Here is a 113,011-nt window from a genome sequence, read left to right as displayed (position 1 = left end):
GATGCCGAGGGCCCAGAGGAAGACGGCGCGCGCCCGAAGCGCGATCGCATTGTTGTTCCAGCCATCGGCGGGGACGGCTGGCGGCGGTGCCCACTGGGTCGATGCGCTCATGGGCACAGGGTAGCCAGCACACCCACGGCGGGCAACGACCTCCCGCGCAACGGCCTCCCTCCGCTAACTGTTCCCCATCCGGACTTTTGCACCCGGCACACCGGGACCATTTGTCCGGACGGGGAACAGTTGGCGGGGCGGGGCGGGAGCGGTCGCGGGGCGTCAGGGCGTGGGGGTGGCCTGGACGAGCCGGGCGGATGCGGTGAAGCCGGCCCGCTCGTAGGCGGTGACGGCCCCGGGAGTCGAGTGCACCGTGACCCGCTCCAGTCCCTCCTGGAAGGCCCGCGCGAGGACCGCCGTGAGCATCCGCCCGCCGATGCCGGAGTCGCGTTCGGCGGGCATGACGTAGACGCATTGCACGTCGCCGGATGCGCGCACCGGCGCGCGCGAACTCGGCACCCGCGGCACCACCGCCAGCCAGGCCATCCCGATCACGGTGTGCCCGCGCCGGGCGACCGTGCAGTGATGGGATGCGCTGTTGTTCCGTGCCCACTCGGCGAAGACCCGCAGGAACTCCTCGTGGGTCACGACCGGAATGCCCTCGTTCTCGAGCACCCACTGCCAGCGCAGCTCGGCGACCGCGGGCAGGTCGCCCGGTTCGGCGGGCCGGATACTGACGGGCGGACGCGACTCTTCACTCATGTGTTGATTGTGGCGGCAACGGGCGCCGGTGTCAGTGTTCACCGTCGGCCCGGCGGCCATACTGGTACGCATGACAGCAGCGGATGCCAACACACCATCAACGGCGGAGCCGGAGTTCTTCCCCGACCTCGTGCCCGAGCTCCTGGTCGAGGATCTCGCCGCCAGCCTGGATTTCTGGGTCGGCCTGTGCGGCTTCGCGGTACTCTACGACCGGCCCACCGAGGGTTTCTCCTACCTGCACTCCGGCACAGCGCACCTCATGCTCGAGCAGGTCGGCGCGGGGCGGAACTGGATCCCGGGCTCCCTCGAACGGCCGCTGGGCCGGGGCATCAACCTCCAGGTGATGCTGCCGGACATCGCCCCACTGCTCGCGCGGCTGGCCGCAGCCGACTGGCCGCTCTTCATGGCGGCCGAAACGAAGTGGTACGTGACCGGTGCGACCCGGGCAGGGGTTGCCCAGTTCCTGGTGCAGGACCCCGACGGGTATCTCGTGCGCTTCTCCTCGCGGCTCGCTCCGCGTGAATCGGGCCGATGATCGAACCGCGTGACTCGACGGGGCTCACGGAGTAATCTCGCCCACATGTGCGGACGATTTGCGATGAACGAAGACGTTGACGACCTCATCCGTGATTTTGTGGCGGCGGGCGGTCGGGCCGGTGACTGGCGGCCGAGTTACAGCATCGCGCCCACCGACCCGGCGCCGATCGTGCGCGAGTGGCAGCCGGAGGGCAGCGACTCCCCCACCCGTGAGATCACCCTCGCGAAATGGGACTGGCCGCAGCCGGCCGGGCAGCCCCGGCGAGGCCCGATCATCAACGCCCGCATGGAGAAGCTCGACCAGCGGTTCTGGGTGGGCGCGTTCTCCAATGCCCGCTGCATCGTGCCGATGCTGGGCTACTACGAGTGGACCGGCGAAAAGGGTGCGAAACAGCCGCACTTCATCCACGGCGACGGCGTCCTCGCCGCTGCCGGGGTGAGTTGGGCGTCGAAGGACGCCGATGGCGAGTGGTCCCGGGTGTTCGCGGTGGTCACCCGGGAAGCCCGGGATGCGTCAGGTGAGGTGCACGACCGGATGCCGGCCTTCCTCGAACCCGACACCTGGGAAACCTGGCTGAACCCGCAGACCATCACCGCCGAGGACCCCACGCAGTCGGCTAAGAACCGTGCGGCCCTGATCGATGTGCTGGACCGCACGTCAACGGCCGTGGCGGCCACGATGCGCACCCGGTTGGTGGACCGCCGGGTCAACAGTGTGCGGGCCGTCGACCCCCAGGATCCGACCCTGATCGACCCGCTCGTGGAGTAGCCTCTGCCGGAGAAGCCACCGCCATTCTGACTTCGGACACAAGACGCCCGCTAGATTCTGGCCGGCGCTCTCCTGCACGTCACCATGGATTTGGTGTTCCGCTACCGGGTCAGACATGAAAAGACTCGAAGCCCGCAGGCCGGACGATGCTCTCGTTCAGACCCGACCGAGTAGGTCAGCTGCCGCGGTAGGTGGAGTACGCGAACGGGCTGAGCAGCAGCGGCACGTGATAGTGCGCCGACTCATCCGTCAGTTCGAAGACGATGGTGACGTAGGGGTAGAACGTGCTCTGGTCACGGGCGGAGAAATACGTTCCGGTGTCGAACGTGACGCGGTAGCGCCCGGCAGAGACCGCCTCGGGGCCGAGGTCGGAGACCCGGCCGTCGGTATCCGTGCGCGCCGCAGCCAGTTCGCGCCAGCTGCCGTCCACATCGTGTTCGAGCACAACCCCCACGGATGCCGCCGGGCTACCGGTCACGGCGTCGAGCACGTGCGTGGTGACGTGGCTGCGCGGGCTCATCGAGCGTCACCCGTCGGCGCGGCTGGGTCGGTTGTTTCGAATTCGGGCACCGAGACATCCTGCCACTGCCGGGCCAGAACAGCCAACCGGAGCAGGGCGATGTCCCGCAGCTCCGAGCCGACGATGGCGGCTTCGGTGTCGTCGTCGAGCGTGAGCCGGCGCTGCAGCTCGGCGAGGATCTCGCGACGGCTGCGCCCGGCCGCCCGAATAAGGAACACCCGGTCGAAGCGCTCTTCGTAGTTCCGGTTGCCGGCGGCGATCGCGGCCGCGAGCTCGGCGTCGTCAGCGTCGACAGAGGCCTGTTCGGCGCGGGAGAAGCCCGCCGCTTGTGACGTGCCCGTCGGCTTTTCGCCGATGCGCGGATGCTCCGCCATGGCCTGGTCGATCTCCGCCCGGGCGAGCGGGGTGGCGGCCTGGCGGGCGGCCTCGGTCAGCTCGGCGACGGAGCCGAACGGCGCCTGTCCGGCCACGTCCTCGGCCCAGCGCGGAACCGCGAGGCAGGCCAGCAGGGCGGTGCGCAGCTCGTCACCGACGGGAATCGTGGTCATAGGGTCCTCCAGATGGCGTGTTGTAGGCGGAACAGGTGGGAATCGCTGGCAGCCCGTACGATGACTGGCATGCGCTCCGATGACGTTCCCCGGGTGGCGGGCCTGGTCCTGGCCGCCGGGGCGGGCACCCGGTACGGCGGCCCGAAGGCGCTCGTGGTCGACGCCGCCGGCGAGCCGTGGCTGGTGCGGGCGGCCCTGGCCCTTGAGGGTGGCGGCTGCGACCCGGTGCTGGTCGTGCTCGGTGCCGGCGGCGCCGAGGCCGAGATCCTGTTGCGCGCGTGCCTCGACCGGTTCGAACGGCCGGACCGGCTCACAGTGGTGCACGCCGAGAACTGGGCGGACGGGCTGTCGGCCTCCCTGGACGCGGGGCTGGCCACCCTGCAGGACAATACGGTCTCAGACGGCGGCCCGGTCACGGACGGCGACCCGGTCACCGCCGTGGCGCTCGTTCCCGTCGACGTGCCCGACCTGAATGCGGCCACCGTGCGGCGGTTGGCCGACGCCGCGACCGCCGACACCCTCCGGCAGGCCCGCTTCGGCGGCCGGCCCGGGCATCCGGTCGTCATCGGCCGTGCCCACTGGTCGGCGGTGCGGGCCGGGCTCAGCGGTGACACCGGCGCCCGGCCGTACCTGTTGGCCAACGGCGTGCAGCCGGTGGACTGCGACGACCTCGGCACCGGCCGCGACGTCGACACCCCGCACATCGACACCCCGCACATCGACACCCCGCACATCGACACCCCGCACATCGACACCCCGCACGTCGACACCCCGCCGGCAGGATAGGCCGTGCCGGCCGGCATGCGGCTCACCACGGCGCTTCGAGCTCGTCGAGGTCCTCGTACACGCTGGTGATGGCCGCGATCCGGGTGCGGCTCTCCCGCACCTGCGCCCCCATCGCACCGGTGGCCAGCAGGTTCACCAGGCTCATCGCCGTGGCGTAGCTGTCGAACGCCGACACCGAATCGACCGGGCATTCCAGCCAGTGCGTGGCCTGGTCCGAGTACTTGCGGGCTGATGAGTCGGCGATGAGCACCAGCGGCACGTCCCGGCGGCGGATGGCCGCGACGATCTCCCCGAACCCGGACACCCGGCGGCGGAACCCCATCAGCACCACCACATCGCGCGGGCCCAACCCGGCCAGCTCCTCGCCGAGCGACTGGCCGGGCAACGGCGCCAGCCGCACGTGGTCGCGCGCCTGCACCAGCTGCTGCCTCAGGTGCAGCGCGAGCGGGTAGCTGTTGCGCAGCCCCACGATCACGACGTTCTGGGCCGACTGCACCAGCCGGGCCGCGGCATCCAGCCGGCCGTCCTCGAGGGTGAGCAACAGCCGCCGCAGGTTGTCGTGCTCGGCGGCGGCGTGCGCGGCCAGCCGCGACGGGGTGCCGGCGGATGCGCCGGGGCCGCCGAGCGGTGCGCCCAGGCTCCGCAGGGCGCGGGCGTGCTCGCGCACCTCGGCCGAGTCCTGGAACCCGAGCCGCCGGAACAGCCGGGAGACCGTGGCCTTCGACACCCCGCTCAGCCGGGCCAGCTCCGACGCGTTGTACACCGCGAGGTCGCTCATGTGGTCGAGGATGAAATCGGCGGCGCGCTGCTCCTGCGGCGAAAGTTCCCCATAACGCCCGTCGATGCGCTGCCCGATGTTCATGGTCATGCCAGGCCCGGCGCGTCCTGCGATCCGGCAGCATCGGAGTCGACGGTGCGGGCATCGGCGTCGTGCGAGTCGGCCAGGGCGAGCACGGCGGCCTCGAACGCGTCCAGCGCCGCGGCGACATCGGCCTCGGTGACCGACTCGTCGGGGTGGTGGCTCACGCCGCCGGCGCACCGCACGAAGAGCATCCCGATCTCGGTGAGATGCCCGACGGCCATGGCGTCGTGTCCGGCCATCGACAACAGCTCCAGCGGCTCCCGGGTGCCGTCCGCGGTGCCCGCTCCGGCGGAACGGATGCCCGCGGCGATCACCCCGCGCATGCGGTCGCTGCAGTGCGCCGCGGGTGCCGAGTGCGTCTGTTCCACCCCGAGGTGCAGCCCGCGAGAGGCGCAGAGCTCCTCCATCATGCTTTCGATCTCCTGCCAGGCCCGGTCGCGGTCGGCGTCGAACCGGCCGCGCAGGTCCAGGCTGAATTCGGCTCGGCCGGCGATCACGTTCACGGCGTCGGGGAATACCTCGAGGTGCCCGACGGTGGCGATGAGGTCGGCGTCGCGAGCGAGCCGTTCGATGGCGACGATCGCTTCGCTGGCTCCGGCGAGGGCGTCACGGCGGTGCACCCACGGCGTGCCGGAGTGGCCGGCCCTGCCGGTGATGGTGATCTGGAAGCGCCGCGCCCCGGCGATCGACGAGACGATGCCCAGCGGCCGGTCCTGCTCCTCGAGCACCGGGCCCTGCTCGATGTGCGCCTCGAGGTAGCCGATGAAATCGTTGGAGGTGCGGCCCGCGCTGCCGATCGCGGCCGGATCCAGGCCGAACGCCCGGTAGGCGTCGTGCAGGGTGGTGCCGTTTTCGTCCTCGAGTTCCCACCAGGCGTCAAGCCAGGTGCCGGCCAGGGCGCGGCTGCCGAGCAGCGCCGTGCCGAAGCGGGTTCCCTCCTCGTCGCCGAAGGCCACGACCTCGAGCGCGAACGGCAGGGCGCGCCCACTGGCCCGGATGCGGTCGACCACCGCGATGGCCGTGAGCACACCCAGGATCCCGTCGAAGCGCCCGGCCGAGGGCACGGTGTCGAGGTGCGAACCGAGCAGCAGCGCCGGCAGGCCGGGGCTGGACCCCTCGAGCCGGCCGCACTGGTTGCCCGCGGCGTCCTGCCAGGTGGTCAGGCCGGCCTCGCGCATCCAGCCGGCGGCCAGGGCGTTCACGGCGGCGTGCTCGGGCGAGAGGTAGACCCGCTCGATCAGGCCGTCAGGCAAGGTCGAATGGGTGGCCAGCTCGTCACAGCGGGCCAGCACGGCGGCGGCGCTGGTGCGCGCACCGCCGTACTGGGTTGTGCCCCCTGTCTTCCCCTGGTCCCCCGCCTGGTCCAGGTCGCCGTGTGCGCTCATCCGGCAGCGTCCGCTGTCGACGTCGTCGCTCGCGCGGCATCCTGGTAGATCGCGTAGGCGGCTCCGACGCCGCCACCCCCGGTGACGCTGGCACCGGCACGGCGGAGCACCTGCTCGAGCGCCGACAGCGTGGTGAGCACGGTGTCCTTGCGGGCGTTGTAACCCATAGTGCCGATGCGCCACACCTTGCCGTGCAACGGTCCGAACGAGGTGCCGATCTCGATGCCGAAGTCGTTCAGCAACTCGCCGCGCACGGCATCGCCGGTGACGCCCTCGGGGATCCGTACGGCCACGACGTTGTTCATCCGGTGCGCCTGGTCGCCGAAGACCGACAGCCCGAGGCCCTGCACTCCGGCGAGCATCGCGGCACCGTGCAGGCGGTGCCGCTCCACTGCCGCAGCCATGCCCTCGTCCACCAGCAGCCGGGCGCACTCGCGCGCGCCGTAGAGCATCGTGGTGGCCTCGGTGTGGTGGTTCAACCGCTTGGGACCCCAGTAGTCGAAGATCATCGACAGGTCGAAGTAGTTGGAGCGGATCGGGTGGGCGCTTACGGCGTCGCCGGCCTCACGGATGCCCGCTTCGATGCTCTTGCGGGCATTGATCACCTCGACGGCGCGCGGCGAGAACGTCGCCGGCGCCGAGCCGGATGGGCCGCCCAGGCACTTCTGCAGCCCGGCGGTGACCGCGTCCAGGCCCCAGGCATCCGCCTGGAAGTCATTGCCGGCCAGGGACGCGGTGACGTCGGTGTAGAACAGCACGCCGTGCTTGGCGCAGATCTCGCCGAGCTCGTCCAGCGGCTGGGCGAGGGTGGTGGAGGTGTCGCCGTGCACGATCGCCAACACGGCCGGCCGGGTCTCGGTGATGGCCTGCTCGATCTGGGCCGGCGTGAACACCGTCCCCCACTCGATCTCCCGCACATGCACCTCGGCGCCGGCGCGCTCGGCGATCTCGCGCAACAGGTGGCCGAACCGGCCGAAGATGGGCACGAGCACCCGCTCGCCGGGGCTGATCAGTGACACGAGGGCCGCCTCGATGCCGGCCCGGGAGGTGCCGTCGATCAGCAGGGTCTGCTCGTTGGTGGTCTGGAAGACCCCGCGGTAGAGCTCCATGGTCTCGTTCATGTACGCCGTCATCGACGGGTCGTACTGGCCGACGAGCCCAGCGGACATGGCGCGCAGAACCCGCGGGTCGGCGTTGACAGGGCCGGGGCCCATCAATAGACGCGACGGCGGATTGATCGGAAGACTGGAAATGACTGTTTCACCTCTCGGCAGTTCTGAACCACATGTTTCAGGTGCCCAGTTTACGCAACAGGTGTTTCAGTCATGTTTCGCGCCGTCGACCACGCGGATATCGCTTCAACTGCTGGCGGGCCGGCGGGGTCGGAGCGCAGTCGCGAACGCTGGCGCGAACGTTGCGGCGGTGTCGATCAGGGCGAGGTCGGTGTGCCGCGGACCGACCAGGCACAGGCCCACGGGCGCTCCGGCCACCTCGAGCAGCGGTACCGAGAGCGCCGGGTAGCCGCCGATCCCGGCGACGCTGGTCATCGTCAGGGTGCTCGTGCGGGTCGCATCGATCGCGGCCGGGTCGGCACGCCGGGACGGTGCGGTGGACGACGCCGACGGCAGCAGCAGGATGCGGCCCTCCAGCACCGCGTCGAGCCTGGCCCGGGCGTCGGCCAGGGCGGTGCGCGCCTCGGCCTCCTCGGCGGGATCGCTGCGGGACGCGGCCTCGAAGCGGCTCGCCACGGCGGCACCGAGGGCGCCGGGATGCGCGGTGACCCAGTCACCGTTCGAGCGCCAGGCCTCGGCGGCCTGCACGACGCGGAACAGCCGCAGCAGCTCGGTCAGGTCGCCCAGGTCGACCAGGTCCGGCGGCGGCAGCAGGCCCGCGTCGGTGAGCCGGTCCACCCCGGCGACGAAGGCGGATTGCACGTCGTCGTCCGCCGCGAAGACCAGGGCGCCCGACACCGCGAACCGGGCGGGGGCATCCGTCTGGCTGGCCGGGTCGAGCGACGCGGCGGCGGCGGCGCGCAGCACGGCGGGCCCGCGGGTGAGCCAGCCGACGGTGTCGAAGGTGGGCGCGAGCGGCAGCAGGCCGGTGCGGTCGACGGCACCGTGGGTCGTGCGCAGCCCCCAGAGTCCCTGGTAGGAGGCCGGGACCCGGATCGACCCGCCCGTGTCGGTGGCCAGGCCGATGCTCGCCTGGCCGAGGGCCACCGCGGCGGCGGGGCCGCTCGAGGACCCACCGGGCAGTCCGCCGGGCACGCGCACGTTCGGCGGGGTGCCGTAATGCTCGTTGTCGCCGGCGATGCTGTACGCGAACTCGTCGGTCTGGGCGATGCCGCGCACGCTCGCGCCGGCGGTCAGCAGCGCCGTGACGGCCGAGGCGGTCGCGGTGGCGGGCACCGCCTCCCGCAGGAACACCGGGTTGCCGGCGCCCACCGTGAAGCCTGCCAGGCCGAAGAGGTCCTTCACGGCGATGGTCTCGCCGGCCAGCGCGGCCGGGCCGGTGGTGTCGGCGCCAGTATTCTCGGCGGCGGCGATCAGCGGCGCCCCCACCACGCGCCACACCGTCGGATTGATCGCGGCGGGCGGCGCGGCCACCTGGGCCACTTCCACCTGCCAGTCACCGGTGGCCGAGAGCGCCCAGAGTTGGGTGACCAGGCCGGCGCCGCCGGCATCCGGGGCGTTCACGGACACGATCAGGGCGTGCCCGGGGTCGATCACGCGCACGTGCAGGGCGCGGATGCCCCTGGCCACGGTGCCGCTGCGGGCGCCGCGGAAGCCGCTGATCGCGTCGTGGCCCACCAGCAGGCCGGTGGCGTCGCCGCGGAGGGTGTGCTCGCCGGGCGCGAAGAACGCGTCCAGCGCTTCGAGGTCGTTCGTGGCCAGGGCGGCCTCGTAGCCGGCGAAGGCGGCGAGCAGCCCGTCGGGCAGCTCCCCTGTGACCGTGGTGGGGGTGGGGACACCCAGCGGCTCAGGCATCGAAGTCCGCCACCCGGATGCGGGCGTGCACGCCGGCGACAAGGTCGACCACCTGGGAGATGTTGAAGTCGGTGGCGGCGCTCAGGTAGGCGTAGGCGAGGGTGCGGTCCATGCCGTAGCGGGCGGCGAGCAGGTCGATGGCGGCGCGCACGCATTTGCGCACGGCCTCGTCGAGGTCGGCGTCCAGGCCCGTCGGTACCAGGAAGTCCGCCGTCTCGGCCAGCGGCCCGACGAGTTCGCCGAACGCCGCCACCGCGTCGGCCTGCGAGACCACATCAAAACGGATGGTCACCCGTAGGGATGCTTCCATCGCGGTGAGCGCCACCTCCCCGTCGCCCTGGGCGAAGTGCGGGTCGCCCACGTAGGCCAGCGCGCCATCCACCTGAACCGGCAGGTACAGCGCGGAGCCCACGGTGAGCAGGTTGATGTCGATGTTGCCGCCGTGCGAGCCGGGTGGCACCGAGTGCGGGCGTTCATCGCCGGCGACGGCGACGCCCATGATGCCCAGGAACGGCCGGAGCGGGAAGTGCACGCTCCGTGCGCCGCCGGGCACGAGCGGGAGGGTGCCGACCTGGCCGGCGTCGGTGTCCTCGAGCGCGGCGAAGACGCTGACGTTGCCCTCGCCGAGCGGGTACTCCCCGGGCAGGGCGCCGCGGCCGTGCCGGTTGGAAATCACACCGTATGGCACCCGCGGGAGGGCCTCGAGCACGGTCATCTTGAGCAGGTCGCCCGGCTTCGCACCGCGCACGTGGATCGGGCCGGTGACGAGGTGCGGCCCGTCCACCCGGGGGTCACGCGGGCTCTCGGATCCGGCCAGCAGCACCGCGTCATCGAGCACTCCGGCGCGCTCCACCCCGTGGCCGGCGAAGAAGGCCTCCGGGTTCCGGCCCTGGTCTTCGAGCACGCCCTCGTGGCTGATCGTGTCGATGGTGACCTCGGTGCCGGCATCGATCGTGAGGGCCGGGGCATCCGCGGCGCAGGGCAGCCGCCCCCAGAGCACGGTGTCGGGCGTGGCGGGCAGGTAGTGCTCCGCGCGGATGGGCCCGGTGCCGGGCTGCAGGATGTCGAATGGCATGGGGTGCGCCTTTTTCGGATCGGGGTCAGGACGACAGGCGACACCGGCCTGAGGCCGGCGTGATCCCGTTGGTCGAGAATAGCGCCCGTTTTGCGCCGGCCACGACCAGCCGCTACCGTGACAATTCCCGAGCCGATAGGACCACAGTGGCCTCCACCCCCGTCATCCACCGCCTGCGCAGCCGGCCGGACAACCTGCACCTCGGCCTGATGCTGGCCCTCACCTTTTCCACCGGTGTGGCGGATGCGGTCGGCTACCTCGGCCTCGACAAGGTGTTCACCGGCAACATGACCGGCAACGTCGTCATCCTGGGCATGGCCATCGCCGGTGCGGACGACCTGCCCGTCGTGGGTCCGCTGATCGCGCTCTTCACCTTCATGGTGGGCGCCGCGATCGGCGGCCGGGTGCTGCGACCGGTGAAGGTGGGCTGGACGACGCAGGCGACAGTGCTGTTCGGCGCCGTCGGCGTGGTGATGGCCGCCCTGGCGATCACCCTCTTCGCCCTCGGCGGCAAGCCGCCGGCCCCGTTCGACCTGCTCGTCACCGGCTTCCTGGCCGCAGTGATGGGCCTGCAGGCCGCCGTGGCGCGGCACATCGCGGTGAAGGACGTCACCACCGTCGTCGTGACCAGCACCATCACCGGTTTCGCCGCGGATTCCTGGTTCGGCGGCGGCAAGAACCAGCTCTGGTTCCGCCGGCTCTCGGCGATCGTGCTCATCGGGGTGGGAGCCGGCGTCGGCGCCCTGCTGCTCATGGTGCACATCGGCTGGGGCATCGCCCTCACCGCCGTGATCACCCTCACCGTCACCGTCATCGGCCACGCCGCCGGCCGCCCCCACCACGCCCCGGCAACCCAGCCCTAGGCATCCCCACCGCGGCGGCCACACCCTCCGGCCGCACGCAAACAAGGAAATAATGAGGTTATGAGGACCCGATTGGCCGGTGGGTCCTAGAAAACCCACTATCTCCTTCCAAATCTGCACCGTGGCGCGGATGCGGGAGGGTGGTCAGGCGTCGCAGGTGGTGAGGACCGCGGTCATCGCGGCCCGGTCCTCCGGGGTCACGCCGAGGTCGTAGGCCACGAAGACGGGCACCAGCTTGTCGATGTACCAGCACTGCAGGCTGGTGTCGGAGGGCAGGTCGTCCCAGGCCACCCGCTGGCCGAGGTCGTGCCGGTCGGAGACGTCGGGATAGACGCCCGGCAGCCACTCGCTCGGCAACGAATCCGACTTCGACGAGTTCTCCGACCCCTTGACCGCGAGCAGGTTCACCGGGTCGTTGGCCAGGGCCTCGCGCTTCTCGGCCGGCCAGGCCTCTCCCCCGGTCGCGTAGACGGCCTTCAGCGGCAACAGGTGGTCGATCTGCACGTCGGCCGAGGTGTCCTGGCCGCGCACGAAGTCGATCGTCTCGCCCGTGTACGGGTCGGTGAGGATACCCGTGTACACCCGGCAGGTCGCCGGGTCGATGTCGGTGCCGGTGAGGTCGCGAGTGAGGATGTCGTTGCGGGTGTCGCATCCGTTCTGGTCGAAGTCGAAGCTCCACGCCTCGCCAAACAGTTCCTCCCGGTTACCGGCGTAGCTGCCGTCGTCGGTGTAGACCGCGTCGGGCAGCGCCGCCACGAGGGCGAGCGCCTCCGCGCTGGGCAACTCCGCGTCAGGCACCTCGCCGGGCACGGTGGGCAGGGCGGCAGGCGAAGCGGCCGGTGGCGTGGCTGCCGGATCGGCCGTCCGTGCCGCGGCGACCTGGCCGACACCCCAGACCAGGGCCGCGATCACGACCAGGGCGAACAGGTACCGAGGATTCCGCCGGGCGGTGGAGCGGGTGCGAACGGGTGGGCGGCGGCTCATTGCTGGGGACTCACGATGCCTCCATCCTGCCATCCCGGCCCGGCCCGGTTGTGCGGCGACACCCTCCGCCGAGCGCCGGGTGGTAGCACTATCCGCGCGGGCATGTGAGGCTTAAGCGGTGCCACAGATCGATGAATCCACCCGCATCCGAGAGGCCGTCTCCCTGGACCGCCCCTGGGTCACCGTCGTCTGGGACGATCCGGTCAACCTCATGTCCTACGTCGCGTATGTGTTCCGCAGCTACTTCGGCGTGACCGCGGAGGAGGCCGAGCGCCTCATGCTGCAGGTGCACAACAACGGCCGCGCCATCGTGGCGACGGGCAACCGCGAGTCGATGGAACGGCACGTCGAGGCGATGCACGGCTACGGGCTCTGGGCCACCCTCGACAAGGCCGAAGAATGAGCGACCGGCCTTCGCTGAACGGGACCGTCGCATGATGGAATTCCGCCGGGAGGACTCCGGAACCGTGTCGGCGATGTTCGAACCGGTCGAAGTCGACCTTCTTCGCCACGTCGCATCCCAGCTGTTGCAGCTGCTCGCCTCCGTCGACATCGACGACGAGGTCATGCTCGCCCAGCCCGCGATCCACCGGTTGCTGCCGGATGCCTACCCCGACGACCCCGAAGCCGCGGCCGAGTTCCGCCGGTTCACGGCCGACGGCCTGCTTGAGGGCAAGATCGCCAACGCCACCGCGGTGCTCACCGCGCTCGGCGACGACGAACGGTCGACGTCGACCGAGTGGGCGGATGGCTCAGGTCACGACTCGCCGCACGACCCGCTGCCGGTGCCGATCGTGCTCAACGAGCCCCAGGTACAGTCCTGGCTGCGCACCCTCACCGACCTCCGCCTGGTGGTGGCGGACCGCCTGCAGATCGATCCCACCGGCGTCCCGCATCTCGAGGACGAGGAGTCGCAGGTGGTCAACGACATCTACAACTGGCTGGGCATGGTGCAGGAGTCCCTCGTCTACGCGATCGACGCCTAGCACCCACGACTGTTCCCCGTGCGGACAAATGCACCCGGCACACCGGGTGCATTTGTCCGGATTGGGAACAGTTGCAGGCAGGCGTCAGGATGCGCTGGGGACCGCCTGCAGGGCGGCGTAGGCCCGGCGCGGGCCCGCGCCGTCCGCCAGCGACGCGCTCAGCGCGGTGAGGCGGGCGCGCGGTTCGCCGCCGAGCTCGAGCAGCGCCGCGGCCGCGTACCGCAGCTCGTCCGGGCTGGCCACGTTCGGGTCGAGGGACAGCCCGAACCCGGCGTTCTCCAGCGCCGCGGCACCGGCGAACTGGTCGGTGGAGAACGGCAGCACCAGCAGCGGCACCCCGGCCGTCATTGCCTCGGTGACGGAGTTGTTGCCGCCGTGGGTGACGGCCAGGGCCGAGCGGCCCAGCAGGGTCACCTGCGGCAGGAACGAGCGCACCAGCCAGGAGTCCGGGACCGGCCCGAGCTCGGCGGCATCGGTGGATCCGACGGCGACCGCCACGCGCACGTCGAGTCCGCGCAGGGCCTCGGCCACCCGGGCGAGCACGTCACCGCGCACCGAGAGGAAGCTGCCGAAGCTCACGTAGACGATGGGACGGTCGTCGGCCGCGGCCAGCCAGGCGGTGACCGCGGGGTCGTCGGCCTCGCTCCGCACCGCTGAGCCGAGGAAGGCGTGCTCCGGCAGCAAGGCCGTACGCGCGGCCGCGTGCAGTTCGGCCGGGTAGTTCAGCAGCAGCACGTCACCGGTCTCGGTGAAGGCGTCCCCGCTCGGCGGAGCGGCCGGGTCCAGCTGCAGCAGGGCGTCGTTCCACTGCAGGGTGAAGTCGTCGCGCACCCGTTCGCAGAGCAGCCGCAGCCGCTGCAGCTCCTGCGGGTCGGGGCTGAACGCGGCGGGCCACTCGGACGGCGACCCGTAGACCTCATCGCCGACGGGCAGCGCAGACGGATGCCCGAGCACCACGTCGGCGTGCCGCACCCCGGCACTGATCAGGGCGAGGCGGGCGCTGAAGGCGAGGTGGTCGACGATCACCTGGTCGGGCTGGATCTCGGCGACGATGCGCTGCACCTCCCTGGCCACGACCACGGGGTTCCACAGCAGGTCGCTGCTGCGCGCCTCGGCCTGGAACCGGAGGGTCTCCACGAGGCCGACCCTGGTGGCGTCGAAGAATCCGCGCAGGGCATCGTCCTCACCGGTGGGCTGGTCCTCGGCCCGGATGGTGCCGGGGTTCGACCCGCGGCCCAGCTGCAGGTTCACCCGTTCGAAGCCGAAGTCGGCGACGATGCCGGCCGTCGCCGGTCCGCTGGCCACGACGACTCGCTCGCCGGCCGCCTGCCAGGCGGTGCCCAGGGTGGCCAGCGGGAACAGGTGGGAGGCGTAGTCCGGGCTGATGATCAGGAGGGTCATGATGCGCTCAACGCCCAGTCGAGGGCGATCTGAGCCTCGGCGACCGACCGGTAGACCCCGGCGAGGGTGCCGGCCATGGCCTGGATGGCGAAGGTGCCGGCGACCATGTCGGCCGCGCGCTTGGCGAACTCCTCACCGAACGGGCCACCGGCCAGCTCGAGGGCGTCGGAGATCCCGGCGGCGAGGCGGTCGGCATCCGCCGTGTCCACCAGGAACCCGGTGGTGCCGTCCTCCACGTAGGTGGCCGGCCCGCCGGCGTCGGGGGCGACGACGGTGAGGCCGGTGGCCATCGCCTCGAGCAGCGCGATGCCGAATTCTTCCTTCATGCTCGCGCACACGTACACGCCGTTCGGCGCGGCCAGGCCCGGGCGGCCGTAACGGGCGGCGGCCAGCCAGCGGGCGACCGAGTCGTTGGCACGGTGCCCGGCGAGCAGCAGGCCGTGATCGGCCGCGCTGTCCAGGGGCACGGCGGCGGCGATCCGGTCCAGCTGGCCGCGTTCGTCCAGCGACGGGTTGCCCAGGTCTCCCCCGACGATCAGCAGGTTGCAGCGCTCCCGCAGGCCGGCGTCATCCGCCCAGGCGTGCACGAGCGTCGCCATGCCCTTCACCCGGTGCAGCCGGCCGACGGTGACCGCGAGCGGCAGGTGGCGGCGGTGCTCCGGCAGCGTCTGCAGCAGGGCGTCGAGGTCGGCGAAGTCCGCGGGGTCGGCCGCCACCGCGGCGGCCACGGAGCGTTCGATCACGGTCAGGTCGATGCCCTCGGCGACGACGGAGTGGCGCTCGGGGTGCGCGGTGATGTCGATCCCGACGAGGGTGCGCATGTCCCGCTCCAGCTCGGGGCGGGGGAAGAGCACGGTGTGCGCCGCGTCGGCGGCCATCCGCTGCACGAGCCGGGCCCGGAACCAGAAATGCTCGGCTTCGTCGACGGTGCCGAAGTTGGCGCGGGTGAGCGTACCGGCGGCGTCCATCGCGTTGATGACACTGTGCGGGTCCGGCGCGACGGTGAAGACCACGGGGATCTCGAGTTCCCTGGCGACGGTCGAGGCCGCGAGGGTGCCGACGTCGGCCATCCGCAGGTGGATGACGTCGACGGTGCCGGCGGCGCGGAGGATGCGGCGGATGCCGCGTTGCACGGCCACGCGCCGGGGCCAGGACTCGGCCGAGGAGATCGGCGCGCCGAGGAATGGGACCGTCGCGAAGGCGTGCCCGGAGAGGGTGGAGCTCACCTCGGGTAGGCAGGCCAGCGCGGCGGCGGGGCCGCCCCGCGAGATGGTGAGCACCCGGTCGACGGTCGGGGTATCGAGATCGGCGGCACGCGTGTCGGCACCACCGGCGACCAGGGCATCACCCAGGCGCACCAGCAGGGTTGCGATGCCGCCGTTGTCGCCGGAGCCGACCTGGCTGAGCTCGCGGTCGATGTCGGCGTGCAGGAACAGCTGGGCCACGGTCTGGCCCTGGCTCCACGGCGCCCGCGGGTAGGCGGGCACGGTGAGGTCGAGGAGGGCGAGCCTGGCCACGTCGGCCAGTTCGTCGTCACCGCGGGCCAGTGTGGTCACCAGCGCGATGTGGGCATCGGTTGCTGGGCGGTCGCCGAGCGCGGCGACGGCGGCGGCCCGCGGGTCGAGGCCTTCGGCCGGGTCCGCGGCGATCCGGGCCAGCATCCGCTGCGGGATGCGCCCGTTGATCAGGCCGATCGTCTCGACCAGGCGGGCGCGCGCGGCCGGGTCGGCCACGCCGAGCATGGCGCCTTCGGCGGCCAGTGCGACGTGTTCGGGGGCGGACCCCGCCCAGTGCTCGAGGGTGCGCTGGGCGATCATGCCGGAGAAGCCGCCGCTGACCACCATCTGCAGCAGCCCGGCGATGGCGTCGAAACGCGGCAGCCTGGTGCCGAAGGCCCACGCGGCGTGTTCGCGGAGGAACCCGGACTCGTGCTCGAGCAGCGTGACGAGCACGTCGTCGGCGGAGTCGTCGAAGACCTGGGCCAGGGCATGCACGGCCGCGATGGCGGTGAGCTGGTCGGTGGGGTCGAGCGCGGCCTGGGCAAGCAGGCGCACGGCACGGTTGCCGCCGTCGCGGCTGGCGGCGATGGTCAGGTCGTCGGCGTAGCGGATGCCCGCCAGGATGCCATCGGCCTCGCGAATGCTATCCAGCGTCGTGTGGGTTCCCACGGTGTCTCCCTCTCGGCGGACGCGTCCGCCGTTCATTCCGCCACTCAGCTGCGCGGACTGCCTCCGCGCGGGCCGGTGCACCCGGGCAGGCAACACTGCCGGTCCGGATGTCCCGTGAATACTTCGGAGCGGTCAGCTGAAAGGTTTGCCCCGGAGCGACATTCTGCCATGACGGGGAGACACGCTCCTGACCGGGCGCGTTTGGTCAGGTCATTGGCAGGTTGGCGCGGCGCCCGTGGCTGGTGCGGCTAGAAGACCAGCCCCGCCGACGCCGTCAGGCCGCCGTCGGCAGCCAGAGTGGTGCCCGTCACGTAGGAGGCCGCCGGGGATAGCAGGAAGGCGATCACCTGGGCGATCTCGGCGGGTTCACCGAGCCGGCACAACGGGATGCGGCGGGAGAAGTCCCGGCCGAACGTCTGGTCCGCCGGGTTGTCGTCGCTGCTGTCGGCCCGCACCAGGCCGGAGGCCACATTGTTCACCCGGATGCCCCTGGCCGCGTAGGTGAGGGCGGAGGAGCGCACCAGGTCGATCATGGCGATCTTCGACGCGTGGTACGCCCAGTTACCCGGGTCGGCGAGCAGCCCGGCCACGGAGGCGGTGGCGACGATGCTGCGGTGGCCGTCGAGGGACAGCCCGTTGACCGCCGACTGAATGCCCAGGGCGATGCTGTTGAGGTTGCGGGCGAGCATGCGCTCCCCCTCGGCGATGCTGCCAGGGACTCGCAGCGACCGCGATCCGCCGATGTCGGCGTGCAGCACGGCGGCATCGAGCCGGCCGAAGGTGTCGATGGCCTGCTCCACGGCGTCGCGGGAGTCCGCTTCGAGACCGACGTCGCGCACCAGCACCAGGTGCCGGTCGCTCAGGGTCGGGGTCGCCTGCACGTCCACCCCGGTCACCGCGTAACCGTTGGTGAGGAGCCGGGCCACCACGGCACGCCCGATGATGGAGCCGGCACCGGTCACCAGGGCCACCGGCGTCGGGTTGTCGTCGACCGCGGACGGGACGGGATGGGTGCTCACGTCGGCGGACGTCTCGACCTGAGTGTCGGGAACGTCCTGAGTCTCCATCTTGAGTGCCATCTGTACCTCCAGGGGTCGTGCGATCCTGCCTACCGTCCCACTGAAATGCTACGCTCGCCCGGCCGACAATGGGAAAAACCTGCTCCCGCTGGCGCCTGTCGGAGGAGTGACCTACACTTCTGGATATCGAACATTTGTTCGAAGTATCCGTTCGAAAGGCGCCCATGCCCCAGATCATCGACACCGCGGTGCAGGTCGAACTCTCTGCGGACGGCGACCCGCTGGCGTTCGTCTGGGACCGATTCGAACACACGATTATCGGGCAACCGCAGGCCGTCTTCACCCGCACCCGCTGGTGGGAGAACGACGGCACCCCCACCCGCATCGACACCGAACTGTGGCGGGTGGATGCCGTGCGCGGCAGCGACGAGCAACACCGGTACGACCTGCGCCACGATGCCGACGGCACCTGGGTGCTCTCGCTCGATTGGGGGTGAGCGGGCCCATGAGCTTCCCGCACCTCCACGTCGCCAGCGCGTACTCCACCCACTACGGCGTGACCATGCCGGAGGCCCTCGCCGGGCAGGCCGCCGCCGACGGCGCGACCTTCCTGGCCGTCACCGACCGCGACGGCCTGTACGGCGCCGTGAAGCATGTGCGGGCCTGCGTGGCCGGGGGGCTGCGCCCCGGGCTCGGCGCCGACCTCCACGTGCACGACGACGACCTGGTGCCGCTGGGCCGGGTGGTGGTGCTGGCCCACGGCGGCACGGCGGGGCGCGGGTATGCGGCCCTGTGCCGGGCCGTGTCGAGCGCACACGAGACCACGGCCCGGGTGCCTGGGCACGTGCCGAGCATCCCGCGGGCCCGCCTCGCCCAGCTGGCCGGGCTGAGTTCCCTGACGGTGCTGCTGGGGCCGGCCTCCGACGTGGGGGTGGCCATTGAACGCCGCGACAGCACCCTCGCACGGGCGAACCTGGCCGCGTGGCTGCGGCTGATGCCGCCGCAGTCCGTGGCGCTCGAGATCGTCTGCCACCTCGCCGAGCCCGGCACCCCGGGCAGCGTCGCCCCGGCCACCCGCATGCTCGCCCTGGCCGAACACGCCCAGCTGCCCGCCGTGCTCAGCAACGCCGTGCGCTACGGCACCCCCGGTGAGGCCGTCACCGCCGACCTCGCCGACGCGGCCAGGCACCTCACCCCGCTCGCCCAGCTGGAGCACCTGCAGGCCACGCAGCCGCACGCCGCGCACGGGCAGGACGGGCACCTGCGGGGCGAGCACCTTCAGGGCGAGCACCTTCAGGTGAACGGGCAGGCGTGGCTGAAGCCGGCTGCCGCGATGCGGCAGGTCGCCCGCATGGTGGTGGATGCCGGCCAGCACAGTGACGGCGCCCTCGCCCGACTGCTGCGCGACACCAACGACCTCGCCGACCGGTGCGCGCTCGACCCGGTCGCCGACATCGGGCTCGGCCGTCCACGGATGCCGGAGGCGAGCGTGATCGGGGTCACCGGCGACCCGCTCACCGAGCTGTGGGCGCGCGCCCGGCACGGCATCGACGACCGCTACACCCGCACGGGTCAGCCCGCCCTGCACGCGGCGCACGAGCGTCTGGCCCACGAGATGGCCACCGTCGAGAAGCTCGGCTTCGCGTCGTACTTCCTCACCGTCGCCAAGGTGGCCGACATCGTGCGCGGCATGGGCATCCGCATCCAGGCCCGCGGCTCCGGGGTCGGCTCGGTGCTCAACTACGCCCTGCACACCTCCTCGGTGGAACCGATCTCCAACGGCCTGCTCTGGGAACGGTTCCTCTCCCCCGAACGGCAGACCCTGCCCGACATCGACCTCGACGTCGAGTCCGCCCGGCGACACGACATCTACCGCAGGGTGTTCGAGACCTTCGGCGGCGACCGGGTCTCACTGATGTCCATGACCAACGCCTACCGGGGCCGCGGCGCCGTGCGGGATGCGGGCCTGGCGCTCGGGATGCCCGAGACCCAGGTGGCCACGATCGCCAAGCAGATGTGGCGCTTCAACGCCCGCGACTTCCGGGCGGCCCTCGAGGAGAAGCCCGAGCTGGCCGAACTGGCCGCCGAGGTGCACGAGTCCGCGCAGCTCGGGCAGCTCGTCGACCTCACCGCGCGGCTGGACCGGCTGCCCCGGCACATCTCGGTGCACCCCTGCGGCGTGATCCTCTCCGACGCGTCCCTGCTGGACCGCACGCCGGTGCAGGCCTCGGGCATGGGCCTGCCGATGTCGCAGTTCGACAAGCACGACATGGACCCGATGGGCCTGATCAAGCTCGACATCCTCGGCGTGCGGATGCAGTCGGCGATGGCCCATGCGCTCGAGGAGCACCACCGGCTCACCGGGGAACAGATCGACCTGGACCGGGTGCCGCTCGACGACCCGGCAACCTTCGAACTGATCCGCTCCACCCGCACCCTGGGCATCTTCCAGCTGGAGTCGCCCGGCCAGATGGAGCTGGTGGGCAAGCTGCAGCCGGAGGTGTTCAACGACCTCACCGTCGAGATCTCGCTGTTTAGGCCGGGACCGATGCAGAACAACATGCCGCTCACCTACCTGCGCGCCCGGCACGGCGAGGTGGCGCCGGACTATATCCACCCCCGTTTCGAGGCGATCCTGCGCGAGACGAAGGGGGTGGTGATCTTCCACGAACAGGTGATGCGGCTCTTCGACGAGCTCACCGGCTGCGGCCTCGGCCACGCCGACGTGCTGCGCCGGCACCTCGGCCGGCCGGAGCAGCTGCCCGTCATCGAGGCCTACCTGCGCGAGCACGCCCACACCCGCGGCTTCGACGCAGGCACGATCGACCGGATCTGGACCGTGCTGGCCGGGTTCGGCAGCTTCGGCTTCGCCAAGGCCCACGGTGCCGCGTTCGCCCTGCCCACCTACCAGTCCGCCTGGCTGAAGACCCACCACCCGGCGGCGTTCCTGGCGGGGCTCCTCACCCACGATCCGGGCATGTGGCCCAAGGACCTGCTCGTGGCGGAGGCCCGGGTGCTCGGAGTCCCCGTGCTCGGCCTCGACGTGCAGCGCAGCGGCCTCGACTACCGGGTCGAGGCCGTCGGCGAGAGCGACCAGGGCATCCGGATGCCGCTGCTGGAGCTGAGCGGATCCAGTGACGCCGAGCGCGCCCGGATCGTGCGGCACCAGCCGTTCAGTTCGCTGCAGGACTTCCGCGACCGGGTGCATCCGCGGGCGCGTACCTTCGAGGCGCTCGCCCGGGTGGGGGCGCTGGACAGCTTCATCGGCTACGACCGCACCCGCCGGCACGAACTCCTCGCCCACATCCAGTCGCTGCGGGGCACCGCTGTCGTGATCGCTGACGACCAGCTCGCCTTCGAGGTACCACTGCCGGTGCTGGACTACGCGGGCGCCCGGTTCACGGCCGTGACCTCGCTGCAGCTGCGCGGCCGCACCCAGTCCGACCTCGAACTGCTCGACACCGGGCTGGCCGTGTCCGGGCACCGGATGCGCAAGTACTACCCGTTGTTCGCCGAGCTCGGCGTCACGCCGGCGTCGGAGCTGGCCACCCTGCCCGGCGGCACCGACGTGCTGCTGGCCGGCGTGCGCCGCGCCACGAACACTCCGCCGATGCGCGGCGGGAAAAGGGTGGTGTTCGTCAGCCTCGACGACGGCACCGGTCCGGTGTCCAATGTGGTGTTCTTCCACGATGCGCAGGAGCGCATCGGCGGCGCCGTCTTCCAGACCGACCTGATGCTCGTGCGCGGCCGCACCCGGCGCTCGGGCGCCCGCGGAGTCTCGGTCACCGGTGAGGGACTCTGGGATCTGGTGACGGTGGCCAAGGAACGAGCCCGGGAACGCTCGCGCGCGGCCAAGGCGGCCCGGAACTCCGCCGAGGAGGCGGCCCAAGACTCCGCCAAGCAGGCGGCGCAGACGGCCGCCACCACCCCGCACACACCCCGGCAGGCCGCGTCGGGCACGGCCACGTTCGACCTCTGGTCGACCCGGAGCGCCTAGTCCTCGTCGTCCTCGTCATCCTTGTCAGGGCCGGGCAACGGGATGCCCGGCAGCGGTTCGCCGCCGTACTTCGCGTTCGCCACCGACATCACATCCGGCCACATCCGGTGCCGAGCGGTGGCCACCGGGCCGCTCGGGAAGCGCATCGCGCGCTGGTTGCCGTTGCCGGTCACGCTGACCACACCGACCGCGGTGGCGACCTCGCTGCTCGCGCCGCTCATCCAGGTGTCCTTGGCACCGTCGGTCGTTCCCGTCTTGCCGATCATCGGAACCCGGGGCACCGTGCCGGTGTACGACTGGGTCGCGGTGCCGCCGGTGAGTACCCGGTTCAGCGCGGTCACCATCTGCGCGGCGGTGTCGGGCCGCACCGATGCCGCACACCGGCTTTCGGGAATCGGCACCGTGCTGCCGTCGGCGGCGACCATCCGGTCGATGACCACCGGGCTGCAGGTGACACCCCGGTTGGCGATCCCGGCGAAGGCCACGGCGATGCTCAGCGGGGCCACCTCGTTGGTGCCGATCACCGCCGCCGCGGTCTGGCTCAGCGGGTCGCCGTCGGCACGGTGCATGCCGAAGGCCTCGGCCATCTTGCGGATGCCGCAGAGGTCCAGCCGCTTGGCCATACCGATGTAGCCCGTGTTGATCGACTTGATGGTCGATTCGAGGGCGCTGTAGTTGCCGCCGGACTCATTCGCGTCATTCTTGGGGCTCCAGCCCTGGGAGTCGTAGTTCTGGGGGCCGCGGCAGCTGTCATTGAACGTGCCCCACCGGGACTTGGGCGCCGAATCGACCCGCTCGCTCAGGGAGTGCCCGGTGTTCAGCCATTCGGCCAGGGTGAAGATCTTGTAGGTCGACCCGGGCTGGAAACCGCGGGAGCCGCCGTCGACGAAGTCGGTGTTGTAGTTGACGCTCGTCCAGTTGTTGCCGGTGGCCTGCACCTCGGGGTCCTGGCTGTAGTCCTTGTTTTGCGCCATGGCCAGCACCCGCCCGGTACCCACCTCCACGCTGGAGATGACGGCGCCGACATCCCAGCCCGGGCGGGACTTGGGCACGTTCTCGTTCAGGGTGGTCACGGCGGCGTGCTGCAGGTCAAGGTCGAGGGTGGTGTAGACGTCGAATCCCCCACGGCGCAGGTTCTTCAGCCGGGTCTCGTCGTCCGGTCCGAAGGCCGGGTCGCGCGCGAGGACGTGGACCACGTAGTCACAGAAGAAGGCGTCGGCCAGGGCGGTCTGGCATCCGGTGCTCGGTTCGTTGATCACCGGTTGGACGGGCGTGGCGATGGCCTCGTCGTATTCAGCCTGGGTGAGCTTGTGGTACCGGAGCATCTCACCGAGGATGTAGTCGCGGCGTTCCTTGTTGTCCCGGTAGCCGTTGGCCGCACCGTTGGTCTCGCTCGCCGGCCGGTCGAGCCGGAACTTGTCCGGATTGTTCACGATGGCCGTGAGGCTCGCCGCCTGCGCGGCCGTCAGGTCGGCCGCCGTGCTGTGGAAGTAGTAATCCGCGGCCGCCTCGATCCCGTAGACCCGGCCGCCGAAGCCGGCGATGTTGAGGTACTGCCGCAGGATGTCGTTCTTCGCGTACTTCTTCTCCACCCCGATGGCCAGCCGCATCTCCTTGAGCTTGCGCACAACCGTGGTCTGGGTGGCCGCGTCGTAGCAGTCGGCGATCTCCTCCGCGGTGGCGAGGGTCTCGCAGCGCTGCACCAGCACGTTCTTCACGTATTGCTGGGTGATCGATGAGCCGCCCTGCACGCTGCCTTTCAGCGCCGTCGTCAGCGCGCCACGCACGGTGCCCTGCATGTCGACCCCGCCGTGTTCGTAGAAGCGCGGGTCTTCGCCGGCGATCGCGGCATCCTTGACTTTCTGGCCGATGTCGTCCCAGCCCACCTCGACCCGGTTCTGGTCGTAGAGCGTGGCCAGCAGCACCGGCGTACCGTCGGAGCGGGTGGCGTAGATATTGCTGCGCTGGGCGAGCGGTTCGATGGCCAGGTAGTCCGGAAGGTTGGCGAACGTGCCGATGGTGCTGCTGGCGGTGACGCCGCTGACAGCGAGCACGGGAGTCAGACTCACCGTCACCAGCAGGCCGGCCACTGCGCTGGTGGCCAGCAGGCCGAACAGCGCGCCGAAAACGCCGCCCGCCGACCGCGGCGGCGTGACCCCGGTGCCGTTCATTCCGTTCGTACCGTTGCCCGCCATCGCGCGACTTCCCCTCATTTCGCCAAGTGGAGTGGCCCCCACTTAATTCCCGGCGTACCGCCGCCGCTAGGGGCTTGCCGAAGCCCCCGAAGAGGGGAAGGACGTCGCCCGCGGGCGAGCGCGGGTGAGGGCGGATGCGAGGCCGGGGGTTAGAGTTGCGTGTCACGTTCTCAGGAGGAAAGATGGCCGGTCCGGCAATGCCCAATGTGCCCACCAGGCGCAACGTCAAGGTACTCACCGACGCGATCGCATCGCTGGAGTCCGGCACCGATGTCAGCGCGATGTTCCTGACCAAGCGCTACGGCGCCTTCACCATCGAAGGCACCGCGTTCATCTCGGACTCCGTGAAGACCCTCACCGTGGGCGGCCGTTCCATCGAGCAGAACCTCAAGCCGCACAAGTCCCTGCAGGCGTTGCGGGCGGATGCCGTCGAGACCGTTGACACCGATGACGCCGTTGACACCGTTGACACCGCCGTGGCCGAGGACGCCGTGGAGCCGGAGCCGGAGGCCGCATCCGCAGAACCGGCCACGTCCGTGCAGCACGGCGACCTCGTCTCCGCGCGCTTCGTCGACCCTGCCTACGGGCAGTTCACCGTCACCGGGGTGAGCGTCGCGTCCACGATCAGCGACGTGGTGCTCGTCGGCGGCTGGTTCGTCAGCCAGGCCGGCTCAGCGGCGCCGCGCGTCGTGAGCGTCGAGGTCCTGGCCGCAAGCGGCGCCCACGAGTATCCCGTGCCGCCGCGGATCGCCAGCTGGGGCGACGACACCGAAGGCGCCACCGAGTACTGAACAACCCCGCACTGCACGACCGAGCACTGAGCGACCGAGCACTGCGCGACCGACCGATGCGCACCCGGGTGCGCCGACAGAGCCGGCGCGGGCTACTTCGTGGTCAGCGTGAGCTTCGGGTTGGCGGGTGCGCCACTCGCCGACACCTGCAGGCCCACCCGCACGGTCTGGCCGGCCGCGACCGGGCCGGCCCAGTCGGCACCGGTGCAGGTCACCGAGGTCTTCACCTTGACGGTGCAGGTCATTCCCCAGGAGTTCACGATCGCGGTCGCCTTGGTGTCCGGCCAGGTGACGCTCCAGCCCTTCACCCCGCTGGTGCCGGTGACGACGATGTCGGCGACGTAGCCGGCACCCCACGAGCTCTGCAGCTTCCAGGTGGCGGTGGCGCCGGTGCCGACACTGGGCTTCGGCGTCACCGTGGGCTTCGGCGTCACGGTGGGCTTGGGCGTCACGGATGGCTTGGGGGTCGCGGTCGGCGTGGTCGGCTTGGGCGTTGCGGTCGGCTTCGGCGTCACGGTGGGCTTCGGCGTGGGCTTGGGCGTCACGGTCGGCGTTGCCGGCGGGATGGTGCCGGTCAGCAACGGTTTGATGGCGGCGAGCTTCGCCGCCTGCGGGGTCGCCCAGTCATCGGCGACGATTCCGCCGGTGTCACCGCTGTTGGGGTTGAACGACCAGTAGGCGAAGCTGGTCTTGTTCGTGGCGAGGTAGCTCACCAGCGCAGCCATCCACTGCTTGTCTGAGGTGGTTTCCAGCTTGCTGCCGAACTCCCCGACCAGGACTGGCGCGATGCCGCGTTTGCTGATGTAGCCCCAGTTCGCGTCCCATACCGCGGTGAGGTTGGCCGGGTAGTTGGCCGCGCTGAACCATTTCTGCGCGTAGACGGAGGCCGGGTAGTCATGCGGGGAATACACGACCTGGTGGGCGACCTTGAGGGTCACGGGCTTCGCCGCCACGCCGCTGAGTCCGCCGCCCCACCAGGTGGAGGTTCCGCTGGGCTGGTTCTCGACACCTTCGACCAGGATCAGGAGCTTCGGGTTCACGGCCAGCACGGCATTGCCGCCGCGGGTGGCGGCCGCCTGCCAGTCGGTGGCAGCGTTGCCGCAGCCCCAGCAGGCCTGTCCGTGCGGTTCGTTGTGCAGGTCGACGCCGATCACGGTGGGGTCGTTCTTGTACCGGGTCGCCAGGGCCTTCCAGTCGGCGATCCAGCGCGCTTCGCTGTACTGGACGGTGTACCAGAGCTCGGACTGTGCGCCGGAGTCCGGGCGGTGCCGGTCGAGGATCACGTTGAGCCCGGCGGCGGCAGCCTGGCGGATGACGATGTCGAGCAGCTGCTGTGGGGTCTTGTTCGCGAGCCCGGGGTTGACCGCGTAGTTGATCGAACTCGTGCTGGCGGCGGCGAGGCACTCGTTCGAGAACGGGATGCGCAGGGTGGTGAATCCCATCGACCGGATCTGGGCCAGTCCGGCGTCCAGCGAAATGCTCCAGAGCCCGTGCGGGGCGCAGTTGCTCGTTTCCATGCCGAACCAGGACACCCCCTTGATCACGTACGGCGCGCCGGAGGCGGTCACGATCGTGCCACCGGAGGTGTGCAGCCAGCCCGATGCGGGCGCCGTGGCGGCGGGAACGATCGCCGGAACCGTCGCGGGAACCATCGCAGCCGCCGGTGCGGCGAGTGCCGCGCTCAGGCACAATACCGTCGCCAGAACCACCGCCATGACTCCGCGTCGCGCGCGGGATGCCGGGTGTGCGCTCATCTGTCCCCCGCTATGTGATTCGCTGCTGTGTGATTCATTGTGTGGTTCGCCGCCCCGAAGGAGGGCCTTCGCTCAGAGTAGGGGCTGATCGGGTCCGCCGCACTGCGTCGGGGCATTTCGTTACCGGCCGGAAATGCGAAACGACCCGCGCAGCGAACTGTGCGGGTCGCTGTGCGGGTCGTTCGGGGAAAGCAGGTCGCTTAGGCGACGTTCTTCTTGGGCGTGGCCGGGGCCAGGCTCAGGATGGCGTAGCCGAACAGGCCGGACAGGACGCCCATGCCCATCGCGAAGGCCGAGACGCCGAAGGAGACGACCGAGGTGAAGAGCGAGGTGCGCAGGAACGAGGCGTTCATGACGGTGGCGCGCAGCGGGTCATCCTGCTCGAGCTCGGCGTAGGTCTTGTTGTCGGCCATGGCGAGGGCGTGGTGGTTGATGATGTCCGCCTGCGCGTAGGCGGAGAACGGTCCAACGACCGGTGCGCCGGCGAGGAAGGAGGCGTCTTCCGCGACGGTGATCTGCTCGGCGGCGAGCTGTGAGCTCACCACTCCCCAGACGACGCCGCCACCGATGATCATGACGATGGCTCCGAGAATTCCGGCCCACCCGATGAGCTTGATGACCTTGGCCTTGGTGGCGCTCAGGGTGGTTGTGGCCGGAACAGTTGCTGTTGACACGATGTTGCCTTTCGTTGTGATTCTGAAGATAATCACAGTCTCGCAGCGACCGGTTTTCCCAGTCAGGGTACAAAGTCCCGTCCGCGCAGATTTATATGCAAAAGGCCGATATTTTTTGGTCAGGCCCCCACAAGGCCTAGAAGACGGTGAGCCCGCGGGCCTCGAACTGGCCGCGCACGCGGTTCAGCAGGTCGTTCTCCGGCGGGTGCACACCGTGCAGCGGGTACGGGATGCTCAGGCGGTCCCACTTGTCTTCGCCCATCTGGTGGAACGGCAGCACCTCGACGCGCTGCACGTTGGGCCAGCTCTTGACGATGTCGACGACGGCTTCGACGTTCTCCACGGCGTCGGTGAGGCCCGGAACGAGCACGAAGCGCACCCAGACCGGGATGTTGCGCTCGGCGAGCCGGTCGCCGAAGGCGATCGTGGGAGCGAGTTCGCGGCCGGTGACGGTCTTGTAGGTTTCCGGCAGGCCCGACTTCACGTCGAGCAGGACGAGGTCGACATTGTCGAGCAGTTCGTCCGAGGCGCTCTTGCCGAGGTAGCCGGAGGTGTCGAGCGTGGTGTGCACGCCGAGGGCGTGCGCCTCCTTGAACATCCGTTTCACGAACGCGGGTTGCATCAGCGGTTCGCCGCCGGAGATGGTGAGGCCACCGTTAGTGGCCTTGAAGACGCCGAGGTAGCGGGTCATCCGGGCGACGAGTTCGTCGATCGGCGTGACCAGGCCGTCGCGCATCTTCCAGGTGTCGGGGTTGTGGCAGTACTGGCAACGCAGCAGGCAGCCGGAGAGGAACAGGGTCATGCGGGTGCCGGGGCCGTCGACGGCCGTCACGAGCTCCCAGGAATGCACGCTGGCAACGGTGCCTTCGCGGATTGCCTTCATTTCGAGGGTGTGCAGTTCGGCCTTGCGGTCGACGTCGTTCAGGGCACTGATCTCGTCGGCCACGTCGACCGAAAGGTCGACGTGCTCGACGACAACAGGACAGGCAACGCTAGGGAAGCCGAGGTTGATTGCGGTCATGGTCTCGTCCTACCTAGCGTTGCCGGTCATTGCGTTACGGGATTTTCTTAGTGCGAGTGGAACGTGCGGCTGATGACATCCATCTGCTGCTCGCGGGTGAGGCGGACGAAGTTCACGGCGTAGCCGGAAACGCGAATCGTCAGCTGCGGGTAGTTCTCCGGGTGCTCCATGGCGTCTTCGAGCGTCTCTTTGTTGAGCACGTTGACGTTGAGGTGGTAACCGGTGGCCGACGTGAACGCGTCGAGCAGTCCGACCAGGCTCGTGACCTGCTCGTCCTTGGTGTGGCCGAGGCCACTGGGAACGACCGTGTTGGTCAGCGAGATGCCGTCCTGCGCTTCAGCGAACGGCAGCTTGGCGACACTGAGTGCCGACGCGAGCATGCCGTGCGTGTCGCGGCCGTTCATCGGGTTGGCACCCGGTGCGAACGGCTCACCCTTGCGGCGGCCGTCGGGCGTGTTGCCGGTGGCCTTGCCGTAGACCACGTTGGACGTGATCGTCAGGATCGACTGGGTGTGGATGGCGTCGCGGTAGGTCGGGTGCTTGCGGATCATCGTCATGAAGCGTTCCATGACGTCGATCGCGATGGCGTCGACCCGGTCGTCGTCGTTACCGAAGGCGGGGTATTCGCCCTCGACGGTGTAGTCGACGACGAGGCCGGTCTCGTCGCGCACCGGGCGGACCGTGGCGTACTTGATGGCGGACAGCGAGTCGGCAACCACGCTCAGGCCGGCGATGCCGCAGGCCAGGGTGCGGATGATTTCCTTGTCGTGCAGTGCCATCTCGAGGCGCTCGTACGCGTACTTGTCGTGCATGTAGTGAATGCAGTTCAACGCGGTGACGTAGGTCTCTGCAAGCCACTCGAGGGTCTCGAGGTAGGCCGGGAAGACGGCGTCGTAGGTGAGGACCTCTTCGGCGTTGGGCGTGGTGGCCGGGGCGATCTGCTTGCCGGACACCTCGTCGCGGCCGCCGTTGATCGAGTACAGCAGCGCCTTGACGGCGTTGACGCGGGCTCCGAAGAACTGCATCTGCTTGCCGACGCGCATCGGGGAGACGCAACATGCGATCGCGGCGTCGTCACCCATCTCGTTGCGGATGAGGTCGTCGGACTCGTACTGGATGGCCGACGTGTCGATCGAGACCTGGGCGCAGAAGCGCTTGAAGCCCTCGGGCAGCTTGTCGCTCCACAGCACGGTCAGGTTCGGCTCGGGTGCGGGGCCCACGTTGTACAGGGTCTGCAGGAAGCGGAACGCGGTCTTGGTGACGAGCGGGCGGCCGTCTTCACCGATGCCGGCGAGCGACTCGGTGACCCAGGTGGGGTCGCCGGCGAAGATGTCGTCGTACTCCGGGGTGCGGAGGAACCGGACGATGCGCAGCTTGATGACCAGGTCGTCGATGAGCTCCTGGGCACCGGACTCGGTGATGAGGCCGGCGTTGAGGTCGCGCTCGATGTAGGCGTCGAGGAAGGCGGCGTTACGGCCGAAGGACATGGCCGCGCCGTTCTGCTCCTTGACCGCACCGAGGTACGCGAAGTACAGCCACTGAACGGCTTCCTTGGCGGTGGTGGCGGGCTTGGAGATGTCGGAGCCATAGCTGGCGGCCATCTGCACGAGCTCCTTGAGGGCCCGGATCTGCTCCGAGTTCTCCTCGCGGGCACGGATGATGTCCTCGGTCGAGGGCTCCATGTCCAGCTCGGCGCGGTCGTTCTTCTTGCCGGCGATCAGGGCGTCGACACCGTAGAGGGCGACACGACGGTAGTCACCGATGATGCGGCCGCGGCCGTAGGCATCCGGGAGTCCCGTGATCAGGTGGCTGCTGCGGGCACGACGCACACCGGGAGGGTAGACGTCGAAGACGGCGGTGTTGTGGGTCTTGCGGTAGTCGGTGAAGATCGTCTCGAGCTCGGGCGACACGGGGTAGCCGTAGGTCTCGAGCGAGGTGGCGACCATGCGCCAGCCACCGAACGGCATGATCGCGCGCTTCAGCGGCGCATCCGTCTGCAGTCCGACGATGACCTCGTTGGCCTCGTCGATGTAGCCGGGCTTGTGCGCGGTGATGGACGACGGGGTCGTCGCGTCGATGTCGTAGACGCCCTTTTCGCGCTCGACCGGGAACATCGCGGAAAGCTTTTCCCAGATGCCGGTGGTGCGCTCGGTGACGCCGGCGAGGAAGCTCGCGTCGCCCAGGTACGGGGTGTAGTTGCGCTGGATGAAGTCGCGCAGGTTGATCGAGTCCTGCCACGGGCCGCTGACGAATTCGGCGGGGCCGGTTTCTGCGGGACCGCGCTGGTCGCTTCGGATGCCATCTGTGACGGTCATATGGATTGCTCTCCTTGTAGGATCGAGGCTTTCCCGCTGACTGGGTGTTTATCCCAGCATTCGGGCCACGAGGGAGACCTTGAGGTACCGGCTGCTACGTCGGTGCCGATGGTTCGCCCTCTTTTTGAACCCTACTCTGGAGCGAGAGCCGGCAACCGGGACCTTGGTCCCTTATTCACCACCTCGTGGGGTGTGGTTTTCGGGCTCGATCGACAGCAGTTCGAACTGCCGCACCGGGCGCGCCGTGGTGGCCGCGCAGGTGCTCAGCAGCGGGGCCGACATGGTCTCGCCGAGCCGCACCGTGACAGGGTCGCCGTGGTGGTCGAAGTGCACGGTGTGCACTCCCTCCGACTCGGTCCAGGACCGGTATTCGAACGCGTCAACGCGATTGTCTTCCTCTTCGGCCCTGGCGAAGGCCGCGGCCGCCTGGACCGCGTTCGGCAGCGAGCTCCGGCCGCGGAACCAGCGGGGCTCGATGAGGCCGTCCCGGTACGCGTCGACCACGCCGGGGGCATCCGCCCCGGTGACCCGGCCGTAATACAGCCCGTGCGGGAACAGGATCAGGGTGGCGGCGAACCGGTCCCCGCCCAGGTGTGAGCACTCCCAGGTGGCGCGCGGATGCGCCCGGGCGAGCGCCGTGACCACGGGGCGACCCTTCACGGCGCAGCACTGGTCGTGCCGGGCATGGGTGCAGACGCAGATGACCGGGTCGGTCGACCGGGTGCCGGTCGACCCGTCGAGCGGCACGGTGAGGAGGTCGGCCGGGTCGTCGACCGAGCCCCAGTGCACGGATTCGTGCCCGGGCCTGGCGTCGACGGCCGCCCACCGCCATGCCGACTGGCCGCGGCGCTGGTCTGCGGTGCGTCCGGTGCGGCGAATCGCGAGCGGTCGGATGCCCGCACCCTCGATCCGGGTGACGAGCTTGCGGCCGAGCGCCGGGTCGAGCTGCGACTGCAGGAACGCGTGCGCACCCCACGCCCCGTCGATCTCGACGAGGAACCAGCGTTCGCCGTAGCCGGCGGTGCCCGCCAGCGGGTCGTCGCGCTCGAGGGAGCGGTCGCTGCAGGGCAACCAGCCCGGGACCGGTTCCGGGTGCGCGTGCGTGCCCGTCCTGGTCACCGCACCACCAGCACACCCTCGCGCACCAGGCGCCGGGCGACGACGAGGGCGGAGGCCGGGTCGAGGCCGGGCAGGTCGCCCGCCTGCACGGTGTCGCCGGTGAGCACGGCGGCCAGGGCGGCGCTCGCCTCGGCGGGCAGGGTGATCGTCTTCCCCGGCAGCACCAACGACACCTGGCCGCCCGCGTCGACCAGGCGCCCGTCGAGGCCGTGCCGCAGGCTCACGGTGGTGGCCTCGTGCATCGAGGCGGCACTGTTCACCGTGGCCAGCGGCGCAATCGGCTCCGGCCGGGTGGAGTCGCGCACCCGACGCGTCAGCCGGCGCGCGACCCGGGTGGCCTGGTCGGGATCGTCGCCGGTGAACCGGGACAGGTCGGCGACGGCGTCGGCGACGAGCGCCGCGACCACCGCAGCATCCGACAGGTTGACGCCCAGCGGCAGGGCCGCGCGCAGGTTCTCGGCGGTCTCGGCCCTGGCCAGGACGTCCCGCAACACGTCGTGGCGGGTGAGGGCGGCAACGCCGATGGTGAGGTGGATGGACGTGCCGCCGAGCGCCGTGGCCGAGTGGATCCAACCGCGGGGCAGATAGAGCACGTCGCCGGGGCGGAAGGTCTTCTCGATCGCCGGCTCGTCCTTGGCCTTCCGTGCAACCTCGGCGCGGTGGTCATCCCACGGTTGGTTGCGGAGCGGGTTTTCGTAGACGGGTGAGTGGATGCGCCAGCGCTTCTCCCCCGCGATCTGGATCACGAAGACGTCGTGCACGTCGTAGTGCGGGTCGAAACCGCGCGCCGACGCGGGCGTGATGTACGCGTTCACCTGCGCCGGGTGGCCCAGGTCGGCCACGAGCTGCCGGGTGAATTCGGCCAGCGGCGCCCAGGTGCGGTGTAGTCCCTGCAGCACCAGGGTGGCTCCGGCGGCGAATTCGTCGAGGACCTTGTCGGCGCTCACCTGGTCGGCGATCTCGGCCCCGAAACCGCCCGGCGCGGAGTACCGCGCGGCGTTCAGCACCGAACCTTCGTTGGCCATCCGCACGAACGGGGTGCGGAGCCCCCGGCGGGTGACGAGCTCGTCGACGTCGTCGGCGGTGAAGAGATCGGCGAACCCGCCGGGCAGGGTGGCCGCCCGGGCAAACAGGGCCCGGCTCCCCCAGTAGTCGGTCGCGAAGGCGTCCGGGTCAACCGCCAGCAGGCGCGCGAGCGCGGGTCGGTCAGCCGACCCGCGCTCGTCGCCCGGCATCAGGCCGATCCGTCGGCGCCGCCGTCGTGTCCTTCGGCGTTCGCGCCGCCGTCCGCGACGCCTTCCTCTGATGCGGAGCCGTCGGCTCCGCCATCGTGGCCCTTCGGGTTGGCGCCGCCGTCTGCGGTGCCCTCACCATCTCCGGCGGTACCGTCGGCGCCGCCATCGTGGCCCTCGGGGTTGGCGCCGCCATCGGCTGTGCCTTCGTTCGGATCCACGCCGGATGTGGTGATGTCGTCATCGTTGATGCTCACTTCGTACCTCCGTAGCCGTTCACAGGCGTCGGCTGGCGCCTACTGGCGATAGTACGTTGCCCGGGTCGAAATGTCAGTGCTGTCGGGGAGAACGTCATCCGTCCGGAGCAGAACTGTTCCCCTTGCGGACATGTGCACCCGGTGTGCCGGGACCATTTGTCCGCATTGGGAACAGTTGGGCGCGGGAGGGGGCGCGGGAGGGGCGCTAGAGCTTCTTGCCCGGGTTCAGGAGCGCGTGCGGGTCGAAGGCCGCCTTCACCCGGCGCTGCAGGTCGCGCAGCACCGGGCCGAGTTCGTCGTCGAGGTGTGCGCGCTTGAGCACGCCGATGCCGTGCTCGCCGGATGCCGATCCGTCGAGCGAGATGGCCAGCGCGATCACCCGGGCGAACGCCACGTGCGCCGCGTCGATCTCGGCCGGCACCTCCGGGTTGTAGCCGATCACCGGGTGCAGGTTGCCGTCGCCGATGTGACCGCCGGTGCTGATCGGCACGCCCAGGTCCCTGGCGATCTCCGCGAGGCCGAGCAGCAGCGCGGGCAGCTGGGACCGTGGCACCGTGACGTCCTCGTTGAGGGCGCCCCCGTGCACGGCCTGCACGGCCGGGTGCAGCAGGCGCCGGGCGCTCATGAGCTGTTCGAGCGACTCCGGGTCGTGCGCGATCGTCACCTCGCCGGCTCCTGCGGCGCGCAACATCTCGGCATAAACCTCGACGTCGTCGTGGGCCCGGCCGATCTCGTCGGACTGCACCAGCAGCAGTGCGCCGGCCCCGGCCGGCAGGGTCGAGGCGGGATCGAAGGTGTTGATGGCCGCGATGCAGGCGCCGTCGAGGAATTCGAGCACGCTCGGCCGGCGGGCGCCGGCGACGATCGTGTTGGCGGCGGCCAGGGCATCCGCGGTATTGGCGAAGGTGGCCGAGACGCCGGACGGCACGCCGGGCTTGGGCAGCAGGCCCACCGTGATCTCGGTGATGATGCCCAGGGTGCCCTCCGACCCCACCAACAGGGCGGTGAGGTTATAGCCGGCGACGCCCTTGATGGTGCGCTGGCCGGTGTGCACGACCGACCCGTCGGCGAGAACCACGGTGAGCTGGCGCACGAAGTTGCCCGTGACGCCGTACTTCACGCAGAGCATGCCGCCGGCGTTGGTGGCCACGTTGCCGCCGATGGTGGAGGCGCGCCAGGAGCCGGGGTCCGGCGGGTAGAACAGGTCAACGGCTTCGGCGGCCCTGGCCAGGGCGATGGTGCGCACCCCGGCCTGCACCGTGGCGGTCTGGTTGGCGGTGTCGACGGCGAGGATCTTCTTCATCCGGGTCATGCTCAGCACGATGGCGCCGTGGATGGCGTTCGCCCCGCCGGCCAGCCCGGTGCGGGCGCCCTGCGGCACGATCGGGATGCGGTGGGCGGCGGCGATGGTCACGACGGCGGCGACCTCGTCCGTGCTCTTCGGGAACACCACGGCCAGCGGCTCACCGCTCAGGGTGCCCTCGGACTGGTCGCGCCGGTTGCCCTCCGCCTTGTCGCCGGTGGCGATCTGCGCGCCCGAGAGCACGGCGGCGAGCTCGTCGAGAACGATGGACGTGACGTCTGTCATGGTCATGACTACCTCTGCTGGACATGGGCCCGAAAAGGGCGCCTGGGCGACGCGTGCGACTCACTCAATCGCGTCCCGGGCCACAATTCTATGCACCTGTTTTTCGGGTGACCTGCTGTTTGGCAAGGTTGCCTGACCCATTCAGCTCACCGGCGGCCGTTTGCATATCTCACCCGGGCTGGGCGCGCTAGGGGCCTTGTGCGGGCATTCGGCCCCGGCGCGGCCGGCCCGCTCACACGCCCAACTCGGCCCGCAGGGTCCAGGCGTTCCGCACCGCGTTGCCGCCGCCGTCATTGTTGAAATAGGCGAACACCTCCCGGCCGTCCGCCTGCCATTCCCGGATGCGGTCCGCCCACCAGCGCAGGTCGGCGTCGGAATACGACCCGCCGTAGAGGTACTCTCGGGCGGGTCCGTGCAGCCGCAGGTACACGAACGGCGCGGTGGCCCGCAGCAGGCAGGGCAGGCCGGCGCCGCTCATCACGCAGTAGCCGGCGCCGTGCCGCTCGAGCATGCCGAGCACCTCGTCAACGTGCCAGCTCGGATGCCGGAACTCGACCGCCACCCGGATCCACGGCGGCAGGGAGCCCAGGAAGTAGTCCAGGCGGGCGTCGTCGCGCTCGTGGCCGGGATGCAACTGCACCAGCAGGATGGCGCGGCGGTCGCCGAGCTCGTGCCAGCCGGCGGCGATCCGGTCGGCCCACACCTCCGGCCCGTAGAGCTTCTTCGCGTGGGTCAGGCCGCGCGGCGCCTTCGCCGACATCACGAACCCGGCCGGCAGCCGGTGCCGCCAGCCGGCGAACGTGACGTTCCGGGGCCAGCGGTAGAAACTGGCGTTCAGTTCCACGGTGTCGAAGTTCGCCACGTAGGTGGCCAGCCGTTTCGCGGCGGGCAGGCCGGCGGGGTAGAGCACGTTCTCCCAGTGGTCGTAGCTCCAGCCGGACGTGCCGATGTGGATCGCTGTGCTCATGGAGGTCAATAGTGGCCGCACCGAGGCCATCCGTCGATGACCGGGAACATGTTTCCCGGCTGAAACACGAGGTCGGTAGGATTTCAGTTCTCACGTCACGGCATTGGCCCTGGCGGTGACCGGCACGAACACCAGCGGGGGGCGTGGATGACCGAGGATGCAGCACGGACGGGACGCGCCCGCATCCGCCGCGCCACACGCACCCGTGGTACCGGTACCCGTGTCACCGGCACCCGCCGCACCCGCACCGTGGTCATCGCGGTCGCGAGCCTCGTCGTTGTCGCGCTGGCGGTCGTGCTCGTCACCCGCACGCTGGCGGTGTCGGCCGCGCAGAGCCGGTACGACGCCGCGGCTGCCGCCTTCCGCGCTGAGCAGACCGTTGCGGTGCAGACCGTGACGGATGCGGAGGGCGCGCTCGACGCCGCCATCGCCACCCTCGCCAACAGCGCTGGCAAGGTGCTCAGCGAGCAGCCGCGCACCGACCTGGCGACGGCCATCGACGCCGCCACCACCCGGCTGAGCGCTGCCGCCCAGGAACTCACCGCCGCCGAGACCATCGCGGATTCCGCGGTCGTGACCACGTCCCTGTTCGACTCCGGCACCGGCATCCGGGACAGCGCGCAGGCCCTGTCAACGGTCGACTTCGCCGCCTCGGCCGGCGTCGACGGCATCGCGGCCGACCTGGCCGCCCCGGTGGCTGCCGTCTCCCAGGCGATGGCGGGCTGGCAGGCCGAACAGGACCGCATCCTGGCCGCCCGCTACACCAACAACGTGCACGCGACCGGCTGGAACGCCGAACTCGACGAGTGCATCGGGTCCGTGGACGTGACCGCGCACTACGAGAACGTGCCGACCATCGCCGAGCACTGGTCGTGCGGCGGCAAAGACTTCCCGGACGATGCCGGCACCGTGATCACCCTCACCGGCGAGCACGCCGGTACCTACCGGGTGGAGGGCATCGTGGCGATGCTGAACGCCCACCGGAACAGCACTGCAGACGTGCCGCGCGGCTACGACCTGCTCTACCAGACCTGCCAGAACGGGCAGTCGAACACCATGTCATTCACCGCACTGACCCGGATCTCCTAGCCGACTGGTCCCAATCCGGACAAGTGGTCCCGGTGTGCCGGGTGCATTTGTCCGGAGCGGGAACAGTTAGTTCGGCGCGGACTGGGGCAGCAGGTCGGTGGCGACCATGTCGACGCTGCGTTCCCAGAGCGCCGTCGCGAGGCCGGCATCCGTGGCCTGGCGGTTGACGCTGTGCACCCGCCGCTTCTCGTAGTACTCGCCGGACTGCCAGTCGACGCCGGCGGCGGTTCCGGCCAGCCAGACGAGGGTGTCCGCGCCCTTCTCCGGGCTGATCAGCATCCGTTTGAGCGCGGTCTGGTAGACCAGCCGCATGATGCTCGTCGATCCGGTGGAGAAGCTCGTGGCCACCACGCCCGGGTGGAACGCGGCGGTGACGATGCCGCGGCCGCTGTACCGGCGGTGCAATTCGCGGGTGAAAAGGATGTTGGCGAGCTTCGCGTCGCCGTAGGCCTTGTTGGGCGAGTACTTGCGATCGTTGCCGAGGTCGTCGAGGTTGAGGCGTCCGAACCGGTTGGCGGTGCTCGAGGTGTTGATCACCGACGCCCGGCTCTCGACCAGGCGGTCCATCAACAGGGTCGTCAGCAGGAAGGGGGCCAGGTGGTTCACCTGGAACGTCTTCTCGTGGCCGTCGACGGTGAGCTCCCTGGCGCCCATGATGCCGCCGGCGTTGTTGGCGAGCACATCGATGCGCCCGTACTGGCGCAGCAGGTCGGCGGCCAGGGTGCGCACCTCGGCCAGGCGGCTGAAGTCGGCGATGAGATGGTCGGCGCCGAGCTCGGCCGCGACCGCCGCGGTCTTCTGCGGCGAGCGCCCCACGATGACCACCCTGTCGCCGGATGCGCTCAGCGCGCGTGCGGCCGCCGCACCGATTCCGTCGCTGGCACCGGTGATCACTATCGTGCGTTCGCTCATCTGACGCTCTTCCACTCTGGCCGGTTCGGTCTTCAACGGTGCGAACCGGCGGATTTCAGTAAGGCGTCATCGACTCACGGTGTCTGACTCTACTGCGCAGGGGCAGCACGCCCATGGAGGTGTTGAGGTTATTGATGCATTTATCGGCCCCATTCGGCGGTACGCTGGAGTCATGCCGTCCCCACGAACCACGCCCGTCCGCCCGTCCGGGCTCTCGGCTGTCGAACGCGCCTACACCCACGTGGCCGACGCCATCATCTCCGGCGACCTCGCGGCGAGCGCCCTCATCACCGAGGGCGACGTCGCGGCGACCCTGGGGCTCAGCCGCACTCCGGTGCGCGAAGCTTTCCTGTCCCTCGAGTCCGCCGGTCTGCTCCGCCTCTTCCCGAAGAAGGGCGCCGTCGTCACCGCCATCGACGACACCGAGACCGCGGAGCTGCTGCAGGTGCGCGCCCTGCTCGAGACGAAGGCCGTGCAGGTCCTCGGCGAGCGTGCCGAGCGGGTCGATTCCGTCGACGCCGAACTGCGCGCCCTGATCCAGGCCCAAGCGGATGCCGCCGCCGCGGGTGATCTCCTGGCGTACGCCAGAGCCGACCACAGGTTCCACTCCCGCATCGTCGACGAAACCGGGAACCGGGTCATCGACGACATCTACGCCAGGCTGGGCCCCCGGCTGGAACGCCTGGTGCACCGGGTCGCCGCGCGCGACCCGGACAACATCACCCGGCTCATCGACGAGCACCGCCAACTGGCCGACCACCTCCGTGCCGGCGACACCGCCGCGTACGCTGCGGCGCTCCGGCTCCACCTCGAGTCGGGCCACCGCGTGCACCGGCCGCTCTGACCCGCCCACCCCGGCACGCCCCCGCACACTCCAGCACCAACCGGAAAGTCCCATGTCTCCCCGCACTCCCCGCACCCCCAGCTCCCTCGTCCCGTGGCAACTCGCCGCGCCGGCGCTGTTCGTCATGGCCTGGGGCGGCAACCACTTCACCCCGCTGCTGCACATGTACGAAACCCTCGGCCACTACTCCACGGTCACGGCCGACCTGTTCCTCGGGTTCTACGTCGTCGGGCTGGTCCCCGGCCTCCTGCTGGCCGGCGCACTCTCCGACCGCTACGGCCGCAAGCCCCTCGTGATCATCGGGGTCCTCGGTGGCATCGCGGCCAGCATCCTGCTCGGGCTCGGCTTCAGCAGCGAGGTCGTGATCTGCCTCGGCCGGTTCCTCGCCGGGCTGAGCGTCGGCGTAGCGATGTCCGTCGGCACAGCCTGGCTCAAGGAACTCTCCAGCGCCCCGTTCGACCTGGTGGCGCGCCCCACCGCCGGCGCCCGCCGCCCCGCGCTCACCCTCACCGTCGGCTTCGGGCTGGGCGCCGGCATCTCCGGTGTCCTTGCCCAGTGGGGCCCGCTGCCCACCCTGCTCCCCTACCTGGTGCACATCCTCCTCAGCCTGCTCGTGCTGCCCTTCCTTCTCCGGGCGCCGGAGACCGTGCCCCGCAGCCGCGTGCACGGGTCGCTGTGGCTCGACCTGCAGGTTCCGCTCGCCGGACACCGCCGGTTCCTGCGGGTGGTGCTGCCCACCGCACCCTGGGTGTTCGGCGCCGCCGGCATCGCCTACGCCATGATGCCCAAGCTGGTGGAGGGCCGGCTCGGCGAACTCAACCTCGCCTTCGCCACCCTGCTGACCGTGGTGACCCTGGGCACCGGCGCGCTCGTGCAGCCGCAGGTGTCCCGCCTCAACTCGATCACCCGCGGGCGTGCCCTGGTGGTGGGCATGGCCCTCATGGTCACCGGCATCCTCAGCGCCGTGGTCACGGCCGTCACCGTTTCCCCCGTGCTGGCCCTGATCACCGGCATCCTGCTCGGCGCCGCCTACGGCATCACGGTCGTGGCCGGACTCGTCGAGATCCAGCGCATCTCCACCCCCACCGACCTGGCCGGCATCACCGGCGTCTACTACAGCCTCACCTACGTGGGCTTCCTGCTGCCCGTCGCCTTCGCGACCCTGAGCGACTACGCCGGTTACCCCCTGATGCTCTCCCTGCTCGCCGTAACCTGTGCCTGCTGTCTGGCCCTGACCGCGGTGGGTCTCCGCCGGGCCTGACCCCGGGCATCCGCCTGGGGTCCGCGCCCGGCCCATGGCCTGGGCTCACGGGGTCGGCCGGGATGCGCCGGTGCGCTTCTCCTTCGCCTCCCGCAACAAGACCAGCGGAAGCAGCAGCGTGGCAAGGGCGGTGACCAGCCAGACCACGAGCGCCGCGAGGACCCAGGTCTGCCAGCCCTCGATGGTGAGACCGCCGGGGAACAGGGATGCGATCCACAGGGCAACGAAGGTCGATACCAGCCCGATGCCGCCTAAGAACGCCGGCGCTCCCCGCGCCACCACCTTCGCCAGGAACGGCGAGAGCACACTCTGCGCCACCGCGAACACAACCACGGCGGTGATGAATCCGCTCGGGGTGATGGTGAGGTCCTCGAGCACGAGGGACGCCACCCACAGGCCCAGAGCCGCGGACAGCAGGAAGATCAGCGCACGCAACAGGATGCGAATCATGCCGCGATGGTAGCGCCGCCGCACGCCGCCGTCACCCCGCCCGGCACACACATGCCCGCGGCACGCGACAGCGCCCGCGGCACGCGACAGTGCTCGCGGCACGCGGTATTTCGCGCATTAGCGCGTGCCACGAGCATTGTGACGAGCCCCCACGAGCATGCACCACCACCACCGCGAAATGGCCGGCCCCTGTGGGCCGGCCATTCGGATGGCGGAAGTCGCGACTCCCCGGTTAGCGGGGGCCGCCTCCTCCCGCGCCGCCGCCGCCCATGGTCCCGGTCGCGGCCACGCCGGCCGTGACGGTGGTGGCGGTCGTCGCCGCGGAGTAGTCGCCGTCGCTGTAGACGCCGTCGGCGATCTCGCCGCTGGCGGTGCCGCCCACGTAGACGGTGTAGCTCTCGCCGTCGACCAGCTCGTCGGAGGAGAAGACCACCGACTGGAAGTCCTTGACCGATTCGAACGCCATCACCACGTCGCCGGCGCTGTTCACGAGCTGCACGGTGGTGCCGCCCGCCTCCACGGCGTCGAGGGCGATCGCGACGAAGGTCTGCTCGGACCCGGTCTCGGGCGACACGGCCATTCCGGCGCTGCCGGCCGCCAGGAGGGTGCCTCCAGTGACCGTGAAGGTGCCGTTCACGTCGAGTGCGCCGTTCCCACTGTTGGTCGGCCCGTTCACCACGAGGGTGCCACCGCTCATGGTCGCCGACCCGTTGGAGTCGAAGCCGTCGCCGTCCGCGTCGATCACGGTAGTGCCGCCGGTGATGGTGATGGTCTCACCGCCGTCGGAGTCCATGCCGCCTCCCCCGCCGCCGCCCTGGGCAGGCATCTCGCCGTCGGTGGGGGCGCCGTCCGCAGCGGCCGTGTCGTCGGTCGTGGTGGTGGTCGCGGTCGACCCGCTGGAGGCGTTGAGGCCGTCATCGCTGGCGGTCACCGAGACGGTTCCGCCGCCGATGCTGATCGCCATGCTCTCCAGCCCCTCGTTCGAGGTCGTCACGGTGGTGCTGCCGCCGATGATGTCCAGCGCCGAGTCGGCGTGCACGCCGTCGTCGCCTGCGGCGAGGGTGACGTCGCCGGCGACCACACGCACGGTGCCGTCGGAGTGCAGGGCGTCATCCGCTGCGTCGACGGTGAGGGTGCCGCCGTCGATGACGGTGACCACTCCGGACTTGACGCCCTTCGCGGAGACGTCCTCGGCGACCGTGGCGGTGTTGCCGCCGCCGGATTCCACAGTGACGTCGGCGCCGGAGAGCACCACATCGGTGATGGCCTGCACGCCGTCGCCGGCCGCCGTCACGTCCACGGTGCCCCCGGTCAGGGCGATGTACCCGCGGGTGGCGTCGTCCGCGTTGTCGGACTTGAGGCCGTCGCCGCCGGCCGTCACCGAGACGGTGCCGCCGTCCACCACCAGGTAATCCTTGCCGCGGATGCCGTCATCCACTGCCGTCACCGTGATGGTGCCGGAGTTGATGACCAGTCCGTCGGCGCTGGTGATGCCGTCGTTGCCGTTGCCGGTCACGTCGAGCGACCCCGTACCGGTGATGGTGAGGTCGGCGGCGCTGTACAGAGCCGCGTTCGCTTCGTCGTCTTCGCCGTAGGAGTCGGTGTCGGCCAGGGAGTTCGTGGTCCCGTCGGCGAGCACGATCATGGCTTCGTCGGCCTCGGAGACGACGAGGGCGGCCCCGGCGGAGTTGGTGATGTCGACGCCGTTGAGGAGCAGGCGCACGGTGCCTTCGCCCGCGGAGGCGACGACGATCTGGCCGTCGTCGAGGGTGCCGCTGAGTTCGTAGGTGCCGGCCGCGGTGATGGTCACGGTGCTGCCGGAGATGGTCACGGCTGAGCTGTCGGCGGAATCGTCGACCGAGGCGCTGTCGCCGTCCAGGGTGATCGGCACCACGTCGGCGTCGTCCCACTCGTAGTCGTCGGCGTCGTCGTGGGTTTCCTGGTTGGCGGCCAGCACCTCGGCGGCGGAGGTGGACTCGTCCACCGCGACGGCCGTGGTGGCTGACGTCGTGGTGCCTGTGGAGCCGGTGGAGTCGGTGGTCGACGCGACCGCCGCACACCCGGTGAGCAGGGCGGCGGTGACCAGGAACGGCAGCACCCGGTAGGTGCAGGCCTTCACGCCGAACCGGCGGGCGCCGCCGGACGGGTCGGTGGGGGTCAGGGGATTCTTCTTCATGGGGTCTTCACAATCGGTGGGTGCCGGTGACGGCAGCTGAGTGGGGGATGGTCGCTGGGTGTGGCCGGTGGGGCGCCGGTGGAGAGGGCACGTACGGGTGCTCGGCGGCTAGCGGAAATAGCGGCGCAGGACCGGGGCCCATTTGTTGTCCGGCAGGTCGCCGCGCAGGGCGGCCATTCCGGTGCCGTACTTCGACATGGTGGCGGGGCGGTGGCCGTGCGCCCAGAGGATTCGGTCGACGGCGGATGCCCGCGACCCGGACTTGGTCTCCACGATGGCCAGCTGCGGCCGGTCCAGTCGCACCGGCGGCGCATCCGACAGCCGGGAGCCGCGGTCGCGCGCGCTCCGGCCGGCGGGGGCCCGGTGCGGCACCGTCGCCCAGGACAGGCCGGTGTCGATCGTGGCCCGGCTGCTGGACTCCGGGATGAACAGGGTCGTGCGCAGGTACCGGGTGGTGAGGGTCGGCATGAGTTCCTGCCCTTCGGCCCCGGTGATGTCGGCGTCGTCGAGCACCGTGTCGGTGTACCGGCGGCCCTCGCTGGTGAGCGTGGCCCTGTCGTCGAGGTCGTACGGCAGCCGGTCCTTGACCGTCACACCGCGGCCGCCCCTGGTCTTCACCTCGAGGTAGCTCTGGGCGGAGTCGACGTAGGTGCGGGTACGGATCTTGAACCGGCGCCGGCGCGGATGGGCCGCCATCATGAAACTGGTGAGCTCCGGGGTGTCGAAGTACACAGACTCGTAGGCGCTGGAGCGCACCCCGTTGATGTCCAGCACCCGCACCCCGGGATCGAGGTCGGCCAGGAGCACGTCGAGGGCGCTCCGCGGCAGCACGTACTTGCGGTCGATGCGGGTGAGCAGGCTGGCGCGTTCGGTGAGTTCGGCCAGGTCGATGGTGTCCAGGCCCGTCAGCGGCACATCCAGCACGACTCCCCCGGCAGGCACGGCACCCCCGAGTGCGGACAAGGCGCTCATCGTCCCGCCTCCTGCAAAACGCTGGCGCCGGTGACGCCGGTAGTGCGGGCCGGGGCGAGGGTGGGGGCCAGGGAGCGCGCGGCGCCCACCTGGTACCGCACGTCGACGAGGGTGGTGTCGTTGACCAGGTCGAGGCTGCGCACGTGCACGCCGTGCACCCGGGCGACGAGCAGCCCTTCGAGGTGCGCGATGAGGTCGGACTCGTCGGGGAAGGCGGCATCCAGCACCACCGTCTGCTGCCGGTAGCTGCGGAACAGGCGCGGGTTGTCGCCGAAGAAGACGACGGCGACGATGAGGGCCATCAGCACCACGGTGAGCACGTTGGGCTCGGCGCTGAGGCCGGCGAGCAGGCCCATGGCCAGGGCCGCGAAGTAGTACGCCACCTCGTGCTGTTCGATCTCGCTCGAGCGCAGGCGGATGATCGACAGCACGCCGAACAGGCCCAGTCCCAGGCCGACGCCGACGGTGCTGGACGCGAGCACTTGGGCCACCGCCAGCACACCGACATTCACGATGAGGTACGCGACGACGAGGTCACGGCGCCGGTGGCGCGGAAAATACAGCCCGAACGTGAGCAGGCTGATGAAGAGCAGATCGATCAGGATGATCGCGGCCTGCAGCATGGTGTCCTCCAAATGAACAATCGGTAACGTAACGATGTCCATCTAGCCGAACGTGCCTATGAGTCGGCTATGGCTCGGTTATGAGCCACAGCTGAGTCGCCGGCGATGTCGCGACCCGATCTCGCGAGCCGGTCTCGCGAACGGTGAGTTGAACCCCGAAACCCGGGCCTTTTCGGGGCCCGGCTCACGGGTCGCGGGTGCAATGTCAGAGCAGGAGGAGTAAACTTCGAACGTATGTTCTAACCGACGAGGTGATGCTCCATGAGTTTGATCAATGAAACCGTTGCGGTCTGGGTGTCCCCGGAGGGCGCGCCCGTGCGCCTGGTCTGGCGGACCCGCCGGTTCCGGGTCACCGACACCCCGACACCGCTGACGGCGTCCCTCTCGCTGCCCGACGAGCTGCTGCACTTCCTCACCCATCCGCCCAAGCCGGTCGCGGCCTGGCGCTGCCAGGGCACCGCAGACGACGGTACATCCCTGGTTTTCGACATCCAGCATGACGACGGCCGCGGTCTCTGGCAGCTGCTGCGCGCCTATGACTGAGCGGGATCCGCGGCCGGCCTGCTCCGTTTCGGGGGCGGTGATGCGGCGCTAGGCTCCCAGCGAGACAGGGAGAGTGCCGTGAGCGAGAACGAGAGTGAGAGCAACAGCCTGGTGCCCCGCGGACGCAAGGAGGACGCACAGCGGGACGCGCGCTGGCAGGCGCGGATCACCTTCCTGCGCAGCCGCGCGGCGGTCGCCAGGGCCGAGGTAGGCGCGATCGAGGCGCTGCACCGGGACCCGGAGGAGATGGAGGACCTGCTCATGAACGCCTCCCCCGAGGACGTCGCCATGGCAGAGGCCGTGGAGCACCGGATCAGCGAACGGGTGATCGCCGCCCGGCAGGTGGCGGATGCGGCGGAGGCCGACTACGAGCAGGCCGTCCTGGACGGGCCGGACCTGCAGATCGACGACACCGTGTGAGCAGAGCGGTCTGAGCAGGAACGATCCGCGCAGGAACGATCCGCGCAGGAACGATCCGCGCAGGAACGATCCGCAGACGCGATCGCCTAGGTGGTCACCCGGCTCAGTGTCGGCCAGTCGCCGACGGTCTTCACCTCGGCCTCCTTGATTCGGTGCACGGTCCTGAGGAACGAGTCCGGGTTGAGCGAGATCGAGTCGATGCCCCGGCCGACCAGGAATTCGGCGAAGTCCGGGTAGTTGCTCGGCCCCTGCCCGCAGATGCCGATCTTGATGCCGGCCGCGTGGGCCTTGTCGATCGCCTCGCTGATCATCCGGGTGACCGCTTCGTTGCGCTCATCGAACAGGGCGGCCAGGTCGGCGGAATCCCGGTCGACGCCGAGCACCAGCTGGGTGAGGTCGTTCGACCCGATCGAGAAGCCGTCGAACCGGGTGGCGAACTGTTCGGCCAGGATGACGTTGGCTGGGATCTCGCACATCATGTAGACCTGCAGCCCGTTCCGGCCGCGCACCAGCCCGTTCTCGGCCATCGCCGCGAGCACCTTGTCGGCTTCCGTCGTGGTGCGGCAGAACGGCACCATCACGATCACATTGCTGAAACCGATCTGCTCCCGCACCCGCATGAGCGCCCGGCATTCCAGGGCGAAGCCCTCGGCGTACTTGGGGTCGTAGTACCGCGATGCCCCGCGGAAGCCGAGCATCGGGTTCTCCTCGGCCTGCTCGAAAACCGACCCGCCCAACAGGCGCGCGTACTCGTTCGTCTTGAAATCGCTGAGCCGCACGATCACCGGATTCGGATGGTACGGCGCTCCCAGTTTCGCGATGCCCAGTGCCAGGGTCTCCACGAAGTAGTCGGTGAGGTCGTCATACCCACGGGTGAGTTCGGCCATCTGCCGCAGCACGGCCGGTTCGGTGATGCGTTCGGGGTGCACGAGCGCCATGGGGTGGATCTTGATGAGGTTGTTGATGATGAACTCCATCCGCGCCAGCCCCACCCCGGCGGTGGGCAGCCGCCACCATTCGAACGCGGCGGCCGGGCTGGCGATGTTCACCATCACCTGCGTGCGGGTGTGCGGCACGGCGCCCAGGTCCACCTCCTCGGTTTCGGCGGCGAGGATGCCCGCATAGACGAAGCCCTCGTCGCCCTCGGCGCAGGAAATGGTGACCGGGGCGCCCTCGGTGAGCACCTCGGTGGCTACCCGGGTGCCGACCACCGCCGGAACGCCGAGTTCCCGGCTGACGATGGCGGCGTGGCTGGTGGGGCCGCCGTGGTCGGTGATGATTCCCGCCGCGCGGGTCATGATCGGCACCCAGTCCGGGTCGGTCATCTCGGTCACGAGGATCGCGCCGTCACGGAAGTTCTCGATATCGGCCGGGTCCCGGATCACGCAGGCGGTGCCGGAGGCGATGCTGTCGCCGATGGCCACCCCGGAGACCAGGAGCGGACCGGCCTCGATGAGCCGGCTCACCGTGAACCGGGTCAGGCTCCTCTGCGAGTGCACGGTCTCCGGCCGCGCCTGCACGAGGAACAGCTCACCGGTCAGACCGTCCTTGGCCCATTCCATGTCCATCGCCCGGCCGTAGTGGTCCTCGACCACCTTCGCCCAGCGGCCGAGCAGCACGATCTCAGCGTTGCTCAGCACGAACGCCCGGCGCTCCCGCTCCGGGGTGTCGATCACCCGGGTGCGCGCGCTGCCGCCCTCGGCATAGGTCATCTTGCGGTCCTTACGGCCCAGCGTCTTCTCGATGATCGGTTCGCAGTCCGGATCGGCGAGCAGGGCCTTGAAGACCAGGTACTTGTCCGGGTCGACGGCGCCCTGCACGACGGTCTCACCCAGGCCCCAGGCCGCGCTGATCACGGCGGCGCCGGGGAAGCCGGTGTCGGTATCGATGGAGAACATCACCCCGGAACCGGCGAGGTCGCTGCGCACCATCCGCTGCACGCCGATGGAGAGCGCGACGTCGAGATGGTCGAATTTCTTCACCTCGCGGTAGCTGATCGCGCGGTCGGTGAACAACGACGCGTAACAGCGCCGGCAGGCGTCGAGGAGGTCCCGCTCGCCGCTCACATTCAGGAAGGTCTCCTGCTGGCCGGCGAAGCTGGCATCCGGCAGGTCCTCGGCGGTGGCGCTGCTGCGCACGGCCACCGGCAGGTTCGCCACCCCGGCCTGGTCGGCGAGGGTGCGGTAGAAGACCCGGATGTCGTCCGCGATGGCCGCCGGGAACTCTCCGGCCAGAAACGCCTCGCGCACGGCTTGCCCGGTCTCCCGGAGCGAGGACGCGCCGGCATGGTAGGCGTCGAGCCGGTCGCGGATGACGGCGTCCAGGCCGTTCGCGGCGATGAAGGCGCGATAGGCGTCGGCGGTGGTGGCGAAGCCGTCCGGCACCCGCACGCCGCTGGACTTCAGGGAGCGCACCATTTCGCCCAGCGACGCGTTCTTGCCGCCGACCTGGGGGATGTCGCCCAGCCCGATCGAATTGAACCAGACCACTTCGCGAGTGTGCATGAGTCCTCCCGAACTCGTTCCCGACGCCGAATCCCCCGCACCCGGCAACCTACGCCGCTGGACGGGCCGAGGCTAGGCGGCCGGGCGGCGGCCGGGGCGGCATCGATTATCGTCGAGGGATGACCACCTCGCTGCCCCCTGCGTCGCTGCAATCCGTTCCGCTTCCCCCGCTCTCGCTGCGTCCCGTGCGCGACACCGACACTGCCCAGCTGCTCAGGTTGAACAGCGCCGCCGTGCCGGCCGTCAACGACCTGGATTCCGCGCAGCTGGCAGCCCTGCTCGCCGCCGGCCACAGCGCCACCGCCGTCGTGGCGGATACCGACCCGGACACCGTGCTGGGTTTCACCATCGTGTTCGCGCCCGGCGCCGCCTACGACAGCGAGAACTACCTCTGGTTCTCCGGCCGGTCCAGCGCCTTCCTCTACCTGGATCGCATCGTGGTCGCACCGGATCACCGGGACCAGGGGCTCGGCGCGCTGCTCTACTCCGCCGTTTTCGACAGCGCGCGAGCCATCGGCGCCGACGTCGTCTTCTGCGAGGTCAACCTGCGCCCGCCCAACCCGCGCTCGCTGGCCTTCCACGACCGCCTCGGCTTCACCGAGATCGGGCAACAGTCCACCAAGAACGACACCGTGGTCGTGTCGCTGCTGAGCGCCGCGGTCGACGAAGCTCGGTCGGCACCCCCGGAGTAGCAGGTCCGGCTACGCTGAGCGACATGAAGCACGCCAGCGCCGACACCGGTGTCGACCTCCCCGCGACCCTCGACCGCTGGGTGGCCGCGCAGCGCTGGTTCGCCGGCAAGGGCCACAGCCCCGTACTGCAGAGCATCGGGCAGTTCTCCCTGCCCTCCACCGACCCCACCGTCCGCATCGCGTGCCACCTCGTGCTCGACACCGCCAGCCGGTATTCGACGCTCTACCAGGTGCCCGTCACGGAGCGCCGGGCCCCACTGGCCGCGATGCCCTCCACCGCAGGGTCCGATCCGGGCGCGCTCATCGCCCGCACCACGGGCAGTGACGGTCTGCCCCGCTACCTCTACGACGCCGCCCACGATCCGGCCTACGCCGCTGCGCTGCTCGACTTCATCCTCTCCCGGGGCACCGTTCTCGCCGACGACCCGACAAACATGGCCGCATCCGGCGAGGCCGTGCCCGGAACCCCCCGGCCGGCCGGGGTGTCGGTGGCGTCGAGCCGGGTGCTGAGCGGCGAACAGTCCAACACGTCGATCATCATTGATCTCGTCGGCGCCGGCGACCGGGCGCACCGACCGGTCATCTGCAAGGTGTTCCGGGTGGTCGCTGCCGGCCAGAACCCGGATGTCTCGGTGCAGTCCGGTCTCGCCCGCGTCGGTTCCCGGTTCGTCCCCGAGCCCGTCGGGGCCGTGTGGGGCGAGTGGCCCAGCCCCCTCGGCTCCACGCGGGTCGGCGGTCACCTCGCCTTCGCCCAGGAGTTCCTGCCCGGTGTCGACGATGCCTGGCGGGTGGCATTGGGCGCCGCGGCCGCCGGCGAGGACTTCGGACCGCGAGCGCGTGCGCTGGGCGTCGCGACGGCGGCCGTGCACCGTGACCTGGCCCGCGCGTTCCCCACCGGGGATTCCACCGCGGAGATCGTGGACCAGTTGTGCTCCGGCATGCTGGACCGCTACCGCCTGGCCGCCAGGGAAGTACCGGAACTGGCCGAACACGAGGCAGCGATCGAAGCCGTCTTCGCGCGGGCACAGAAGGCCACGTGGCCACGCCTGCAGCGCATCCATGGCGATTACCACCTCGGGCAGGTGCTCGACGTGCCCGGTCGCGGCTGGGTGTTGATCGATTTCGAGGGCGAACCGCTCCGGCCGCTCGCCGAACGCTCCCTGCCCGACATCCCGCTGCGGGACGTGGCGGGCATGCTGCGCTCGTTCTCCTATGTCGGCGCGACCATTGCGCAGTCCGACCCCGACGCCCGGCCCGCCGCGATCGACTGGACGATGAACGCCAGGGCGGCCTTCCTGCAGGGCTATCACGACGACGCCCGCACCACGCTGGCCGGCCAGGAACCCCTGCTGGCCGCGTTCGAACTCGACAAGGCCATCTACGAGAGCGTCTACGAAACCCGCAACCGGCCGTCCTGGCTGCAGATCCCGCTGCGGGCGGTGCGACGCCTGGCCGAGGCGCCGACCCAGGTGTCGACCACCCTCACGGGCGATCGGCCGCGCGCGCCCCGGTAGACGGGACGGTGGAGCCCGGCGGGCTAGGAGCGCTTCTTGAGCTCCGGGAACTGGTCGTCCCGCCACTCGTCGGCCAGCCGCACGTTCGCCGCGGCAGCCTCGTTCTCCCGAGCCCGCAGTTCCACCCGGCGGATCTTGCCCGAGTTGGTCTTGGGCAGTTCGAAGAACTCCACCCGGCGCACCCGCATGTACGGCGGCAGGCCGTTGCGGGCGTAGCGCAGCACGGCAAGGGCGGTCTCGGCGTCGGGCGCCCAACCGGCGGCCAGCGCGACATAGGCCTTGGCGATGTTCAGCCGGGTGTCGTCGGGGGCCGGCACGACGGCGGCCTCCATCACGGCAGGGTGCTCGATCAGCACGCTCTCCACCTCGAACGGGGAGACCTTGTAGTCGCTGGACTTGAAGATGTCATCGGTGCGGCCGACGAAGGTGAGGTAGCCGTTCTCGTCCCGGGTGGCGACGTCGCCGGTGTGGAAGTAGCCGTCCCGGAGCACGTCGGCGCTCCGTTCGATGTCGCCGTGGTAGCCCGACATGAGGTTCACCGCCGCGCTGGTGAGGTCCAGGCAGATCTCGCCTTCCTCGGTGAGGGCCCCGGTGATCGGATCGACCAGCACCACGGCGACGCCGGGCAAGGGTTGGCCCATCGACCCGGCCTTGAGAGCCGACCCCGGCACGTTGCCGACGATCGCGGTGGTCTCGGTCTGGCCGTAGCCGTCGCGGATGGTCAGCTCCCAGGCACGCTGGATCTGGCTGATCACCTCGGGGTTGAGCGGTTCACCGGCCGAGAGGATCTCACGGAGGCTCGCCGGCTTGACGCCGACATCCGCCTGGATCAGCATGCGCCACACCGTCGGTGGCGCGCAGAAGCTGGTGACGGAGGCGCGGTGCAGCTGGTGCGTCAGCGCCGCCGGGTTGAACTTCGAGTAGTTGTAGATGAAAACGGTGGCTTCGGCGATCCACGGCGAGAAGAAGCAGCTCCAGGCATGCTTGCCCCAGCCGGGCGAGCTGATGGCCAGGTGAACGTCGTCGGGGCGGAGGCCCAGCCAGTACATCGTGGTGAGGTGCCCGACCGGGTACGAGGTCTGGCTGTGCACCACCATCTTGGGCTTGCTCGTGGTGCCGGAGGTGAAGTAGATCAGCGACGGGTCGGTGGAGGCGACCGTGACGGCGACCTTGCCGGCTTCGGCGAGGTGCGAGTCGGCGTAACCGGTCCAGCCCGCGGTCGGCTCGCCCACGCAGATGCGGGTGAATTCGCCCTCGACACCGGCGAACTTCGCGGTGTCCCCGGCGTTGGCGATCACGTGCTGCACCCCGGCGCGCAGCACCCGGTCGGCGAGGTCGTGCGTGCCGAGCACGGTGGAGGTGGGCAGGATGACCGCGCCGACCTTGAGGATCGCGAGCATGGTCTCCCACAACTCGACCTGGTTGCCGAGCATCAGCATGACGTGGTCGCCCTTGGCCACGCCCTGCTGCACGAGCCAGGTGGCGACCCGGTCGGAACGGGTGACCATCTCGTCGAAGCTGACCTTGAGTTCGCGGCCGTCTTCCTCCACGATCCACAGGGCGGTCTTGTCGTTGCCGGTGCCGATCACGTCGAACCAGTCGACGGCCCAGTTGAAGCTGTCGCCCACGTCGGGCCAGACGAAGGCCGCTGAGGCGCCCGGGTGGTCGGCGCGCAGCTCGACGAGCTGGTCGCGGGCGCTGCGGAAGTTGGTCGTACTGGTGCGCTCGGTCATGGTTCCATCTTCCTCACCCGCGGATGCCTCCAGCGGCATGAATACCCAACCGGGGTGGAAATACGTGCAAGAGGTGTACCGCGGGCCGGAAGCAGGCCAGACTCTGGGCATGGCAGTCGCAGCGCCCGTCTCCCCCATGCTCGCCAAGTCCGTCGACACGGTCCCCGAACCGGACAGTGTGCCCGGCGGCCTCAGTTACGAGCCCAAATGGGACGGCTTCCGCAGCATCGTCTCCTTCGACGGCACCACCAGCAGCATCGGCAGCCGCGGCTCGAAGATGCTCACCCGGTACTTCCCCGAGCTCACCTACGCATTCGAGGAGCTGCTGCCGCAGCCCTGCGTGCTCGACGGGGAGATCGTGTTGCGGGCGGGCGAGCCGGGCCGGGAGCACCTGTCCTGGGAGCAGCTGTCGCAGCGCATCCACCCCGCCGCAAGCCGGGTGCGCCGGCTCGCCGACGAGACCCCGGCCACCTTCGTGGCCTTCGACCTGCTCAGCCTGGCCGGGGAGAGCCTGCTGGACACCCCGTTCGAACAGCGCCGGGCTGCACTCGAGGCCCTCGTCGGCACGCTCGGCGACCCGATCCATCTCACCCGCACCACCCGCGACGTGGCCGTGGCCCGCCGCTGGCTGGTGGAGTTCGAGGGCGCGGGCCTGGATGGCGTCGTCGCCAAGCCGCTCGCCGCCGCGTACGCGCCGGGCAAGCGGGTCATGTTCAAGGTCAAGCACCACCGCAGCGCGGATGTCGTGCTGCTGGGTTACCGCACGCACGTCAGCGGCAGCGGCGTGGGCTCGCTGCTGCTCGGCCTCTACGACGCCGACGGCGAGCTGCGCAGCGTGGGCGGGGCATCCGCGTTCAGCGATGTGCGCCGGCTGGCGCTGGTGGATGAGCTGGAGCCGCTGGTGATGCGGGACGAGGCCGGCGCCGTGCTGACCGGCGAGGGTGAACCGAGCCGGTTCTCCTCGGGCAAGGACACGACGTTTGTGAAGCTGCGGCCGGAGCGGGTGCTCGAGGTGCGCTACGACCACATGGAGGGTGAGCGGTTCCGGCACACCGTGCAGTTCGACCGGTGGCGGCCGGACCGCGAAGCCCGCTCGTGCACCTTCGAGCAGCTGGAACGGCCCGTCGCGTACGACCTGGGCGACGTGCTCGACTGACGCACCCGCTGTAGCCCGAGCTGTGAACTCTCGTTTGCACACTTCCCGCCTTCCCGGTGGAAACGAAGGCGAGAAGAGTGCGAACGACACGCGGCGGCGGGTCAGTCCTTGCGGCCGGCGATGAAGTAGGCGATCGGGCCGGCGAAGTTGATCGAGATGACGGCGGCCCAGATGCCCTTGGGGCCGTTGACCTTCTTCGCCGGGCGGTGCGCCAGGTCACTCCAGGCGAGCCCCGCGAGCACCAACTGCACGACGGCGCCTGCCACCGTGCCGAACTTCTGTCCCCCGCTCATGTCGGTCCACTTTCGCGATGCCATGTCACTCTCCCTCTGTCGTCTGGCGGCACTTGTCTGTCGCATCATGCCACCGAACGAGGTGCGACGACGACTCAGGGCAGCAGCAGCCGGCGCAGCTCCGACTCGGCGGATGCCGTGCGGGCGGGGTCGATTGTCTCGCCGGCGGTGAACGCGTCGACCACCCGCGGGTCGACGTAGCTGGTGCGGGCGATCGTTGGCGTGTTGCCGAGCACCTCCGCCGCAGCCTGCATGGCCGCCGACAGCGCCCGGGCCCTGGCTCGCTTGGTCTCCTCCGGGCCGTTCTTCGCCAGGCTGATCGCGGCCGCGATGGTGCCGCGCAGGGTGCGGAAGTCCTTGGCGGTGAACTCGCCGCCGGTGTGCTCCCGGATGAACTCGTTCACGTCGGCGGCCGACACCGTGCGGGGTTCCCCGTCGTCGTCCCAGGCCAGGAACGGCGCGTCCGGGGAATCGTCCGGCGCATCCCGCACGAACGCGGCCACGTCGGGGTCGACCAGGCTGCTCTGCCAGGACTGCCCGCTCTTGGCGGGGAAGGCGAAATTCACCGTGTCGCCCGTGACGCTCACGTGCGAGCGCTGCAACGTCGTCAGGCCGTGGCTGCCGTTCTCCTCGGCGTACCGGTCGCTGCCGATGCGCAGGGCACCGGAATCGAGGATCCGGAAGGCGGCGGCGAGGGCGCGTTCCCGGGTGGCGCCCGACTGGCGCAGCGTGCGGGTCACATAGCCGCGGGCCCGGGGCAGGGACTCGGCCAGCTCGAGCGCACGGGCGAACTTCACCCGGTCCTGCTTCAGGCGCCAGTCCGGGTGATACACGTACTGTCGTCGGCCGGCCGCATCCACCCCGGTCGCCTGGATATGGCCGTTGGGGTACGGGGCGATCCACACGTCGCTCCAAGCCGGCGGGATGGCCAGGGCGGTGAAGCGGGCGCGCAGCTCGGCGTCGGCGATGACGAGGCCGGCCGCGTCGAGGTAGCTGAACCCGCGGCCGGAGCGCCGGCGGGCGTACCCCGCGCCGGAGGTGTTGCTGCGGCGCAGCCGGACGACCCGGGGACGGGCAGCGGCGCCCTTCGCGGGCGCGGCCTTCGTTGCCGATGTCCGAGTCGTCGTCGTCATTGTCGTCCTCCGGGCTGGGGTGGGTTTTTCAGCGTAAACGTGCGCCGCCGTGCGAGCAAGCACGGCCGGGCGCGGTCGCTGAAGACGGCACGTGCGGCGGATGGTCGTGAGCACCCGACGCGCTCCATATACTGTTCTCACAGTTCATGCGGGCACATGCGCGCGACGCCAGAGAAAGTCTCACGATGCTTGCCGATATCGCCGCCCTTCCCCCGCTCGAGTTCGGTGAACCGGGCGAGTTCCGCGAGTTGATGGTGGCGCTGGTGATGAGCGGTGACAAGACCGGTTCATCCAACCTGCGCGTGGCCTACGACCTCACGGCGGACCCGCTTCCCGTGGTGGGCACCGAGTACGCCCTGGTCGACTCGGCGAACACCCGGGTTGCCGTGGTGGAGGTGCTCGAGGTGCGGGAGCACACCGCGGCCGAGGCCACCCTGGAGCTCGCCCAGCACGAGTCCCCCACGCTGGAAAACTGGCACACCGTGCACCGGAACTACTGGGAGACCCTTGTTCCCGCCATCCGCAAGCACCTGGACGACCCGCACTGGGAGCTGACGGATGACGAACCCGTGATCAGCAAGGTGTTCCGGGTCGTACACGCTCCCGTCGTCTAGGGAGTCCCGGCCGGGCCCAGGCTCGCGCGCAGCTCCTCGAGGTGCGCGCGCTGTTCGTTGATGAACGCGTCCTTCCCCCGTGGCCCGATGCCGGCAAGCGCACGGTCGATGTCGCGCTCCGCTGCGCCGGCGTTTCCGGCGGCGATGTGGGAAAGTACCCGCATCCGCAGCGCCGAGGCGATGAACGCCGTTGAGTTGATCTCCTCCGCCAGGGCGAGAGCCGCCGTGGCCGCGGCCACCGCTTCGGCGGGTCGGCCCAGGGCGATCAGGTTGGTGGTGATGAACCGGTGAGCCGAGAACGCCGTGATCTTCAACACCGGGTCGCCGGATCTCCCGGTGGTGCGCTCGACCTGCTCGAGGATCCGCTCGAAATCGCGGATCGACAGGTCGTGGTTCCCGCGATCCGCGTGCACCTTGCCGATGATGACCATCGCCTGGGCGGCTCCATCCTGATTGCCGACCCGGTTGAACGCAGAGACCGAGTCCCGCCCGGCGGCGGCGCTGTCGTCGAAGCGTTGCAGCACCATGCACGCCCAGCCGAGGTAGAACAGGGCCCAGCCGCGCTGATTGTCGTCATCGGCGGCGTCCGCGGCGGCCAGGGCGTGCCGGGCCGTAGTCGCCGCGGCCCCGGCGTCGCCGACCTCGATGATCTCCGCCCACGCCAGGTAGCCCAGGTGCATGGCTTCCAGCCGGGGGTCGGCGAGGGCCCGTGCCGAGGCGACGGCCAGGGAGAAGAACTCGTGCCAGTGCCCCCACTCGAACCACAGGTCGGAAAACCAGTGCAGGGCGTCGGCCACGTCCACGACCGCGGCGTGTTCGCCGATGGCGGCGGCGGCCCGCAACGCCGGCCACCAGTGCACCACCTCCAGCCGAATCCAGGCCTGGGCCGTGTCGGCATCGGGAAATGAGGCTCCCGCAGCACTCGGGTCCTCGGCCGCCCGGTCCGGCTCGAACCACGCGCCGGCCCGCTCGAGGCTCCCGAGCAGCCAGGTGCGCAACCTGTCGCGCCGGTCGGTGACGCCCTCGGTTCCGTCCTCAGCGCGCAGCGCCGCCAGCGCGAACAAGCGGATCAGGTCATGCAGCCGGTACCGGTTGCCGCCGCGGGCCTCGAGCAGCCCGAGGTCGGTGAGTTCGTCCAGCCGCGCCTCGGTGTCGAGCACGTCGGCTCCCATCGTGGCGGCGGCGATCCGGGCGTCGAAGGTGGCGCCGTCAATTACGGCGATTGAACGGAACAGCGCGGCGTTCTCGGGGTCGAGGTCGTCGTACGACAGCGCGAAGGCGGCCTCGACGGCCAGGTCCCCGGCCACGAGCAGCCGCAGTCGGTTCTCCGCCGACCGCATCCGCACCACAAAATCGGCGGTTTTCAACTGCGGGTGGCTGGCGATCCGATTCCCGGCAATTCGCAACGCGAGCGGAACATGGTCGGACAGCGCGGCCAGTTCGCGCAGATCGCCGGCCTCCCTCTGGTCGGCGGGAATCAGCCGGCTCAGCAGCAGGACGCTGTCCTCCGTGCCGAGGGGGCCCAGCGTCATCCGCCGCACGCCCTCGAGCCCGGCGAGACTGCGCCGTGACGTGATCACGACCACGGTACGTGCGTCCGCGGCAAGCACGGGCCGGATCTGGGACTCGTTCGCCGCATTGTCGAGCAGCACAGCCGGTGGATCTTCCGCGGTCACCAGCTGCCAGAGCCGGACGGCTCCGTCCAGGCCAGTGGGCAGTTTCTCGCCGAGGCCGGGGACCTGGCGCAGGAGCGCCCGGAGTACCTGCAACGGGGTGAGCGGCAGGGTGTTGAAGCCGTCGAGGTCGACGTACAGCATCCGCGGCCGCCTGTCGGCGGCGCGGCTGAGGGCCTCGAAGGCGCTGGTGGTTTTGCCGATACCGGGTGGTCCGCACACCACGACGACCAGCGGGGACACCGCCGTCTCCGTGCGGGTGACGAGTAGCGCGGCGAGGTCGGCGATCTCCTGCTCGCGGCCGGTGAAGTCCGGCAGCCGATGCGGGGCGATCGCTGAGGCGCGTGGCCCGTCGGAGGGACCTGCGCGCCGTGCCCGCGCCGCGCGGAGGAACGCATCCGCGGCCGCGGCGTCGAGCCCGAGGCCCCGCGCGATCGCCACGGCCGTGCGGCGCTGCGGGGCGATGCTCACTCCGCGCTCGATGTCGCTGATCGTGCGGGCACTGATGCCACTTCTCTCGGCGAGGCCCTCGAGGGTCAGGTCCGCTGCCAGGCGCAGCGTCCGCAGCGTGGCCGCGAGCGTCGTCGGCGCGCTCACGATGTGAGATTCACCGGTTCTTCATGCTTTCTGCATTGCGACACGCCAGGCCAGCCCGGTGAGCTTGGTGTCGACGTCATTCCGAGAGATTCGCAGATGTGCGGGGACCGCGCAACTTCGTGTCGACCGATTCAGTAGCCGTTGCCCACCCGGGCGCCGGCCCACCTTCGAAAGTGAGCTCCCATGACCGCTCCCACCATCGTCCTCGTGCACGGCGCCTTCGCCGACGCCGCCTCCTGGGCACCCGTCACCCGGCTGCTCCTTGACCGGGGCCACACCGTCCTGGTGCCGCCGGTACCCAACCGCAGTCTCTCCGGCGACGCCGCGTACATCCGCTCCTTCGTGGAGCAGATCGACGGCCCCGTGATCCTGGCCGGCCACTCCTACGGCGGCGCCGTGATCGGTGTGGCCGGTGAGGCCGACAACGTGACCGGCCTGGTCTTCGTCGCCGCCTACGTGCTCGAGGTGGGCGAGAGCCTCGGGCAGCTGCAGGGCGGTTTCCCCGACTCCGACCTCGCCGCGAACCTGGTCTACGCGCCCTACCCGGTCGAGGGCGGCGAACCCGGCACCGATGTGTCGGTGGCGATCGACGCGTTCCCGGCGGTCTTCGCCGCCGGCCTGGACACCCGCTTGGCCGAGGTCCTCGCGGTCTCCCAGCGCCCGCTCTCCGCGGTGGCCTTCGGTGAACCCGCGTCGGCCGCGGCCTGGAAGTCGAAGCCATCCTGGGGCATCATCTCAAGCGCCGACCACACCATCAATCCGGCTGTGGAACGGTTCGGCTACGAACGCGCCGGCATCACGCAGGCCGTCGAGTTGGATGCTCCGCACCTTGTCATGCAGACCCACCCCGCCGACGTCGCCGCCCTCATCGAGGTCGCGGCCAAGGCCACCTCCGAGCTCGTCAACTAGAAAAGGAAGTCCACCGATGCCCTACATCACCACAACCGACGGAACCGAGATCTACTACACCGAGCAGGGCACGGGCCAGCCCGTGCTGTTCAGCCACGGCTGGCCACTGTCGAGCGACGCCTGGCAGGTCGAGCTCAAGCTGCTGGCGGATGCCGGCTACCGTGCCATCGCGCACGACCGTCGCGGCCACGGGCGGTCGTCGAAGACCTACACGGGTAACGACATGGACACCTACGCGCAGGACCTCGCCGAGCTCGTCGAAGCCCTCGACCTGCACGACCTCGTTGTGATCGGGCACTCCACGGGCGGTGGTGAGGTGGTGCGGTACGCCGCCCAGCACGGTGCGGGCCGGGTCGTGAAGGTCATCACCGCCGGGGCCGTTCCCCCGCTGATGCTGAAGACCGACAGCAACCCGGAGGGCACCCCGATCGAGGCGTTCGACGGCATCCGCGCCGGGGTCCTTGGCGACCGTTCGCAGTTCTGGAAGGACCTCTCCGAGGCGTTCTTCGGCGCGAACCGCGAGGGCTCCTCGGTGTCGCAGGGCGCCAAGGACGACTTCTGGCGCCAGGGCATGCTGGTGAACCTCGCCGCAGCGTACGACTGCGTGAAGGCGTTCTCGGAGACCGATTTCACCGAGGACCTCAAGGCCCTCGACGTGCCGATCTTCATCGCCCACGGCGACGACGACCAGATCGTGCCCATCGCCGCCGCGGCGCTCAAGACCGCTGAGCTGGTCAAGGACGGCACCCTCAAGGTCTACCCGGGTGCTCCGCACGGCATCTACGGCGACTACCAGGCCGCGCTGGACGCCGACATCCTGGCGTTCATCGCCAAGTAACCCGCCACCCCAGCAGAACAGCACCCGCGGATGCGGCGGCCACCTCGGCCGCCGCATCCGCCCGGTCAGGCCGGTGTGGCCAGCGCGGCGAGCAGCCCGGCCGGTTCGTCCGGGGCGGTCAGGGTCAGCCCGAACTGACGGCCGCTGGTGAGGTTCACGACGAGGCCGGGGCCCGAGCGCAGGATCACCGCCGAGCGGCCGGCCTGCACCCGGTAGCCCCAGCCGCCCCAGCGCAGGGCCTCGAGGTAGTCCGCGTGCACGGTCTCGATGGCGCCGAGCGGGATCGTGCGGATCGGGATGCCGAGCGTGCCGGACGAGACCAGCAGTCCGCGGGCATCGATCCCGACCTGGATGCGGGCGAAGGCCACGCTGGCCAGGGCCACGATCGCCAGGCTGCCGGCGCTGATCAGCGCGGCGGGGTTGGTACCACCGGCCAGCAGCGGCCCGAAGAGCAGGGCAATCGCGGCAACGCCCAGGGCGGCCGCCAGCCAGGCGAAGAGCGGTGCGACCTCGGTGTGCGACCAGGACGCCGTCCGGTCCACGGCAGTGTCCGTGCCTGGAGGCGCGGCGTCGGGATGCGCGGGGTCGGCGCGGTTCGCTGCGACGGCGTGCTGCGACGGGGCCCAGGGAGACGCCAGCAGGGCGGCGATGCCGCCGTAACCGCAGGCCAGGATGGACAGCAGCGGCCAGCCGCCCACCTCCGGTTCGGCGGGACCGGCGATGATGGTCGAACCGGCGCAGACGAGCCACACGCTCGCGGCCAGGCCGCCGACGAATCCGCTGGCCAGGAAGATCGTGCGCCGGTTGGCTGCCGCGCCGGCGGGAAGGGCGAACACCGCCCCCACCCCGGCGGCCAGGCCCAGACCCACGGTGATCGTGAGCACGAGCCAGGCGGCGGCGGTCGAAGTGACGCCATCGGTCCCCCACTGGGTGGGAAGGTCGGCGGGCAACCGAGCGAACCAGAACACGGCCGTGAGCACGATCCCGAGCACGGGAAGCCAGAGCGAGGCGACGGCCGCGATATCGCGGGGACGGGTGCGGCCCGGGTCCGGTATCGCCGCCGACATGCCGCTGATCCCCATACGATCCCCCGATCGGTCCGCCGGAAGCCCGTGCCGCCGGTGTGACGTCCAGCTTAGGTCGACCAGCAGCGTCCACCGAAATGGCCGGTGGCGGCGTGCTTCAACCGGCTCGGCGGGACGCGGCGGCGATGCCGGCCACCACGAGCAACAGGCCGATGCCCACGACGGCGGTGAGCAACCAGGTGGTCAGGTCGAGGCCGCCGGGAACCAGTTCGCGGGCGGCGAAGTAGGCCGCCACCGCGAGCATCATCGCGCCCCACAGGATGGTCGGGAACAGTGGCCGCCGTTTCGCGGGGGAAACGGGAACCGCGGTCGGGGCGGCCGGGGTCGCGGCAGATGCCGTGCCGGCGGTCGAGGTGTCGGGGTTCGGGGTGGTGTCCGCGGGCGGGGTGTCAGCGGTCGGGGTGGTGTCGGCGTCGGTCATGACGTTCTCCTAGCGCAGGGCCGGCTCGGCCGGCTGGTTGATGGTGACCTGGCCGAAGCCCGTCCACACTCGAACAGTTGTGACGCCGGTTCCACTGCCCTCGGCGACGACGCGGTCGTCGTGGAACAGCAGCCCCCCGCGGTCGATGCCGGGCTCGCCGGGGGCGCCGTAGTCGATCCCGCCGGCCAGGGTGCTGGCCTGCACCTCGACGGTGCGGTTCTCGGGGAGGATCAGCTCCGTGTCGCCGAAGGCCAGCCAGACGTCCACGGTGCGGTCGATGCCCGACGGGGTGCTGTCGATCCCGGTGAGGTCGATCGTGGGCGCCCCGGCGATCATGGCCAGTCCGGTGGGTTGGTCGGTGTCGTACTGCCAGGTGGGGTCGCCGAAGGTGATCACGTCGGTTCCCGCCGGGATGAACGCGGTCCACGCCATGCTCACGACCAGGGCGATGCTGAAGAAGTTCAGCCAGCCGCCCTCCTTGCCCCGGATGCCGGCGACCACGATTCCCAGCGCGACCACGGCGAGCGCGGCGGAGGCGCCCACGAGGAAGGCGGTGTTCGACCACGTTCCGTCGGCCACGAAGGACGCGGCGACCGCTCCGGCGCTGAGCGCGATGCCCGCCACCACGGAGACGAACCCGGCGCCCAGCTGACGACGGCGGTGCATCGTGCGGTACCGGTCCGGGTCGTAGGCCGCGGCCGGGGTCGCCGGTCGGGGGCCGGAACCGTACGGCGCGTACGGCGTGGGTCCGGACGGGGTGGACCCGGCCGCGCCGGACCGGCCGGTCATGTCATCCCACAGCGATGGTCCGGGCGGGGTGCTTCCCGGCGTCTGGCCATCCGCCTGACCCTGTGTCTGGCCCGTCGAGGACGCGGTGGGCGCCTCTGGCACGGGCGGGATCGGCGGAACGAAGGTCGCGGTCGGCGTCGGCGTCGCGGTCTGAGTCGCGGTCTGGGTCGGAGTCGAGCTCGCGGTGTGGGTTTGGGTCGGGGTCGCGGGCGGCGCCGAGTCCGGCGCAGTGTTGTACACCGGCGGGTTGCGCGGCGACGGCACCCGCTTGGCGATGTAGATCACCAGCAGGATGATGCCCACGGTGAGCCCGATGGCCCAGCTCGTGCGCAGCAGCACCTCGAGCCACCCGGGCATGCCCCAGATCTCCGGCGGTCCCTGCCACCAGATGCCCTGCATCCACGGGATGAAGGTGAGCAGCAGCAGCGCGCCGACGGCGATCATGGCCGGCTCGAAGACCTGGCGTGCGGCCTGCTCGACCAGGCTGCGTCCGGACTGGTCGGGCATCAGTGCCCAGCCCACCGCGTAGAGGAAGAAGATCGGTCCGCCGAGGATCGCGATGACGACGGCGATGCCGCGCACGATCAGCGGGTCGAGTCCGGTGCGCGTCGCGATCGCTCCGCACACGCCGGCCAGCCAGCGGTCGGGGCCGCGGACGAAGCCCAGGCTCCGCACCCAGTCGAAGAACACGGCCCCGCCAGGGGGCTTGGGCTGCCCGGTGGCGCCGGATGCGGCGTACGGGTTCCCGGGGTTGGTGGTGGACGATGTCTCGGTCATGGCTCCATCTTGCTGCGCCCCACTCGCCCCCGGCCATGGGGGATGACCCTGATAACACCCTGAGCCGGCGAATAGGGGTGCGAACAGCAACTCCATGGGTGCTTGGATGGTGCTGTGACCACAGTGCGTCCCACCGACCCCCGCTTCACCGGGCAGCTCGTGCGGCCGCGCCTGCGCATCGTGGCGGGCGTGTGCGCGGGGTTCGCCCGGCACTCCGGCCTGCCCGTCACCGTCGTGCGCACCGTGACCTTCGTGCTGGCCCTGTGCGGCGGCGCGGGGGTGCTGCTGTATGGCTGGTTGTGGGCCACGACGCCTGACGAGGCCGCGGATGCAGCCGGCGACCGCGCGGGTCGGCATCCGCTGCCCAAGGCGGCGCTCACCAGCCCGGGCCCGGCGACGGCCGACGCTCGGGTGGCCCCGGACCTGCCCTCCGTCACCCCCGCCGGTTCGCGTGAGGCCCGGCGCGCGCCCATCACCGAGATCCTCCTCGGGCTGGCGCTCGTCGCCACGGCCGGTGCCCTGATCGCCGACCGGCTCGGCGCCGACCTGCCCCTGGACGCCATCATCCCCGCGATCGTGGCCCTGGCCGGAACGGGCTTGGCCTGGCGGCAGTTCGCGGAGCTCCGCAGCGGGGCGGGTCCGCGCAGCTCGGGCATGCTGGTGCGGGCGCTCGGCGCGCTGGTGCTCGTGGCCCTGGGCATCCTGCTGTTCTTCGTCACCAGCGAGAACCCCAACGTCTGGACGGTTGTCGTGGCCGCCGTGTCGGTGCTCGTCGGCGTTGCCGTGGTAGTGGCGCCCTGGGCGGTGCGGCTCACCCGCGACCTGTCCGATGAGCGCGCGGCGCGGGAGCGGGAGGCCGAGCGGGCCGAGATGGCCGCTCACCTGCACGACTCGGTCCTGCAGACCCTGGCCCTGATCCAGCAGAAGGCGGGCCCGCACTCCGATGCGGCCCGGCTCGCCCGCGCCCAGGAGCGCGACCTGCGGGAGTGGTTGTTCACCGGAACGGCGAACGGACCCGTCGACCTGGCCACTGAGCTGCGGGGCATCGCGATCACGCTCGAGCGGGACTTCGCGGTGCATGTCGACGTGGTCGCGGTCGGGTCCGTCGACCGTGAGGTGCCCGAGGCGCTGCTCGCGGCGGCGCGGGAAGCCATGCTCAACGCCGCCCGGCACGCCGGAGGCAACGTCTCCGTGTATGTCGAGTCGTCGGCCAGGGCCATCGAGGTCAGCGTCACCGACCGGGGGCCGGGTTTTTCGATGGCCACGATCCCCACCGATCGCTGGGGCGTGCGTGAATCGATCCTGGCCCGGATGCAGCGGGCCGGCGGCACGGCGACCGTGCGACCCGGCCCAGGCGGCACCGGCACCGAGATCCGGCTGACCCTCCCCCTCGACGTCCAGGAGGACACCCCATGACCGACCCAGCCGGCGCCGCACCATCCGCCTTGACCCCCGATGAGCTCACCGTCGTCATCGTCGACGACCACTCGATCTTCCGCTCCGGCCTGCGCTCCGAGCTCGACCCGGCGCTTCGGGTGCTGGGCGAGGCGGCGACCGTCGACGAAGCCGTTACCGTGGTCGTCGCCCAGCAGCCCCGGGTGGTGCTGCTGGATGTGCACCTGCCCGGCGGCACCGGCGGAGGCGGCGCAGAGGTTATCCGCGCCGCCGCGCCGCTCGCGCCGTCGACGCTGTTCCTCGCGCTGAGTGTGTCGGATGCGGCGGACGACGTGGTCAGCGTCATCCGTGCCGGCGCCCGTGGGTACATCACCAAGAGTTCGTCCGGGGCCGAGGTGTCGGAGGCCGCCCGGCGTGTGGCGGGCGGCGACGCCGTGTTCTCCCCGCGCCTGGCCGGCTTCGTGCTCGACGCCTTCGGGGCGGTCGCCGGTGAGACCGCGTCCACGACCGACGAGCTCGACCGGCTGTCCGCCCGCGAGCAGGAGGTGATGCGGCTGATCGCCCGCGGTTACGCCTACAAGGAGGTCGCGAGCGCGCTCTTCATCTCGCCCAAGACCGTCGAGACCCACGTGTCGGCGGTGCTCCGCAAGCTGCAGCTCTCCAGCCGGCACGAGCTCACCGCCTGGGCGACGGCGCGCAAGCTGCTCTGAGCGACCTGGATCCGCGACATCCGGGCCGAACCCAGCCGATGCATACCCGTCACGACCTACCTCACCGGCGGGGAATGACCGGTCAGGGCGTGGCGAACCTCTGCACGAAGGCCTTCATGATCGTGGCCGGCTCGGTGACGGCGGAGGCGTTGATGGCGGCGATGACGTCGTCGTAGGCATCCGGCTCGAAGTAGCCGTTGTCGTGGTAGACCCGCAGCCGGGTGAGGATGCCGGCCTGGGTGAGTTCGGGGTGGAACTGGGTGGCGTAGACGTTCTGGCCCACCCGGAAGCCCTGGACCGGGCAGCTGTCCCCCGTCGCCAGCAGCACCGCACCGGTGGGCAGCACGGTGCAGGCTTCCTTGTGCCCGACGAAGGCCTCGAAGCTCGGTGCGAGCCGGCCGAAGAGCTGGTCGGCCGCGCCGTCCGGGGTGAGGCTCACCACGATGGGCCCGGCCGGCTCCGACCAGGTGTCGTCGACGACGCCGTCGAGGAAGCTGCTGAGCAGGCCGATGCCGTAGCAGGCGCCCAGGAACGGGTAGTCCTTGGCCACCACATCGGCCAGCAGGCCGGCGAGTTCCCGCTCCACCCGGCGCTGCACGGCCGACTTCGTGTCCTCCGGGTCGCTGGCGTTGAACGGGCTGCCGCCCACGATCACACCGGAGTAGTCATCGAGCGTGATCGGCGGCATCGGGGCCGCCTCCAGGCGCACCCGGTGCAGTTGTTCGGGCGCGAGGTCGCCCGCGGCGAGGAAGCCGGCGTACTCATCGTCGGCGGCTTCGTCTTCGAATCGGGTCGCCAGCAGCAGAAAGGGCTTCACGGCCCCATGCTACCCATGCCAGCGGCCCACGGCCGGATGTGACGACCCGCGCCGGTCTCGCGGCAATCGTGAATCCCCGTGCCGATCCATCCCGCATCCGCCCGGCCAGCAGGTAGATTTGAGCCAATGAACAGTCAGCCGGACACCAGCGCGCCCGAGGCCATCGCCACCCCGTACGAAGATCTGCTTCGCCTGGTTCTCGAAACCGGCGCGAACAAGGCCGATCGCACCGGCACGGGCACCCTCAGCGTGTTCGGCGCCCAGTTGCGCTTCGACCTCAGTCAGGGTTTCCCGCTGATCACCACCAAGCGGGTGCACTTCCCGTCGGTCGCCTACGAGTTGCTCTGGTTCCTGCGCGGTGAGAGCAACGTGGGCTGGCTGCAGGAACACGGTGTGCGCATCTGGAACGAGTGGGCCGACGAGCAGGGCGAGCTCGGCCCGGTCTACGGCGTGCAGTGGCGCTCCTGGCCCACCCCGAACGGTGAGCACATCGACCAGATCGCCCAGGTCATCGAGACCCTCAAGACCAACCCGGATTCCCGGCGCATCATCGTGTCGGCGTGGAACGTCGCCGACATCCCCGACATGGCGCTGGCCCCGTGCCACGCCCTGTTCCAGTTCTACGTCGCCGACGGCAAGCTCTCCTGCCAGCTGTACCAGCGCAGCGCCGACCTGTTCCTCGGCGTGCCGTTCAACATCGCCAGCTACGCGCTGCTCACCCACCTCGTCGCCGCGCAGACCGGCCTCGAGGTGGGCGACTTCATCTGGACCGGCGGCGACTGCCACATCTACTCCAACCACCTCGAGCAGGTCACCGAGCAGCTCAGCCGCACGCCGTTCCCGGCGCCGCAGCTGAAGATCACCACCGAGCGCGACAGCATCTTCGACTACGAGTTCGACGACCTCGCGGTTGTCGACTACGTGCACCACCCCGCGATCAAGGCTCCCGTTGCCGTCTGAGGCTGGGCCGGCTGCGCCGATCGGGCTGATCTGGGCGCAAGCCGTCAACGGGGTCATCGGCGACGCCGGCACCATCCCCTGGCGGCTGCCCGAAGACCTCGCCCGGTTCAAGGAGCTCACCCTGACCGGCGCCGTCGTGATGGGCCGCCGCACCTGGGACTCGTTGCCCGAACGGTTCCGCCCGCTGGCCGGCCGGCACAACATCGTCATCACCCGCCAGCCGGACTGGAGCGCCGACGGCGCCACCGTCACGCATTCCCTCACGGACGCCCTGGCGGCCGCTGGGCCCGGGCCGGTCTGGATCATCGGCGGCGGCGAGGTGTACCGGCAATCGATGCCTCTCGCCGACCGTCTCGAAGTGACCGAAGTCGACCTCAACGCCGACGGTGACACCGTCGCTCCAGCGGTGGATGCCGCCTTCGCCCAGATCGCTGCCGGTGACTGGTTGACCTCCCGAACCGGTCTTCGCTACCGCTTCGTGAGTTACGAACGCGTCCCCGCCTGACCAGCCTGCACGAAGCGGGTCGAGGTCAGTCGTCGTGGCGGGCCCGGCTGGGCTGCACCCGCGGCGGCTCCCCCGGCATCTTGGGGTAGTCCGGCGGGAACGGAAGCTCCCCCAGCCCATCGGCCAGGTCGCGCTCCCACCACTCCAGCAGGGTGTCGATGCGGCCGGGCGCGGCGTGCATGTCGGCCCAGGGGTCACCGACGGTGCGCAGCCGCTCCGGCACGGTGAGCACGGTGTGCTTCCGGGGATCGGTGCTCTCGAGTTCGTCCCAGCCGATCGGGCAGGAGACCGGCGCGTGCGCCAGCGCGCGCGGGCTGTAGGCGCCGGCCATGGTGCGGTCCCGGTTGGCCTGGTTGAAGTCCACGAAGATGCGGCTGCCGCGCTCCTCCTTCCACCAGTTCGTGGTCACCGTCTTCGGCAGCCGTCGTTCCACCTCGCGGGCCGCTGCGATCACCGCGTGCCGCACGACCTGGAACTCCTTCGTGGCCTCGATCGGCGCGAACACGTGCAGCCCACGGTTGCCGGAGGTCTTGACGAACGCGGTGAGACCGGCCTCGGCCAGCACCGCGCGCAGCTCGATCGCCACTGGGATGGCGTCGTCGAAGTCGGTGCCGGGCTGCGGGTCGAGATCGATGCGCAACTGGTCGGGGTTGTCGGTGTTCTCCGCCCGGGAGGGCCAGGGGTGGAACACGACGGTGTTCATCTGCACCGCCCAGACGGCGCCGGCCGGTTCGTCGATGACGAGCTGCGGATGCGTGCGCCCGCTCGGGTAGACCACGGGCACCGCCCGAACGAACTCGGGTGCTCCCTTGGGCGGGTTCTTCGAGAAGAACTGCTCACCGTCGATGCCGGCCGGGAACCGCTGCAGCGACACCGGCCGGTCACCGTTCGCCGCGACGAACGCCTCCCCCACCTCCACGTTGTACCGGGCGAGGTCCAGCTTGGTGATGCCGTCATCCGGCCACAGCACCCGGCTCGGGCTGGACACTCGCATGACCCGCTCCCCATGCGGCCCGGCAACGGCAATCTCGGTAGCTTCACTAACCATGTCGCCCAACCTAGTACCGCGACCCGTGACTTAAACCCCTGAATCGTGCGATTTTTGTTCTCACGGCTCGCGGCCGTGTTAGACCCGGAAGTTGGGTGTGGGGGCGTCGATGGTGTCGATGGGACCGGAGGGGGTCGCGGCGGAGACCCGGACCGAGAAGGTGCGTTGCAGGTCGGTTTCGGAGTCGACCGGCGGCTGCGCCACGTTGATGGCGCCCAGCCACACGTCGAGACGCTCGGCGCCACCGTTCACGCTGACCCGGGTCGCCTGATCGGGGTAGGCCGCTTCGAGGTCAGCCGCGGAATCACCGACCTGAACGCCGTCGACGGCTTCCAGGACGACGCCGTTCAGCTCCCCGGCGGTCACGGATACCCGGTACTCCGGTTGCTCCTCAGGGACGGTCGGGACATCGCTGTCGATGATCTCGAAGCCGGGCCAGGTGTACGTGACACCCGGGTAGCTCTCGATCCCGCCCGCCCAGACGCCTTCGGTCGGAGCCTCGCCGAAGACTGTGCTGAGGGCGTCGACGGTGTCCGCGGTGGGAACGAAGTAGCTGAAGCCGTCCATGCTGTTCTCGCGGGACCTGATCGTGATGGCTTCGGCGGAGATCACGACGCTCGCGACACCGGCCGTCGGGGTGGCGCTCGGCGTCTCGGTGGGTTCAACTGGCTCGCTCATTCCCGCACACCCCGTCAACCCCCCGACCAGCGCGCCGATCACAGCGGCAGTGGCGATGAAACCAGCAGATCTATCCCGACCTGAACTCATATTCACAGGCTATTGAGATTCGCCTCGACCGGGGCGACCGGACGCCCCCAATTGACGGGTGACGTCGCCGAGGGCGGATGGCGCGGCGCACCATAATGGGACGGTGATGAGAGAACGCCGCACGGTCGGTGAGCCGATCGATGCGCCTGTGAGCGCACGATTCGGGCGCCCATGAGCGCGGGCCGACGCGCCGCGGACCCTGCCCCGGCACGGCCCCGGCAACGCACCGTCGTCGGCGTCCTGGTGGCCGGACAGATCCTCGGCGGCATCGGCATGGGCGCCACGCTGTCCCTCGGCGCCCTGTTGGCGGCCGAACTCTCCGGCTCCAGCGCCTGGTCGGGAATGGCCGCCACCATGAGTACCCTCGGTGCCGCCCTGGTGGCGGTGCCGCTGGCGCGCCTGGCCCAGGCGCGCGGCCGCCGCCGTTCTTTGGCCGCCGGTTCACTCGTCGCCGGCCTGGGCGCGGCCCTGGCGATCACCGCGGTTGCCGTGGACGTGTTCCCGCTGCTGCTCCTTGCGCTCATGCTGCTCGGCGTGGGATCCGCCGCCAACCTGCAGGCCCGGTTCGCGGCCACCGACCTGGCAAGCAGTTCCACCCGTGGCCGTGACCTGTCGATCGTGGTGTGGTCGACCACGATCGGGGCGGTACTCGGGCCCAACCTCTTCGGACCCGGTGAGGCGGTGGGTGCCGCGCTCGGACTGCCGCCGCTCACCGGCGCGTTCGCGTTCTCCCTCGCCGCCACGGTGGGGGCTGCCCTCGTCTACACCGTCGGGTTGCGACCCGACCCTCTCCTCACCGCACTCGCCGAACGCGGCGCCGACCCGGACGCCGCCTCCCGCCGTGGCGGGCTCGCCCTCGTGCGCGCGAACCCCGCCGCCCGCTACGCGGTGGCCGCGATCGCCCTCAGCCACGCCACCATGGTGGCGTTGATGTCGATGGCGCCGGTGCACCTGCGCGACCACGGCGCCTCCCTCACCATCGTGGGCTTCACGATCAGCCTGCACGTCGCGGGCATGTACGCCCTGTCCCCCGTGTTCGGCGCCCTCGCCGACCGGGTCGGCCGGATGCCGGTGATCCTGGTCGGCCAGGCCATCCTGTTGGGCGCACTGGTGACGTTCTGGCTCGCCGGCGAGTCGGCCGTCGCCATGACCGTCGGCCTCATCCTGCTCGGGCTGGGCTGGTCGGCATCCGTCGTCGCCGGGTCGGCCCTCATCGCGGATGCGGTCGGCGTGCACGATCGCGCGCCGCTCCAGGGCTTCTCCGACCTGTCGATGAACTCCGCCGGGGCCCTCGCCGGGGCCCTGGCCGGACCGGTGCTCCTTCTCGTGGGCTACTCAGGCCTGGGCCTGGTCACCTGTGTCCTCGTCCTCGTGGTCCTCGCCTGGACCCTCCGCCGACTCCGGCCGCGAGCCGTGACCTGAACCCCACAAATCGCGAGATTTCGGGGCTCAGGTCACGGCTCGGCGGACTAGATTGTGTCGCTTGTGGCGGTACCGGTGGGGGCGGGGACGGTTGCGCCCGCGGGGGCGCCGGCGATGTTCACCATCCAGGCCACGCCGAACTGGTCGACACACATGCCGAAGCTGTCACCCCACGGGGCGACCTCCAGCGGCATGGTCACGGAGCCGCCGCCGGCGAGCTTGTCCCAGTAACCGCGCAGCTCGGCGGCATCTTCGCTGGCGCCGCTGAGCGACACCGAGAAGTTGTTGCCGGGCGTGTACTCCATGGCGTTGGGCGTGTCCGCGGCCATCAGGGACAGGCCGGTCGGGGTGGTCAGAGCGGCGTGCATGGTCTTTTCCTGCTCACTCGGGTCTTCGCTGGCGTGGAACTCCCCGAAGGTGCTGCGGGTCAGTTCACCGCCGAAGACCGAGTGGTAGAACTCCATTGCTTCCTTGGCGTTGTCGCGAAAGCTGAGATAGGGGTTGAGCGTGACACCCATGATCGTTGTTCTCCTCACCGCGCGGACATCGACGTCCGCGCCATCGTTGTGAATTTCGGCTACGGGGTCGATTATCGACCGGTCGCGCCGGATGCGCGAGGCATGTCCCGGCATACCTTCAATTCAAGTGCGTCTTCAGTTCCAGTGCGCCGTCAGTTCCAGTGCGTCACGGCGAGCGCGAGGCTCGCCTCGTCGCCCAGCAGCCGGGCGGCGACATTCGGCAGCGGGATCACCGGGTGCCAGCTGCCGTCCGCGCTGCGTCCCGTGGCCCAGTCCAGCGTGTTCGACAGTTCGGCCATGCCCGGTCGTTCGGTGAGCGTGCTGTTCCACTCCCACAGGATGCGGGTGAGCGCCCCGGTCTCGCTGAGCATCACCTCCACGATCAGCGAGTCCTGCCAGTCACCGATCTGTTCGAGGTGCTCGCCGAACCCGAAGATCCCGCCCCGCTCCTCGAGGGAGAGCAGGGTGATGTCGAGGGCGTAGCGCGCCACATGCTGCGGATTGGGGATCAGGAACACCGTGATCAACGGCACCGGCGACATCGGCGTGGGGATGTGCTTCGCCTCCGCGTTGAGGTCCACCGGGCAATAATGATCGGCCGTCTGCTCGTGGATCAGCACCGGCAGCTTGCGGATGGCCAGCCGCACCTCCGCCTGCCACACCCGGGTGTCTTCGAACGCCAGCCCGCGCAGTCCGATCTCGACCCGCAGGGTGCCGAAGAGGAACCGCTTGAGGTTCTGGTAGACCTCCTCCGAATTGACCAGCCCGTACCGACCGGAGTGCGCCCGGTGCACGTAGGCCCGCGCCGATCCCACCACATAGGCATTGCGGATGGCCACCAGGCCGTCGCTCTGCACCCCCATCAGCGCGCTCGACAAGCCCAGCGCCACGTCGTAGTCGCGCGCGTTGGTGCCGACGATGCTGAGCACCCGGTCGGGCGTGAAGGCGCCGCTCAACCGCCGGGTGTCCCCGCGGGCCGGCCCAGGCCCATCCGTCGGATAGAGGTATTCGCGCATATACTCCGGCGCGAAGATCCGCGACCCCTGCGGGCCGAACGTATTGATGATCCACCCGCCGATCGGTCCGCCCAGCTTCGGGTCGATGCCGCCATGCGGTGTGCCGATGGTGCACAGCTTCGACACCGAGTCGCGCGGATTGGCGTAGTTCACCTGCAACGCCGTGCGGCAGATCAGCCCGCCCATCGAGTGCGCCACGAGGTAGACCGGCGGGTGGGCGGCGGTCTTCTCCCGCACCAGCTCGATGAAGTCGACCAGGCCCTGGGCGGCAGAGCGGATGTCGTACGCCTCCGGCGGGGTGCCGAACGTGCCAGCGGCCGCATCGTAGAACCGGTAGATCCACACCGAGTCCGCGCGCAGCGAGTTCGGCTCGGCGTCGAGCAGCACCTGCTGCTGGCTGCCCTCGATGCGCACCTCATAGCCCTGGTCCTTGATCAGGCGGATCAGCGGCCCCTCGTACTGGTGGAAGCGCGGCGTGCCGTTGGCGCCCACCCGCACGTGCACCGACCCCTCATTGAGCCCGTAGAACGGGTCGTCCGCGGCCGTATCGATCGCCCCCTGGCCGCCGGCGAACCCGCGCACGTAGATGATCGGAAGCCGGTCGCCCATGGCGTTCTCCGTTCTGTGCCGGTCACGATTCAGCTGATCAGGTGGTCCGGGCACCCTCGAACCGCTTGACGAACGCGAGGGCCGGCTCGGCCACGTCGCGCCATCCGCTGTCGATCACCAGGGAGTGCCCACGGCCGGGAATCTCGGTGATCTCGGTGATCCCCTCGTTCCTGGACTGCAGCTTGTAGCTGGCCCGGGTGATGGCCAGGGGCACGGTGTTGTCGTTCGCCCCGGCCAGCACGAGCAGCGCACCGCGATTGGGGTTCTTGGTGTCGACCCTGGTCTCACCGCCGAACGGGTTGAAGTTCGCCACCGCGGCCTGGAACAGCGGAGCCCCTGACGCCGGCACGTGGTACTCCGCGTACAGGTGCTTCGCCTCGGCCACGTCGAGGTTGTTCGCCCAGCCGTACTGGAACTGTTCGAAGGTGAGCGAGATCGCCTTGCCGCGATTGCCCGGGTTGCCCAGCACCGGGGAGGCTGACTTGAGCGCGGAGGCCGGTAACGGCAGCACACCCTTGAACGGTGCGTTGTCGATCGCGACGGTGGCGAAGGCCACGCCCTCCCCCGCCAGCTTCTGCGCGATCAGGCCGCCGAACGAGTGCCCGATCACCGCGGGCGTCAGGGTGAGGCGGGAGATGGCTTCGAGGTAGTGGTCGGTGACCTGCTGCACCATCTTGTGGGCGAAGGCCTCCGGTTCCTCGAATGCCTCGTCCACCGTGCGGGGGTCATCGGGCCAGCCGGGCGCGATGGTCGTGAAACCGTTCGCCTCGAACAGGGCGCGCCACGGCTTCCAGCTACTGGAGAGGAGCCAGAGCCCGTGGACGAAGACAACCGGGGTGAGACCGGATGCGTTGGCCCGGTCGATCTCTTCCACCTCCCAGGGGGCGAGGGTGGGTGCTTCGGGTGCGGCCATGTCGACGATCCTCTCTGTCTGGGAATTCTGTTCAGGAATCTGGGGAGCAGCAGCGCAGGTTTCGTACAGGTCGTGAATAGCCGGGATGACCGCCGAGCGCAAGGGCTCGACTACGCTGACGGTCAACCCGCCACCCCGCCACCCCCTGCGAAGGACGCCCATGGACTACATCGCCACACTCGTCGCCGATGCCCACGCCACCAAGCCGGAGGCCCTCGGCATCATCGCCGCGGCCCTGGATGCGCCGGTGCAGGACGCACACACCGCGCACCCGTTCGTGGCCCTGCCGGGCGGCAGCCGGGTGGAGGTGGACATCCCCAAGTTCGGGGAAGCCCCGCCCCTGGCCATCGACGTGTATGACCCGCGCGGTGAGACCGAGGCGCGCGCTGCGGCCGAGGAGTTGCTCACGGTGCTCGCCGCCGCCACCGTCTGGCCGCTGCACCACCTCCACGACTGACGCCCAACTCCATGCGTACGCACGGGTTTTTCCCGTAGCGTGGGGGCATGAGCAATCTGACCCCTAGTACGCTGCGTCCGAGTTACGTGGAGCCCGGCAAGGACTTCGACCGCGATACGAACTACATCGAAGATCGCATCACGCGGGATGGCCGCGACGGCTGGCCGGTGGAAGCCGGCCGCTACCGACTGGTCGCCGCCCGCGCCTGCCCGTGGGCGAACCGCACCGCCATCGTGCGCCGGCTGCTGGGCCTGGAGCGGGTCATTTCGCTGGGACTGCCCGGACCCACCCACGACAAGAACAGCTGGACGTTCGACCTCGACCCCAACGGGGTTGACCCGGTCCTCGGCATCGAACGCATCCAGCAGGCGTACTTCGCCCGGTTCCCCGACTACCCGCGCGGCATCACCGTACCGGCGATCGTGGACGTGCCCAGCGGCAAACTCGTGACCAACAACTACCCGCAGATCACCTTGGACTTCGAAACCGAGTGGGTGGAGTACCACCGGCCCGGCGCCCCGGACCTCTACCCGGAGGCCCTCCGCGCCGAGATCGACGAGGTCGCCAACCTGATCTTCCACGACGTCAACAACGGCGTGTACAAGTGCGGGTTCGCCGGCAGCCAGAAATCCTACGAGCGGGCCTACACGACCCTCTTCGCGCGCCTCGACTGGCTGGAAGAGCGCCTGTCCACCCAGCGCTACCTCGTGGGCGACACCATCACGGAAGCCGACATCCGCCTGTTCACGACCCTCGCCCGGTTCGACGCGGTCTATCACGGCCACTTCAAGTGCAACCGCAACAAGCTCAGCGAGATGCCGGTGCTCTGGGCCTACGCCCGCGACCTCTTCCAGACCCCGGGGTTCGGCGACACCATCGACTTCGACCAGATCAAGCGGCACTACTACGTGACGCACAGCGACATCAACCCCACCGGCATCGTGCCGCTGGGGCCGGATGCGTCGGTGTGGCTCACCGCGCACGGACGCGAGAGCCTGGGCGGCCGGCCCTTCGGCGACGGCACGCCGCCGGAGGCGCCGCTCGAGGCCGAGCGGGTCCCCACCCTCTGACCCCGCAACACGACTGACTGACACACATCCGGCCTTCGTTGGCGAAACGAAGGCCGGATGTGTGTTTCAGCGAGCGGTCAGCGGGCGAGCCAGCCGCCGTCGACCGGCAGGGTGATGCCGTTGATGTAGTCGGATGCGCTGCTGGACAGGAAGACGGCGGCACCGACGAGGTCGGAGGCCTCGCCCCAGCGGCCGGCGGGAATGCGGTCGAGGATCGCCTTGGACCGCTCACCGTCTGCCCGCAGGTCCTTGGTGTTGGCCGTGGCGATGTAGCCGGGCGCGATGGCGTTCACGTTGACGCCGGAGACGGCCCATTCGTTGGCCAGCGCCTTGGCCAGGCCCACGATGGCCGACTTCGAGGCGGTATAGCCGGGCACGTTCACGCCACCCTGGAAGCTCAACAGGGAAGCGGTGAAGATGATCTTGCCGTGGCCGCGGGCCACCATGTTCGCGCCGACGGCGCGGCTGAGCACGAACTGCGACGACAGGTTCACGGCGATCACTTCGTCCCAGAACTCGTCCGAGTGCACGGCGGCCGGGGCCCGGCGGATGGTGCCGGCATTGTTGATCAGGATGTCGGCGTTGAGGGCGGCCAGCTCGGTGCCCAGGGCGGTGATCGCGTCCCGGTCGGCGTAGTCGGTGTCGTACGGGGTGAAGGTGCGGCCGAGGGCCTCGACCCGCTGGGACACCTCGCTGCCGGTCATCGGCATGTTGACGCTCACGCCCACGATGTCGGCCCCGGCCGCGGCCAGGCCCTCCGCCATGGCCAGCCCGATGCCGCTGCTGGCCCCCGTGACGATGGCCACCTTGCCGGTGAGGTCGAAGGGGTTCGCGGTCATGGTGGTACTCCTCTGTGAGTGGTGAGTCGGTGAGTTGTGAGTCTGTGAGTCTGCGCCTGATTGGCCGCGAGTCACTGGGCGACAATCCGCCCGACTGTTCTGCTCCACGGAATAGTGTTCCGTCACAGACCACTCTAGGGGGTTCATCCCTCCGGCGCGACCCCAATCGCATACTGGGCCGCCGCCAGGTGCAGATTCCCCGCGCCGGCTCGCTTCCGACGGACCCCATCCCCTCGATACACCCTCGGAGTTCTGGCAGGTGCATCGCGCGGACCGTCCGGCGGAACGATCGCCCGCCCCGCTGCAGACCGACCCGCCCTCATCGGCGTCCCCACAGACGCATCCGCAAAATAGGATTCGGTGCGTTTCTGAGGACGCTGGGGCCGCAAGAGTCCTCGTAACGTCGCTATTTCCTGTTTTCCGCACCACAGGATGCCCGCGGGAACCCCTCCGGGTACGGCGTTTCCGGTGTCGCCGAGATTAAGCTGGTGCCATGAAGCTGACCCGGATCGACCCGCCCGATCGGAGCTTTTCCCGCTGGCTGACCGACGTCGAAGTGGGCCAGGTCCTGGCCCACAGCCGCGGCTGGCGACTGGGCAGCGATGGCAGCGTCGTGGCGGGCACGCTCCGCAAGATCACCATCGCCCCGTCGCTCGCCGCCCTCGGCGGAGCGGCCGCCGCCAACCGGTGGATCAGCCGACCGGCCGCGGCGGGCAGCGACGGCAGCGGACCGACCCACGTGATGTGGGGGGTGTTCGAGGCCCGCCCCGACGCCGAGGTCGCCGCGCTGGTCGAGCAATCGGTGGCGCAGCCGGACCACTAGCCAGCGTATTGACCGACTGGTCATTGACCGGGTGATCAATGTAGGGTCAGGGTATCGCTCGACCCCTCCGACCCACCGAAAGCCGCGCCGCCATGTCCCTCCTCACCCCGCAGAAGAAACGCACCACGATCTTCCGCACGATCTTCCGCCTGGTGCTCGGCGCCTTCCTGCTCCTGGCCGGCATCAGCCACCTCACCGTCAACCGCGAGGCGTTCCTGGCCCAGGTGCCCACCTGGCTGCCGCTGGAGGGTGATTTCGTGGTAGTCGCATCCGGCATCGTCGAGATGGTCCTCGGCGCCGCACTTCTGGCCCTCGGCCGGTACCGGGTGCAGGTCGGCTGGATCGTGGCGGTGTTCTTCGTGGCCATCTTCCCCGGCAACATCTCCCAGCTGGTCACCCACACCGACTCCTTCGGGCTGAACACCGACCTGGACCGCACCGTCCGCCTGCTCTTCCAGCCGGTGCTCGTGCTCTGGGCGCTCTGGTCGACCGGCGCGTGGAAGGCCTTCCGCGAGTACCGCGCCGCCCAGCGCAGCGACAAGCAGAACGGCTGACCGATGGGCGGACCGAAGCTCCCCGAGCAGGAGCGCTGCGACGCCATCCTGGCCGCCGCGTATCAACTCGCCCTCGCCGAGGGCCTCGACGCCGTCACCGCGCGGCGCGTCGCCACCGCGGCGGGCATCTCCCCCGGCCTGGTGTTCTTCCACTTCCAGTCCAAGGACGGCCTGCTCCAGGCGCTGCTCGATGTGCTGCTCGACGGCACGCTGGACGCCCTGACCGACCCCGCCCTGGCCGAGCTGGCACCGTGGGACCGCCTCGAACGGATGGTGCGGGGCGAGCTCGAACGCCTCGCCGAGTACCACGCGGGGGTCGAGCTGCTCTTCGCGTTCTACTTCTCCCGGCGGGACGACATCTTCCGCGACCGCATCGAGGCGTCCTTCGGCCGTTACCTGGAGGCGTTCCTGCCCGTCTGCCGCGAGGTGACGGCGGGGACCGGGCGCTCCGGTGACGACCTCGCGGCCACCGTCGTCGCCCTCATCCAGGGTGCCTCCATCCAGGCGATCCGCAACCCGGTCTCCTTCAACCCGGAGGCCCTGCTCTCGACCCTGCAGGCCCTCCGGCCCGCCTCCTGACCCGACGCGGCTAGGGCAGGTCGGTGAGGCCCTTGGGCAGGGGGCCGTCGCTCACCAGGTAGAGGCGCTGGGTGGCGCGGGTCATGGCCACGTAGAGCGCGCCGGCTCCGCGTTCGGAGGCCGCAACGATTGCCGTGGGGTCCACGACGACCACGGCATCGAACTCGAGGCCCTTTGAGTCCTGCGGGGTGAGCAGCGCCACATCCCGCAGCAGCCCCTGGGCGCCGCGGCCGACGATGTCGCCGAACTCGGCGTGCAGGGCCTCGGCGAGGGCGTCAATGTGCTCCTCAACCACGATCACCGCCACGGTGCCGCCCACCTCGAGTGCGCGTTCGCGCCGGAGCGCCTCCACGGCATCCGCGTGCACGGCGACCGGCCAGTCGCTCGCCCGCACCGTGCGGGATGCCGTGATCGGCAGGCCGTGCGCCACCGCCATCTTCTCGGCGGCCTCGGCGATCTGGCTGGGGGTGCGGTAGTTCACCGTGAGTTCTTCGAGCCGCCAGCGATCGGCCTCGAAGGACGCCTCGAGCACCGGGGCGAGGGCCTCCCGCCAGCTGTCCGCCGCGGCGGCTGCGGCGGCCTGGGCGATGTCGCCCACGATGGTGAACGACCGGCGCGGTCCGCGGCGCATCAGCAGCCGCCACTGCATCGGTGAGAGCTCCTGCGCTTCGTCCACGATCACGTGGCCGTAGGTCCAGCTGCGGTCGAGGGCGGCGCGTTCGGCGGTCGTGGCCCGGTCGCCGAGCTCGGCGAAGTTGTCGGCGAGGGCCTTCGCGTTCACGAGGCCCTTCACGTCCATGTTCTTGATGGCCAGTTCGGCGTTCTCGATGTCGCGCTTGCGCTGCTCCTTCGCCTCACGCTTCTGGGCCGCGTCGACGGCGCTGTACTCGCCGAGGTGTTCGGCTGCCTCGTCCAGCAGCGGGATGTCGGCGATCGTGAAGTCGGCGTCGCGGGCGCGGTAGAGCAGGTCGCGCTGCGCGGCCCGCCAGCGCGGGGTCAGCTCCTCCAGCCATTGCGGGCGGGCGTAGAGGTCTTTCACGAGCTTCTGCGGGGTCAGCGGCAGCCACGCGGTGTTCAGCGCCACCCGCACGTCGTCGGCCAGGCGCAGGTCTTCGCGCAGCATGGGCAGGTCGGTGTCGTCCATCGACCGGCCCTGCTTCTTGAGCTGTTCGAGCCATTCGCGGGCCAGCGAGTTGAGCGCGTGCTTGACGAACACGACGCGGGCCTCGTTGTGCGGCTTGCCGCCGGCGCGGGCGCGGTGGATGGCGGACTCGATCAGCTGCGGCTTCAGCACCAGGGTGTCACCGTTCACGAGCAGCTTCTGCGCCGTGGCGGGCACCTTCTGCCGGGACTTCACCGCCCGGGCGATCAGGTCGGCCATGAACGTCTGGCCCTTGAGCGCGGCGACGGCCGGGGCATCCTCGTGGCTGGCCTCGACGCCGGGGAACAGCTGGCCCACCGAGGCGAGCACTACCCCGGTCTCGCCGAGGGAGGGCAGCACGGCCTCGATGTACTGCAGGAACGAGGTGGACGGGCCCACGATGAGCACGCCGGAATTCTGCAGCCGGTCACGGTGGGTATAGAGCAGGTACGCGGCTCGGTGCAGGGCCACGGCGGTCTTGCCGGTGCCGGGGCCGCCCTGCACGACGAGCACGCCGTTCAGCTCGGACCGGATGATGCGGTCCTGTTCGGCCTGGATCGTCGAGACGATGTCGGACATGTGCCCGGTGCGCTGGGCGGTGAGGGCGGAGAGCAGGGCGCCCTCGCCCTGGTGCAGGGTGGCGGTGTCGCCCTCGAGCAGCGCGGCGTCGAGGATCTCGTCTTCGATGCGGATGATGCGGCGGCCGCTGGAGAGAAGGTGCCGGCGCGAGCGGGCGCCCAGCGGCGTCGCGGCGGTGGCCTGGTAGAACGCGCTGGCCTGCGGCACGCGCCAGTCGAGCAGGATGGGCTGCAGGTTCGCGTCGCGCAGGCCCACCCGGCCGATGTACCGGTAGACGGGGGCGCCGTCGTCTTCGGGGGCGGTTTCGAGCCGGCCGAAGGCGAGGCGGTCGTCGACCTCGCGCAACTGCACGATGCGGTCCTCGTAGGTGCGGGCGAAGGTGTCACGCTCGGACCGGGACTGGTGGTTGCCGCCCACGTCGAGCATCCGTACGGCCTTCAACTGGCCCTCGGCCTCCCGCTGCAGTTCGTCGAGCCGCGCGTACAGCGTTGCGACGTAGTCCTGTTCCCGTGCGAGTTCCTGATCGACCACTCAAACACCCCTCAAATCAAACGACCAGTTTAGCCGCTGGAGGCCGGGTTCGGGTTCGGGCCCCCGGACGGGGCGGATCCCGCTGTGGATCACGACAGTGTGTCCGGCCGGCGGACCGAATCCGTCATGCGGCCGAAACCTGCCCGGCACACGGGATCCCTAAGTTTGGGCCATCGGTTTCCGCACCCGTAGCGAGAGCCTGCCAACTAAAGGGGTAACAATGAGTGGAAATGCCATGCGCCTTCAGGCGATCAGGGACGTCGAGGCCTACGTGCCTCCGGCCGTCAGCTTCACCGACGCCGAGACCCCTGGTCAGATCTTCGGTGAGAACGTCTTCAGCAGCGTTGTCATGCAGAAGCGGCTCCCCAAGCTCGTCTACAAGTCGGTCATGGCCACCATCGAGCACGGCGCGATGCTTGACCCCCTCGTCGCGGATGCCGTCGCCAGCGCCATGAAGGACTGGGCGATGGAGAAGGGCGCGTCGCACTACGCGCACGTCTTCTACCCGCTCACCGGCCTCACCGCCGAGAAGCACGACAGCTTCCTCGAACCCGTCGGCGACGGCACCGCGCTGGCCGAATTCGCCGGCAAGACCCTCGTTCAGGGCGAGCCCGACGCGTCCAGCTTCCCCAACGGCGGCCTGCGCAACACCTTCGAGGCCCGCGGCTACACCGGCTGGGACGTCACCAGCCCCGCCTACGTGCTCGAGAACCCGAACGGCAACACCCTGTGCATCCCCACCGTCTTCGTGTCGATGACCGGTGAGGCCCTCGACCACAAGACCCCGCTGCTGCGGTCCCAGCAGGCGATGGGCGAACACGCCGAACGCATCCTGCGCCTGTTCGGCCACGACAAGCCGGCCAAGGTCGTCTCGTTCTGCGGCCCGGAGCAGGAGTACTTCCTCGTCGACCGGCACTTCTTCCTCGCCCGCCCCGACCTGCTGAACTCGGGCCGCACCCTGTTCGGCGCCAAGCCGCCCAAGGGCCAGGAGTTCGACGACCACTACTTCGGCGCCATCCCCGAGCGGGTGCTCGGCTTCATGATGGACACCGAGCGGGAGCTGTTCAAGCTCGGCATCCCGGCCAAGACCCGGCACAACGAGGTCGCGCCCGGCCAGTTCGAGATCGCGCCGATGTTCGAGCGCGGCAACATCGCCGCGGACCACCAGCAACTGTTGATGACCACGTTCAAGGCCATCGCCAAGAAGCACGGCATGGAGTGCCTCTTCCACGAGAAGCCCTTCCAGGGCGTCAACGGCTCCGGCAAGCACGTCAACTTCTCGCTCGGCAACAACCAGCTCGGCAGCCTGCTCGTTCCCGGCGACAACCCGCACGACAACGCCCAGTTCCTGGTCTTCTGCGCCGCGGTCATCCGCGCGGTGCACAAGTACGCCGGCCTGCTGCGGGTCTCGGTCGCCTCGGCGACCAACGACCACCGCCTCGGCGCCAACGAGGCCCCGCCGGCGATCATCTCGATCTTCCTCGGCGACCAGCTGGCGGATGTCTTCGAGCAGCTGGCCAAGGGCCCGGCGACCTCATCGAAGGACAAGGGCACCATGATCATCGGCGTCGACACGCTTCCCCAGCTGCCGACCGACCCCGGCGACCGCAACCGCACCAGCCCGTTCGCGTTCACCGGCAACCGGTTCGAGTTCCGCGCCCCGGGCTCGATGCAGACGGTGAGCGGCCCGATGGTGACGATCAACACGATCATGGCCGAGTCGCTGGACTACATCGCCACCGACCTCGAGGCCGCGGTCGCCGCCGGCACCGACTTCGACACTGCCGTGCAGGCGCTGCTCACGCAGATCATCACCGAGCACGGCGCGGTGGTGTTCAACGGTGACGGCTACTCGGATGCCTGGCCGATCGAGGCCGAGAAGCGCGGACTGGCGAACCTGCGCACGACGCTGGACGCCCTGCCCGAGCTGATCACCGAATCGGCGATGGACCTGTTCGAGAAGTACCGGGTGTTCAACCACCGCGAGATGCACAGCCGCTACGAGATCGGCCTGGAGCAGTACGCCCTCACCATCGGGGTCGAGGCCCGCCTCACCCTGGAGATGGGTTCGACCCAGATCCTGCCCGCCGCGGTGCGCCACCAGACCGAGGTCGCGGTGAACATCGGCGCCCTCAAGGCTGCCGGGGTGGACGCCGACACGGCTCCGCTGCTCGGGGTGAGCGGCCCGATCGGCGAGCTGCGCACGGCACTGGCCGCGCTCGAGGCCGCCCTGGCCGACGAGACCGGCCATGACGCCCTGGCCGAGGCGGAGCACGCCCGGGACGCCCTGCTGCCCGCGATGTCCGCGGTGCGCACGGCAGCCGACGCGCTCGAGGCGATCGTGGCGGACGACCTGTGGCCGTTGCCCACCTACCAGGAGATGCTCTTCATCCTGTAAGGGCATCACAACGACGAAGACCCAGCCGCACCCCTGAGGGTACGGCTGGGTCTTGTCGTGTGCGGCTACGCGGCCAGCGGCATCCGCGCCGGCTCGGCGGCGACCCGCAGGGCAGCATCCTGCACGGTCACGGCGACGACGCCGCCGTCCCCGAGCTCGGAGGCCACCAGCAGGTCGGCGATCTTGTCGTCGAGCTGGCGCTGGATGACCCGGCGGAGCGGCCGGGCACCGTACTCGGGCTCGTAACCGGTCTCGGCGATCCAGTCCACGGCCTCGTCGCTCACGGTGAGCGCGTGGCCCTGGGCGGCCAGTCGAGCCTCGGTCTGGGTTAGCAGCAACCGCACGATCTGCCGCAGCTGCGGCTGATCGAGCTTCCGGAACAGCACGACCTCGTCGATCCGGTTGAGGAACTCGGGCCGCATGGCCTCGCGGAGCTTGGCCATCACGCGGTCGCGCAGCGCCTTCTCCGAGCCGAAGCCGTTGTGCGCGCCGTCGAGGTCGGCGGTGAAGCCGAGCGCGCCGCTGCGGCTGGCCAGCACCTCAGAGCCGATGTTCGAGGTCATGATCACCACGGTGTTGCGGAAGTCCACGGTGCGACCCTGGCCGTCGGTGAGCCGGCCGTCGTCGAGCACCTGCAGGAGCAGGTTGAAGACATCCGGGTGCGCCTTCTCGATCTCGTCGAGCAGCACCACCGAGTAGGGGTTCCGCCGCACGTGTTCGGTGAGCTGGCCGGCCTCGTCGTAGCCGACGTAGCCGGGAGGGGCGCCGACCAGACGGCTGACGGTGTGGCGCTCGCCGAACTCGCTCATGTCGAAGCGCAGCATCGCCTTCTCGTCACCGAACAGGGACTGCGCCAGCGACTTCGCGAGTTCGGTCTTGCCCACCCCGGTCGGGCCGAGGAAGAGGAAGCTGCCGACCGGGCGGGAGGCGTCGCCCATTCCGGTGCGGTTGCGCCGCACTGCCTTGGCGATCACCGTGACCGCATCGTCCTGCCCGATGACCCGCTGGTGCAGGTCGGCTTCGAGCGTGGCGAGGCGTTCGCGGTCACCCGCGGTGAGGCGGCTGGCCGGGATGCCGGTGGCCCGGGCGATGATCGCGGCGATCTCCGCCTCGTCCACCACGGCGGACGGGGCCGACACGCCGGCATCCGACCCCTGCGCGGTCTCGGCAGCCTGGATCTTCTCGGCCAGCGCCTCGGACTCGTCCCGCAACCGGGACGCCTCCTCGTAGGCCTCGGCCGCGACGGCGACGGCCTTCGCCGTCTCGAGCCCGGCCAGCTGCTCGCGCAGCGCGTCGACGTCGACCCGGGAACCGAGCGCAAGGCGCGCGCGGGCGCCGGCCTGGTCGATCAGGTCGATGGCCTTGTCGGGCAGGAACCGGTCGGGGATGTACCGGGCGCTCATCTCCACGGCGGCGCGGATCGCGGCATCCGTGTAGCGCACCGAGTGGTGCTCGGCGTAGCGGCCCGCGAGGCCGGCGAGGATCTGCACGGCGTCGTCGATGCTCGGCTCCCCCACCCGCACTGGCTGGAAGCGCCGTTCGAGCGCGGGGTCCTTTTCGACCTTGCGGTATTCGTTGAGGGTGGTGGCGCCCACGACGTGCAGCTCACCGCGCGCCAGGCGCGGCTTGAGGATGTTGCCGGCGTCCATTCCGCCCTCGCCGGCGCCGCCGGCGCCGACCACCGTGTGTAGCTCGTCGATGAAGACGATGATCTCGTCGCTCCGCTCGCTGATCTCATCCATGGTCTTGGTGAGGCGCTCCTCGAAGTCACCGCGGTAACGGGTTCCGGCAAGCATGGCGGGCAGGTCGAGCGCGATGACGCGCTTGCTGCGGAGTTGTTCGGGCACGAGGCCGTCGACGATGGCCTGGGCCAGGCCCTCGACCACGGCGGTCTTGCCCACGCCGGCTTCGCCGATGAGCACCGGGTTGTTCTTGGTGCGGCGGGAGAGGATCTCGACGGTCTGCTCGATCTCGTCGCTGCGGCCGATCACCGGGTCGAGCTTGCCGGAGCGGGCGCGCTCGGTGAGGTCGATGCCGTAGGTGTCCAGCATCGGGGTGTCGGAGGCGTCGGCCGTGGCCCCGGAGCGTTGCGCCTCGTCGGCGTCGGCCTCCTGGGCGCCGGCCTGCAGGGACTCGGCGGTGACGCCGGACTCGGCGAGGACCCGGGCGGCGGGCGAATCCTGGTTCACCACGAAGGCGAAGAACAGGTGCTCCGGGTCGATGTAGGTGGAGCCGAAGGCGCGGGCGACCTGGTGGGCGTCCAGCAGGGCGCGCTGGGCCGACGGGGTGAGGCCGGGCGCGGACTGGGCCTCGCGGTCGCTGGACTCGGGCAGGCGTTGCTCGGCGTCGGCCGCGATCGCGGCGGGGTCGCCACCGGCACGGCGGATGGCCGAGGCGGCGGGTTCCTGCTCCACCATCACGCGCAGCAGGTGCAGCGCGTCGACGTGGGCGTGGCCGTGGTCGACCGCGAACTGGGCGGCCTGCACGAGGATCTCGTGGGTGCGGCGACTGAGCAGCCGGGTGATCTCAATGGGGCGTCCGCCCTGGGCGCGCTGGCCTTGCAGGTAGCGGGCCAGGAACTCGTCGAACGAACCGTTCTCGGAACCGGACGGGCCGAAGTATGTAGGCAAGAAATCCTCCTGGGGAATCTGAACGAGGAGGGATCCCAAAACTTGAGTGCCCTCGACTCAAGTCAACGTCAGGGCGCTCGTTTCATTCCCGCCCCAAGCTGAGATTCCCCTGAGCGCGATCCGCCGGCCGGTTCAGGAGGAGGTGAGGGAGGCGCAGGCGGGTGCGGCGCGGAAGGACTGGCCGAGGGTGCTCGAGGCATCCTTCATGGCCGTGCCGATCGCCTTCGCAGTGGCTGCGAGGTCGGTGAGCAGAGTGCCGGTATCGGCCACGACGGTTGCGAGCGCGGTCACCAGTGCGACCCCGGTCGCGCCCTCCACCTCGGCCGCGCTGGCCTGCAGCGTCTTGAAAGACTGGTCCACCGTCTCGGTCGTGCTGCGCACCTCCGCATAGCCCGGGTCGTCTCCGGTTCCGGTCGGCGCCGACTTCACCGTATCGACGAGGGTGCCCACCGACGTCGAGATCTGGCCCATCTGGTCGGAGATCGAGGTTGCCGCTTGCGAACCGCCCGCGGCCGCCGCCGCGGCGAGCCCCTGCACCTCGGTCTGCAGCGCCGTCGTGTCGCTGCAGACGTTGCCCGCCCAGGTGACCTGGTCGGCGGTCGGCGCCGTGCCGGTCGCTCCCGGCGACGGGGTGGAACTCGAGGTGGCGCTCGGGGTCGGCGACGGCGACGGGTTACTGTACGCCCCGCCACCACCACCGCCCGAGCATCCGGCGAGGAGCATCAGCACGGCCACGACTACGATCGGCTTCTTCACTGGAGCTGCTCCTCACGGGTTGTGGTGCACGAACGGCCTGCGCCGCCGCTACTGCGTGTCGGACTCGGAGCCGAGTTCGATCGCGAGGTCGAAGGCCTCGACGATCTTGCGCGCCGACGACATCAGCCGCGGGGTGCCCACGATCGGGGCGACGGCGACGAGCACGTCCTGGATGTCGTCGACGGTCAGTCCCATTTCTGCCGCCGGTCCGATGTGCAGAAAGTACGAGCCGGTGGGCGCATCGACCGCGACCAGTGCCGCGATCCGGGCGATCAAGAGCGTGCGCGGATCCAGTTCGGTGCGGTCCAGTGAGACGGCGTTGATGTCCGCCGCCACATCCAGTACCGGGGTTGTTCCCTTGGCCATCAGAATCACTCCTCTTCGGGGCACCGCCCGTGTGGCGGCGGCACCGTCTGCGTTCGCCGGGCACACCGGTCGGTGCGCCCCGTTTCTCGTCGCCGACGGTACAACCATTCCGGGCGGGCCCTTATCCTCCGAAAAAGGTGAAGCGCCCCGCCGGGTCAGCCGCGCTCGATCTCCCGCGCGAGGGAGTCCAGCTCAGCGCCGCCGGCCATCAGCCGGGTGAGCTCCTCGATGCGGATGCCCGTCTTGTCGAATTCGCCCAGGCTGGCACCCCGGTTCAGCACCAGGAACCGGTCCCCGACTGGGTAGGCGTGGTGCGGGTTGTGGGTGACGAACACCACACCGAGGCCGTTGTCGCGGGCATGGGCCACGTAGCGCAGCACGACGCCGGCCTGCTTGACGCCGAGGGCGGAGGTGGGTTCGTCGAGGATGACGACCCTGGCGCCGAAGTGGATGGCCCTGGCGATCGCCACGGACTGCCGTTCACCGCCGGACAGGGTGCCGATCGGCTGGTCGACGTCGCGCAGGTCGATCCCCATGCGGCGGAGCTCCGCGAGCGTGATGGCGCGCATCTCGCTCACCCGCAACCGTGAGAACGGCCCGACGCCCGAGGAGAGTTCGGCGCCCAGGAAGAAGTTGCGCCAGACCGGCATCAACGGCACGATCGCGAGGTCCTGGTAGACGGTGGCGATGCCGGCATCCAGTGCCTGCCGCGGCCCGGTGAAGCGCACGGGCAGGCCGTCGAGCAGCACCTCGCCCGACGAGTGCGGATGCACACCGGCGAGGACTTTCAGCAGCGTCGACTTGCCGGCGCCGTTGTCGCCGAGCACGCACAGCACCTCGCCGGCGCCGACGGCGGTGGAGATGTCGCTGAGCGCAATGACGGACCCGTAGACCTTGCCGATGCCGCGCACCTCGAGGATGGGCGTTGCCCGCCCGTCGCCGCGCACGCCCGCGCCGCTCACGCCCTCGCCGCTCATACTCGCGCCGCTCATGCCCGCACCCCGGCCTGGCGGCGCACCGACAGGTTCACTAGAACCGCGAGCAGCAGCATCCCGCCGAGGAAGGCCTTGAGCCAGTTGTTATCCCACTGAGCGAAGACGATGCCCTGCAGGATCATGCCGTAGATGAGCGCGCCGAGGGCGGCGCCGATCGCCGATCCGTAGCCGCCGGTGAGCAGGCATCCGCCCACCACGGCGCAGATGATGTAGACGAATTCCTGGCCGATGCCGGTGGTGGCCTGCACCGTGGCCACGTCGAACAGCGAGAGCATGCCGACCAGCCAGCCGGCACCGGCTGTGCCCATGAACAGGGCGATGCGGGTGCGCTTCACCGGCACCCCGGTCTGCACGGCGCTCTGCAGCTGGCCGCCGATCGCGAAGATCCAGTTGCCATAGCGGGTGCGCAGCAGCAGCCAGCTCACCAGCGCGGTGATCCCGATCCACCAGAAGATCGACACCTTCAATTCGAGGCCCAGCAGCGGGATCGTCGACCCGAAGATGGCCTTGCCGGTGTCGAAGCCGGGCACCAGGGTCATGTTCTGGATGGCCACCTGGCCGGTGACCAGCTTGGTGCCGGCCAGGTTCAGGCCCTGCAGGATGAAGAAGGTGGCCAGGGTCACGATGAAACTCGGGATGCCGGTCTTCACCACAAGGAAACCGTTGAAGGCTCCCACCGCGAGGGCGATCAGCAGGGCCAGCAGCATGGCGGACCACAGGTTCATGCCCCACTGGGTGGTGAACGCGCCGACGAGTAGGCCGGTGGTGCCGGTCATGGCGCCGGCGGAGAGGTCGAACTCGCCGCCGATCATGAGCATCGCCACGGCGACGGCCATGATGCCGAACAGCGACGCCGAGTACAGCCAGGTGGCCGCGCCGGCCGGGCTGAGGAACGCCGTGGTCGCGAGGGAGAAGTAGGTGAAGATCGCCAGGGCGGCGACGAGGGCGCCCATCTCGGGCCGGCGCAGCAGGCGCGCGACCGGATGCGTCGCCGCCAGTCGTTCGTCGCTGCCCGGCGCCTTCCGGGGTGGGGTGAGCACGGTCATCGGGTACCTTGGCCGGCGAACGCCGCCACCTGGCCGGCGTTCTCCTTGGTGACGAAGCCCGGGCCGGAGTAGACCGGCTGGCTGCCGCCGACGACGTTGCCGTTGGTGTAGAACAGCTCGAAGAAACTCACCGGCAGGTAGCCCTGCAGGTAGGGCTGCTGGTCGACGGCGAAGAGGATGCTGCCGTCCTCGATCAGGCTGGTGACGTCGGCGGACACGTCGAAGGTGCCGATCTGGGCGTCGCTGCCGGCCTCGGCAGCGGCCTGGGCGGCGGCCACTCCCACGGCGGAGTTGAGGGTGAGGATCCCGTCGATGCTGGGGTCGGTCAGCAGGGCGCTCTTGATGGTGTTCTGCGCATCCGCGACGTTGGCGATGTCGACCTGCACGTTCGTCATGGTGCCGTCGAGGGTGTCGGCAGCGCCCGCGCAACGGTCCTCGAGCCCGGCGTTGCCGGCCTCGTGGATGACGCAGATGACCTTGCCGGCGCCGGCTTCGGCGAGTTTGGTGCCCGCGCCCTGGCCGGCGAGGTATTCGCCCTGGCCGACGTGGGTGATGGCGCCCACCGCGGCGGATTCTTCGGCTCCGGAGTTGATGGTGATGACCGGGATGTCGGCGGCGGCGGCATCCTGCAGCGCCCCGGTGAGGCCGTCGGGGTTGGCCATCGAGACGATGATGCCGTCGACCTTGGCGGCGATGGCGGTCTCGATCAGCTGGCTCTGCTTCTGCACGTCGGGGTCGCCCTGGTAGGTGACGGTGCTGCCGTAGAGGGCGCCGGCGGCCTCGGCGCCGCTCTTCACGACATCCCAGAATGCGTCCCCGGGCACGGCGTGCACCACGAGCGCGTAGGTACGGCCGGTGTCAGCGCCCGCGGCGGTGTTCCCCGCTCCTCCGCCGGTGGCCTGGGTGACCGGCTGGCCGGTGCACGCGGTGAGGGCAAGGAGGGCAACGGCGGCAACGGCGCCGGCGATGGCCCGGCGGGCAGGGGTTCTCGACACGGGGGCTATCGTCCTTCGGGGTTGGGGACCGGCGGGTGGAAGCGGTGGTGGCCGGTGTGGCGCCTTTCGGGCGCAGTCCAGCTTATGCGTCAGGCCTGCGCATCAGGTTGATGCGTCAACAATTCGCGGCCGGAACTCTCAGGCCTGGCGGGCCGCCTGCTCCACCCGGTCCCGGTAGCCGGTCCACCAGTCCGGGGTGCCGGGCGGCAGATTGTCGTTGTCCCGCCGCAGCCCGACGGCCCCGTCGATCAGTTCGCGCACGATGTCGGCATGCCCGGCGTGCCGATGGGTCTCGCTGATCAGGTGCAACAGGATCAGGTGCAGGGTGACGATGTCGCGGCCCGGTGACCACCACTTCACCCGGCCCATTCCGTCGAGCGGCACCGTCTGCAAGGTGACCTCGGAGTGCGCCCAGACCCGGCGGTAGAGGTCCGCGATCTCCGTGCTGGACTCCTCGGGGGTCGCCCACATGTCGGCGTTGTGCTCGGCGTCGTCGGCCATCCAGTACAACTCCTCCGGAAACGGCCGCCCGAAGGTCTCGCCCAGGTACCCGGCTTCGACGCCGGCCATGTGCTTGACCAGGCCCAGCAGGTTCGTGCCGGTGGGCACGAGGGGGCGGCGCAGGTCGTACTCGCTCAGGCCCTCGAGCTTCCAGATCAGGGCCTCCCTGGCGCTCTGCAGGTATCGGCGGAGGTCTGCTGTCATGTCGGCGTCGGTCATGGCGTCCAGCCAACCAGACCGGGGGCGGTTCGACAACGTTTCCGCGCGGGAAACGGGACCGGCGGATCGGCGAGAATAGGACGATGAGTGCTGCCGGCGAGTTCGTGGACGCCACCCTGCAGCGCGAGAGTTCCTGGGAGCGGGCGGACGCCGACCGGGCCCGCCTGGGCGGGGCCGGGCTCAGCTTCTATGGGGCGTCTGTCGGTGCCGTGCGCGGCACGATCCGGGATGCCGGCCGCCGCTACCCCGGGCTCGACCACGACGACATCACGGCGCTCAGCAGTGAGCTCTGGGCGGTGCCGGTGTTCGAGCGCCGGCTCGCGGCGGTGGTGCTGCTGCAGACGCACGTGCGCATCCTGCGCGCCACCGATCTCACCCGCATCGAGGGCTTCCTCCGCCAGGCCGCCTCGCCTGCCCTGATAGACCCGTTGGCGACGGATGTCGTAGCCCCGCTGGTGCGGGCGTTGGAGGAGCCGGGGCGTGGCCGGGCGGTCGCCGTGGTCGAGCGGTGGGCGACGGAGCCGGGCACCGGGCTGCGGCGGGCCGCCGAGCTGGTGCGCCCACTCCTCGACCCGGCCTGACCCGGCACCGGGTCACATCGTGATGACGAGCTTGCCCCTGATGCTGCCGTCGGTGAGACGCCGCATCGCGGTGGCGGCGTCGGCGAGGGGGTAGACCGCGTCGATCACGGGTGTGATCGCGCCGCTTTCGAGCAGGTCCGCCAGCGTGGCCAGGTCGGCCTGGTGCACCATCGACATCAGCCCGCTGAGCTTCTGCGGCACGAACGGCGACAGCAGGCCGGCGCGGAGGGCACGGCCGAGACCGCCGGTCACCGGGCCGCCGCCTTCGCCGCCGACGATGACGAGGGTGCCGCGGGCGGTCAGCAGCTTGCGCAGCGCCGACACCGGCCGGTTGCCCGCGGTGTCGACCACGAGGTCGTAGCGTTCTCCCGAGCGGGTGATGTCGCCGCGGGCGTAGTCGACCGCGACGGCGGCCCCCAGCGAGCGCACGTAGTCGAGTTTGGCGGCGCTGGCGACCCCGGTGACCTGGGCCCCGAATGCGCGGGCAAGTTGCACGGCGTACCCGCCGACGGCTCCGGAGGCGCCGATGACGAGCACCCGCTCCCCCACACCGTTCGAGCGGAGGGAGGCGACCGCCTGCAAGGCTGTGACGGCCGAGGTGGGCACGGCGGCGGCCTGTTCGAAGCTGAGCCGGCCGGGTTTGGGTTCGAGCTTGTCGGCGCGGGCGATGGCGAACTCGGCCAGCGTCCCGTTGCCGACGCCGAACACCTCGTCGCCCGGGGCGAAGCGGGTGACGGCGGTTCCGACCTTCTCGACCCGGCCCGCCAGGTCCATGCCGCGCACCGGGCTGCCGGGCCGGCGGAGCCCCGTGACCCGGATCAGGTACGGCAGCCCGGCCATCAGGTGCCAGTCGCCGATGTTGAGGCTCGCGGCCTGTACCCGGACGAGCACGTCGTCCGCGCCGACCGCCGGGGTGTCGACGTCGGCGAGGCGCAGCACGTCGGCCGACCCGTAGGTGTCTTGCACGATGGCTCTCATGACGCTCTCCCTTCGCTCGTGCTACGGCCGTGCTCCGCCGGGGATCTGCTGCAGCGCCCAGGAGTTGCCGTCCGGGTCGCTGAAGTAGGCGTACAGCACACCGCCCATGTCGGTGATCGCGGAGACATCAACCCCGTTGCCGGTGAGCATCCGGTGGGCGGCGTCGATGTCGTCCACCACCAGGTGCAGTCCGCGAACCGCTGCAGCGCCTGGCTCGTTGATTCCGGTGCCGACCACGATCGAGCAGGCCGATCCGGGCGGGGTCAGCTGCACGACGCGCATCCCGTTGCCGGGTTCCACATCGTGGTCCACGGTGAATCCCACCTGATCGGCGTAAAAGGTCTTGCTGCGGTTCACGTCGGTTGACACCAGCGGAACCAGTTCCAGTCTCATGTCCATGGGACACTCCTTCGTCGTCGGCTTGTGTTGAGCGGTCAGGAGTGGGCGAGCAGCCAGTCGAGCGCTGCCGGACTCTCCATGAGGATCGAGATGTGGCCGTCGTCCGGTCGTTCCCAGAGTTCGGCATTCGGGCAGGTGCGGGCCAGCCAGGCACCGTGCCCGGGCGGCACCACCCGGTCGCGGCCGCCCTGCACGATCAGGACCGGCACCGTGATGTCGGCCACGTCGAACCCCCACGGGGTGGCGAAGGCCATGTCGTCGTCGATGAGCCCGTCCGGGCCGAACGCCGACGCCTCCCCCACATCCGCCCCGAGCGCTGCCCAGTCATCCTCGAGAACGGCATAGTCGCGTTCCACGAAGCTCTCCGGGTCGAACTCCGAGGTCACCTCGTAGTGCGCGCGGGCTGGCCGGCCGGCGCGGGCGGCGCGAAGCGCACCATCGGAGGCCATCCCGGCGAAGAAGTCGAGGCCATCCGCATCGAATGGCGCGATCGACGCCAGGCACGCCACCGCGCTCACCCGATCGGGGAGCAGGGCGGCGCAGGCCAGCGCATGTGGTCCGCCTCCGGAGGCGCCCATCACCGCAAACCTGCCGATGCCGCGGGCATCGGTGATCGCTGCAACGTCCACGGCGGCCGAGGCTACGGAGCGGCCGGGCCGCGGGGTGGAGCCGCCGTAGCTGGGCCGTCCATACGACAGCAGGCGGATGCCGCGTTCGGCGGCGGCCGTGAGCAGGGGCTCGAGCAGGGCTCCGGTCTGCGGCGACCCGTGCTGCCACAGCACGGTCAGACGAGTGGCCGGGGCGGCGGCGCCCTCGGGCCGCCGGTCGTCGGGGTGGCCGTCCACGGTGTCGTGCACCCGCAGCAGGTGGCCGTCGGGCAGTCGCACATCGGAGACGTAGACCATCTGCACAGCGTAGGTCGGTTTCACCGGGCGGGCCACAGCGACAGGCCGGAGGCCGCGCAGATCCGCCGTCGGTGAATCACCCGAACCATCGCCGCTGACCGGCCGAAAAAAGTTCTCCACAGTTTCAGTTTGACCAGACAGATCTCCGATACTGAGCTATTCTCATAACATGTCCACCATCGCAGACACATTCACCCCCGGCACGGCGCTAGACGCCGTGTCGGGGGCGGTTGTGCCCGCTGATTCACTGGTCGCCGCGGTCGAAGCGGTCGAACATCTGGGGGCCTGCAGCACCGACTACGACGCCCTGACCGATGCCGAACTGCTCGCCGGCCAGAAGGACCTGGCACGGCTGCGGCAGCTGGTCGAAACCCGGCAGACCTGGATGGCGAAAACGCTCCAGCACCGGTCCCGGCCCGAGCTCGGCCAGCAGGGCCTGGCCCAGCAGCAAGGCTTCCTCCACCCGGCCGACCTGATCCAGGACTTGACCGGCTCCACCCGGCAAGACGCCCGCAAACTCGTCGACGTGGGCCGGATGCTCGCCGACACCGAAGCGGCCGACGCTCGGGCCGCAGAAGAAGCGGCCGACGCGGCGCGGCGGTTGCGTGACGAAGCCGATGGAAGCGACGGCGCGGACGGGCTGGACACGCCACCCGGCCTGTTCGACGACCTGGCATCACCGCCGGAGCCAGTCGCACCGCCCTGGTACGCGCCAATCTCGCGCGCCGTGGCCTCCGGCGAGCTCTCGGTCGCGGCCGCGCACGCGATCCGCCACGGCCTGGGCGATATGGACACCGTCGTGACCGCCGAGAAACTCGCCGACGCCGTGCACACGCTGCTGCTCGAGGCGACCCGGATGACCGTGGATGAGCTGCTCAAGCGCTCCCGCCGGATGCGCGACAGCCTCGACGAGGCCGGCATCGCCGTGCGGGAGAAGAAAGCCTGGGACGACCGCTACCTCAAGGTCTGGAAAATCGACACCGGCCAGGTCCACCTCCACGGCCTGTTCCCGCCGGAACAGGGCCAGTACATCCTGGACCTCTACGACAGCCTCACCGGCCCCCGCCGCGGCGGCGTCCGCTTCGTCGACCCGGACCGGGCCGCCTGGGCCAAAGCAGTGCAGGACGACCCGCGTAGCACCGACCAGCTCACCGCTGACGGGTTCCTCGACCTGCTCAAAGCCGGCAGCACCGTCAACCCCAACCGGATGCTCGGCGGCCGCACCCCCGCCGTCCGCATCCTGACCACCGCCACCCCGAAGGCTCCGACCGGAAAGCCCCACGGCTCCACCGGACAGCCGCACGGCTCGACCGGTCAGCCGCACGGCTCGACCGGTCAACCGGCCGGACCTGACCCGGCAGCCGACCCGACCCACGCCCTGGTCGCGATCCCGGACGGTACCGGCCACGGCTTCCTCGAAGGAAACCCCGCCCCGGTCTCCCAGGAGACCATCGACCGGATCATCTGCACCTCCGGCACCGTCGAGGTCACCTTCGACGCCGACGGGCAACCCCTCAACCTCGGGCGGGAAGAACGCATCTTCAGCCAGGCCCAACGCATCGCCCTGGCGGCCCGCGACGGCGGCTGCATGTGGGGCGACTGCGACAAACCCCCGTCCCGCACCGAAGCGCACCATCTGGAGCAGTGGCTACGCGATCACGGGGAGACGGACATCCGTCTCGGCATCCTGCTCTGCCCACCGCACCACCTGCTGTTACACAACCAGGGCTGGCAGATCTTCGAACACCACGGCACCTACTGGCTCCGGCCTCCAGCCGCAGTCGATCCCGGCCAGACACTCATCCTTCTGCACAGCAAGAGCCCCGCCGCACACGAACAGCACGACCGGAACTGAGCCCACTCCATGACCGCCCGAAGCGGGCGCGGCACGCAACCATTTCGTTGGTCGAGCTTGTCGAGACCTGGTGAGGTGGTCCTCGGAGGCCGCGGCAGCGACACCTACGCACGTCGCGGGGTCTCGACAAGCTCGACCAGCGAACGGGGCACGACACACAGGCACGTCGCGGGGTCTCGACAAGCTCGACCAGCGAGTGCGCACGACACACACGCACGTTACGGGGTCTCGACAAGCTCGACCAGCGAGTGCGCACGACACACACGCACGTTACGGGGTCTCGACGAGCTCGACCGGCGAGTGCGCGCGACCCGCACGCACGTCGCGGGGTCTCGACAAGCTCGACCAGCGAACGGGGCACGACACACACGCACGTCACCGTCGTGACCGGGCCTCGACAACGTCACCATCCCGTTGGTCGAGCTTGTCGAGACCCCGCCAGACGATCTACAGCCGCGGACCGTCAGGCGGCGGCGTCGGGTTCGGCGTCCGGCTCGGCCTCAGGCGTCGACAGCGGGGTGACGTAGGAATATCCGGTGCCGGTGTTCTTGGTGATCGACAGGACCAGGTCCATGTGCGGCTCGAGGGCCGTGACCTTGTCGAGGGGCGAGCCCACGATGAGCTGGAAACCCAGACCCTTCCAGGCCGCGACGGCCCGGCCGGCGAACTCGCTGTCCGACTTCACGAAGCCCTCGTCGAGGAACACCGGGGCGAACCGCGGCCGGGTGCGGCTCTCGTCGCCGAGCTGGAAGCGCAGAGCGGCACCGACCACGAACGCCACGAGCTCCTGCGACTCGCCACCACTCTTCCCGCCGAGGGAGGAGTAGGTGCTCACCTCCACGCCATCCGGCGTCGTGCGCACCGCGGTGATCTCCACGTGCCGGCGCACGTCCAGCAGCAGGTCGCGATCGGAGTCGCCCCTGGCCGCTCCGGCCCGTCCGGCCTCGCTGACACCCTGGTCGTCCGGCCGGCGGATCAGGTTCATGAACGCCTGCAGCCGGGTGAACCGGTCCTCGGTCTGTTCGTCGGTGAATTCCTCGGTCGAGCCGGAGGACAGCAGTTTCAGTTCCTTGCGGAACGCCGTGGCGTCGTCGCGGTGCAGGCGGCGCAGCGAGATCTGCAACCGGTCCCGGCCCGCGCCGAACGGCAGGGTGCGCAGGATGTCGTTGATCGGCCGCAACCGGTCCTCGATCTCCTCGATCGACGTGGTGAACGCGCCGACGAGCGGAACGAGGTCCTGCCCGCTCCACGCCGACAGCCGGCGCTTCCATTCCTGCCGGCGCTCGAACAGGCCGAGCGTGTACACCGCGTCGAGGATGTCGTTGTAGCTGGAGTAGGACTCCATCCCGACGCCGATGTTGGGGTCGGGCCACCGGCTCTGGAAGGTCTCGAAGATGCCGAGCAGGGTGTCCCTGGCGCTCCGGGCGGTCTCCCGGTCCTGCGCCGACTGCTCGGTGAGCCGCTCACGAAGGCGTTTCACACCGTTCGCGAAGGTGGCCAGGTCGGCGCTGTCGCCGACGGCGGCGAACTGAGCGGCAAGGTGCGCGGAGTGCTCCTCGGTCAGCGTGACGGTGTCGTCGGCCTGGATCCGCTCCAGGGCGTCGTTCACGACATCCTGCCGGTCCACGATCGCGGCATGCTCGTCACCGAGCACCGCGCCGTCCCGCTCGGTGTCATGCTTGCGCTTCAAGGCGGCTTCCAGCTCGCCGGTCAGGCGCGCCTCTTCATCCTGGAGCCCGCGGAGCACGTCGCTACCCGCGAGCAGGCGTTCCCGTTCGGCTTCCTTGGCACCGATCTTCGCCTGGGCACCCGCCACGTCGATGGCCGTCCAGGCCGTGTCGATCACGTGCTGGTGCGCATCCTTCAACCGGCGCAGGGCGATGATCTGCTGGGCCTTGGCGGATGCCTGCTGGGCGAGCGAGTCGGCGGAGGCCTTCAGTGCGACCAGCTCCTCCTCGATCTCGGCCAGGCGCACGGTGCTGGAGAACCCGATGATGGCGCGCTGTTCCTTGTTCCAGCCGTGTGCGCCGCGCTTGCCCTGGCGGATCTGGCCGCTCTGGGTGACCCGGGAGCCGTCGCCGGCGAGTTCGGCCGGACCGTTGACGCAGAGCGCGTCGATGGCGGGAGCCTGTACGCGGTCCTGCACCCAGCGGCTGAACGGGGAGTCCTTGAAGGTCAGCTTGCCGGAGACATACCGCGGGTCGTGCCGCACCTGCTGGTGCGGATGCAAGGCGACGCCTTCGAAGTGGATGCGCACAGGGATGTGCAACGGGTCGATGGCACGGCCGAGCGCGGCCAGCCGGTTCTCGTCGACCAGGAGCACCCGCACGACCGAGCCGAGGGTGACCTCGGCGGCCTGGCGCCAGTCGTCTTCACCGGGGGCGATGTCGATGAGCTCGGCCACGAAGGGCAGTTCCTCGGCGGGGATGCCCGCGGCCTCGGCGATCATCAGGCGGGCGTTGTGCAGGTGCTGCGGAACGAGGCTGGCGCGCCCCTTGAGGAAGCCGTGCTCCTGCTTGAGGGTGCGGATCTTCTCCTCGACCGGGTACGCGGTGCGCTGCGTCGACACCCGCTCGAGGTCGAGCTCCTGCTCGGCGGCGGCGAACCCGGCAATGAACTGCTCGGCGGCGAGCTGCGCGGCGGCGAAGTCGTCGGACGAATCGATGGCGACGTCGCCCACCAGGGAAATGCGGTCGGAGAACCTCGCCCGCTCAGCGGCAACGTCGTCACGTTTGGCACTGAGCACGTCGAGGTCGTTCTGCAGACCGGCGAGCACGTCGCCGCCGTTGTCGCGCTGCTGGTGCTGCAGGTCGGCGACCCGGCCCTTCAGCTCGGTCTCGGCATCCCTGGCGGCGGTGAACGCGGCCTGGTTCTCCCGCCGGCTGGCGCGGTTGGTGTCGGCGGCCGCGTCGAGCAGGCCGTGCTCGGTGAGCAGCTGCCAGAGCACGAACGGGGTGTCACCGTCGCGGTGCACGCCGAAGCGGTCGATCAGGTCGGCCTTCTCGGTGGCGGTCTCGTAGTCGCGGTGCAGCTCGGGCAGCCGTTCGAGCACCTTGGCCTTCTGCGCCTCGGTGACCATGGCGCCGTAGGAGCGTTCGAGGTCTTCGAAGTGGTCGACGGCTTTGTCGGCCGCGGCGTAGGTTGCGGGTTCCTCGAGCACCATCGACTTGTAGAGGCCGTCGACGGTCTTCACCTGCTGGCCGGCCTGGATGCGGGCGAGCAGGCGCAACGCCTTGCCGCCCTCGCCGTTGGCGCCGATGCCGAGCCGGGTGTACAGGGTCTGCGAGAACGCGGCGTAGGTGTCGAAGACGTCCAGGTCGCTGAACCGGTTCTTGAGGGCGCGCTTGTCGAAGCGGGCCTCGGTGACGTCAGCCAGTTCGCGGAGGTCGAGCCGGCCGTCGCGGGTGGCCATCTTCATGGTCACGTCGGCGAACTTGGTGGCGCCGCGCGGCACGAAGTAGGCCCGCAGCACGGTGAAGCGGCGCTGGTTGTCGTCGATGAAGGTCATCGCCACGGCACCCCAGGTGGCCGCGTCGGCGCCGCGGAGCACCTGGTCGTGCATCGCTCCGGTGTCGGCCTCGCGGGTGGAGTCGGTCTTGCCGCGCAGGTAGGTCATCAGGTTGCGCTGGTCGACGCTGCGGGCCCGGCCGGAACCGGCGTCGTTGGAGGCGCCGTTGAACGGGGTGTCCGAGGGCATCATGAGCGCCAGGTAGGCGTCAAGGAGACTCGACTTGCCGGTGCCGGACGCGCCGGAGACGAGCGTGGCCGTGGTGGCGAAGTCGACCTCGTGGTGGCCCTGGAAGCCACCCCAGTTGACCATCTGGAAGGATTCGGCGCGCCACTGGGTGGTGCCCTCGGTGGCGCCGTCCATATGGAAGAGCGGGGAGTCGGTCATGAGGCTGCCTCCAGGGCGGGGTCGGCCGGTTCGGATGCGTCGGCATCGACCTCGGTGGCGTCGAGCGCGGTGGCGTCGAGCGCGGTGGCGTCGAGCGCGGTGGCGTCAAGTTCGGTCGCGTCAAGTTCGGTCGCGTCGAGTGCGGTCGCATCAATCTGGGTGGCGTCGAGTTCGGTCGCGGGGGCCGGCAGGTCGGTGCCGTTCTGCTCCACCAGCCACTCCCACAGCTCGCCGAGCCGTTCGATGGGAAGCAGCACCTCGATCACGGCCGAGATCCGGAACCGGTCGGGGTCGCTGGTCTTCAGCAGCACCCTGGCCTTGGCGAGGCTGTCCACGGCCGCGGTGGCGCGGCGGGCGTCGCCGAACCGGTCGGTGGCGTGCTCCGGACGGAAGTGCGCGACGTTGTCGACCAGGTTGTCCCGGTCGACGATGACGATGTCCACACCGTTGGCACGTTCGCTGCGGAAGCGCTGCCGCAGCAGCACCAGCAGGATGGTCTCCTCGCGGGTGTAGGCCACGTCGTGCAGCAGGGTGGGGAACCGTTCGCCGCCTTCGCCGACGGCCTGGCGTTTGAACGCCACCTCGTAGTGCAGGTCGACGTGCAGGTCGAGGAACAGGTCGTTCAGGCGGGAGGTGAGCAGCCGCTGCGAGGAGAGCAGGGTGCGCCACTCGGCCGGCTGCAGCGCGGCGGAGATGTACCGGTGCTTGAGCAGCAGCACCAGGGTGCGGCGCTGCTCCACGGTCAGGCCGCCCTCGTCGCCCTCGAAGAGCGAGAAGCTCTGCGCGGCATCCGCGTCGGGCAGGCCGGCCTCACCGGAAACGGAGTGGTCGGTTCCCTCGGGCAGGTCGGCGGGCGTCTCGTCGGGCACGGTGTCGGTCACGTCGTCAGTCATTCCGGTCCATAGTTCAGGGCGGCCAGGGCCGCGGTGTCATCGTCGGTCAAAGTGATCCGCGGCACCGAGAAGGTGCGGCGCGAACCATCCGGTCGAACGGTCTTGAAGCTTTCCGTGACGCCCGGTTCTCGGCCGTCGGCGCTGGGCGCGGGCTCCGTGCCGGTGACGGCGTCGACCTGGGTGGCCAGTTGCAGCAGGCCGAGGATCTCGACCGGCCGGCGCATGCCCGGCTCCAGCCTGTTGAAGGCATCACCGATGGATGCGGCCCCGTCGACGGTGAAGGCCGTCACGATCGCGTCCCGCAGCTCCTCGAGCAGCGGGCCGCCCTGGGTACGCATTTCGTCGAGGGTCTGCGGCTCCGGCGCGAACGCCGAGACGTCCTCGAGGGGCGGCGGCGCCTTGTGCGCCACCGGGTCGTAGAAGCGTTCCCGCAGGTGCTCGAGCTCCAGGGTGCCCGGCATCAGTTCGGCGGTCACGGTGGAGCGCGGGCCCGCGGTCTGCATCCAGACGGCGAGTTCCTTGTTGATCTCCCGCAGCATCCGCTCGAGCTCACGATCCTTCACCACGTCGTGGTTCACGATGTGCTCGCGCAGGGTGGTGGTGAGGCCGTTGCGCTGGGTGAGCACGTCGTCCACGCCCTTGCGGATCAGGGCGACGGTGCCCATGAAGCTGCGGCGCTCTTCGGCGCTGAGCTCGAGCGCGAACGGGTGCAACAGGATCGACTCGAGATCGTTCTTGAGCGTGGCGAGCAGCCCCTCGTCGCGCAACAGCACGATGGCGCCCTCGAACGCGCGGCCCTCGGCCGTCGACGACATCAGCGCATCCGTCTTGGAGAGGTATTCGTCCAGCACCTCGCTGATCGGTCGTTCCTCGCCGCGGAAGTCGTTCACGATCTGCCGGTGCATGCCGGCGACGGATTCCTCGACGCGCTTGAAGTCACTGGGCAGCTGGGTGATGAGGTCGATGAGGTTGTCGTAGCCCTCGTGCATCTGGTGGTTGGAGGCCGCCTCGATGTCGCCGCCGCCGGCGAGGCGGTCGCGCTCGGCGGCCAGGGCGTCGATCTCCAGGTCGAGCCGGCGGATGCGTTCGTCGCGATCCGGGTTCGCCTGGGTGGCGCGGTGGCGCACGGTGTCCACGATCGTAGTGAGGCGGGATTCGCTGATCAGGGCGCGGTCGCGGGAGAGGCCGTCCACGAGCAGCAGCGCTTCGAGGGCGTGCGAGGTGAGCGAGTACTGTTCCTCGTCGTCCTCCCCCGTCTCGCGGTAGAGCCACTGGTCGTTCATCCACTGCACGCAGAGCGCCCGGCCGTTCCGCCCGGGCACGTCGACGCCGGTGGAGCGCAGGTCGGCGAGGTAGGCATCCACCTGGGCGTGCAGCCGGTCGGCCTGCACACTGCGGCGGTCGCGGCTGAACGAGGACTTGAACACCGCGAGTACGAACGGCGCCCATTTGCGGTCGAGCAGCCTCAGGGTGGGTCGGTCGAAGGCGTCGCGCACCCGCGCCAATTCACCCGCAATGTCACTCACCACGCACGTTCCCTTCACGCCTCGACCGGGTCGGCACCACTCGCGCCTGGCCCCGATCGGACCTCCTCAACCGTAGTCGCACGAACGGGCCGCCACGGGCACCGTCCGCCTCGGCGGGCGCCGCTAGTACTCGCCGGGACCGAACCCCGCGGCCTCGTCGGCCTTCAGCTTAAGCAGGGCCAGGTCGACCATGAGGAACATCTCCGTGCGTTCGGCCCGGTGAAGCTGGTAATCGGGATCGAGCGGGTCGATCGACAGGCGCATCAGCCGCGCCTGCATGGCGGCCTGGATCTCCTCGCTGGCCGCACTCTGGGAGTCGAGCACGAGGCGGGCAACGTGTTCCTCGTCCTCCGCCACAGCGACCAGGGCGGCGGCGAGGCGCTTGTGCACGCGCTTCCGCAGCTTGAGCTGGCGGATGTCCATCAGCTGGTCCTGGGAGAGGTCCAGCCGCCAGGTCGACGAGGTGAGCTCCTTGCGCTGGTGGCCCACCCGGATCGCCGACTCCAGGTTCTCGGACGCGAGCGCGAGCAGCTCCCGGCGGGTGGTGTCGGCGAAGCGCGCCAGGTCATAGTCGGCGTGCTCGGCCAGGCCCGCGACAATAATGTCGTTCTTGACGGCCATCCGCACCGACGACAGGGCTATCAGGAGCCCCTCGTCGACGATGCGCGAGATCGGCGCACGGCCGTGCTTCGTCGCATCAGTCACAGAACCATTTTACGGGTTCGCGCGGCGTGCCTGTGGCGCGCGGGATCCACCGATTCTGGGGGTCCCGCGCACCGGTGGTCACCCAACAGCGGCCACCTAGACTGCGGCCATGGGGAAAATCTGGAGCGACGCTGCCGTTCGGTATCTGGAAGACCGGCGCGTGTGCCCCCGATGTGATGCCCGGCTGGCCGGGGAATGGTGCCCGGTGTGCGGGGCCGATCTGAGCGGCCCGATCGGCGGCGAGCTGGTGTCGGCGGCCGCACGGGTGGCGAAGGCGTTGCGGGCGCGCGAGCGTCTGCTCGACCGGGTGCCCACGGTGTGGCCGGCCGGCACGAGCGCCCCGGCGGCGCCGCCGTCCGCCCCCGGTATGCCGTCCACACTTGGTGCGTCCGTGGCGCCGGCTGCAACAGGGGCCGCCCGCACGGCCGCCCCGGTGCCCGCGGCCGCTTCGGCGCCGACCGGCCCGACCCGCAGCGCCCAGGTGAGCGTGCAGTCCGTGCTCGCGTTCGCCGGTGCCGCGCTGCTCGCCGTCGCCGCGCTGGTGTTCACCTTTTTCAACCCCGACCTCACCAGCTTCGCCGTGCGCACGGCCATCACCGGGACGATGACGCTCGCCTTCCTCGGCGGTGCCTGGCTCTTCGCCCGGCGCCGGCTCCGGTTCTCGGCCGAGTCTGTCGGGTCCCTCGGTGTGGTGTTCGCCGCGTTGGATGTGTGGGCGTTCGTGCAACTGGCGCCGTCCGGCAGCGCCTGGACCTTCGCCGCGCTCGGCACCCTGGCCGGGTCCGCGGTGCTGTTCGCGCTGGGCGCGGGCAGCGGCGTGCGGGTCTGGCTGTGGACGGCCGTCGTGGGGCTGGCCCTCTTCCCGGGCCTGTTGGGCAGCGGCGGCTCGCAATGGAACGCGGTTCTCGGCAGCCTGGGCGTTGCCGTCGTGGCGCTCGCGCTGCATCCGCTGCTCGCCCACCTCTCCCCCCGGCTCGGCTCTGCGCTCGGCGCCGAGCGCGCCACGGCGACAACGCTCCAGGTACTGGCGGTGGGCATCACCCTGGTGCAGGCGACGCTGACGCTGATCGTGCCGGGGTCGGCCGACCTGCTCCGGCACAGTGCCCTCCTACTCGGGCTCGCGGTGATTGCTGCGCTGGGCAGCCGCAACGGCCTGCCGAGCTTCTGGAGCTTCGCCGCGGGTGCGTTCGCCGTCGCTGCGGTGGCGATGCTGCCGATTTCCGTGCCGGTCGGTGACACCGCCTGGTACCTGGCGCTGATTCCGGCGGCGGGCGGCGTGGCCATGGTGGGGCTCGCCGCCCTGCGCTCCAGCCCGGCCGCTCGCCCGGGCCCCCTGTTCGCCGGCGGGGTCACGGTGCTGGTCCTCGGCGCGGTACCCGCGCTCGTGAACGCGGGCGTGCAACTGGTCGGGGCGTACTTCGCTCCGCTCCGCTGGGCTGGTGGCATCACCCCGGGCGAGTCGTCGAGTCGGGGGTACTGGAACAGCGCCGACGTCTCCCTGCTGGCCGGTTCGAACGATCCCTACAGCTACGGTGCCGGACTGGTCGCCCAGAACCTCGGCCTGGCCACGATCGCCGCGCTGGTCGCCCTCGCGGCCACGGCCTGGGCGGTCGCCCGGGTTAGCCGCGGGAACGCCATTGCTCCAGTTCCGGCCGAAGCGGTCGACCAGGACGGCCGCGGCGATGCCATGGCTTCGATTCCGGCCGAGGCGACCACCCCGGAATCGGCACCGGCTCCGGCTGCCCCGCCAGCCACGTCGCTCCGGCTCGCCGTGTGGCTGGGTGTTCTCACCCTGCTCACGGTTGCCGGCTGGGCCGGATTCTCCCTGACCGGTCAGGCCGTGGTCGGCCTGGTCCTGGCCGCGATGCTTACCGTGGGCCTGCTCCTCCTTCCGGCCCTCGCTGCCGCATCCGCGCCGATCAGCACCGCCGTGCGGACCGGCGCACATCTGGTGCTGCTGCTGGCGGCGATCACGGGATGGATGCAGCACTCGACCACGGTGTGGGTGGGCACCGCTGCGGTGGTGCTGCTGGCCGCCCTGGCCCGCACGGTCACCGCCCGCCAGCGCCCGCTCTACCTCGGCATCGGCTACGGCTATGCGCTGGTCCTCGTGGCCACGGCGCTCACCTTCGCCGGCGTCGACGGCATCGCCGTGCTCTGCCTCACCACCACCGTCGGCCTGCTCTGCGCCCTCGCCGCCACCCTCACCACGTGGCTGTCCCCGCGCGGCTGGTACGCCGTCCTCAGCGTCAGCGCGGTGCCGTTCGTCGCCGGGGTGGTGGCCGTGCTGCTCGTGCGGAGCGGCTGGACCGCGCTCTCCACCGGCCTGGCCTTCGCCCTCGCGTTCACGCTGATGACCACCCGGCGGTCGGGCCTCACGCGCCAGCTGCGTTCGGCCGCGGCCGCCCTGCTGGTGCCGTCGCTGGCGGTGGTCGTGGTGTGCCTCGGTGCCCAACTGTTGGCCATGAGCGGGTCCCCGGTGGTCCTGCCGATCATCGCCGCGATCGTGGCCGCAACCTTCGCGGCATCCGTCGTCATCGAGCGGTCCCTGCTGCGTCAGGGCCTGTCGGCCGTGGAGGCGCAGGCCTGCCGCCTGTGGATCGAGCTCTCCGCGGCGGTGACCGGTGTGCTGGCCGTGGTGCTGGCGCTGGTGCGCACGGCCGCCGGCCTGCCGACGACGATTCTCGTTCTGGTCATCCTCGGAGCGGGCGCCGCCGTGACCGCGTTCACCACCCGGCGCAGCCAGGCCTGGTGGGCCGCGGGCGCGAGCTGGACCGGCGCGCTCTGGTGCGTGTGGGCGCTGCTCGGCGTCACGGTGCCCGAACCGTACCTGCTGCCGCCGGCACTGGCGATGCTCGCTGTCGGCACCATCCTGCTGGTCAGGGGGCGTGCCGGCCGACAGCTGGCCGCCGCCGGCCTCGCCCTCGCCGTGGTGCCGAGCCTGCTGGTGCTGGTCGGGTACGGGTCGGCCGGTGTGGCGGCCGCCGACCCCGCACCGGTCGTGCCATGGCGCACCCTGGGGCTTCTGGCTGCCGCGCTGGCTCTCGGCCTGGTCGGGCACACGATCGCGCGCACCGCCGCGGGTGCCGCAGCGACAGCCAGCGCCACCGCGACCCCGACCCCGACCGCAACCGCAACCGCAACCGCAACCGCAACCGCAACCGCAACCGATACTGCCGCCACCTGGCCGCGGGCGCTCCACGGCCTCCTCGACCCCATCATCGTGGTCGCCACACTGGCCGCGGCGGCGGGTGCCGTGCAGGGCGTGCGCTGGGGCCTCGAACAGGACGACCTCGCCGCGAACCCGCAGACCGGCGTCATGCTGCCCGTCCTGGCCGTCAGCATCGCAGCCGCCGGGCTCGCGGTCGTCGCCGGCGCGCTGGGCCGGTTCAACCCGCCAACCCGGCCAACTGCCCCGCTCGCGACGGCCCCGCTCGCGTCGAAGCTGCACGAGGCCGACCCGCTCGCGGAGACTCTGTTCAAGAAGGACTCAACCGAGACCGCCCCGGCCCGCTGGCGCTACGCCGCCGCCACCGCGTTCCTGGTCGCCGGGCCGATCACCGCCATCCGGCCGGATGCCTTCTCCATCGGCAGCCTGGTGCTGCTGATGGTGGCGATGCTGGGCTTCATGCTCGTCGTGGCCGCGCGGGCCCGCACCGGGCCGGGGGCGCTGCCGCCGGCCTGGTTCCTCTTCGTGCTGGCCTGGTGCACGGCCGTGGCGGGCTGGAGCGAGCGGGAGTTGCGGGTCGAGGCCTTCTCGCTGCCGCTGGGCCTTGCCCTGCTCGGCGCCGGCATCATCGCGATGCGACCGGGCGCGCGCACGGTCGCACCGACCCTCGGCTCCTGGCCGGCCGGATTCGCCGGTTCCTGGCGGTTGTTGGCTCCGGGAATCGTCATCACGTTCCTGCCGTCGGTCCTCGCGACCGGCACCGACCCGCAGACCTGGCGCGCGATCCTGGTGATGACCCTGGCGCTGGTCGCGATTCTCATCGGCTCGACCCGACGCCTGGCCGCACCGTTCCTGATCAGCCTGGCGGTCCTGCCCATCGAGGTTGCGACGGTGTTCACGGTGCAGATCGGCCAGACCATCAACCCGCTGCTGTGGTGGATCACCCTGGCCACCATCGGTGCGGTCATGCTCGTGATTGCGATCACGTCCGAGCGCAAGGGCGCCGCCGCCGGCGGGCTCTCCGCCCGGCTCCGCGACCTCACCTGACCCCGGGGCGCCAGGCCGCACGAGAAGCCAGTTGCGGCCCCGTCAACCGCCCGCAATAGGCGTCAACTGGCAACTCAACATCCGCTGGGGCACGACTTGCCAGTTGGCGCCCCTTCGGCTGCCCGCTAGCGGCCTCAAGTGGCCAGTCGCGAAAACGCCGGAGACGTGAGCCCGCGAACCGTGAGGAGGGCACCCAAACCTGGAGGTTTTCGGGGCCCTCCTCGCGGGTCGCGGGGGGTCTAGTGGGTCAGCTCCTGGTCGAGGACGTCGAATTCGCGGATGAAGCGCTCGCGGAGGAGCATCTTCTCCGGTTCGGCGAGCCAGGAGGCCTCGACGCCGGCCAGGGACATGGCGCGCAGCTTCGAGGTGTCCAGCCCGAGTGACGTCGAGGCGATCCGGTACTCCTGGGCGATGGTGGTGGGGAACATGCCAGGATCGTCCGAGGCCAGGATCACATTGAGGCCGGCATCCACCATCGCCTTGATCGACGCCTGGCGCCACGGCCGCCAGGATCGGCGCGAGGTCGTGAATGCCACGATGAACGGCGTCTGGTCGGCGCGGACCCGCTCCACCACGGCGTCGTCCTCGAGCACGAAGTAGCCGTGGTCGATGCGGTCGCAGCCGAGCTGGTCGAGGCAGGTGATGGTGTTCACGGCGACAGGCGCGTGCTCAGACGAGTGCGCGGTGCGCTTGAGGCCGGCCGCGCCCGCGAGGGTGTACGCGTCGACGAACCGCTCCGGCGGACCGGCGGTTTCGAGGTTGTCCAGGCCGATGCCCACGACGTAGTCGTGCGGGTTGTCCACGATCTGTTGCACCAGCTGCAGGGCGTGCTCGCCGCTCTTGCTGCGGTCGATGCCGGCGATCATCCGGCCGGTCATGCCGAAGTCGCGCTCGGCCATCCGGATGCCGTCGGCGTACGCCTCGACGGCGCCGCGGTAGCCCAGCTTCGCGAGGTGTGGCGGCAGGTGGTCGAAGAACAGCTCGAGGTGCCGGGTGCCGCTGGCGTGCGCGCTCTCGAAGGCCTCGTAGGTGATGCGGGTGAGGTCCTCGGCGCTGCGCAGCACCTCGACGACCCACTCTGATGCCTTGAACAGGGAGTAGGAGGTGACGGGTTCGTCGGCGCTTCGCCCCATCGGCACGGGGATGCGGGTGTTGGCGTAGAGCGCCGGGTCCGGCGGCAGCGAGTTGATGTCCCGGAAGATCGCTTCGGCGCTGTCGGGCAACTGGAGCTTCTCGCGGCGGGCCAGCTCGCCGAAGGTCGACGCCCGCACGGTGCCGATCAGGTGGCAGTGCAGGTCGGTCTTCGGAATCCGGTCGAGGTAGCTGGCGGTGGTGGGCGTTTCGATGAGCGTCATGGCTTTCACGGTGATAACTGGAACGGTGGCCTGCGGGCGGTGGAGCTGGGGTGGTGAAGGCGGCGACCGCCCGAGGGGGGAATCGGGCGGCCGCCGCTGCTGGTGGGCTCGCGTCGGTTAGAGCGAGGAGACCTCGCGGGCGAACCGGTCTACCCAGTCCGTGCGGTTCTCCACGATCGTGTCGATGTCGAGGGTGCTGTACCCGTCGCCGATCGGGTCGGTCGCGGCCAGGCCGGCGATCTCGGTGAGGTCCGCCGGCACGGTGGCGCCCGGGTTCACGGGCAGGTCGCCGACGATCGCGGCGGACGAGGACTGCGCCTCGGCCGAGAGCAGGTAGTCGATGAACGCGTTCGCCGCGGGGGTGTTCGGGGCGCCGACGGGGATCATGGCCCGGTTGGTGGCCATGAACTTGCCCTCGTCGGGAGCGGTCCAGGCGATCGGCGCGCCGGAGGCGACGAGGCTGGTGGCGAAGCCGCTGAGCGCGGGTGCGGCCGCGATTTCGCCCTGGCTGAGCAGGCTGGAGACCTCGGTGGAGGACGTGTAGTACTGCAGCACGTTGTCGTTCCAGGAGGCCAAGGTGCTGAACGCCTCGTCGACGTCGTACGGGTCGGAACCGAAGACATCCGCGATGCCGGACACCGTGAGCTGGCCGGCGGTGACGGAGATGTCGGGCATGGCGATCTTGCCGGCGTACTCGGGGTCGCCGAAGGTCTCCCAGTCCGCGGCCTGCGCTGCGGTCATCTGGTCGGTGCGGTACAGGGTGCCGTTGAGCTGGTAGCTGTAGGCGGGGCCGTCGTACTGCTCTTCCTTGGCGAAGTCGCTGATCTCGGCGAGGTTGGGCACCTCGTCGGCGGCGACCTCGGCGAAGAGGTCCTTGGACTGGCCGAGTGCGGCGTAGTAGTCGGAGATGAGCATCACGTCGATGCCGGAGCTGTCACCGTTGAGTTCGAGCTTGGAGAGCCGGTCGGCGTTGCTGCCGGTGTCGAGTTCGACGGTGATGCCGGTGGCCTCCTCGAACGGGTCGACGATGGCCTGCTGGAACTCTTCCACGCCGAACGGGAAGGTGCTCACGACAATGGTGCCGCTGGCTTCCTCACCCGGTTCGAGGGTGGCGGTGGGGGCCGGGGTGGCGGAGCACCCGGCGAGCAGGGCGGCGGTGGCGACGAAGGCGAGACCGAGCACCGCGGTGCGCCGGCGAGGAACTGCGTGGGACATGGGGTTTCCTTTTGGTGAGGGCAGAACGGGGTGCGGTGGGGGGAAGGGTTGCTATTTTTCGGGGGTCAGGTGCACGATTTCGTGGTCGCGCGCCTGGGCCACGACGAGGTCGCCCGGGTGCAGGACGAGGTCGTCGGAGGTGAGGGTGTCCCTGCGGCTGGTCGAGACGAGGGTGACGGCGCTGCCGCCGGCATCCGTGGCGGTCATGGTGACGATGTGGTCGACGCCGCGGTAGACGGAGTCCGTGACCACGGCCGACACGGAGAGTCCGGTCGGCGCCGGCGCGCGGCCGGCCAGGCCCACCCGCAGGTGCTCGGGGCGCACGGTGAGGACGCTGCCGTCCCCCTGCTCGAGGAAGTTCTCGTAGCCGAGGAAGTCGGCCACGAACCGGTTGGCCGGCGCGGTGAAGACCGCGGAGGGGGCGCCGGTCTGCATGACCTTGCCCGCGCGCATCACCACCATGGTGTCGCTCATCTCCAGCGCTTCCTCCTGGTCGTGCGTGACGAGCACGACGGTGAGGCCGGTTTCGCCCTGGATGCGGCGGATCTCGCTGCGCATCTGCACCCGCAGCCGTGCGTCGAGGTTCGACAACGGCTCGTCGAGCAACAGCAGCGACGGGCTGATGGCGATGGCCCGTGCCAGCGCCACGCGCTGCTGCTGGCCGCCGGAGAGCGCCTTGGGCTTGCGGTCGGCCAGGTGGGCGAGACCGACCAGGTCGAGGTTGTGCATCACGACCTCCCGGCGCTTGGCCGGCGGGACCTTTCGCAGCTTGAGGCCGAAGCCCACGTTCTCGGCCACGGTGAGGTGCGGGAACAGCGCGTAGGACTGGAACACCATGCCGAGGTTGCGCTTCTCCGGCGGCAGCCGGGTGGCGTCGGCGCCGTTGATGGTGATGGTGCCGGCGCTCGGGGTGATGTAGCCGGCCAGCATCCGCAGTGTCGTGGTCTTGCCGCAGCCGCTGGGGCCGAGCAGGGTGGTGAGCTTGCCCTCTTCGATCTGGAGGTTGAGGTTGTCCACCGCGACGGTGTCGCCGTACGACTGGGTGACCCCGGTGAATTCGGCCGCACTGGTCATTTGTTGATACCTCCGAAGATCTTGGCAAAACCGAGGGTTTTCTCGGCGACGATCGCGATGACGACAGTGCCCGCGAGGATGAGCGTGGACATGGCCGCGATCATCGGGTCGTAGGACTGCTGTACGTAATCGAGCATCGTGACGGGCAGGGTGCGGAACTGGCGGCTCTGCAGCAGCAGCGACAGCGGCACGTTGTTGAACGAGGTGACGAAGCTGAGCAGGCCGGCCGAGAAGATGCCCGGCCGCAGCAGCGGCAGCGTCACGGAGAAGAAGGTGCGCAACGGCGAGGCGCCCAGGCCGCGGGCGGCCTCCTCGATCGCCGGGTCGGCGAGGGCGAGCGACGCCCCGGTGACCCGCACCGCGTACGGCAGCAGCAGCACGGTGTGGCCCACCAGGAGGGCCACGAACGAGGTCTGGTGCAGCCCGATCATGATCTGTTGGTAGAGCGCGAGTCCCACCACGAGTTCCGGCACCACGAGCGGGGAGAGGAACAGGCCCTCCACCAGCGACTTGCCGGGGATCCGGCCGCGCTGGATGGCGAGGGTGACGGGAACGCCGAGCAGCAGCGCGAGCGCGGTGGACACGATCGCCAGCTGCAGGCTGGAGAGCAGGGCGCCGACGAACGGCTGGTAGGCCAGCGCCTCGCCGAACCAGCGCAGCGACAGACCCTGCGGCGGGAACGTGAGGGCGTCGCCGGCGGTGAAGGCCGTGGAGACGACGAACAGGATCGGCACGATCATGATGATGTAGCCGAGCACCGCCAGGGTGCCGAGGATCGGACGGCCCTTCACGAGGTCACCCCCGCCTTGCGGGAGATCAGCGAGGAGAGCCCGGAGACCATGAACACCAGCAGCGTCATCATCAGCGCCGTGGCGGATGCCGCGGCCCAGTCGACGCTGACACTGGCGTAGGAGAACAGCTGGGTGGAGAGCATCCGCTGGCTGGATCCGCCGAGCAGGTACGGCGTGGTGTACGCGGTCGTCGCCCCGGCGAAGACCAGGGTGCCGGCAATGAGGATGCCGGGCCGGGACAGCGGGATCACGATCTGCCAGAGCGTCTGCGACTTGGTGGCGCCGAGGCCGCGGGCGGCGTGGTCCAGGCCCGCGTCGACCTGCGCCACCGCGGAGTAGCAGGAGATGACGGCGAGCGGCAGGAACAGCTGGATGAGGCCGAGCACGATGGCCAGCTCGGTGTAAAGCAGCTGCGGCGGCTGGTCGGTGATGCCGAGCACCACGAGCAACTGGCCGAAGGCGCCCTGGCTGCCGAGGATCACGAGCCAGCCGAAGGTGCGCACCACGTTGCTCAGCAGCAGCGGGAAGATCGCCAGCGCCAGCCACATTCCGGCGAAGCGCGACGTGGACCGGGCCAGCAGGTAGGCGATCGGGAAGCCGAGCACGACGCAGGCGACGGTGACGATGAGTCCGATCCGCACCGTGCGCCAGATGATCGCGAGGTCGTACGGGTCGGTGAGCATTGCACCGAACCGGGCGAAGACGTCAGCGGTGTCGGTCGACGGCGGTGCCAACAGCATGATTGCCGATGGGATGGCAAAACCGAACAGAATGAACACCAGCCCCGGTATGAGCAGTAGTGCTGGTTTTCGAGTCATACAGGGCTAACCTTCGGCATACTAGGAGTGGATGAAACCGGTTGTGCAACCGGTTTCATTCCAACCTAAGGCAAGCGTCACCCCCATTTGGGCCCCGAATGTTACGACCACGTAAAACCTCGGCGGTCGATTCGATCAGGAAGGATGGCCTCCAGTGGCCACTCTGGAGCACGTCGCGCAGCACGCTGGAGTATCGAAGGCCACGGCGTCGCGAGCGCTGAGCAAGCCGTTCCTGGTGTCGCCGGCCACCGTTGCGCGGGTGCTGGATTCGGCACGGACGCTGGGCTTCGTGCCCAACCGCACCGCCCAGGCGTTGGCCGGCGGGCGCACCGGGCTCGTGGCCATCGTGGTGCCCACCCTGGAGAACAGCTTCTTCACGCCCATCATCCGGGGAGCGCAGGAGCAGGCGGCCGCCTCGGGGCTGCACCTCACCATCGCCGTGCACGGGCTGGACTCCCCCACCGACCTCGCGGCCCTGGAGACGCTGTCCCGCCAGGTCGACGGTTTCCTGATCGCGGCGCCCCGCGGTGACGACGACGTTGTCTCCGGCGCCGCCGCCGGCATCCCGAGCGTACTGATCGACCGGGAGATCGCCGGCTTGCCCTCGGTCTCCGCCGACACCGCCACCGCCTTCGGCGAGCTGGCCCGCGGCTTCCTCGACCGGGGCCACGCGAGCATCGCCTTCGTCGGCGGGCCCGACCGGTCGTGGCAGAACGCCCAGCGCATCGCCGCCGTGCGGGATGCGACCGCGGGGCGCTGCGAACTCACGGTGCTCGGCCCGTACCCGGCCACCGTCGCCTCCGGCGTGGAGGCGGCCGAGGCCGTCATCGCCTCCGGGGCCACGGCCGTCATCTCGTATGCGGCGTCGATCTCGCTTGGACTCATCTTCGGGCTCAACGCCCGCGGCATCGCGGTGCCCGGCGACGTTGTCGTCAGCGCCGACGACGGCGTCGTGGCCGCCCTCGGCCTCCGCGGCGCCCCCTCGATCGAGGTGGACGGCGAGGAGCTCGGCCGCCTGGCGATGGAAAGGCTGCTCGAACGCATCGGCCACGCGGGCGACGACGCCCAGTCCAAACTGCCCGTGCCCGTGCGCTGGTCCGCCGCCGGCTGACCGCCCGCCCGAGGCACCAGCCCGCACGAGAAGCCAGTTGAGGCCCCTTCAGACGCCCGCAACCGGCCCCAACTGGCAAGTCACCATCCGTCGCCGCCGCGAGAAGCCAGTTGCGGCCCCTTCAGGCGCCGGGAAGGGGCCTCAAACTGGCATGTCACCGTGACCCGCGACAGGACGTGAGGCAGCGGCTCCCCCGCTGTCATCCGGGCACGGCCGTGCCTATGCTGGGATGACCATGCGACTCCTGCTGATCCGCCACGGCCAGACGCCCGCCAACGTGCTCGGGCAGCTTGATACCGCCCACCCCGGACCGGGCCTCACCGAACTGGGTGAGCGCCAGGCCGCGATCATTCCCGAGGCCCTGCGGTTCGATTCGATCGACACGATCTTCGCATCCACCCTGCAGCGCACCCAGCTCACCGCCCAGCCGCTCGCGCTCGACCGGGGATTGGACATCCAGGTGGCCGACGGCCTGCACGAGATCGAGGCCGGTTCCCTCGAGCGCCGCAGCGACCACGCCTCCGTGCGCCGCTACATGGAGACGGTGTTCGCCTGGGGAGCGGGCAACCTCGAGGTGCAGATGCCCGGCGGACCGGACGGGAAGGCGTTCTTCGCCCGGTTCGACGCCGATATCGCCGTGGCGGCCGCGAGCGGGCACACCGCGGCGGTGTTCAGCCACGGTGCGGCCATCCGGGTCTGGGCCGCGTCTCGTGCCACGAACGTGCCGCCGATGTTCGCCGGCCTGCACGACCTCGACAACACCGGCGTGGTCGAGCTGTCCGGCTCACCGGAGGAGGGCTGGACCCTGTTGTCCTGGGCCGGACTGCCGCTCGGCGGCATGCCCCTGGTCGACGCGGATGCCGCGGACCCGACCGGTGAAGCGCTCGACGCGTAGTAGGAATCGAACGCGGCGCCGGGCCCGGCTCAGGCCAGGGCGCCCGCCATGGCGCCGGCGGTGAGCTCGACGGAGCGCAGCCGGTCGGCGATGCCCTGTGACGCGTGCGCGACGATGAGCTCGTCGGCCTGGGTGGCCGCGGCGAGGTCGTCGAGGAAGGTGCGCACATCGGCGGGGGTGCCCACGGCCGTGTACCGCATCATGTCGGCGAGGCGGCCGCCCTCGGTGGTGGTGAGGAACGCGTCGATCTGCTCGTCGGAGTAGTCCGGCGTCGCCGGGCCGCGGCTGATCATGCCGCGCACCCGGGAGCGGCGCATGATCTCGAACTGCTGCGTGGCATCCGCCGCGTCGTCGGCCGCGATCACGTTGGCGGCCACCATCAGGTACGGTTCGGCCAGCTGCGCCGAGGGCTGGAAGTCCCGACGGTAGGTGGCGACGGCCTCGAACAGGGAGCCGGGCGCGAAGTGCGACGCGAAGGCGTACGGCAGCCCGAGCGCGGCAGCGAGGCCGGCGCCGAACAGCGACGACCCGAGGATGTACAGGGGCACGTTGGTGCCGGCGCCAGGGACCGCCCTGACGCCGGGGATGATCGATTCGTCGCGCAGGTACGCCTGCAGCTCCATCACGTCCTGCGGGAACTGGTCGGACGCGCGCGGATCGCGGCGCATCGCCCTGGCGGTGGTCTGGTCGCTGCCCGGCGCCCGGCCGAGGCCCAGGTCGATTCGGCCGGGGTACAGCTCGGCCAGGGTGCCGAACTGCTCGGCGATGGTGAGCGGCGAGTGGTTGGGCAGCATCACGCCGCCGGAACCCAGGCGGATGGTGGACGTCTGCGAGGCGACGTGGCCAACGAGCACGCTGGTGGCCGACGAGGCGATCGTGGGCATGTTGTGGTGCTCGGCGTACCAGACCCGCTCGTACCCGTGCTTTTCGGCGGCCTGGGCGAGGGCGACGCTGGCGGCGAAGCTCTCCTTGATGGTCTGGCCGGGGGCGATGGGGGCGAGGTCGAGAATGGAGAGCGGTGTCGTCATGCTGGGGGTAACGGTTTACGCCCGCGAATCGTTCCCGGAT

The 113,011-nt window shown here is 70.2% G+C and carries 100 protein-coding genes (1 of these 100 running past the window's edge); 36 read left to right on the top strand and 64 right to left on the bottom strand.

The window, feature by feature from the left end; all coding sequences use genetic code 11:
* On the bottom strand, positions 1-111 hold the start of the coding sequence (locus tag ACU5E9_RS01305) for a hypothetical protein (protein ID WP_456811855.1). It extends 258 nt beyond the left edge of the window; 111 of the gene's 369 nt are visible here — the first part of the coding sequence; its start codon is at positions 109-111; its stop codon lies off the left edge, out of view.
* Positions 112-273: 162 nt separating this feature from the next.
* Entirely contained in the window at positions 274-753 is a 480-nt protein-coding gene (locus tag ACU5E9_RS01300; RefSeq protein ID WP_456811854.1) for a GNAT family N-acetyltransferase, read from the bottom strand.
* A gap of 70 nt (positions 754-823) precedes the next feature.
* Between ACU5E9_RS01300 and ACU5E9_RS01295 the strand changes: the two genes are divergently transcribed.
* Entirely contained in the window at positions 824-1,288 is a 465-nt protein-coding gene (locus tag ACU5E9_RS01295) for a VOC family protein (RefSeq protein WP_456811853.1), read from the top strand.
* Positions 1,289-1,333: 45 nt separating this feature from the next.
* Complete coding sequence (locus tag ACU5E9_RS01290; RefSeq protein ID WP_456811852.1) at positions 1,334-2,059, top strand: SOS response-associated peptidase; 726 nt, start codon at positions 1,334-1,336, stop codon at positions 2,057-2,059.
* A gap of 175 nt (positions 2,060-2,234) precedes the next feature.
* Here the strand turns inward: ACU5E9_RS01290 and uraH are convergent, their stop codons facing one another.
* The gene (uraH, locus tag ACU5E9_RS01285) at positions 2,235-2,579 is read right to left on the bottom strand and encodes a hydroxyisourate hydrolase (protein ID WP_456811851.1); all 345 of its coding nucleotides are present in this window, start codon (positions 2,577-2,579) and stop codon (positions 2,235-2,237) included.
* A complete protein-coding gene (gene uraD / locus ACU5E9_RS01280; RefSeq protein ID WP_456811850.1) occupies positions 2,576-3,127 on the bottom strand; it encodes a 2-oxo-4-hydroxy-4-carboxy-5-ureidoimidazoline decarboxylase in 552 nt (183 codons plus the stop codon). Before uraD ends, uraH begins: the two co-directional genes overlap by 4 nt.
* A gap of 69 nt (positions 3,128-3,196) precedes the next feature.
* Here uraD and ACU5E9_RS01275 point away from each other — a divergent pair, with 69 nt between their 5' ends.
* A complete protein-coding gene (locus tag ACU5E9_RS01275; protein ID WP_456811849.1) occupies positions 3,197-3,913 on the top strand; it encodes a nucleotidyltransferase family protein in 717 nt (238 codons plus the stop codon).
* 22 nt (positions 3,914-3,935) lie between these two features.
* Here the strand turns inward: ACU5E9_RS01275 and ACU5E9_RS01270 are convergent, their stop codons facing one another.
* The 5 genes from ACU5E9_RS01270 to ACU5E9_RS01250 all read right to left on the bottom strand — a co-directional run bounded on the left by ACU5E9_RS01270 (position 3,936) and on the right by ACU5E9_RS01250 (position 10,222).
* On the bottom strand, positions 3,936-4,781 hold the full coding sequence (locus ACU5E9_RS01270) for a MurR/RpiR family transcriptional regulator (RefSeq protein WP_456811848.1): 846 nt from the start codon (positions 4,779-4,781) through the stop codon (positions 3,936-3,938).
* Entirely contained in the window at positions 4,778-6,160 is a 1,383-nt protein-coding gene (locus ACU5E9_RS01265; RefSeq protein ID WP_456811847.1) for an allantoate amidohydrolase, read from the bottom strand. Before ACU5E9_RS01265 ends, ACU5E9_RS01270 begins: the two co-directional genes overlap by 4 nt.
* Positions 6,157-7,374 (bottom strand): pyridoxal-phosphate-dependent aminotransferase family protein, encoded by a 1,218-nt coding sequence (locus ACU5E9_RS01260; protein WP_456811846.1) that lies wholly within the window; start codon positions 7,372-7,374, stop codon positions 6,157-6,159. The genes ACU5E9_RS01265 and ACU5E9_RS01260 overlap by 4 nt, the downstream gene beginning before the upstream one ends.
* Before the next feature lie 144 nt (positions 7,375-7,518).
* Positions 7,519-9,147: an AtzH-like domain-containing protein gene (locus tag ACU5E9_RS01255; protein WP_456811845.1), complete on the bottom strand. Its 1,629-nt coding sequence runs from the start codon at positions 9,145-9,147 to the stop codon at positions 7,519-7,521.
* On the bottom strand, positions 9,140-10,222 hold the full coding sequence (locus tag ACU5E9_RS01250) for an acetamidase/formamidase family protein (protein ID WP_456811844.1): 1,083 nt from the start codon (positions 10,220-10,222) through the stop codon (positions 9,140-9,142). Before ACU5E9_RS01250 ends, ACU5E9_RS01255 begins: the two co-directional genes overlap by 8 nt.
* 146 nt (positions 10,223-10,368) lie before the next feature.
* Between ACU5E9_RS01250 and ACU5E9_RS01245 the strand changes: the two genes are divergently transcribed.
* On the top strand, positions 10,369-11,085 hold the full coding sequence (locus ACU5E9_RS01245) for a YoaK family protein (RefSeq protein ID WP_456811843.1): 717 nt from the start codon (positions 10,369-10,371) through the stop codon (positions 11,083-11,085).
* Positions 11,086-11,229: 144 nt separating this feature from the next.
* On the opposite strand, the gene ACU5E9_RS01240 is transcribed toward ACU5E9_RS01245, so the two are convergent.
* Positions 11,230-12,069 (bottom strand): HNH endonuclease family protein, encoded by an 840-nt coding sequence (locus tag ACU5E9_RS01240; RefSeq protein ID WP_456811842.1) that lies wholly within the window; start codon positions 12,067-12,069, stop codon positions 11,230-11,232.
* Between the two features lie 118 nt (positions 12,070-12,187).
* Here ACU5E9_RS01240 and clpS point away from each other — a divergent pair, with 118 nt between their 5' ends.
* Positions 12,188-12,472 (top strand): ATP-dependent Clp protease adapter ClpS, encoded by a 285-nt coding sequence (gene clpS, locus ACU5E9_RS01235; RefSeq protein WP_456811841.1) that lies wholly within the window; start codon positions 12,188-12,190, stop codon positions 12,470-12,472.
* A gap of 31 nt (positions 12,473-12,503) precedes the next feature.
* Positions 12,504-13,055 (top strand): DUF2017 family protein, encoded by a 552-nt coding sequence (locus ACU5E9_RS01230; RefSeq protein ID WP_456811840.1) that lies wholly within the window; start codon positions 12,504-12,506, stop codon positions 13,053-13,055.
* Between the two features lie 84 nt (positions 13,056-13,139).
* Here the strand turns inward: ACU5E9_RS01230 and ACU5E9_RS01225 are convergent, their stop codons facing one another.
* The 3 genes from ACU5E9_RS01225 to ACU5E9_RS01215 all read right to left on the bottom strand — a co-directional run bounded on the left by ACU5E9_RS01225 (position 13,140) and on the right by ACU5E9_RS01215 (position 17,703).
* Positions 13,140-14,456: a nucleotide disphospho-sugar-binding domain-containing protein gene (locus ACU5E9_RS01225; RefSeq protein ID WP_456811839.1), complete on the bottom strand. Its 1,317-nt coding sequence runs from the start codon at positions 14,454-14,456 to the stop codon at positions 13,140-13,142.
* Positions 14,453-16,624 (bottom strand): glycosyltransferase, encoded by a 2,172-nt coding sequence (locus tag ACU5E9_RS01220; protein ID WP_456811838.1) that lies wholly within the window; start codon positions 16,622-16,624, stop codon positions 14,453-14,455. Before ACU5E9_RS01220 ends, ACU5E9_RS01225 begins: the two co-directional genes overlap by 4 nt.
* Before the next feature lie 248 nt (positions 16,625-16,872).
* Positions 16,873-17,703: an SDR family NAD(P)-dependent oxidoreductase gene (locus ACU5E9_RS01215; RefSeq protein ID WP_456811837.1), complete on the bottom strand. Its 831-nt coding sequence runs from the start codon at positions 17,701-17,703 to the stop codon at positions 16,873-16,875.
* Positions 17,704-17,867: 164 nt separating this feature from the next.
* Here ACU5E9_RS01215 and ACU5E9_RS01210 point away from each other — a divergent pair, with 164 nt between their 5' ends.
* The gene (locus ACU5E9_RS01210; RefSeq protein ID WP_456811836.1) at positions 17,868-18,140 is read left to right on the top strand and encodes a hypothetical protein; all 273 of its coding nucleotides are present in this window, start codon (positions 17,868-17,870) and stop codon (positions 18,138-18,140) included.
* An 8-nt stretch (positions 18,141-18,148) separates the two neighbouring features.
* Positions 18,149-21,640 (top strand): DNA polymerase III subunit alpha, encoded by a 3,492-nt coding sequence (locus ACU5E9_RS01205; RefSeq protein WP_456811835.1) that lies wholly within the window; start codon positions 18,149-18,151, stop codon positions 21,638-21,640.
* Here ACU5E9_RS01205 and ACU5E9_RS01200 read toward each other — a convergent pair.
* Positions 21,637-23,853 (bottom strand): transglycosylase domain-containing protein, encoded by a 2,217-nt coding sequence (locus ACU5E9_RS01200; protein ID WP_456811834.1) that lies wholly within the window; start codon positions 23,851-23,853, stop codon positions 21,637-21,639. The two genes, ACU5E9_RS01205 and ACU5E9_RS01200, sit on opposite strands and share 4 nt — an antisense overlap.
* Positions 23,854-24,017: 164 nt before the next feature.
* On the opposite strand from ACU5E9_RS01200, the gene ACU5E9_RS01195 reads away from it, so the two are divergent.
* Positions 24,018-24,626 carry a hypothetical protein gene (locus tag ACU5E9_RS01195; RefSeq protein ID WP_456811833.1) on the top strand — a complete coding sequence of 203 codons (609 nt, stop codon included), beginning with the start codon at positions 24,018-24,020 and terminating at the stop codon, positions 24,624-24,626.
* Positions 24,627-24,718: 92 nt separating this feature from the next.
* Here the strand turns inward: ACU5E9_RS01195 and ACU5E9_RS01190 are convergent, their stop codons facing one another.
* From ACU5E9_RS01190 to ACU5E9_RS01150, 9 genes are all read right to left on the bottom strand, one after another.
* Positions 24,719-26,341 carry a cellulase family glycosylhydrolase gene (locus ACU5E9_RS01190; RefSeq protein WP_456811832.1) on the bottom strand — a complete coding sequence of 541 codons (1,623 nt, stop codon included), beginning with the start codon at positions 26,339-26,341 and terminating at the stop codon, positions 24,719-24,721.
* Between the two features lie 239 nt (positions 26,342-26,580).
* The gene (locus tag ACU5E9_RS01185) at positions 26,581-27,054 is read right to left on the bottom strand and encodes an aromatic ring-opening dioxygenase LigA (RefSeq protein ID WP_456811831.1); all 474 of its coding nucleotides are present in this window, start codon (positions 27,052-27,054) and stop codon (positions 26,581-26,583) included.
* 136 nt (positions 27,055-27,190) lie between these two features.
* Entirely contained in the window at positions 27,191-28,075 is an 885-nt protein-coding gene (gene pflA, locus ACU5E9_RS01180) for a pyruvate formate-lyase-activating protein (RefSeq protein ID WP_456811830.1), read from the bottom strand.
* A 47-nt stretch (positions 28,076-28,122) separates the two neighbouring features.
* Positions 28,123-30,390, bottom strand: a complete 2,268-nt coding sequence (pflB, locus tag ACU5E9_RS01175; RefSeq protein ID WP_456811829.1) for a formate C-acetyltransferase — start codon at positions 30,388-30,390, stop codon at positions 28,123-28,125.
* 171 nt (positions 30,391-30,561) lie between these two features.
* Complete coding sequence (locus tag ACU5E9_RS01170; protein ID WP_456811828.1) at positions 30,562-31,509, bottom strand: sucrase ferredoxin; 948 nt, start codon at positions 31,507-31,509, stop codon at positions 30,562-30,564.
* Positions 31,506-32,744, bottom strand: a complete 1,239-nt coding sequence (locus ACU5E9_RS01165) for a cupin domain-containing protein (protein WP_456811827.1) — start codon at positions 32,742-32,744, stop codon at positions 31,506-31,508. Before ACU5E9_RS01165 ends, ACU5E9_RS01170 begins: the two co-directional genes overlap by 4 nt.
* A complete protein-coding gene (locus tag ACU5E9_RS01160) occupies positions 32,744-32,998 on the bottom strand; it encodes a BatC protein (RefSeq protein WP_456811826.1) in 255 nt (84 codons plus the stop codon). Before ACU5E9_RS01160 ends, ACU5E9_RS01165 begins: the two co-directional genes overlap by 1 nt.
* A 205-nt stretch (positions 32,999-33,203) precedes the next feature.
* Positions 33,204-34,592 (bottom strand): FAD-binding oxidoreductase, encoded by a 1,389-nt coding sequence (locus ACU5E9_RS01155; RefSeq protein ID WP_456811825.1) that lies wholly within the window; start codon positions 34,590-34,592, stop codon positions 33,204-33,206.
* A gap of 226 nt (positions 34,593-34,818) precedes the next feature.
* Complete coding sequence (locus tag ACU5E9_RS01150; RefSeq protein WP_456811824.1) at positions 34,819-35,553, bottom strand: DUF72 domain-containing protein; 735 nt, start codon at positions 35,551-35,553, stop codon at positions 34,819-34,821.
* Between the two features lie 147 nt (positions 35,554-35,700).
* Here ACU5E9_RS01150 and ACU5E9_RS01145 point away from each other — a divergent pair, with 147 nt between their 5' ends.
* Positions 35,701-36,642: a hypothetical protein gene (locus ACU5E9_RS01145; RefSeq protein ID WP_456811823.1), complete on the top strand. Its 942-nt coding sequence runs from the start codon at positions 35,701-35,703 to the stop codon at positions 36,640-36,642.
* 66 nt (positions 36,643-36,708) lie between these two features.
* On the opposite strand, the gene ACU5E9_RS01140 is transcribed toward ACU5E9_RS01145, so the two are convergent.
* Positions 36,709-37,554 (bottom strand): SDR family NAD(P)-dependent oxidoreductase, encoded by an 846-nt coding sequence (locus ACU5E9_RS01140; RefSeq protein WP_456811822.1) that lies wholly within the window; start codon positions 37,552-37,554, stop codon positions 36,709-36,711.
* A gap of 172 nt (positions 37,555-37,726) precedes the next feature.
* Here ACU5E9_RS01140 and ACU5E9_RS01135 point away from each other — a divergent pair, with 172 nt between their 5' ends.
* Both ACU5E9_RS01135 and ACU5E9_RS01130 read left to right on the top strand, forming a co-directional pair.
* Entirely contained in the window at positions 37,727-38,398 is a 672-nt protein-coding gene (locus ACU5E9_RS01135) for a GntR family transcriptional regulator (protein ID WP_456811821.1), read from the top strand.
* Between the two features lie 52 nt (positions 38,399-38,450).
* Positions 38,451-39,659 carry an MFS transporter gene (locus ACU5E9_RS01130; RefSeq protein WP_456811820.1) on the top strand — a complete coding sequence of 403 codons (1,209 nt, stop codon included), beginning with the start codon at positions 38,451-38,453 and terminating at the stop codon, positions 39,657-39,659.
* A 45-nt stretch (positions 39,660-39,704) separates the two neighbouring features.
* On the opposite strand, the gene ACU5E9_RS01125 is transcribed toward ACU5E9_RS01130, so the two are convergent.
* The 4 genes from ACU5E9_RS01125 to ACU5E9_RS01110 form a co-directional block, all read right to left on the bottom strand.
* On the bottom strand, positions 39,705-40,109 hold the full coding sequence (locus ACU5E9_RS01125) for a phage holin family protein (RefSeq protein WP_456811819.1): 405 nt from the start codon (positions 40,107-40,109) through the stop codon (positions 39,705-39,707).
* Positions 40,110-40,341: 232 nt separating this feature from the next.
* A complete protein-coding gene (locus tag ACU5E9_RS01120) occupies positions 40,342-42,285 on the bottom strand; it encodes a carbohydrate-binding domain-containing protein (RefSeq protein WP_456811818.1) in 1,944 nt (647 codons plus the stop codon).
* A gap of 108 nt (positions 42,286-42,393) precedes the next feature.
* A complete protein-coding gene (locus ACU5E9_RS01115; RefSeq protein ID WP_456811817.1) occupies positions 42,394-43,257 on the bottom strand; it encodes a VTC domain-containing protein in 864 nt (287 codons plus the stop codon).
* Positions 43,254-43,880, bottom strand: coding sequence for a DUF4956 domain-containing protein (locus ACU5E9_RS01110; protein WP_456811816.1), 627 nt, complete (start codon positions 43,878-43,880; stop codon positions 43,254-43,256). Before ACU5E9_RS01110 ends, ACU5E9_RS01115 begins: the two co-directional genes overlap by 4 nt.
* A gap of 261 nt (positions 43,881-44,141) precedes the next feature.
* On the opposite strand from ACU5E9_RS01110, the gene ACU5E9_RS01105 reads away from it, so the two are divergent.
* Together ACU5E9_RS01105 and ACU5E9_RS01100 are read left to right on the top strand one after the other, a co-directional pair.
* Entirely contained in the window at positions 44,142-44,423 is a 282-nt protein-coding gene (locus ACU5E9_RS01105) for a DUF6504 family protein (protein ID WP_456811815.1), read from the top strand.
* Positions 44,424-44,501: 78 nt separating this feature from the next.
* Positions 44,502-44,843 carry a hypothetical protein gene (locus ACU5E9_RS01100; protein WP_456811814.1) on the top strand — a complete coding sequence of 114 codons (342 nt, stop codon included), beginning with the start codon at positions 44,502-44,504 and terminating at the stop codon, positions 44,841-44,843.
* Positions 44,844-44,929: 86 nt separating this feature from the next.
* Here ACU5E9_RS01100 and ppsA read toward each other — a convergent pair whose 3' ends face one another.
* Complete coding sequence (ppsA, locus tag ACU5E9_RS01095) at positions 44,930-47,347, bottom strand: phosphoenolpyruvate synthase (protein ID WP_456811813.1); 2,418 nt, start codon at positions 47,345-47,347, stop codon at positions 44,930-44,932.
* 119 nt (positions 47,348-47,466) lie between these two features.
* On the opposite strand from ppsA, the gene ACU5E9_RS01090 reads away from it, so the two are divergent.
* Positions 47,467-48,039 carry a GNAT family N-acetyltransferase gene (locus ACU5E9_RS01090; protein WP_456811812.1) on the top strand — a complete coding sequence of 191 codons (573 nt, stop codon included), beginning with the start codon at positions 47,467-47,469 and terminating at the stop codon, positions 48,037-48,039.
* A 23-nt stretch (positions 48,040-48,062) separates the two neighbouring features.
* Positions 48,063-49,553, top strand: coding sequence for a maltokinase N-terminal cap-like domain-containing protein (locus ACU5E9_RS01085; protein ID WP_456811811.1), 1,491 nt, complete (start codon positions 48,063-48,065; stop codon positions 49,551-49,553).
* Between the two features lie 23 nt (positions 49,554-49,576).
* Here the strand turns inward: ACU5E9_RS01085 and ACU5E9_RS01080 are convergent, their stop codons facing one another.
* Entirely contained in the window at positions 49,577-51,286 is a 1,710-nt protein-coding gene (locus ACU5E9_RS01080; RefSeq protein WP_456811810.1) for an AMP-binding protein, read from the bottom strand.
* 109 nt (positions 51,287-51,395) lie between these two features.
* On the opposite strand from ACU5E9_RS01080, the gene ACU5E9_RS01075 reads away from it, so the two are divergent.
* Positions 51,396-52,442, top strand: coding sequence for an ATP-dependent DNA ligase (locus tag ACU5E9_RS01075; protein WP_456811809.1), 1,047 nt, complete (start codon positions 51,396-51,398; stop codon positions 52,440-52,442).
* A gap of 101 nt (positions 52,443-52,543) precedes the next feature.
* On the opposite strand, the gene ACU5E9_RS01070 is transcribed toward ACU5E9_RS01075, so the two are convergent.
* Positions 52,544-52,759: a PLDc N-terminal domain-containing protein gene (locus tag ACU5E9_RS01070; protein WP_456811808.1), complete on the bottom strand. Its 216-nt coding sequence runs from the start codon at positions 52,757-52,759 to the stop codon at positions 52,544-52,546.
* Between the two features lie 71 nt (positions 52,760-52,830).
* Positions 52,831-53,868: a DNA topoisomerase IB gene (locus tag ACU5E9_RS01065; protein ID WP_456811807.1), complete on the bottom strand. Its 1,038-nt coding sequence runs from the start codon at positions 53,866-53,868 to the stop codon at positions 52,831-52,833.
* Between the two features lie 185 nt (positions 53,869-54,053).
* Here ACU5E9_RS01065 and ACU5E9_RS01060 point away from each other — a divergent pair, with 185 nt between their 5' ends.
* Positions 54,054-54,482: an ASCH domain-containing protein gene (locus ACU5E9_RS01060; protein WP_456811806.1), complete on the top strand. Its 429-nt coding sequence runs from the start codon at positions 54,054-54,056 to the stop codon at positions 54,480-54,482.
* Here ACU5E9_RS01060 and ACU5E9_RS01055 read toward each other — a convergent pair.
* Positions 54,479-56,752 (bottom strand): helix-turn-helix domain-containing protein, encoded by a 2,274-nt coding sequence (locus ACU5E9_RS01055; protein WP_456811805.1) that lies wholly within the window; start codon positions 56,750-56,752, stop codon positions 54,479-54,481. The genes ACU5E9_RS01060 and ACU5E9_RS01055 overlap by 4 nt on opposite strands.
* A 183-nt stretch (positions 56,753-56,935) precedes the next feature.
* Between ACU5E9_RS01055 and ACU5E9_RS01050 the strand changes: the two genes are divergently transcribed.
* Both ACU5E9_RS01050 and ACU5E9_RS01045 read left to right on the top strand, forming a co-directional pair.
* Entirely contained in the window at positions 56,936-57,661 is a 726-nt protein-coding gene (locus tag ACU5E9_RS01050; protein ID WP_456811804.1) for an alpha/beta fold hydrolase, read from the top strand.
* 16 nt (positions 57,662-57,677) lie between these two features.
* Entirely contained in the window at positions 57,678-58,499 is an 822-nt protein-coding gene (locus ACU5E9_RS01045) for an alpha/beta fold hydrolase (RefSeq protein ID WP_456811803.1), read from the top strand.
* 65 nt (positions 58,500-58,564) lie between these two features.
* On the opposite strand, the gene ACU5E9_RS01040 is transcribed toward ACU5E9_RS01045, so the two are convergent.
* From ACU5E9_RS01040 to ACU5E9_RS01030, 3 genes are all read right to left on the bottom strand, one after another.
* Positions 58,565-59,581 carry a hypothetical protein gene (locus tag ACU5E9_RS01040; protein WP_456811802.1) on the bottom strand — a complete coding sequence of 339 codons (1,017 nt, stop codon included), beginning with the start codon at positions 59,579-59,581 and terminating at the stop codon, positions 58,565-58,567.
* 100 nt (positions 59,582-59,681) lie between these two features.
* Positions 59,682-60,005, bottom strand: coding sequence for a hypothetical protein (locus ACU5E9_RS01035; RefSeq protein WP_456811801.1), 324 nt, complete (start codon positions 60,003-60,005; stop codon positions 59,682-59,684).
* Between the two features lie 9 nt (positions 60,006-60,014).
* Complete coding sequence (locus ACU5E9_RS01030) at positions 60,015-61,571, bottom strand: PspC domain-containing protein (protein WP_456811800.1); 1,557 nt, start codon at positions 61,569-61,571, stop codon at positions 60,015-60,017.
* Positions 61,572-61,685: 114 nt separating this feature from the next.
* Between ACU5E9_RS01030 and ACU5E9_RS01025 the strand changes: the two genes are divergently transcribed.
* On the top strand, positions 61,686-62,987 hold the full coding sequence (locus tag ACU5E9_RS01025; protein WP_456811799.1) for an ATP-binding protein: 1,302 nt from the start codon (positions 61,686-61,688) through the stop codon (positions 62,985-62,987).
* Entirely contained in the window at positions 62,984-63,676 is a 693-nt protein-coding gene (locus tag ACU5E9_RS01020; RefSeq protein ID WP_456811798.1) for a LuxR C-terminal-related transcriptional regulator, read from the top strand. The genes ACU5E9_RS01025 and ACU5E9_RS01020 overlap by 4 nt, the downstream gene beginning before the upstream one ends.
* Positions 63,677-63,758: 82 nt before the next feature.
* Here ACU5E9_RS01020 and ACU5E9_RS01015 read toward each other — a convergent pair whose 3' ends face one another.
* Positions 63,759-64,493 (bottom strand): glutamine amidotransferase, encoded by a 735-nt coding sequence (locus tag ACU5E9_RS01015; RefSeq protein WP_456811797.1) that lies wholly within the window; start codon positions 64,491-64,493, stop codon positions 63,759-63,761.
* Positions 64,494-64,619: 126 nt separating this feature from the next.
* Here ACU5E9_RS01015 and ACU5E9_RS01010 point away from each other — a divergent pair, with 126 nt between their 5' ends.
* Both ACU5E9_RS01010 and ACU5E9_RS01005 read left to right on the top strand, forming a co-directional pair.
* Positions 64,620-65,453, top strand: coding sequence for a thymidylate synthase (locus ACU5E9_RS01010; RefSeq protein WP_456811796.1), 834 nt, complete (start codon positions 64,620-64,622; stop codon positions 65,451-65,453).
* Positions 65,443-65,958, top strand: coding sequence for a dihydrofolate reductase (locus ACU5E9_RS01005; RefSeq protein ID WP_456811795.1), 516 nt, complete (start codon positions 65,443-65,445; stop codon positions 65,956-65,958). Before ACU5E9_RS01010 ends, ACU5E9_RS01005 begins: the two co-directional genes overlap by 11 nt.
* 25 nt (positions 65,959-65,983) lie before the next feature.
* On the opposite strand, the gene ligD is transcribed toward ACU5E9_RS01005, so the two are convergent.
* Positions 65,984-67,006, bottom strand: coding sequence for a non-homologous end-joining DNA ligase (gene ligD / locus ACU5E9_RS01000; RefSeq protein ID WP_456811794.1), 1,023 nt, complete (start codon positions 67,004-67,006; stop codon positions 65,984-65,986).
* Between the two features lie 78 nt (positions 67,007-67,084).
* Positions 67,085-67,684: a hypothetical protein gene (locus tag ACU5E9_RS00995; protein ID WP_456811793.1), complete on the bottom strand. Its 600-nt coding sequence runs from the start codon at positions 67,682-67,684 to the stop codon at positions 67,085-67,087.
* A 261-nt stretch (positions 67,685-67,945) separates the two neighbouring features.
* On the opposite strand from ACU5E9_RS00995, the gene ACU5E9_RS00990 reads away from it, so the two are divergent.
* On the top strand, positions 67,946-69,196 hold the full coding sequence (locus tag ACU5E9_RS00990) for an MFS transporter (protein ID WP_456811792.1): 1,251 nt from the start codon (positions 67,946-67,948) through the stop codon (positions 69,194-69,196).
* 47 nt (positions 69,197-69,243) lie between these two features.
* On the opposite strand, the gene ACU5E9_RS00985 is transcribed toward ACU5E9_RS00990, so the two are convergent.
* From ACU5E9_RS00985 to ACU5E9_RS00975, 3 genes are all read right to left on the bottom strand, one after another.
* Positions 69,244-69,714: a VOC family protein gene (locus tag ACU5E9_RS00985; RefSeq protein ID WP_456811791.1), complete on the bottom strand. Its 471-nt coding sequence runs from the start codon at positions 69,712-69,714 to the stop codon at positions 69,244-69,246.
* Between the two features lie 152 nt (positions 69,715-69,866).
* On the bottom strand, positions 69,867-71,339 hold the full coding sequence (locus ACU5E9_RS00980; protein WP_456811790.1) for an esterase/lipase family protein: 1,473 nt from the start codon (positions 71,337-71,339) through the stop codon (positions 69,867-69,869).
* A 37-nt stretch (positions 71,340-71,376) separates the two neighbouring features.
* The gene (locus ACU5E9_RS00975; RefSeq protein WP_456811789.1) at positions 71,377-72,252 is read right to left on the bottom strand and encodes an alpha/beta hydrolase; all 876 of its coding nucleotides are present in this window, start codon (positions 72,250-72,252) and stop codon (positions 71,377-71,379) included.
* Positions 72,253-72,412: 160 nt separating this feature from the next.
* Between ACU5E9_RS00975 and ACU5E9_RS00970 the strand changes: the two genes are divergently transcribed.
* Together ACU5E9_RS00970 and ACU5E9_RS00965 are read left to right on the top strand one after the other, a co-directional pair.
* On the top strand, positions 72,413-72,709 hold the full coding sequence (locus ACU5E9_RS00970) for a hypothetical protein (protein WP_456811788.1): 297 nt from the start codon (positions 72,413-72,415) through the stop codon (positions 72,707-72,709).
* A 47-nt stretch (positions 72,710-72,756) separates the two neighbouring features.
* Positions 72,757-73,779, top strand: coding sequence for a glutathione S-transferase family protein (locus ACU5E9_RS00965; protein ID WP_456811787.1), 1,023 nt, complete (start codon positions 72,757-72,759; stop codon positions 73,777-73,779).
* Positions 73,780-73,856: 77 nt separating this feature from the next.
* Here the strand turns inward: ACU5E9_RS00965 and ACU5E9_RS00960 are convergent, their stop codons facing one another.
* A complete protein-coding gene (locus ACU5E9_RS00960) occupies positions 73,857-74,618 on the bottom strand; it encodes an SDR family oxidoreductase (protein ID WP_456811786.1) in 762 nt (253 codons plus the stop codon).
* 493 nt (positions 74,619-75,111) lie between these two features.
* Between ACU5E9_RS00960 and ACU5E9_RS00955 the strand changes: the two genes are divergently transcribed.
* The 3 genes from ACU5E9_RS00955 to ACU5E9_RS00945 all read left to right on the top strand — a co-directional run bounded on the left by ACU5E9_RS00955 (position 75,112) and on the right by ACU5E9_RS00945 (position 76,574).
* Positions 75,112-75,441, top strand: a complete 330-nt coding sequence (locus tag ACU5E9_RS00955; protein WP_456811785.1) for a hypothetical protein — start codon at positions 75,112-75,114, stop codon at positions 75,439-75,441.
* Positions 75,442-75,533: 92 nt separating this feature from the next.
* Positions 75,534-75,995: a DoxX family protein gene (locus tag ACU5E9_RS00950; RefSeq protein WP_456811784.1), complete on the top strand. Its 462-nt coding sequence runs from the start codon at positions 75,534-75,536 to the stop codon at positions 75,993-75,995.
* 3 nt (positions 75,996-75,998) lie between these two features.
* Positions 75,999-76,574: a TetR/AcrR family transcriptional regulator gene (locus tag ACU5E9_RS00945; RefSeq protein ID WP_456811783.1), complete on the top strand. Its 576-nt coding sequence runs from the start codon at positions 75,999-76,001 to the stop codon at positions 76,572-76,574.
* A gap of 10 nt (positions 76,575-76,584) precedes the next feature.
* On the opposite strand, the gene ACU5E9_RS00940 is transcribed toward ACU5E9_RS00945, so the two are convergent.
* Entirely contained in the window at positions 76,585-78,825 is a 2,241-nt protein-coding gene (locus tag ACU5E9_RS00940; protein ID WP_456811782.1) for a HelD family protein, read from the bottom strand.
* 220 nt (positions 78,826-79,045) lie between these two features.
* On the opposite strand from ACU5E9_RS00940, the gene ACU5E9_RS00935 reads away from it, so the two are divergent.
* Positions 79,046-81,223 (top strand): glutamine synthetase III family protein, encoded by a 2,178-nt coding sequence (locus ACU5E9_RS00935; protein WP_456811781.1) that lies wholly within the window; start codon positions 79,046-79,048, stop codon positions 81,221-81,223.
* 65 nt (positions 81,224-81,288) lie between these two features.
* On the opposite strand, the gene ACU5E9_RS00930 is transcribed toward ACU5E9_RS00935, so the two are convergent.
* From ACU5E9_RS00930 to ACU5E9_RS00900, 7 genes are all read right to left on the bottom strand, one after another.
* Positions 81,289-83,853, bottom strand: a complete 2,565-nt coding sequence (locus ACU5E9_RS00930; RefSeq protein ID WP_456811780.1) for an ATP-dependent Clp protease ATP-binding subunit — start codon at positions 83,851-83,853, stop codon at positions 81,289-81,291.
* Positions 83,854-83,985: 132 nt separating this feature from the next.
* A complete protein-coding gene (locus ACU5E9_RS00925; protein WP_456811779.1) occupies positions 83,986-84,609 on the bottom strand; it encodes a hypothetical protein in 624 nt (207 codons plus the stop codon).
* Between the two features lie 48 nt (positions 84,610-84,657).
* Positions 84,658-84,975 carry a carboxymuconolactone decarboxylase family protein gene (locus ACU5E9_RS00920; RefSeq protein WP_456811778.1) on the bottom strand — a complete coding sequence of 106 codons (318 nt, stop codon included), beginning with the start codon at positions 84,973-84,975 and terminating at the stop codon, positions 84,658-84,660.
* A gap of 155 nt (positions 84,976-85,130) precedes the next feature.
* Positions 85,131-85,967, bottom strand: coding sequence for an ATP-binding cassette domain-containing protein (locus ACU5E9_RS00915; protein WP_456811777.1), 837 nt, complete (start codon positions 85,965-85,967; stop codon positions 85,131-85,133).
* Positions 85,964-87,016 (bottom strand): ABC transporter permease, encoded by a 1,053-nt coding sequence (locus ACU5E9_RS00910; protein WP_456811776.1) that lies wholly within the window; start codon positions 87,014-87,016, stop codon positions 85,964-85,966. Before ACU5E9_RS00910 ends, ACU5E9_RS00915 begins: the two co-directional genes overlap by 4 nt.
* Positions 87,013-88,011, bottom strand: coding sequence for a substrate-binding domain-containing protein (locus ACU5E9_RS00905; RefSeq protein WP_456811775.1), 999 nt, complete (start codon positions 88,009-88,011; stop codon positions 87,013-87,015). The genes ACU5E9_RS00910 and ACU5E9_RS00905 overlap by 4 nt, the downstream gene beginning before the upstream one ends.
* 138 nt (positions 88,012-88,149) lie before the next feature.
* Complete coding sequence (locus tag ACU5E9_RS00900) at positions 88,150-88,731, bottom strand: DinB family protein (protein ID WP_456811774.1); 582 nt, start codon at positions 88,729-88,731, stop codon at positions 88,150-88,152.
* Positions 88,732-88,814: 83 nt separating this feature from the next.
* Here ACU5E9_RS00900 and ACU5E9_RS00895 point away from each other — a divergent pair, with 83 nt between their 5' ends.
* Positions 88,815-89,312: a DNA alkylation repair protein gene (locus ACU5E9_RS00895; protein ID WP_456811773.1), complete on the top strand. Its 498-nt coding sequence runs from the start codon at positions 88,815-88,817 to the stop codon at positions 89,310-89,312.
* A 12-nt stretch (positions 89,313-89,324) separates the two neighbouring features.
* On the opposite strand, the gene ACU5E9_RS00890 is transcribed toward ACU5E9_RS00895, so the two are convergent.
* The 3 genes from ACU5E9_RS00890 to ACU5E9_RS00880 are packed head-to-tail and all read right to left on the bottom strand — an operon-like array spanning position 89,325 to position 91,594.
* Positions 89,325-90,290, bottom strand: a complete 966-nt coding sequence (locus tag ACU5E9_RS00890; protein ID WP_456811772.1) for an NAD(P)-dependent alcohol dehydrogenase — start codon at positions 90,288-90,290, stop codon at positions 89,325-89,327.
* Between the two features lie 21 nt (positions 90,291-90,311).
* Entirely contained in the window at positions 90,312-90,689 is a 378-nt protein-coding gene (locus ACU5E9_RS00885) for a VOC family protein (RefSeq protein WP_456811771.1), read from the bottom strand.
* 35 nt (positions 90,690-90,724) lie between these two features.
* Entirely contained in the window at positions 90,725-91,594 is an 870-nt protein-coding gene (locus ACU5E9_RS00880; protein WP_456811770.1) for an alpha/beta fold hydrolase, read from the bottom strand.
* A 169-nt stretch (positions 91,595-91,763) separates the two neighbouring features.
* On the opposite strand from ACU5E9_RS00880, the gene ACU5E9_RS00875 reads away from it, so the two are divergent.
* The gene (locus ACU5E9_RS00875) at positions 91,764-93,449 is read left to right on the top strand and encodes a DUF222 domain-containing protein (RefSeq protein ID WP_456811769.1); all 1,686 of its coding nucleotides are present in this window, start codon (positions 91,764-91,766) and stop codon (positions 93,447-93,449) included.
* Positions 93,450-93,912: 463 nt separating this feature from the next.
* On the opposite strand, the gene ACU5E9_RS00870 is transcribed toward ACU5E9_RS00875, so the two are convergent.
* The 4 genes from ACU5E9_RS00870 to ACU5E9_RS00855 form a co-directional block, all read right to left on the bottom strand.
* The gene (locus tag ACU5E9_RS00870) at positions 93,913-97,344 is read right to left on the bottom strand and encodes an ATP-binding protein (protein WP_456811768.1); all 3,432 of its coding nucleotides are present in this window, start codon (positions 97,342-97,344) and stop codon (positions 93,913-93,915) included.
* Complete coding sequence (locus tag ACU5E9_RS00865) at positions 97,341-98,237, bottom strand: DUF4194 domain-containing protein (protein ID WP_456811767.1); 897 nt, start codon at positions 98,235-98,237, stop codon at positions 97,341-97,343. The genes ACU5E9_RS00870 and ACU5E9_RS00865 overlap by 4 nt, the downstream gene beginning before the upstream one ends.
* The gene (locus ACU5E9_RS00860) at positions 98,234-99,766 is read right to left on the bottom strand and encodes a DUF3375 domain-containing protein (RefSeq protein ID WP_456811766.1); all 1,533 of its coding nucleotides are present in this window, start codon (positions 99,764-99,766) and stop codon (positions 98,234-98,236) included. Before ACU5E9_RS00860 ends, ACU5E9_RS00865 begins: the two co-directional genes overlap by 4 nt.
* Positions 99,767-99,886: 120 nt before the next feature.
* On the bottom strand, positions 99,887-100,468 hold the full coding sequence (locus ACU5E9_RS00855; RefSeq protein WP_456811765.1) for a hypothetical protein: 582 nt from the start codon (positions 100,466-100,468) through the stop codon (positions 99,887-99,889).
* 205 nt (positions 100,469-100,673) lie between these two features.
* Here ACU5E9_RS00855 and ACU5E9_RS00850 point away from each other — a divergent pair, with 205 nt between their 5' ends.
* The gene (locus tag ACU5E9_RS00850) at positions 100,674-104,684 is read left to right on the top strand and encodes an SCO7613 C-terminal domain-containing membrane protein (RefSeq protein ID WP_456811764.1); all 4,011 of its coding nucleotides are present in this window, start codon (positions 100,674-100,676) and stop codon (positions 104,682-104,684) included.
* A 239-nt stretch (positions 104,685-104,923) separates the two neighbouring features.
* On the opposite strand, the gene ACU5E9_RS00845 is transcribed toward ACU5E9_RS00850, so the two are convergent.
* The 5 genes from ACU5E9_RS00845 to ACU5E9_RS00825 all read right to left on the bottom strand — a co-directional run bounded on the left by ACU5E9_RS00845 (position 104,924) and on the right by ACU5E9_RS00825 (position 109,859).
* Entirely contained in the window at positions 104,924-106,039 is a 1,116-nt protein-coding gene (locus ACU5E9_RS00845; RefSeq protein ID WP_456811763.1) for an adenosine deaminase family protein, read from the bottom strand.
* A 117-nt stretch (positions 106,040-106,156) separates the two neighbouring features.
* On the bottom strand, positions 106,157-107,254 hold the full coding sequence (locus ACU5E9_RS00840) for an ABC transporter substrate-binding protein (protein ID WP_456811762.1): 1,098 nt from the start codon (positions 107,252-107,254) through the stop codon (positions 106,157-106,159).
* A gap of 51 nt (positions 107,255-107,305) precedes the next feature.
* Positions 107,306-108,328 (bottom strand): ABC transporter ATP-binding protein, encoded by a 1,023-nt coding sequence (locus ACU5E9_RS00835; RefSeq protein ID WP_456811761.1) that lies wholly within the window; start codon positions 108,326-108,328, stop codon positions 107,306-107,308.
* On the bottom strand, positions 108,325-109,119 hold the full coding sequence (locus tag ACU5E9_RS00830) for an ABC transporter permease (protein ID WP_456811760.1): 795 nt from the start codon (positions 109,117-109,119) through the stop codon (positions 108,325-108,327). The genes ACU5E9_RS00835 and ACU5E9_RS00830 overlap by 4 nt, the downstream gene beginning before the upstream one ends.
* A complete protein-coding gene (locus ACU5E9_RS00825; protein WP_456811759.1) occupies positions 109,116-109,859 on the bottom strand; it encodes an ABC transporter permease in 744 nt (247 codons plus the stop codon). Before ACU5E9_RS00825 ends, ACU5E9_RS00830 begins: the two co-directional genes overlap by 4 nt.
* 232 nt (positions 109,860-110,091) lie before the next feature.
* Between ACU5E9_RS00825 and ACU5E9_RS00820 the strand changes: the two genes are divergently transcribed.
* Positions 110,092-111,048: a LacI family DNA-binding transcriptional regulator gene (locus ACU5E9_RS00820; protein ID WP_456811758.1), complete on the top strand. Its 957-nt coding sequence runs from the start codon at positions 110,092-110,094 to the stop codon at positions 111,046-111,048.
* A 235-nt stretch (positions 111,049-111,283) separates the two neighbouring features.
* Complete coding sequence (locus tag ACU5E9_RS00815; protein ID WP_456813470.1) at positions 111,284-111,943, top strand: histidine phosphatase family protein; 660 nt, start codon at positions 111,284-111,286, stop codon at positions 111,941-111,943.
* A gap of 29 nt (positions 111,944-111,972) precedes the next feature.
* On the opposite strand, the gene ACU5E9_RS00810 is transcribed toward ACU5E9_RS00815, so the two are convergent.
* Positions 111,973-112,971, bottom strand: a complete 999-nt coding sequence (locus ACU5E9_RS00810; RefSeq protein WP_456811757.1) for an LLM class flavin-dependent oxidoreductase — start codon at positions 112,969-112,971, stop codon at positions 111,973-111,975.
* Positions 112,972-113,011 lie beyond the last annotated feature (40 nt).

It is taken from the genome of Cryobacterium sp. AP23, assembly GCF_054075385.1.
The sequence above is the reverse complement of the archived record's forward strand: the minus strand, read 5'-3'. Positions and strand labels throughout refer to the sequence as shown.

Excerpts from the sequence above, each read along its gene's own strand:
- ACU5E9_RS01300 (WP_456811854.1), bottom strand. The coding sequence starts at position 753 with ATGAGTGAAGAGTCGCGTCCGCCCGTCAGTATCCGGCCCGCCGAACCG.
- ACU5E9_RS01295 (WP_456811853.1), top strand. The coding sequence starts at position 824 with ATGACAGCAGCGGATGCCAACACACCATCAACGGCGGAGCCGGAGTTC.
- ACU5E9_RS01290 (WP_456811852.1), top strand. The coding sequence starts at position 1,334 with ATGTGCGGACGATTTGCGATGAACGAAGACGTTGACGACCTCATCCGT.
- uraH (WP_456811851.1), bottom strand. The coding sequence starts at position 2,579 with ATGAGCCCGCGCAGCCACGTCACCACGCACGTGCTCGACGCCGTGACC.
- uraD (WP_456811850.1), bottom strand. The coding sequence starts at position 3,127 with ATGACCACGATTCCCGTCGGTGACGAGCTGCGCACCGCCCTGCTGGCC.
- ACU5E9_RS01275 (WP_456811849.1), top strand. The coding sequence starts at position 3,197 with ATGCGCTCCGATGACGTTCCCCGGGTGGCGGGCCTGGTCCTGGCCGCC.
- ACU5E9_RS01270 (WP_456811848.1), bottom strand. The coding sequence starts at position 4,781 with ATGACCATGAACATCGGGCAGCGCATCGACGGGCGTTATGGGGAACTT.
- ACU5E9_RS01265 (WP_456811847.1), bottom strand. The coding sequence starts at position 6,160 with ATGAGCGCACACGGCGACCTGGACCAGGCGGGGGACCAGGGGAAGACA.
- ACU5E9_RS01260 (WP_456811846.1), bottom strand. The coding sequence starts at position 7,374 with ATGGGCCCCGGCCCTGTCAACGCCGACCCGCGGGTTCTGCGCGCCATG.
- ACU5E9_RS01255 (WP_456811845.1), bottom strand. The coding sequence starts at position 9,147 with ATGCCTGAGCCGCTGGGTGTCCCCACCCCCACCACGGTCACAGGGGAG.
- ACU5E9_RS01250 (WP_456811844.1), bottom strand. The coding sequence starts at position 10,222 with ATGCCATTCGACATCCTGCAGCCCGGCACCGGGCCCATCCGCGCGGAG.
- ACU5E9_RS01240 (WP_456811842.1), bottom strand. The coding sequence starts at position 12,069 with ATGAGCCGCCGCCCACCCGTTCGCACCCGCTCCACCGCCCGGCGGAAT.
- ACU5E9_RS01230 (WP_456811840.1), top strand. The coding sequence starts at position 12,504 with ATGATGGAATTCCGCCGGGAGGACTCCGGAACCGTGTCGGCGATGTTC.
- ACU5E9_RS01225 (WP_456811839.1), bottom strand. The coding sequence starts at position 14,456 with ATGACCCTCCTGATCATCAGCCCGGACTACGCCTCCCACCTGTTCCCG.
- ACU5E9_RS01215 (WP_456811837.1), bottom strand. The coding sequence starts at position 17,703 with ATGGCACTCAAGATGGAGACTCAGGACGTTCCCGACACTCAGGTCGAG.
- ACU5E9_RS01210 (WP_456811836.1), top strand. The coding sequence starts at position 17,868 with ATGCCCCAGATCATCGACACCGCGGTGCAGGTCGAACTCTCTGCGGAC.
- ACU5E9_RS01205 (WP_456811835.1), top strand. The coding sequence starts at position 18,149 with ATGAGCTTCCCGCACCTCCACGTCGCCAGCGCGTACTCCACCCACTAC.
- ACU5E9_RS01200 (WP_456811834.1), bottom strand. The coding sequence starts at position 23,853 with ATGAGGGGAAGTCGCGCGATGGCGGGCAACGGTACGAACGGAATGAAC.
- ACU5E9_RS01195 (WP_456811833.1), top strand. The coding sequence starts at position 24,018 with ATGGCCGGTCCGGCAATGCCCAATGTGCCCACCAGGCGCAACGTCAAG.
- ACU5E9_RS01190 (WP_456811832.1), bottom strand. The coding sequence starts at position 26,341 with ATGGCGGTGGTTCTGGCGACGGTATTGTGCCTGAGCGCGGCACTCGCC.
- pflA (WP_456811830.1), bottom strand. The coding sequence starts at position 28,075 with ATGACCGCAATCAACCTCGGCTTCCCTAGCGTTGCCTGTCCTGTTGTC.
- pflB (WP_456811829.1), bottom strand. The coding sequence starts at position 30,390 with ATGACCGTCACAGATGGCATCCGAAGCGACCAGCGCGGTCCCGCAGAA.
- ACU5E9_RS01165 (WP_456811827.1), bottom strand. The coding sequence starts at position 32,744 with ATGCCGGGCGACGAGCGCGGGTCGGCTGACCGACCCGCGCTCGCGCGC.
- ACU5E9_RS01155 (WP_456811825.1), bottom strand. The coding sequence starts at position 34,592 with ATGACCATGACAGACGTCACGTCCATCGTTCTCGACGAGCTCGCCGCC.
- ACU5E9_RS01150 (WP_456811824.1), bottom strand. The coding sequence starts at position 35,553 with ATGAGCACAGCGATCCACATCGGCACGTCCGGCTGGAGCTACGACCAC.
- ACU5E9_RS01145 (WP_456811823.1), top strand. The coding sequence starts at position 35,701 with ATGACCGAGGATGCAGCACGGACGGGACGCGCCCGCATCCGCCGCGCC.
- ACU5E9_RS01140 (WP_456811822.1), bottom strand. The coding sequence starts at position 37,554 with ATGAGCGAACGCACGATAGTGATCACCGGTGCCAGCGACGGAATCGGT.
- ACU5E9_RS01135 (WP_456811821.1), top strand. The coding sequence starts at position 37,727 with ATGCCGTCCCCACGAACCACGCCCGTCCGCCCGTCCGGGCTCTCGGCT.
- ACU5E9_RS01130 (WP_456811820.1), top strand. The coding sequence starts at position 38,451 with ATGTCTCCCCGCACTCCCCGCACCCCCAGCTCCCTCGTCCCGTGGCAA.
- ACU5E9_RS01125 (WP_456811819.1), bottom strand. The coding sequence starts at position 40,109 with ATGATTCGCATCCTGTTGCGTGCGCTGATCTTCCTGCTGTCCGCGGCT.
- ACU5E9_RS01120 (WP_456811818.1), bottom strand. The coding sequence starts at position 42,285 with ATGAAGAAGAATCCCCTGACCCCCACCGACCCGTCCGGCGGCGCCCGC.
- ACU5E9_RS01115 (WP_456811817.1), bottom strand. The coding sequence starts at position 43,257 with ATGAGCGCCTTGTCCGCACTCGGGGGTGCCGTGCCTGCCGGGGGAGTC.
- ACU5E9_RS01110 (WP_456811816.1), bottom strand. The coding sequence starts at position 43,880 with ATGCTGCAGGCCGCGATCATCCTGATCGATCTGCTCTTCATCAGCCTG.
- ACU5E9_RS01105 (WP_456811815.1), top strand. The coding sequence starts at position 44,142 with ATGAGTTTGATCAATGAAACCGTTGCGGTCTGGGTGTCCCCGGAGGGC.
- ppsA (WP_456811813.1), bottom strand. The coding sequence starts at position 47,347 with ATGCACACTCGCGAAGTGGTCTGGTTCAATTCGATCGGGCTGGGCGAC.
- ACU5E9_RS01090 (WP_456811812.1), top strand. The coding sequence starts at position 47,467 with ATGACCACCTCGCTGCCCCCTGCGTCGCTGCAATCCGTTCCGCTTCCC.
- ACU5E9_RS01085 (WP_456811811.1), top strand. The coding sequence starts at position 48,063 with ATGAAGCACGCCAGCGCCGACACCGGTGTCGACCTCCCCGCGACCCTC.
- ACU5E9_RS01080 (WP_456811810.1), bottom strand. The coding sequence starts at position 51,286 with ATGACCGAGCGCACCAGTACGACCAACTTCCGCAGCGCCCGCGACCAG.
- ACU5E9_RS01075 (WP_456811809.1), top strand. The coding sequence starts at position 51,396 with ATGGCAGTCGCAGCGCCCGTCTCCCCCATGCTCGCCAAGTCCGTCGAC.
- ACU5E9_RS01070 (WP_456811808.1), bottom strand. The coding sequence starts at position 52,759 with ATGGCATCGCGAAAGTGGACCGACATGAGCGGGGGACAGAAGTTCGGC.
- ACU5E9_RS01065 (WP_456811807.1), bottom strand. The coding sequence starts at position 53,868 with ATGACGACGACGACTCGGACATCGGCAACGAAGGCCGCGCCCGCGAAG.
- ACU5E9_RS01060 (WP_456811806.1), top strand. The coding sequence starts at position 54,054 with ATGCTTGCCGATATCGCCGCCCTTCCCCCGCTCGAGTTCGGTGAACCG.
- ACU5E9_RS01050 (WP_456811804.1), top strand. The coding sequence starts at position 56,936 with ATGACCGCTCCCACCATCGTCCTCGTGCACGGCGCCTTCGCCGACGCC.
- ACU5E9_RS01045 (WP_456811803.1), top strand. The coding sequence starts at position 57,678 with ATGCCCTACATCACCACAACCGACGGAACCGAGATCTACTACACCGAG.
- ACU5E9_RS01040 (WP_456811802.1), bottom strand. The coding sequence starts at position 59,581 with ATGGGGATCAGCGGCATGTCGGCGGCGATACCGGACCCGGGCCGCACC.
- ACU5E9_RS01035 (WP_456811801.1), bottom strand. The coding sequence starts at position 60,005 with ATGACCGACGCCGACACCACCCCGACCGCTGACACCCCGCCCGCGGAC.
- ACU5E9_RS01030 (WP_456811800.1), bottom strand. The coding sequence starts at position 61,571 with ATGACCGAGACATCGTCCACCACCAACCCCGGGAACCCGTACGCCGCA.
- ACU5E9_RS01020 (WP_456811798.1), top strand. The coding sequence starts at position 62,984 with ATGACCGACCCAGCCGGCGCCGCACCATCCGCCTTGACCCCCGATGAG.
- ACU5E9_RS01010 (WP_456811796.1), top strand. The coding sequence starts at position 64,620 with ATGAACAGTCAGCCGGACACCAGCGCGCCCGAGGCCATCGCCACCCCG.
- ligD (WP_456811794.1), bottom strand. The coding sequence starts at position 67,006 with ATGGTTAGTGAAGCTACCGAGATTGCCGTTGCCGGGCCGCATGGGGAG.
- ACU5E9_RS00995 (WP_456811793.1), bottom strand. The coding sequence starts at position 67,684 with ATGAGCGAGCCAGTTGAACCCACCGAGACGCCGAGCGCCACCCCGACG.
- ACU5E9_RS00990 (WP_456811792.1), top strand. The coding sequence starts at position 67,946 with ATGAGCGCGGGCCGACGCGCCGCGGACCCTGCCCCGGCACGGCCCCGG.
- ACU5E9_RS00985 (WP_456811791.1), bottom strand. The coding sequence starts at position 69,714 with ATGGGTGTCACGCTCAACCCCTATCTCAGCTTTCGCGACAACGCCAAG.
- ACU5E9_RS00980 (WP_456811790.1), bottom strand. The coding sequence starts at position 71,339 with ATGGGCGACCGGCTTCCGATCATCTACGTGCGCGGGTTCGCCGGCGGC.
- ACU5E9_RS00975 (WP_456811789.1), bottom strand. The coding sequence starts at position 72,252 with ATGGCCGCACCCGAAGCACCCACCCTCGCCCCCTGGGAGGTGGAAGAG.
- ACU5E9_RS00970 (WP_456811788.1), top strand. The coding sequence starts at position 72,413 with ATGGACTACATCGCCACACTCGTCGCCGATGCCCACGCCACCAAGCCG.
- ACU5E9_RS00965 (WP_456811787.1), top strand. The coding sequence starts at position 72,757 with ATGAGCAATCTGACCCCTAGTACGCTGCGTCCGAGTTACGTGGAGCCC.
- ACU5E9_RS00960 (WP_456811786.1), bottom strand. The coding sequence starts at position 74,618 with ATGACCGCGAACCCCTTCGACCTCACCGGCAAGGTGGCCATCGTCACG.
- ACU5E9_RS00955 (WP_456811785.1), top strand. The coding sequence starts at position 75,112 with ATGAAGCTGACCCGGATCGACCCGCCCGATCGGAGCTTTTCCCGCTGG.
- ACU5E9_RS00950 (WP_456811784.1), top strand. The coding sequence starts at position 75,534 with ATGTCCCTCCTCACCCCGCAGAAGAAACGCACCACGATCTTCCGCACG.
- ACU5E9_RS00945 (WP_456811783.1), top strand. The coding sequence starts at position 75,999 with ATGGGCGGACCGAAGCTCCCCGAGCAGGAGCGCTGCGACGCCATCCTG.
- ACU5E9_RS00935 (WP_456811781.1), top strand. The coding sequence starts at position 79,046 with ATGAGTGGAAATGCCATGCGCCTTCAGGCGATCAGGGACGTCGAGGCC.
- ACU5E9_RS00920 (WP_456811778.1), bottom strand. The coding sequence starts at position 84,975 with ATGGCCAAGGGAACAACCCCGGTACTGGATGTGGCGGCGGACATCAAC.
- ACU5E9_RS00915 (WP_456811777.1), bottom strand. The coding sequence starts at position 85,967 with ATGAGCGGCGCGAGTATGAGCGGCGAGGGCGTGAGCGGCGCGGGCGTG.
- ACU5E9_RS00910 (WP_456811776.1), bottom strand. The coding sequence starts at position 87,016 with ATGACCGTGCTCACCCCACCCCGGAAGGCGCCGGGCAGCGACGAACGA.
- ACU5E9_RS00900 (WP_456811774.1), bottom strand. The coding sequence starts at position 88,731 with ATGACCGACGCCGACATGACAGCAGACCTCCGCCGATACCTGCAGAGC.
- ACU5E9_RS00895 (WP_456811773.1), top strand. The coding sequence starts at position 88,815 with ATGAGTGCTGCCGGCGAGTTCGTGGACGCCACCCTGCAGCGCGAGAGT.
- ACU5E9_RS00890 (WP_456811772.1), bottom strand. The coding sequence starts at position 90,290 with ATGAGAGCCATCGTGCAAGACACCTACGGGTCGGCCGACGTGCTGCGC.
- ACU5E9_RS00885 (WP_456811771.1), bottom strand. The coding sequence starts at position 90,689 with ATGGACATGAGACTGGAACTGGTTCCGCTGGTGTCAACCGACGTGAAC.
- ACU5E9_RS00880 (WP_456811770.1), bottom strand. The coding sequence starts at position 91,594 with ATGGTCTACGTCTCCGATGTGCGACTGCCCGACGGCCACCTGCTGCGG.
- ACU5E9_RS00875 (WP_456811769.1), top strand. The coding sequence starts at position 91,764 with ATGTCCACCATCGCAGACACATTCACCCCCGGCACGGCGCTAGACGCC.
- ACU5E9_RS00870 (WP_456811768.1), bottom strand. The coding sequence starts at position 97,344 with ATGACCGACTCCCCGCTCTTCCATATGGACGGCGCCACCGAGGGCACC.
- ACU5E9_RS00865 (WP_456811767.1), bottom strand. The coding sequence starts at position 98,237 with ATGACTGACGACGTGACCGACACCGTGCCCGACGAGACGCCCGCCGAC.
- ACU5E9_RS00845 (WP_456811763.1), bottom strand. The coding sequence starts at position 106,039 with ATGACGCTCATCGAAACGCCCACCACCGCCAGCTACCTCGACCGGATT.
- ACU5E9_RS00840 (WP_456811762.1), bottom strand. The coding sequence starts at position 107,254 with ATGTCCCACGCAGTTCCTCGCCGGCGCACCGCGGTGCTCGGTCTCGCC.
- ACU5E9_RS00835 (WP_456811761.1), bottom strand. The coding sequence starts at position 108,328 with ATGACCAGTGCGGCCGAATTCACCGGGGTCACCCAGTCGTACGGCGAC.
- ACU5E9_RS00825 (WP_456811759.1), bottom strand. The coding sequence starts at position 109,859 with ATGCTGTTGGCACCGCCGTCGACCGACACCGCTGACGTCTTCGCCCGG.
- ACU5E9_RS00815 (WP_456813470.1), top strand. The coding sequence starts at position 111,284 with ATGCGACTCCTGCTGATCCGCCACGGCCAGACGCCCGCCAACGTGCTC.
- ACU5E9_RS00810 (WP_456811757.1), bottom strand. The coding sequence starts at position 112,971 with ATGACGACACCGCTCTCCATTCTCGACCTCGCCCCCATCGCCCCCGGC.